At 67.0% G+C, this 115,053-nt stretch carries 101 protein-coding genes (1 of these 101 only partly in view); 59 read left to right on the top strand and 42 right to left on the bottom strand.

The features are described 5' to 3' along the window. Positions 1-2,341: VCBS domain-containing protein (locus OLX02_RS01995; protein ID WP_264419765.1), on the top strand; the 2,341-nt coding region annotated here is incomplete at its 5' end. 163 nt (positions 2,342-2,504) lie between these two features. On the opposite strand, the gene OLX02_RS02000 is transcribed toward OLX02_RS01995, so the two are convergent. Further along, positions 2,505-3,701 (bottom strand): MFS transporter, encoded by a 1,197-nt coding sequence (locus OLX02_RS02000; protein WP_264419767.1) that lies wholly within the window; start codon positions 3,699-3,701, stop codon positions 2,505-2,507. 106 nt (positions 3,702-3,807) lie between these two features. Between OLX02_RS02000 and OLX02_RS02005 the strand changes: the two genes are divergently transcribed. Both OLX02_RS02005 and OLX02_RS02010 read left to right on the top strand, forming a co-directional pair. Next, positions 3,808-4,134, top strand: coding sequence for a TraR/DksA family transcriptional regulator (locus tag OLX02_RS02005; protein ID WP_264419769.1), 327 nt, complete (start codon positions 3,808-3,810; stop codon positions 4,132-4,134). 33 nt (positions 4,135-4,167) lie between these two features. After that, positions 4,168-4,860 carry a VIT family protein gene (locus tag OLX02_RS02010; RefSeq protein WP_264419770.1) on the top strand — a complete coding sequence of 231 codons (693 nt, stop codon included), beginning with the start codon at positions 4,168-4,170 and terminating at the stop codon, positions 4,858-4,860. Between the two features lie 13 nt (positions 4,861-4,873). On the opposite strand, the gene OLX02_RS02015 is transcribed toward OLX02_RS02010, so the two are convergent. From OLX02_RS02015 to OLX02_RS02035, 5 genes are all read right to left on the bottom strand, one after another. Next, complete coding sequence (locus OLX02_RS02015) at positions 4,874-7,423, bottom strand: cation-translocating P-type ATPase (RefSeq protein ID WP_264419772.1); 2,550 nt, start codon at positions 7,421-7,423, stop codon at positions 4,874-4,876. Positions 7,424-7,504: 81 nt separating this feature from the next. Next, entirely contained in the window at positions 7,505-8,371 is an 867-nt protein-coding gene (locus tag OLX02_RS02020; RefSeq protein WP_264419774.1) for a helix-turn-helix domain-containing protein, read from the bottom strand. A gap of 25 nt (positions 8,372-8,396) precedes the next feature. Then, positions 8,397-9,626, bottom strand: coding sequence for a cytochrome P450 (locus tag OLX02_RS02025; protein WP_264419776.1), 1,230 nt, complete (start codon positions 9,624-9,626; stop codon positions 8,397-8,399). After that, the gene (locus tag OLX02_RS02030) at positions 9,626-11,851 is read right to left on the bottom strand and encodes a TonB-dependent receptor (protein WP_264419778.1); all 2,226 of its coding nucleotides are present in this window, start codon (positions 11,849-11,851) and stop codon (positions 9,626-9,628) included. The genes OLX02_RS02025 and OLX02_RS02030 overlap by 1 nt, the downstream gene beginning before the upstream one ends. 147 nt (positions 11,852-11,998) lie before the next feature. Further along, positions 11,999-12,718, bottom strand: a complete 720-nt coding sequence (locus OLX02_RS02035; RefSeq protein WP_264419780.1) for a DUF2569 domain-containing protein — start codon at positions 12,716-12,718, stop codon at positions 11,999-12,001. 527 nt (positions 12,719-13,245) lie between these two features. On the opposite strand from OLX02_RS02035, the gene OLX02_RS02040 reads away from it, so the two are divergent. From OLX02_RS02040 to OLX02_RS02135, 20 genes are all read left to right on the top strand, one after another. Then, positions 13,246-13,443, top strand: coding sequence for a Flp family type IVb pilin (locus tag OLX02_RS02040; RefSeq protein WP_264419782.1), 198 nt, complete (start codon positions 13,246-13,248; stop codon positions 13,441-13,443). 72 nt (positions 13,444-13,515) lie between these two features. Further along, the gene (cpaB, locus tag OLX02_RS02045; protein ID WP_264419784.1) at positions 13,516-14,406 is read left to right on the top strand and encodes a Flp pilus assembly protein CpaB; all 891 of its coding nucleotides are present in this window, start codon (positions 13,516-13,518) and stop codon (positions 14,404-14,406) included. Beyond that, positions 14,396-15,967 (top strand): type II and III secretion system protein family protein, encoded by a 1,572-nt coding sequence (locus OLX02_RS02050; protein WP_264419786.1) that lies wholly within the window; start codon positions 14,396-14,398, stop codon positions 15,965-15,967. The genes cpaB and OLX02_RS02050 overlap by 11 nt, the downstream gene beginning before the upstream one ends. After that, entirely contained in the window at positions 15,957-16,280 is a 324-nt protein-coding gene (locus OLX02_RS02055) for a hypothetical protein (RefSeq protein WP_264419787.1), read from the top strand. The genes OLX02_RS02050 and OLX02_RS02055 overlap by 11 nt, the downstream gene beginning before the upstream one ends. Before the next feature lie 13 nt (positions 16,281-16,293). After that, on the top strand, positions 16,294-17,907 hold the full coding sequence (locus tag OLX02_RS02060; RefSeq protein WP_264419789.1) for a pilus assembly protein TadG-related protein: 1,614 nt from the start codon (positions 16,294-16,296) through the stop codon (positions 17,905-17,907). Further along, the gene (locus OLX02_RS02065) at positions 17,904-18,434 is read left to right on the top strand and encodes a TadE/TadG family type IV pilus assembly protein (protein WP_264419790.1); all 531 of its coding nucleotides are present in this window, start codon (positions 17,904-17,906) and stop codon (positions 18,432-18,434) included. The genes OLX02_RS02060 and OLX02_RS02065 overlap by 4 nt, the downstream gene beginning before the upstream one ends. After that, a complete protein-coding gene (locus OLX02_RS02070) occupies positions 18,431-19,066 on the top strand; it encodes a TadE family protein (protein ID WP_264419792.1) in 636 nt (211 codons plus the stop codon). Before OLX02_RS02065 ends, OLX02_RS02070 begins: the two co-directional genes overlap by 4 nt. A gap of 24 nt (positions 19,067-19,090) precedes the next feature. Beyond that, positions 19,091-20,290, top strand: a complete 1,200-nt coding sequence (locus OLX02_RS02075) for an AAA family ATPase (protein ID WP_264419794.1) — start codon at positions 19,091-19,093, stop codon at positions 20,288-20,290. Continuing rightward, positions 20,290-21,711: a CpaF family protein gene (locus OLX02_RS02080; RefSeq protein WP_264419796.1), complete on the top strand. Its 1,422-nt coding sequence runs from the start codon at positions 20,290-20,292 to the stop codon at positions 21,709-21,711. Before OLX02_RS02075 ends, OLX02_RS02080 begins: the two co-directional genes overlap by 1 nt. Then, positions 21,708-22,694 (top strand): type II secretion system F family protein, encoded by a 987-nt coding sequence (locus OLX02_RS02085; protein WP_264419797.1) that lies wholly within the window; start codon positions 21,708-21,710, stop codon positions 22,692-22,694. Before OLX02_RS02080 ends, OLX02_RS02085 begins: the two co-directional genes overlap by 4 nt. A 4-nt stretch (positions 22,695-22,698) precedes the next feature. Continuing rightward, positions 22,699-23,652, top strand: coding sequence for a type II secretion system F family protein (locus tag OLX02_RS02090; protein ID WP_264419798.1), 954 nt, complete (start codon positions 22,699-22,701; stop codon positions 23,650-23,652). Positions 23,653-23,654: 2 nt separating this feature from the next. Continuing rightward, a complete protein-coding gene (locus tag OLX02_RS02095; RefSeq protein ID WP_264419800.1) occupies positions 23,655-24,290 on the top strand; it encodes a tetratricopeptide repeat protein in 636 nt (211 codons plus the stop codon). 5 nt (positions 24,291-24,295) lie between these two features. After that, entirely contained in the window at positions 24,296-24,769 is a 474-nt protein-coding gene (locus OLX02_RS02100; protein ID WP_264419801.1) for a prepilin peptidase, read from the top strand. Between the two features lie 273 nt (positions 24,770-25,042). Further along, positions 25,043-25,582, top strand: a complete 540-nt coding sequence (locus OLX02_RS02105) for a response regulator transcription factor (protein ID WP_264419803.1) — start codon at positions 25,043-25,045, stop codon at positions 25,580-25,582. A 136-nt stretch (positions 25,583-25,718) separates the two neighbouring features. Then, positions 25,719-26,459 (top strand): hypothetical protein, encoded by a 741-nt coding sequence (locus tag OLX02_RS02110; RefSeq protein ID WP_264419804.1) that lies wholly within the window; start codon positions 25,719-25,721, stop codon positions 26,457-26,459. 260 nt (positions 26,460-26,719) lie between these two features. Beyond that, positions 26,720-28,669, top strand: coding sequence for a substrate-binding domain-containing protein (locus OLX02_RS02115; RefSeq protein WP_264419806.1), 1,950 nt, complete (start codon positions 26,720-26,722; stop codon positions 28,667-28,669). 204 nt (positions 28,670-28,873) lie between these two features. Then, entirely contained in the window at positions 28,874-30,073 is a 1,200-nt protein-coding gene (locus OLX02_RS02120; RefSeq protein ID WP_264419809.1) for an acyl-CoA dehydrogenase family protein, read from the top strand. 37 nt (positions 30,074-30,110) lie between these two features. Continuing rightward, a complete protein-coding gene (locus OLX02_RS02125; protein WP_264419811.1) occupies positions 30,111-31,241 on the top strand; it encodes an acyl-CoA dehydrogenase family protein in 1,131 nt (376 codons plus the stop codon). 89 nt (positions 31,242-31,330) lie between these two features. Continuing rightward, a complete protein-coding gene (locus OLX02_RS02130) occupies positions 31,331-33,274 on the top strand; it encodes an alkyl/aryl-sulfatase (RefSeq protein WP_264419813.1) in 1,944 nt (647 codons plus the stop codon). A 10-nt stretch (positions 33,275-33,284) separates the two neighbouring features. Beyond that, positions 33,285-34,538 (top strand): acetyl-CoA C-acetyltransferase, encoded by a 1,254-nt coding sequence (locus tag OLX02_RS02135; protein ID WP_264419815.1) that lies wholly within the window; start codon positions 33,285-33,287, stop codon positions 34,536-34,538. Between the two features lie 11 nt (positions 34,539-34,549). On the opposite strand, the gene OLX02_RS02140 is transcribed toward OLX02_RS02135, so the two are convergent. From OLX02_RS02140 to folE, 3 genes are read right to left on the bottom strand one after another with little or no spacing between them, the layout of a single operon-like run. Further along, positions 34,550-35,002: a DUF3429 domain-containing protein gene (locus OLX02_RS02140; RefSeq protein ID WP_264419816.1), complete on the bottom strand. Its 453-nt coding sequence runs from the start codon at positions 35,000-35,002 to the stop codon at positions 34,550-34,552. Next, entirely contained in the window at positions 34,999-35,976 is a 978-nt protein-coding gene (locus OLX02_RS02145) for an NAD(P)/FAD-dependent oxidoreductase (RefSeq protein WP_264419818.1), read from the bottom strand. The genes OLX02_RS02140 and OLX02_RS02145 overlap by 4 nt, the downstream gene beginning before the upstream one ends. Positions 35,977-35,990: 14 nt before the next feature. Further along, positions 35,991-36,668, bottom strand: a complete 678-nt coding sequence (folE, locus tag OLX02_RS02150) for a GTP cyclohydrolase I FolE (protein WP_413630033.1) — start codon at positions 36,666-36,668, stop codon at positions 35,991-35,993. A 111-nt stretch (positions 36,669-36,779) separates the two neighbouring features. On the opposite strand from folE, the gene OLX02_RS02155 reads away from it, so the two are divergent. Continuing rightward, complete coding sequence (locus OLX02_RS02155) at positions 36,780-37,367, top strand: PAS domain-containing protein (protein WP_264419821.1); 588 nt, start codon at positions 36,780-36,782, stop codon at positions 37,365-37,367. Between the two features lie 64 nt (positions 37,368-37,431). After that, the gene (locus tag OLX02_RS02160) at positions 37,432-37,707 is read left to right on the top strand and encodes a hypothetical protein (RefSeq protein ID WP_264419823.1); all 276 of its coding nucleotides are present in this window, start codon (positions 37,432-37,434) and stop codon (positions 37,705-37,707) included. Between the two features lie 27 nt (positions 37,708-37,734). On the opposite strand, the gene OLX02_RS02165 is transcribed toward OLX02_RS02160, so the two are convergent. Continuing rightward, the gene (locus OLX02_RS02165; RefSeq protein WP_264419824.1) at positions 37,735-39,612 is read right to left on the bottom strand and encodes an AMP-binding protein; all 1,878 of its coding nucleotides are present in this window, start codon (positions 39,610-39,612) and stop codon (positions 37,735-37,737) included. A gap of 165 nt (positions 39,613-39,777) precedes the next feature. On the opposite strand from OLX02_RS02165, the gene OLX02_RS02170 reads away from it, so the two are divergent. The 4 genes from OLX02_RS02170 to OLX02_RS02185 all read left to right on the top strand — a co-directional run bounded on the left by OLX02_RS02170 (position 39,778) and on the right by OLX02_RS02185 (position 44,660). Beyond that, positions 39,778-40,521, top strand: a complete 744-nt coding sequence (locus OLX02_RS02170; RefSeq protein WP_264419825.1) for an enoyl-CoA hydratase/isomerase family protein — start codon at positions 39,778-39,780, stop codon at positions 40,519-40,521. Between the two features lie 13 nt (positions 40,522-40,534). After that, positions 40,535-41,740, top strand: a complete 1,206-nt coding sequence (locus OLX02_RS02175) for an acyl-CoA dehydrogenase family protein (protein WP_264419827.1) — start codon at positions 40,535-40,537, stop codon at positions 41,738-41,740. 14 nt (positions 41,741-41,754) lie between these two features. After that, positions 41,755-42,852, top strand: coding sequence for an acyl-CoA dehydrogenase family protein (locus tag OLX02_RS02180; protein WP_264419829.1), 1,098 nt, complete (start codon positions 41,755-41,757; stop codon positions 42,850-42,852). 170 nt (positions 42,853-43,022) lie between these two features. Then, the gene (locus OLX02_RS02185) at positions 43,023-44,660 is read left to right on the top strand and encodes a GMC family oxidoreductase (RefSeq protein WP_413630052.1); all 1,638 of its coding nucleotides are present in this window, start codon (positions 43,023-43,025) and stop codon (positions 44,658-44,660) included. Between the two features lie 39 nt (positions 44,661-44,699). Here OLX02_RS02185 and OLX02_RS02190 read toward each other — a convergent pair whose 3' ends face one another. From OLX02_RS02190 to OLX02_RS02200, 3 genes are read right to left on the bottom strand one after another with little or no spacing between them, the layout of a single operon-like run. Further along, positions 44,700-46,217 carry a DHA2 family efflux MFS transporter permease subunit gene (locus OLX02_RS02190; protein ID WP_264419833.1) on the bottom strand — a complete coding sequence of 506 codons (1,518 nt, stop codon included), beginning with the start codon at positions 46,215-46,217 and terminating at the stop codon, positions 44,700-44,702. Position 46,218: 1 nt separating this feature from the next. Next, positions 46,219-47,388, bottom strand: coding sequence for an HlyD family efflux transporter periplasmic adaptor subunit (locus tag OLX02_RS02195; protein ID WP_264419835.1), 1,170 nt, complete (start codon positions 47,386-47,388; stop codon positions 46,219-46,221). Between the two features lie 20 nt (positions 47,389-47,408). Further along, on the bottom strand, positions 47,409-48,833 hold the full coding sequence (locus OLX02_RS02200; RefSeq protein WP_264419836.1) for an efflux transporter outer membrane subunit: 1,425 nt from the start codon (positions 48,831-48,833) through the stop codon (positions 47,409-47,411). Positions 48,834-48,984: 151 nt separating this feature from the next. Here OLX02_RS02200 and OLX02_RS02205 point away from each other — a divergent pair, with 151 nt between their 5' ends. Further along, positions 48,985-49,551, top strand: coding sequence for a TetR/AcrR family transcriptional regulator (locus OLX02_RS02205; protein ID WP_264419838.1), 567 nt, complete (start codon positions 48,985-48,987; stop codon positions 49,549-49,551). Positions 49,552-49,555: 4 nt separating this feature from the next. Here the strand turns inward: OLX02_RS02205 and OLX02_RS02210 are convergent, their stop codons facing one another. The 8 genes from OLX02_RS02210 to OLX02_RS02245 all read right to left on the bottom strand — a co-directional run bounded on the left by OLX02_RS02210 (position 49,556) and on the right by OLX02_RS02245 (position 62,376). Next, positions 49,556-51,610 (bottom strand): MGH1-like glycoside hydrolase domain-containing protein, encoded by a 2,055-nt coding sequence (locus OLX02_RS02210; RefSeq protein WP_264419839.1) that lies wholly within the window; start codon positions 51,608-51,610, stop codon positions 49,556-49,558. A 134-nt stretch (positions 51,611-51,744) separates the two neighbouring features. Further along, the gene (locus OLX02_RS02215; RefSeq protein ID WP_264419841.1) at positions 51,745-54,537 is read right to left on the bottom strand and encodes a TonB-dependent receptor; all 2,793 of its coding nucleotides are present in this window, start codon (positions 54,535-54,537) and stop codon (positions 51,745-51,747) included. Between the two features lie 198 nt (positions 54,538-54,735). Continuing rightward, positions 54,736-56,157 carry a glycoside hydrolase family 43 protein gene (locus OLX02_RS02220; RefSeq protein WP_264419843.1) on the bottom strand — a complete coding sequence of 474 codons (1,422 nt, stop codon included), beginning with the start codon at positions 56,155-56,157 and terminating at the stop codon, positions 54,736-54,738. A gap of 90 nt (positions 56,158-56,247) precedes the next feature. Continuing rightward, entirely contained in the window at positions 56,248-57,279 is a 1,032-nt protein-coding gene (locus OLX02_RS02225) for an arabinan endo-1,5-alpha-L-arabinosidase (protein ID WP_413630035.1), read from the bottom strand. Then, complete coding sequence (locus tag OLX02_RS02230; protein WP_264419845.1) at positions 57,276-58,841, bottom strand: alpha-N-arabinofuranosidase; 1,566 nt, start codon at positions 58,839-58,841, stop codon at positions 57,276-57,278. Before OLX02_RS02230 ends, OLX02_RS02225 begins: the two co-directional genes overlap by 4 nt. 24 nt (positions 58,842-58,865) lie before the next feature. Continuing rightward, positions 58,866-59,792, bottom strand: coding sequence for a Gfo/Idh/MocA family protein (locus OLX02_RS02235; protein WP_264419847.1), 927 nt, complete (start codon positions 59,790-59,792; stop codon positions 58,866-58,868). 5 nt (positions 59,793-59,797) lie between these two features. After that, entirely contained in the window at positions 59,798-60,790 is a 993-nt protein-coding gene (araD1, locus tag OLX02_RS02240; RefSeq protein WP_264419849.1) for an AraD1 family protein, read from the bottom strand. Positions 60,791-60,849: 59 nt separating this feature from the next. Then, entirely contained in the window at positions 60,850-62,376 is a 1,527-nt protein-coding gene (locus OLX02_RS02245) for an aldehyde dehydrogenase (NADP(+)) (RefSeq protein WP_264419851.1), read from the bottom strand. 225 nt (positions 62,377-62,601) lie between these two features. Between OLX02_RS02245 and OLX02_RS02250 the strand changes: the two genes are divergently transcribed. Then, positions 62,602-63,297 (top strand): FadR/GntR family transcriptional regulator, encoded by a 696-nt coding sequence (locus OLX02_RS02250; protein ID WP_413630053.1) that lies wholly within the window; start codon positions 62,602-62,604, stop codon positions 63,295-63,297. Positions 63,298-63,387: 90 nt separating this feature from the next. On the opposite strand, the gene OLX02_RS02255 is transcribed toward OLX02_RS02250, so the two are convergent. Beyond that, complete coding sequence (locus OLX02_RS02255) at positions 63,388-64,677, bottom strand: sugar MFS transporter (RefSeq protein WP_264419853.1); 1,290 nt, start codon at positions 64,675-64,677, stop codon at positions 63,388-63,390. A gap of 164 nt (positions 64,678-64,841) precedes the next feature. On the opposite strand from OLX02_RS02255, the gene OLX02_RS02260 reads away from it, so the two are divergent. From OLX02_RS02260 to OLX02_RS02280, 5 genes are all read left to right on the top strand, one after another. Further along, the gene (locus OLX02_RS02260) at positions 64,842-66,017 is read left to right on the top strand and encodes an aldose epimerase family protein (protein ID WP_264419855.1); all 1,176 of its coding nucleotides are present in this window, start codon (positions 64,842-64,844) and stop codon (positions 66,015-66,017) included. A 12-nt stretch (positions 66,018-66,029) separates the two neighbouring features. Continuing rightward, complete coding sequence (locus OLX02_RS02265; protein WP_264419857.1) at positions 66,030-67,826, top strand: IlvD/Edd family dehydratase; 1,797 nt, start codon at positions 66,030-66,032, stop codon at positions 67,824-67,826. A 19-nt stretch (positions 67,827-67,845) separates the two neighbouring features. Then, positions 67,846-68,712: an SMP-30/gluconolactonase/LRE family protein gene (locus OLX02_RS02270; protein ID WP_264419859.1), complete on the top strand. Its 867-nt coding sequence runs from the start codon at positions 67,846-67,848 to the stop codon at positions 68,710-68,712. Between the two features lie 119 nt (positions 68,713-68,831). Next, positions 68,832-69,743, top strand: a complete 912-nt coding sequence (locus tag OLX02_RS02275) for a DMT family transporter (RefSeq protein WP_264419861.1) — start codon at positions 68,832-68,834, stop codon at positions 69,741-69,743. A gap of 103 nt (positions 69,744-69,846) precedes the next feature. After that, complete coding sequence (locus tag OLX02_RS02280) at positions 69,847-70,314, top strand: DUF3237 domain-containing protein (RefSeq protein WP_264419863.1); 468 nt, start codon at positions 69,847-69,849, stop codon at positions 70,312-70,314. Positions 70,315-70,361: 47 nt separating this feature from the next. Here OLX02_RS02280 and OLX02_RS02285 read toward each other — a convergent pair whose 3' ends face one another. After that, positions 70,362-70,997, bottom strand: a complete 636-nt coding sequence (locus tag OLX02_RS02285; protein WP_264419865.1) for a glutathione S-transferase family protein — start codon at positions 70,995-70,997, stop codon at positions 70,362-70,364. 37 nt (positions 70,998-71,034) lie between these two features. Continuing rightward, positions 71,035-71,802 carry an SDR family NAD(P)-dependent oxidoreductase gene (locus OLX02_RS02290; protein WP_264419867.1) on the bottom strand — a complete coding sequence of 256 codons (768 nt, stop codon included), beginning with the start codon at positions 71,800-71,802 and terminating at the stop codon, positions 71,035-71,037. Positions 71,803-71,937: 135 nt separating this feature from the next. On the opposite strand from OLX02_RS02290, the gene OLX02_RS02295 reads away from it, so the two are divergent. The 3 genes from OLX02_RS02295 to OLX02_RS02305 are packed head-to-tail and all read left to right on the top strand — an operon-like array spanning position 71,938 to position 74,379. Further along, entirely contained in the window at positions 71,938-72,732 is a 795-nt protein-coding gene (locus tag OLX02_RS02295) for an enoyl-CoA hydratase-related protein (protein WP_264419869.1), read from the top strand. Then, positions 72,729-73,520, top strand: a complete 792-nt coding sequence (locus tag OLX02_RS02300) for an enoyl-CoA hydratase/isomerase family protein (RefSeq protein ID WP_264419871.1) — start codon at positions 72,729-72,731, stop codon at positions 73,518-73,520. Before OLX02_RS02295 ends, OLX02_RS02300 begins: the two co-directional genes overlap by 4 nt. Position 73,521: 1 nt before the next feature. Then, positions 73,522-74,379, top strand: coding sequence for a VOC family protein (locus OLX02_RS02305; protein ID WP_264419873.1), 858 nt, complete (start codon positions 73,522-73,524; stop codon positions 74,377-74,379). Between the two features lie 28 nt (positions 74,380-74,407). Here OLX02_RS02305 and OLX02_RS02310 read toward each other — a convergent pair whose 3' ends face one another. Together OLX02_RS02310 and OLX02_RS02315 are read right to left on the bottom strand one after the other, a co-directional pair. After that, complete coding sequence (locus OLX02_RS02310) at positions 74,408-74,776, bottom strand: nuclear transport factor 2 family protein (RefSeq protein ID WP_264419875.1); 369 nt, start codon at positions 74,774-74,776, stop codon at positions 74,408-74,410. A 29-nt stretch (positions 74,777-74,805) separates the two neighbouring features. Continuing rightward, a complete protein-coding gene (locus tag OLX02_RS02315) occupies positions 74,806-75,171 on the bottom strand; it encodes a VOC family protein (RefSeq protein ID WP_264419877.1) in 366 nt (121 codons plus the stop codon). A 142-nt stretch (positions 75,172-75,313) separates the two neighbouring features. Here OLX02_RS02315 and OLX02_RS02320 point away from each other — a divergent pair, with 142 nt between their 5' ends. Together OLX02_RS02320 and OLX02_RS02325 are read left to right on the top strand one after the other, a co-directional pair. Next, positions 75,314-76,141, top strand: coding sequence for a phytanoyl-CoA dioxygenase family protein (locus OLX02_RS02320; protein WP_264419878.1), 828 nt, complete (start codon positions 75,314-75,316; stop codon positions 76,139-76,141). Continuing rightward, positions 76,138-76,950: a phytanoyl-CoA dioxygenase family protein gene (locus OLX02_RS02325; protein ID WP_264419879.1), complete on the top strand. Its 813-nt coding sequence runs from the start codon at positions 76,138-76,140 to the stop codon at positions 76,948-76,950. Before OLX02_RS02320 ends, OLX02_RS02325 begins: the two co-directional genes overlap by 4 nt. An 18-nt stretch (positions 76,951-76,968) precedes the next feature. Here OLX02_RS02325 and OLX02_RS02330 read toward each other — a convergent pair whose 3' ends face one another. The 4 genes from OLX02_RS02330 to rph are packed head-to-tail and all read right to left on the bottom strand — an operon-like array spanning position 76,969 to position 80,380. Then, positions 76,969-77,865 (bottom strand): tyrosine recombinase XerC, encoded by an 897-nt coding sequence (locus OLX02_RS02330; protein WP_264419880.1) that lies wholly within the window; start codon positions 77,863-77,865, stop codon positions 76,969-76,971. 8 nt (positions 77,866-77,873) lie between these two features. Further along, positions 77,874-79,028 (bottom strand): radical SAM family heme chaperone HemW, encoded by a 1,155-nt coding sequence (gene hemW, locus OLX02_RS02335; protein ID WP_264419882.1) that lies wholly within the window; start codon positions 79,026-79,028, stop codon positions 77,874-77,876. A gap of 9 nt (positions 79,029-79,037) precedes the next feature. Further along, positions 79,038-79,667 (bottom strand): RdgB/HAM1 family non-canonical purine NTP pyrophosphatase, encoded by a 630-nt coding sequence (gene rdgB / locus OLX02_RS02340; protein WP_264419884.1) that lies wholly within the window; start codon positions 79,665-79,667, stop codon positions 79,038-79,040. After that, positions 79,664-80,380 carry a ribonuclease PH gene (rph, locus tag OLX02_RS02345; RefSeq protein ID WP_264419886.1) on the bottom strand — a complete coding sequence of 239 codons (717 nt, stop codon included), beginning with the start codon at positions 80,378-80,380 and terminating at the stop codon, positions 79,664-79,666. The genes rdgB and rph overlap by 4 nt, the downstream gene beginning before the upstream one ends. Positions 80,381-80,463: 83 nt before the next feature. Here rph and hrcA point away from each other — a divergent pair, with 83 nt between their 5' ends. From hrcA to OLX02_RS02360, 3 genes are all read left to right on the top strand, one after another. Then, positions 80,464-81,528, top strand: a complete 1,065-nt coding sequence (gene hrcA, locus OLX02_RS02350) for a heat-inducible transcriptional repressor HrcA (protein WP_264419888.1) — start codon at positions 80,464-80,466, stop codon at positions 81,526-81,528. Further along, on the top strand, positions 81,525-82,097 hold the full coding sequence (locus OLX02_RS02355) for a nucleotide exchange factor GrpE (RefSeq protein WP_264419890.1): 573 nt from the start codon (positions 81,525-81,527) through the stop codon (positions 82,095-82,097). The genes hrcA and OLX02_RS02355 overlap by 4 nt, the downstream gene beginning before the upstream one ends. 95 nt (positions 82,098-82,192) lie before the next feature. After that, complete coding sequence (locus tag OLX02_RS02360; RefSeq protein ID WP_264419892.1) at positions 82,193-82,447, top strand: glycine zipper domain-containing protein; 255 nt, start codon at positions 82,193-82,195, stop codon at positions 82,445-82,447. On the opposite strand, the gene OLX02_RS02365 is transcribed toward OLX02_RS02360, so the two are convergent. The 3 genes from OLX02_RS02365 to OLX02_RS02375 are packed head-to-tail and all read right to left on the bottom strand — an operon-like array spanning position 82,448 to position 83,988. Continuing rightward, entirely contained in the window at positions 82,448-82,918 is a 471-nt protein-coding gene (locus OLX02_RS02365) for a hypothetical protein (protein ID WP_264419893.1), read from the bottom strand. Positions 82,919-82,942: 24 nt separating this feature from the next. Continuing rightward, on the bottom strand, positions 82,943-83,407 hold the full coding sequence (locus OLX02_RS02370; protein WP_264419895.1) for a vgr related protein: 465 nt from the start codon (positions 83,405-83,407) through the stop codon (positions 82,943-82,945). A 32-nt stretch (positions 83,408-83,439) separates the two neighbouring features. Then, a complete protein-coding gene (locus tag OLX02_RS02375) occupies positions 83,440-83,988 on the bottom strand; it encodes a copper chaperone PCu(A)C (RefSeq protein WP_264419897.1) in 549 nt (182 codons plus the stop codon). Between the two features lie 168 nt (positions 83,989-84,156). Between OLX02_RS02375 and dnaK the strand changes: the two genes are divergently transcribed. Further along, on the top strand, positions 84,157-86,067 hold the full coding sequence (gene dnaK / locus OLX02_RS02380) for a molecular chaperone DnaK (RefSeq protein ID WP_264419899.1): 1,911 nt from the start codon (positions 84,157-84,159) through the stop codon (positions 86,065-86,067). 84 nt (positions 86,068-86,151) lie between these two features. Further along, on the top strand, positions 86,152-87,285 hold the full coding sequence (gene dnaJ, locus OLX02_RS02385) for a molecular chaperone DnaJ (RefSeq protein ID WP_264419901.1): 1,134 nt from the start codon (positions 86,152-86,154) through the stop codon (positions 87,283-87,285). A gap of 3 nt (positions 87,286-87,288) precedes the next feature. Here dnaJ and OLX02_RS02390 read toward each other — a convergent pair whose 3' ends face one another. Then, a complete protein-coding gene (locus tag OLX02_RS02390; protein WP_264420313.1) occupies positions 87,289-89,616 on the bottom strand; it encodes a patatin-like protein in 2,328 nt (775 codons plus the stop codon). A gap of 114 nt (positions 89,617-89,730) precedes the next feature. Between OLX02_RS02390 and OLX02_RS02395 the strand changes: the two genes are divergently transcribed. The 6 genes from OLX02_RS02395 to OLX02_RS02420 all read left to right on the top strand — a co-directional run bounded on the left by OLX02_RS02395 (position 89,731) and on the right by OLX02_RS02420 (position 97,851). Next, positions 89,731-90,015, top strand: coding sequence for a hypothetical protein (locus tag OLX02_RS02395; protein WP_264419903.1), 285 nt, complete (start codon positions 89,731-89,733; stop codon positions 90,013-90,015). 184 nt (positions 90,016-90,199) lie between these two features. Next, on the top strand, positions 90,200-91,585 hold the full coding sequence (locus OLX02_RS02400) for a TIGR03013 family XrtA/PEP-CTERM system glycosyltransferase (RefSeq protein WP_264419905.1): 1,386 nt from the start codon (positions 90,200-90,202) through the stop codon (positions 91,583-91,585). Positions 91,586-91,596: 11 nt separating this feature from the next. After that, complete coding sequence (gene prsK / locus OLX02_RS02405; RefSeq protein WP_264419907.1) at positions 91,597-93,750, top strand: XrtA/PEP-CTERM system histidine kinase PrsK; 2,154 nt, start codon at positions 91,597-91,599, stop codon at positions 93,748-93,750. Next, a complete protein-coding gene (gene prsR / locus OLX02_RS02410; RefSeq protein ID WP_264419909.1) occupies positions 93,750-95,126 on the top strand; it encodes a PEP-CTERM-box response regulator transcription factor in 1,377 nt (458 codons plus the stop codon). The genes prsK and prsR overlap by 1 nt, the downstream gene beginning before the upstream one ends. Then, positions 95,092-96,705: a tetratricopeptide repeat protein gene (locus OLX02_RS02415; protein WP_264419911.1), complete on the top strand. Its 1,614-nt coding sequence runs from the start codon at positions 95,092-95,094 to the stop codon at positions 96,703-96,705. The genes prsR and OLX02_RS02415 overlap by 35 nt, the downstream gene beginning before the upstream one ends. A 78-nt stretch (positions 96,706-96,783) precedes the next feature. Beyond that, a complete protein-coding gene (locus tag OLX02_RS02420) occupies positions 96,784-97,851 on the top strand; it encodes a CaiB/BaiF CoA transferase family protein (protein WP_264419912.1) in 1,068 nt (355 codons plus the stop codon). Positions 97,852-97,911: 60 nt separating this feature from the next. Here the strand turns inward: OLX02_RS02420 and OLX02_RS02425 are convergent, their stop codons facing one another. Both OLX02_RS02425 and panB read right to left on the bottom strand, forming a co-directional pair. Continuing rightward, positions 97,912-98,979, bottom strand: coding sequence for a DUF475 domain-containing protein (locus OLX02_RS02425; RefSeq protein ID WP_264419914.1), 1,068 nt, complete (start codon positions 98,977-98,979; stop codon positions 97,912-97,914). Positions 98,980-99,073: 94 nt separating this feature from the next. Beyond that, positions 99,074-99,952 (bottom strand): 3-methyl-2-oxobutanoate hydroxymethyltransferase, encoded by an 879-nt coding sequence (panB, locus tag OLX02_RS02430; protein WP_264419916.1) that lies wholly within the window; start codon positions 99,950-99,952, stop codon positions 99,074-99,076. A gap of 200 nt (positions 99,953-100,152) precedes the next feature. Between panB and OLX02_RS02435 the strand changes: the two genes are divergently transcribed. Then, entirely contained in the window at positions 100,153-101,730 is a 1,578-nt protein-coding gene (locus OLX02_RS02435) for an amino acid permease (RefSeq protein ID WP_264419918.1), read from the top strand. Between the two features lie 63 nt (positions 101,731-101,793). On the opposite strand, the gene OLX02_RS02440 is transcribed toward OLX02_RS02435, so the two are convergent. Next, positions 101,794-102,276, bottom strand: a complete 483-nt coding sequence (locus OLX02_RS02440; RefSeq protein WP_264419919.1) for a pyridoxamine 5'-phosphate oxidase family protein — start codon at positions 102,274-102,276, stop codon at positions 101,794-101,796. A gap of 67 nt (positions 102,277-102,343) precedes the next feature. Continuing rightward, complete coding sequence (locus OLX02_RS02445; protein ID WP_264419921.1) at positions 102,344-103,237, bottom strand: alpha/beta fold hydrolase; 894 nt, start codon at positions 103,235-103,237, stop codon at positions 102,344-102,346. A gap of 139 nt (positions 103,238-103,376) precedes the next feature. On the opposite strand from OLX02_RS02445, the gene OLX02_RS02450 reads away from it, so the two are divergent. Further along, a complete protein-coding gene (locus OLX02_RS02450) occupies positions 103,377-104,624 on the top strand; it encodes a putative DNA modification/repair radical SAM protein (RefSeq protein WP_264419923.1) in 1,248 nt (415 codons plus the stop codon). Beyond that, positions 104,621-106,081 carry a UdgX family uracil-DNA binding protein gene (locus OLX02_RS02455; protein WP_264419925.1) on the top strand — a complete coding sequence of 487 codons (1,461 nt, stop codon included), beginning with the start codon at positions 104,621-104,623 and terminating at the stop codon, positions 106,079-106,081. Before OLX02_RS02450 ends, OLX02_RS02455 begins: the two co-directional genes overlap by 4 nt. A gap of 7 nt (positions 106,082-106,088) precedes the next feature. On the opposite strand, the gene OLX02_RS02460 is transcribed toward OLX02_RS02455, so the two are convergent. Further along, the gene (locus OLX02_RS02460; protein WP_264419927.1) at positions 106,089-108,785 is read right to left on the bottom strand and encodes a hypothetical protein; all 2,697 of its coding nucleotides are present in this window, start codon (positions 108,783-108,785) and stop codon (positions 106,089-106,091) included. A 71-nt stretch (positions 108,786-108,856) separates the two neighbouring features. Between OLX02_RS02460 and OLX02_RS02465 the strand changes: the two genes are divergently transcribed. From OLX02_RS02465 to OLX02_RS02480, 4 genes are all read left to right on the top strand, one after another. Beyond that, entirely contained in the window at positions 108,857-109,156 is a 300-nt protein-coding gene (locus OLX02_RS02465) for an Hpt domain-containing protein (RefSeq protein ID WP_264419929.1), read from the top strand. A 91-nt stretch (positions 109,157-109,247) separates the two neighbouring features. Beyond that, the gene (locus tag OLX02_RS02470) at positions 109,248-110,519 is read left to right on the top strand and encodes a hypothetical protein (RefSeq protein ID WP_264419931.1); all 1,272 of its coding nucleotides are present in this window, start codon (positions 109,248-109,250) and stop codon (positions 110,517-110,519) included. 9 nt (positions 110,520-110,528) lie between these two features. Continuing rightward, on the top strand, positions 110,529-111,491 hold the full coding sequence (locus OLX02_RS02475; protein WP_264419933.1) for a hypothetical protein: 963 nt from the start codon (positions 110,529-110,531) through the stop codon (positions 111,489-111,491). Beyond that, positions 111,488-112,852, top strand: coding sequence for a sensor histidine kinase (locus tag OLX02_RS02480; RefSeq protein ID WP_264419934.1), 1,365 nt, complete (start codon positions 111,488-111,490; stop codon positions 112,850-112,852). Before OLX02_RS02475 ends, OLX02_RS02480 begins: the two co-directional genes overlap by 4 nt. 20 nt (positions 112,853-112,872) lie before the next feature. On the opposite strand, the gene OLX02_RS02485 is transcribed toward OLX02_RS02480, so the two are convergent. The 3 genes in view from OLX02_RS02485 to gltX are tightly spaced (at most 41 nt apart) and all read right to left on the bottom strand, a layout consistent with a single transcriptional unit that may run on beyond the window. Then, positions 112,873-113,064: a hypothetical protein gene (locus OLX02_RS02485; RefSeq protein ID WP_264419936.1), complete on the bottom strand. Its 192-nt coding sequence runs from the start codon at positions 113,062-113,064 to the stop codon at positions 112,873-112,875. 38 nt (positions 113,065-113,102) lie between these two features. After that, positions 113,103-114,389: a citrate synthase gene (locus OLX02_RS02490; RefSeq protein WP_264419937.1), complete on the bottom strand. Its 1,287-nt coding sequence runs from the start codon at positions 114,387-114,389 to the stop codon at positions 113,103-113,105. A 41-nt stretch (positions 114,390-114,430) separates the two neighbouring features. Beyond that, positions 114,431-115,053: the 3' end of a glutamate--tRNA ligase gene (gene gltX, locus OLX02_RS02495; protein WP_264419938.1), read on the bottom strand. It continues 856 nt past the right edge of the window; the window shows 623 of its 1,479 coding nt (coding positions 857-1,479); its start codon lies beyond the right edge, outside the window; it ends in the stop codon at positions 114,431-114,433.

Here is a 115,053-nt window from a genome sequence, read left to right on the forward strand (position 1 = left end):
CGGCACCGACAGCCAGGCGCTCACTGAGACGAACAGCGCGCTGAGCACCGGCGGCAAGCTCGATGCGACGGACGTTGACAGCTCGGCCGCATTCGTCGTGCAGACCAACGTTGCCGGCGATCACGGCTACGGCAAGTTCTCGATCGCGGCGGACGGCACGTGGACCTACGCGGCGAGCAACGCGCACGACGAGTTCAAGGACGGCATCGACTACACCGACAGCCTGGTGGTGAAGACCGCCGACGGCACCGAGCACACGATCTCGGTGACGATCACGGGCACCAACGACGCGGCCGAAATCACCGGCACCGACAGCCAGGCGCTCACTGAGACGAACAGCGCGCTGAGCACCGGCGGCAAGCTCGATGCGACGGACGTTGACAGCTCGTCGGACTTCGTTGCGCAGACCGATGCGGCGGGCGACAAGGGCTACGGCAAGTTCTCGATCGCGGCGGACGGCACGTGGACTTACGCGGCGAACAGCCCGCACGACGAGTTCGTGGACGGCCAGAAGTACACCGACAGCCTGGTGGTGAAGACCGCTGACGGCACCGAGCACACGATCTCGGTGACGATCACGGGCACCAACGACGCGGCCGAAATCACCGGCACCGACAGCAAGGCGCTCACCGAGACGAACGCTGCGCTGAGCACCGGCGGCAAGCTCGATGCGACGGACGTTGACAGCTCGTCGGACTTCGTTGCGCAGACCGATGCGGCGGGCGACAAGGGCTACGGCAAGTTCTCGATCGCGACGGACGGCACATGGACCTACGCGGCGAACAACGCGCACGACGAGTTCAAGGACGGCGTCGACTACACCGACAGCCTGGTGGTGAAGACCGCCGACGGCACCGAGCACACGATCTCGGTGACGATCTCCGGCACCAACGATGCACCGACCGGTTCGGCGACCACCGTGCTGACCGCAGGCACCGAGGACACCGACTACACGGTGACCAAGGCGCAGCTGCTGGCCGGGTTCAGCGATGCCGAGGATGGCACGGCGCTTTCGGTGACCGGCTTCGGGGTGACCAATGCGACGTTCACGGCGAACGCCGATGGCTCCTACACGATCCATCCGAACGCCGACTTCAACGGCGATGTGGCGATCAGCTACAACGTGGCGGATAGCCTGAATGCCTCGACGGCGGGTTCGCTGACGCTGGCGATTGCTGCGGTCAACGATGCGCCGGTGATCGACAACAACGGCGGCGGCGCCACGGCGAATGTCAGCGTGGCCGAGAACAGCACGGCGGTGACCACGGTCCACGCGACGGACATCGACAGCCCCTCGATTGCCTATTCGATCGTGGGCGGCGCGGATCAGGGCAAGTTCACGATCAACGCGACGACCGGTGCGCTTGCCTTCGCTTCGGCACCGAATTTCGAGGTTCCGACCGATGTTGGCGGCAACAACATCTACGATGTGATCGTGCGTGCTTCGGACGGTTCGGCATCGGATGACCAGGCGATCGCAGTGACCGTGACCGATGTGGCGGAAGGGCTGGCCCCGACTGACATCGCATTCCATTTGGCTACTGGTGGCGCGTCAGTGGCGCAGCAGGGCAATCTTGGTGCAACCCAAGAAGTCGGCACATTTGCTGCGGTGGATCCGGACAGCCTGACCTGGAGCTACTCGCTTGGCGGTGCGGATGCATCGAAGTTCACGATCGATGCCAACGGACTGCTGAAGGTCGGCGCGACCACCATTTCCACGGGCGGCGGGGTGCAATCGTTCACGGTGGAGATCACGGCCACTGACGACCAATCGAACACCAAGACGGAAACGTACTACATCAATGTCGGCACCAATGGCGATAATGATGGCTCGGCGGCAAACAAGGTACTCGTCGCAGTCCATGCTGCATCCGACATCAGCTTTGGCCTGAACGGAAGCGACGTGATCGGCGGCGGCGACGGCGATGATGCACTTGCCGGTGGCGCCGCTGATGACAAGCTGAATGGCGGCCTCGGCAACGACGAACTGCTTGGCGGCGCAGGGAACGACCATTTCGTATTCACGTCGTTCGGTGCGGCCAATGCGGACAAGATCCTGGACTTCGACGCTTCCGAAACCAGCGCATCGCAGGATTGGCTCGATCTGAGCCATGCCACCTTCACCGCTCTGCCGGCGGGCACGTCGCTTGCTGCGGCGAACTTTGCGGCCAATGCTACCGGCACCGCGGTTGATGCCAATGACTACATCCTGTTCAATACGACCACCAATCAGCTCTACTACGATGCCGACGGCAACGGCGGCGGCGCCAAGCAGCTGATCGCCACGCTGACCGGCATGACGGGAACGCTGGACGCGAGCGACTTCCTGCTGATCGCCTGATCGGCTGGCTCAATTGAAGCAATGCATGGGGCTGGCGAGCAATCGCCGGCCCCTTTTTCGTGGTGTGATGCCGGGGACCTTGTAGCCTGGCGTTGCACGCGTCCTTCGACAGGGCGCTGATGATCGGGGCGGTACAATCAGGTTCTGGCCGCCACTGTAGCAGTCATGTCCGGCCTTTGACCGCCGCGCTCAAGATCAGGGTGAGCACGGCCAGCGCGCCGCCGGCGATGAAGGTGGCGGCCGGGCCGAGGTGGTCCCACAGCAGGCCGGCTGCGACGCTGGCGATCAGCATGGCGATGCCGGTGGCAAGGTTGAACAGGCCGAAAGCGGTGCCGCGCAGGCGCTCGGACGATTGGTCTGCCACCATCTTGGCGAGCAGGCCCTGCGTGAGCGCCATGTGCCCGCCCCACAGTGCGATGCCCGCGAAGATCGGCACGAGGCCGGAGCCGAAGGCCAGCAGCCCGTCGGCAAGGGCGAGGCAGACGAGACCCCATTGGAGCAGACGACGGGGCGGGATCCGGTCCGAGATGATCCCGGCGGGATAGGCGCCGAGCGAATAGACCGCGTTCATCGCCACCAGCACGAGCGGGGCCAATGCCAGCGGCAGTCCTCGGTCCGAGGCGCGCAGCACCAGGAACGCCTCGCTGAAACGGGCGAGTGTGAAGACCACGCCGATGCCCACGACCGGCCAGTATCCGCGTTCGAGATGGGCGATTTCTCGCCAGTGCAGCGGTGGGCGCGCGGCGTGTCCGGCGGGGCGGGGCGGTTCCTTCACCCAGACCAGCACGATCAGCGCGGAGAGGATCGCCGGGATCGCCGCGATCCGGAACACGGCGCGCATATCGTTGGACAGCAGCATCATCAGCCCGATGGCGATCAGCGGGCCGAGAAAGGCGCCGACCGTGTCCATCGCCTGTCGCAGGCCGAAAGCGCGGCCGCGGATGGCTGGCGGGGTGACGTCCGCCACGAGCGCATCGCGGGGGGCGCCGCGCAGGCCTTTGCCAATGCGGTCGGCGAAGCGGGCGCCCAGCACCACGCCCGCGCCGTTGGCCACTGCGAACAGCGGCTTGGTGATCGCGGCAAGGCCGTAGCCCAGCAGGATCAATGGTTTGCGCCGTCCGATCCGATCGGACACATAGCCGGAGAAGATCTTGGAAATGGCGGCGGTGGCTTCGGCGATGCCGTCGATCATCCCGACCATGGCAACGCTGGCGCCCAGCGTGGCGGTGAGGAACAGCGGCAGCAACGCGTGGATGATTTCGGACGAGAGGTCCATGAACAGGCTGACGAAGCCGAGCGCGATCACGGTCCGGGGGATGCCGGGGCGGAGGCTTTCCTGCGATAATTCGGCCTTGTTCATGCCCTGCCGCCTTCCGATGCCGCCCTGCGCGAAACAGTGGCCTGTTCAATGCCCCGTGCCATGGTAACGTCCGATAGGTACAGGGCACCACAAAAGGATTTCGTCGATGGTCGACATTGCAGCGGCAAAGGCTCGTCTTGAAGATCAGCTGGCGGAACTCACGGCGCGGCATGGCCGGATCGCCCGCGACCTGACCGAGCCGCTCGACGACGATTCGTCCGAGCGCGCGGTCGAGGTGGAGGACGACGATTCACTGGAGGCGCAGGCGGCGCTGGTCGGGCGCGAGATCGCGTCGGTCGCTCGTGCGATCGAGCGGATCGCGGAAGGCACTTATGGCGAATGCGTGCGCTGCGGGGACAGCATTGCGCCGGCTCGGCTGGAGGCACGTCCCGAAGCGGCGCTGTGCATCGCCTGCGCGCGGCAGGAACAGTGAGCACGGGCGGAGCTGAGCAGGGGGATTCATGACATGAGACCACACCGCGAAATGCATCTTGTGGAGCGCATCGGGTGGCTGCGTGCCGCTGTGCTGGGGGCCAATGACGGTATTGTTTCGACCGCGAGCCTGATCCTGGGCGTGGCCGCATCGGGCGCGGACCGCCCGGCGCTGTTGGTAGCCGGGGTGGCGGGGCTGGTGGCGGGCGCGATGTCGATGGCGGCGGGGGAATACGTCTCGGTCAGTTCGCAGGCCGACACCGAGCAGTCCGATCTGGCGCGTGAGCGCCAGGAACTGGCCAGTTCGCCCGAAGCAGAGCTGAAGGAGCTGACGGCGGTCTATGTGGCGCGCGGGGTTGATGCCGCGACGGCGAAGGGGGTGGCCGAGCAGATGACGGCGTTCGATGCCATCGGCACACACGCGCGCGACGAATTGCACATCACCGAGGTGACCACGGCGCGCCCCGTGGTGGCGGCGCTGACCTCTGCCGCGACGTTCACGGCAGGCGCGGCATTGCCGCTGGTGCTCGCCGCCGTGCTGCCGTTGCCCCTGATGGTGGCGGGCGAGGGGGCCGGCTCGATCCTGTTCCTTGCGCTGCTGGGCGCGGTGGGGGCCAAGGCTGGCGGGGCGAAGCCGCTGAAGCCTGTGGTGCGCGTGGTGTTCTGGGGCGCGCTGGCGATGGCGCTGACCGCCGGGATCGGCCGACTGGTGGGCACGAGCGTCTGACGCAGGCAGCCGCTCAGGCAGAGGTTTCCCTGGGGGCGAGCCGGGCGGCCACAGCCTTGGCCGCCTCGAACATCACCAGCAGGAGCAGCCCGGTACCGGTGGCCAGCGCGATCTGCGACCACGCCAGCGGCGCGAAGCCGAGCCAGCGCTGGACCGGGCCGATGCCCAGGATTGCCGCCGATCCCGCTGCGATGAACGCGACCACGTAACGGAACGTGGTGTTATGCCGCAGCACCGCATGGCTCAGGCGCGCGCTGAATGAGCGGTGCGCGAGGACCAGCGCCAGCACCGCGGCGACGAGCGCGAAGAACATCAGCGTGCGCAGCTCTGCCGGAGGCAGGCCCATCCGTTGGCCGCCGATGAGCAGTGCGGCAAGAACCAGCAGCGCCAGGCCGCCCTGCGCCACAGAACGCACCACCAGCGCGGCGCTGAACAGGCGTTCGTCCGGCGCGCGCGGGGGGCGCTGCATCAACTGGCGTTCCTCGCGCTCGGCCTCGAATACCAGCGCGCAGACCGGGTCGATGATCATTTCCAGCAGCGCGATCTGGATCGGGCCGAGCAGGATCGGCATTCCCAACAGCAGCGGCAGCACCGCCAGCCCCGCGATCGGCACGTGCACGCCGAAGATGAAGCCCATCGCCTTGCGGATATTGTCGTAGATGCGCCGGCCCAAGCGGATGGCGGAGACGATGGCGCCGAAATCGTCCTCGACCAGCACGATCGAGGCGGCCTCGCGCGCGACGTCGGTGCCGCGCTTGCCCATGGCGATGCCGATGTGCGCGGCCTTGAGCGCGGGCGCGTCGTTCACGCCGTCGCCGGTCATGGCCACCACTTCGCCCGCCGCCTTGAGCGCGTTGACGATGCGCAGCTTCTGTTCTGGCATGGTGCGCGCGCAGATCGACACGGTGCGCAGGCGTTCGGCGAGTTCCGTATCGCTCAACGTGGCGACCATCGCGCCGGTCAGCGTTTCGCCCTGCGCGATGCCGGCATCTGCTGCGATGGCCTGTGCCGTGGCGGCATAGTCGCCGGTGATCATCACCACGCGGATGCCGGCGGAGCGGCATTGCGCCACGGCTTCCTTCACGCCCGGGCGCAGGGGATCGAGCAGGCCGATCAGCCCGAGCAGGTCGAACTGGTGATCGCGGTGGTCGGTGACGGCGTTCGCGGGGCCGGTTTGGGCCGATGCCACGCCGAGCACGCGCATCCCGCGCGCAGCCATCGCGGTTGCTGCCGCTTCAAGACGGGCCTGCGCGGCGGGATCGAGCCGGCACAGGCGCGCCACCGCTTCCGGGGCGCCCTTGGCCGCGACCACCAGCGGCGCATCGGCATCGGCCGATTGCCAGATGTTCGACATGGCCAGAAGTTCCGGGCTGAGACCGCAGGTGTGGACCAGCGTCCAGTCGCGCGGGCGCTCCGTGGCGATCCCGTTCGCTGCTTCGTGGAAGGCCACTTCCATCGGATCGACCGGCACCGGGGCGCTGGCCAGCGCGCCATGCTGCAGCAAGGCGTGAAAGCGCGAGTCGGTCTGTCCGTCGGCTACGCTGGCGGTGGTGCCATCGGGCATCCACAGCTGGGCCGCGACCATGCGGTTCTGCGTCAGCGTGCCGGTCTTGTCTGAGCACAGAACGGTCGTGGCGCCCATCGTCTCGATCGCGGAGCCGCGCCGGGTGAGCACGCCCGCCTGTGCAATGCGCCAGGCGCCCATGGCGAGGAAGATCGTCAGCACGACCGGGAACTCTTCCGGCAGGAGCGACATGCCGATGGCGATGCCCGCCAGCAGCGCATCCAGCCAGCCGCCGCGGAGCAGGCCATAGAGCGCGAAGACGAGCACAGCGATGGCGATGCCGCCGACCGCGCAAATCCGCACGATCCGGCTGGTTTCGCGCTGGAGGCGGGGGGCCTCGGTGTCCATCGCGGCAAGAGAGCGGCCGATGGCGCCGATGCGGCTGCGTGGGCCGGTGGCCATCACGCGCGCGGTGCCGCTGCCGTGGGTGACGATGGCGCCGGCATAGACCTGCGGTTTGTCATCTCCGCCGGGTTCGGCACCGCCGGCATCGCCGGGTCCTGCCGGACGCTTGCGTACTGGCACGGATTCACCCGTCAGCAGCGATTCGTCGCTTTCCAGTTCGCGTGCTTCGATCAGCAGCGCGTCGGCGGCTATGCGGTCGCCCGGGTCGAGCAGCAGGATATCCCCTTCGACCACGTCGCGGCCGGGGATGCGCACGGTTTCCCCGTCGCGGATCACCAGCGCGCGCGGGGCGGAGAGATCGCGCAGCGAGTCGAGCACGTTCTCGGTGCGGGCTTCCTGCACGATGGTGACCGCGACCGAGAACCCGGCGAAAACGATCAGGATCAGCGCTTCGCTGGTTTCGCCCAGCAAAAGATAGGCGCCTCCCGCCACGAGCAGCATCGCCAGCATCGGTTCGCGCAGCACGTCGAGCGCGATGCGCCACGGCGGGCGCTTCTTCTGGCGAGGCAGTTCGTTCGGCCCGTCACGGGCAAGACGTTCGCGCACCTGCGTGGCGGAGAGGCCGGCCATTGCGTTGTCGGGCAGCGATGTCATGGCGGCACCCTATGCCGTAAACACGGTTCGGCACACGTTCTTTCGGCTCGCGCAAGATATGGGCTGCAAGGCGCCGATCCGTCAGCCGCTGCCGTTGCCCCGCCACATCGTGGGCGTGGTGCCGGTGAAGTTGCGGAAGGCCCGCGCGAAATGGCTCTGGCTGCCAAAGCCCATTGCCTCGGCGATCTGCGCCATGCTCAATTCGGTCGTTGCCAGCATTTCCTGCGCGCGCTCGATCCGGGCCTTCATCACGTATTGGTGCGGGGTGAGGCTGGTGGCACGCTTGAACACGCGGCAGAAGTGCGAGGGGGTGAGCCCGACCTGTGCGGCCATCGCCTCGATCGAATGTTCCTCTGCCGGTCGTTCCTGCACCGCATTCATCACGTGGTGGATGCGGTGCGCGGAAAACTCCGAGACGGGAAACGCGGTGTCATTGGCCGCGAACGGCCCCCGCAGCATATGGGCTTTCAGCGCATCGACCAGAGTGGCAACGTAGACCTTCCGTTCTGCCGTTTGCGGGGCATAGAGTTCGGCGAGTACCTGCCGGGTCAGGGCAACGCCCAGCGGATCGGAAAAGGCGAAGCGCATGGCGGCGAACTGGTCGCGCGCGGAGGAGCGCTCGAGATCGCGTGAGGCGATGGACAGGGTGACGACGTCAAGTTCGCCATCGACCAGCCAGCCGCTGGGTCGGCCCGCAGGCACGATCGTGGCGCAGCCGGGGATCGAGCTGGTCTCGCTCCAGCCATGGCTCAGCCGGGTCTTGACGCGCGGCTTGCCGGCGATGTGCACCACGAAGGTCGGATCGGGCAGCGCGGGCAGTTCGTAGGTGCCGACGAACTGCCGCCACCGCGACAGGCGCCACGACGCATCGCGGGCACCGATCTGCACGTCCGCCCTGCGACCCAGCGCATCGGCTATGATCTGCTCGTTGGTCCAGCTTTCCGCCATCCCGGATCCTCCCTGCTACCGGTCGTCACGCCGGATTCAGCACGACGTCGAGGTTCTTCAGCCCGTTGAGGAAATTCGAGCGGAACCGCCGCGACGGCGCGGTTACTTGGAAGGATGCGACGCGATCCGCCAGGATGTCAAACGCCACGCGCAGTTGCATTTCGGCCAGACGCGAGCCGACGCACACGTGCTGGCCGAAGCCGAAGCCAACGTGCGGGTTCTTCGCCCGCGCGATGTCGAAGCGGTCGGCGCCGTCGAACACCGTTTCGTCGCGGTTGCCCGAGGCATACCACAGCACGACCTTGTCGCCCTTGCGGATGGTCTTGCCGGCCAGCTCGGTGTCGGCGGTGGCGGTGCGGCGCATATGCAGGACGGGGCTGGCCCATCGGACCATTTCGGGGGCAGCGGTCTTGAGCAGGCCGCGGTCGGCGCGCAGGGCTTGCCACTGGTCCGGATTCTCGCTGAACGCCCGGACCGAGTGCGACAGCGAATTGCGTGTCGTCTCGTTGGCGCCGACGAGCACGAGGATCAGGTTGCCGAGGAAATCGCGGAACGGGACCGGCTCTCCGCCCAGTTCCATGTTGGCGAGCAGAGAGGCAATGTCGGATGTGGGGCTTTCCCGCCGCGCGGCAAAAAGCTCGGCGGCGAATGCGACGAATTCTTCCAGCGTCTGCGCCATTGCTTCCGGGCTCTGGCGGAAATCCGGATCGTCCTCGCCGACGAAGGCATTGGTCCAGTGATAGAGCCTCTGCCACATTTCCGGCGCGATACCGAGCAACTCGCACAGCGTGAGCAGCGGCAGCGGCGCGGACAGCAGCGGTACAAGATCGATCGCCTCGCCCAGCGGAATCGCGTCGATCAGCTTGAGCGCGCGCTCGCGGATACGGGCTTCGATGTCGCCCAGCCGCGCGGGCGAGACCGCAGGCATGACGTGCCTGCGGTACTGTGTGTGCGATGGCGGATCGCGCGAGATGAAGGCCATGCCGATCGCACCGTCGCCTGCGCCGATCACGCCCACTTCGTTCTCGTTGAAGATGCGGTGGCCGCCGTTCTCGTAGGCGGACGAGAACAGCCCCGGATTGCGCGAAACCTCGACGATCTCTGCGTGGCGGGTGAGGGCCCAGAAGCCGGTGCTGTCGGCCTCGGGGTTCCAGTGCACCGGATCTTCCCGGCGCAACGCGGCGAAGAGATCCCACGGAACCCCGGCCTCATAAAGGCCGGGATCCCGCAGGTCGGTGGAAAGATCGAGGCTCATCAGAAGTCTACCCGGACGGAGCCGCCGAACGTGCGCGGCAAGGCGGGCACCAGGAAGTTGTAGGGGAAGCCAGCGCCGCGCAGATCGAGGCCATAGACATAGGTCTTGCGGTCGAACAGATTGGTGACGAAGCCCTTGATCGTCACGCGCCCGGTCTTGAGCGCGGCAGTCAGGTTCACCTTGGCATAGCTGCCTTGCATCAGTTCGGAATTGACCTGCGGCGATCCCACCGCGTTCACCGTGTCGAACGGCGAGAAGTACTGCTTGCTGAAGAAAGACACGCTGGGCGAGATCGTCAGCTTGCCGATGGCGCCATCGTAGGGCGTCACGTCCGCCCCGGCCTGAAAGGTCCATTCGGGCGCGAAGGGCAGGGTGTTGCCGTCGAGTACGGTGCCCTGCAAGGTCAGCGTCTTGTAGCGCGCATGGAGATAGCCGGCCGAGGCGTTGAGGCTGAGCATCGGCGAGACGCGGGCGCTCGCCTCCAGTTCGCCGCCATAGACTTCGGACTTGGGTGCGTTGACCAGGAACGAGACCGGCCCGGCGCGCGTGTCCTGCACCTGCTGGTTCTTGTAATCGTAATAGAACAATGCGCCTGACAGCGTCAGAACGCCGCCGATCCGGCCCTTGGCGCCCAGTTCGTAGGCGTTGACCTTTTCGGGGTCGATATAGCTGATCCCGGCGGAGGAAGTGTAGCCGCCGCCGTTGAACGCGCCCGAACGGTAACCGCGGTTGTAGCTCGCATAAAGCAGCGCGCCGCCCGCTGTCTTGTAGCTGAGCGCCACGCGGCCGGTCAGCGCGTTGTTGCCGCCCTTCAGGGCGAAACGAGCGGAAGGATCATAGGCGCAGGTGCCGGGTACGCCGGCGCAGGGCACGGTGGTGGCCAGCGGCGTCATCGCATCGTCCACCCCGCCGAGGAACAGGTAGGCGTAGCCGTCCTTGTAGGTCGCGCGGTCCCACGTATAGCGCGCGCCAAGCGTCAGGGTCAGCGCATCGGCCAGTTTCACGTCACCCTGCGCGAACAGCGCGGTGGAGGAGCGGCGCTGGTTGTAGTGTTGGAAAAATCCGCCGTCGACGGAAGGCCCGAGCGCGCTGCCGATGTTGAAGCGATTGTCCGTGACCACGCGGTCCCAGCCATAGAACGCGCCGGCAACGAGCGTGAGCGCATCGCTGCTGTAGTTGAAGCGCGCTTCCTCGCTCAACTGGTCGTAGTCCGACTTCCAGCGGATCTGCAGGATATCGAGCGGGGCGCCGTCTGCGGCCTGGTCGAGATCCTGCTTGCCGCCATCGCGCGAGGTGATGGAGGTGAAGCTGAGGCTGTCGTTGATCTCGTAGGAGATGTTCGCCGAAAATCCCCAAGCGTCTGTATTGGCCCGACCGATGCGGTTTTCGTTCGTCTCGAAGAAGCCCAGCCCGGTGCGGAATGCGCCAAGTCCGTGAACGGCAGTGCCGGTGCCCCGGTCGCGCCCGCCATAGGCCTTTAGCTTGATGTCTAGCGGCCCGCCGGCCGGGCGGATGCGCAGCATGGCGCGGCCTTGCACGCTGTCCTGCGCATAGGGATCGCGCGCGCCGGGCGCTACATTGCGCATCTGGCCATCGCCGTTGACGAGGTTGCCCGCCACGCGCAGGCCCACCGCATCGTCCACCAGCGTGGTCTCCAGCGCGGCCTGTGCGGTGACCGTGTTGAACCGGCCATAGCCGACTTCGGCATAGCCCTCGGTGCCCGAAAGGTCGGGCGCGCGGGTGATGAAGTTGATCGCGCCGCCCGTGGTGTTGCGGCCGAACAGCGTGCCTTGCGGCCCGCGCAGCACTTCCACGCGGTCCAGATCGAACAGGCCCATGCCGTGCGCGGTGCGGTTGGCGAGGTAGACGTCGTCGAGATAGACGCCGACGGGGGATGCCTGGTTCGAGTTGTACTCGTTGGCGACCGAGATGCCGCGCAGACTGAAGTTCGGCTGGGTCGATCCGTAGGGGCTGCTGATCTGGAGGTTGGGCACCGCCGACTGGAGGTTGGCGGAATTGGTGATGCCCTTGGAGCCAAGGCTGTCGCCGCTGACCGCCGAGACCGCGAGCGGCACGTCGAGCAGCGACTGTTCGCGGCGCTGGGCGGTGACCACGATGACGCCGTCGTCGGCTGCCGCGGCATTGCTGCCGGCGCTTTGCGCGGCTGCGAGCGCGGGGACCATCGCGGTGCCGAGCAACAGGACGGTAGCGGCGAACTTGCGCATGATTGTCTCTCCCCACGATGTGGCCGATTTTGGAGCGGCCTTTTCTGGGGCGATCATAGCCATGCGGTGCGTGAAAGGCGTTTCACCCGATTGTGCGGAAATTTGCACAATCTTGCTGCGGGAAACGCCGCAGCATATGGTGCGGTGCTAGGCGAGGATCGTCTGCGATACCCTGATGCGGCGACGGCAGCGCAGGTTCACGGCGTCGGATATCAGCAGGTAGGGTAGCCAGATCGCCGCGCTGATCGCCACCTTGCGCACATTGGTGACCAGCATCGCCGTCATCGGTTCGACCAGCGGAGAGGGCAGGCCATGATGGCCGGCATAGAGTGCGATCAGGCCCTGCATGGCAACATCCAGCAGCCACGCGCCGACCAGCATCCGGGGAAACAGCGGCGCCTGGCGCAGCGCCGCGACGAAGCAAGCGGAATAGACGAAGCACATGGCCGCAGCATCGAACGTGAAGGCGTGGACCACGGCGTGCGCCCACGGTGGATTGGCGGGGGAAACCGCGGGCACGATCAGCAGGAACTCCAACGCACGGACAGGCACGTTGAGCAGGATGCCGGCAGCTAGTGAGGCCCATGCGAAGCCGGGCTTGTGGCTTTGGGCGAGCGCCAACTCGGCGTCCGATGCGCTGCGCCACGATCCGTAGCGCGCGAGACGCAGGGATGGTTGGCGATAGCGCCGAGGGTCGGCGAGCATTCGTCCGGCAAGGCGGTATCCTGCAACGGGCGCTGCGGCGAGCACGAGGAAGGGGAGTGTCATGCCCAGCGCCTGCATCAGTCCGGCCGGCGGGCTGGGCGCGGTGGCGGCCTTCAGCGCGGCGGCGACGACGACCAGCGCGATCCAGATCGTGATCGCCATGGTCTCATGGCGGGCTGGATGACCGGGACCGCGATGATGTGCCGAATCACTGCGGATCTGGCGAGCGTGACGATGGGGAGTTACCCGATATATCCAAAGTAGTAGCTCAGAATCCCGGGACTTCTTTGCCAGTATATCCATGGTCTGTGTGGGGATGGATTGGTTGCGTGACATTTTGCCTCGATACCGCGTCTCACTGTAGAAATGGTAAACGCCAAGGGCCTTCATGTGTTTGATTTCAGGACAGATATTAACCATTTTGAGGTATATTAGAAGACTAAATTACTGAAATTAAAGGTGAAGTCTGTAGACAATATTAACATTGACTCTTAAGCCCGGCGGTAACAGCAAGGGGGGGTCACGCATTGGGGAGTGCGGCATGGCAAACGGAACCGCGAAGCATTGCGGCCAGATGCACGTCTCAAACCTCATGGCGGCGGCAGGTGATCCGGAAATAGATGCCGGAGCCTAGTCATTGTTAGCGGCGCGATCCTCGTATTTGGGGCCGCCGGACAAGGGGATGATACATGACCAAGTTCTTCGCCAACTTCCTTCGTGACGAATCCGGCGCCTCGGCTGCTGAATACGTGATCCTGATTGCCGTTCTGGGCGGCGCTGTCGCCGGCGGCGCGCTGGCCTTCGGTGGCAGCCTCAAGGCGGCGATGACGACCAAGGGCGCCTACCTTACCACTTGTGCCAACTCGGCCGACGGCACCGCGTGCTGATCAGGCGTACATGAAGATGAAGCAGGTCGCGCCGGTGGTGCGACCTGCTCAATACTTGGGATTGGGGGTCCAGTGAACCGAAACGGCGCCATCGCGCTGGCCGTTGCCGCAGTCATCGGTCTTGTCGCGGTCTATCTGCTGAACGTGGTCCTTTCGGGACTGGAAAGCCGCAAGGACGCCGATGCGCGCAATGCGCGGCTAACGCGGATCGTGGTCGCCAGCAGGCCCATCGCTTTCGGTGCTCCCGTCAATGGAATTAACGCAGTGCTGGTGAAATGGCCGGCGCAGGCGGTGCCCGCAGGGGCCTTCACCAGCCTCGAGCAATTGGGCAAGGCGCGCGTCGCGCTCCAGTCCATCGTCCCGGGTGAGCCTCTGCTGGCCGCACGCCTTTCCGGAAGCGATGGCCGCGCCACGCTTTCGGTCAACCTGCCGCCGGAAAAACTGGCGGTTGCCATTCCGATCAACGACGTGACCGGGGTTGCCGGCTTCGTGCGGCCGGGCGACGTCGTCGACGTGCTGTTGACCCGCCAGATTCCCGGCGATGGCGCGGGTTCTAACGACAAGATGACCGACGTGGTGATGCAGGCCGTGCCGATCCTTGCCATCGACCAGGTGGCCGATCCCGGCAAGACCGATCCCACAGTGGCCCGCACCGCCACGCTCGAAGTCGATCAGTCGGGCGCGCAGAAACTCACGCTCGCGCGTGAACTCGGTTCGCTCAGCCTGGCGCTGCGCAATATCACGGCCCGTCCGGCGGCGATGGGCGGCACCGTGACCGCTCGCGATCTTTCGTCGTCCGCGCCGCGCATCGACCGGCCCGTCGCAGTTGCTGCGGCAGCTCCTGCTGCCGCGCCGCGTAAGGCACCGGCTGCGGTGCCGTTGCCGCCGCGTCCCAAGGGTCCGATGATGACCATCGTCCGCAAGGGCAAATCGACCGACTATGAGGTCTCTCATGCCTTCTGACGGCGCATTCAAGCCCACCATGCTCTCGTTCGTGGCCCCCGTGGCGCTGGCGCTGTGCTGCACATCTGCTGCTGTTCCGGCAGCCTTCGCCCAGCCGATCCCGCCGGCGTCGCGCCATGCCGGCACGCTGGTAATCCCGCTCAACAAGAGCCAGGTCGTCAGCACCGACCGAATGATCGCCAAGGCGATGGTCGGCAACGACGAGATCGCCGACGTGCTGCCGATCACCGAGCGCTCGATCTATGTTCTCGGCAAGAAGATGGGCACCACCAGCCTGACGCTTTACGACGTCAACGGCCGGGTGCTGTCGATCATGGACGTCGCGGTGGGGCCGGACGTGGAAGCGCTGGGCGAACAGCTCCGCGCGCTGGTTCCGGGCGAGAAGATCGAGGCGCAAGTCTCCAACGAATCCATCGTGCTGACCGGTACTGTCAATGATCCAGGGGCTGTCGACCGGGCGATGCAACTCGCCAGAGCCTTCGCCGGCGACAAGGTGGTCAACCTCGTCAGCGTGGGCGCCAGCCAGCAGGTCATGCTGGAAGTGCGCTTTGCCGAAGTGAGCCGCAATTCGGGCTTCGACGTGGGCGTCAGCGCCTTCGGCAACGGCAACACCTTCGGGTCGGTGGTGGGCAAGGGTGCGCAGCTTGTGCCCGGGCAGGACACCACCATCGAAACGCAGGCCGGTGGCACCACCATCCGGCAGACCGTGCCCGGCGCGCCGGTGCTCCAGATGAGCGCCATCACCAACAGCTTCGGCATCTTCCGCAACCGTTTCTACATCGGAAGCCTGACGCTCAACGCCACGCTGAACGCGCTGGAAACGAAGGGGATGGCCAAGACGCTGGCACAGCCGACGCTGTTGGCGCTTTCGGGCGAGCGTGCCTCGTTCCTCGCCGGCGGCGAGTTCCCGATCCCCGTGGTGCAGGGCGGCGGTGGGACCGGCGCATCGGGCACGCAGCCGATCACGGTGGAATTCAAGCCGTTCGGCGTGAGCCTGGGCTTCACCCCCACGGTGCTGGGCGACCGCACGATCAACCTGGTGGTCGAGCCCGAGGTGAGCGCGATCGATCCCACGGCCTCGTTCACGCTGGGCAACATCACTATTCCCGGCCTGCGGACCCGCCGCGCCAGCACCACGCTGGAACTGCGCGATGGCGAAAGCTTCGCCATCGCCGGGCTGCTGCAAAAGGACTTCAAGACCACGGTCAGCCAGGTGCCGCTGCTCGGCTCGGTACCGATCATCGGCAGCCTATTCCGCTCCAGCGGATTCCAGAAGGGCGAGACTGAACTTCTGATCGTGGTGACGCCGCATCTCGTGGCGCCGCTCACCGAGGCGCAGGTTCGGCTGCCCACCGATGCCGTGACCGATCCCACTGCGATCGAGACCATCCTGATGGGACGGTCGGGCCGGGCGAAGCCGCTGCTTCCGGTCAAACCCGGCGCCGGAAACGCAGCCGGCGATGCCGCAGCGGCGCAGGGCGCGCCCAAGGTCACCGGCGAAGCTTCGTCGGAACTGCCGCCGGTGGCGGATGGCAAGAAGGAGCCAGCCTATGCCTATTGAGCGGATTCGGGGCCGGGCGTGGGCCGGGGTGGTGCTGCTGGCGCTGCCGGTGATCGCAGGGTGCTCTACGCTGTCGCCGCCGGGATCGGCGAGCGATGCCGCAATGGGCGAGGCGATGCGCCAAACGATGGCGGCCCAGATCATCGATCCCGATCCGGTCTATGATTATGCCGATCCGGTGACGAGCGGCGCCCACGCGGCGGCGGCGGTGGAGCGCTACCGCAAGGACGCGGTGAAGAAGCCGGAACGTATCCGCACGTCGAACGCCGTTGGTGGCGGTGGCGGTGGCGGCGCAGGCAGTTCAGGAGGCTGACGGGCTCCATCCCATGAAGATCCGTGCGATCGGCAACCTCTGGCATGACTGTGCGGGCGCGATTGCACCATCTTACGTGCTGTCGTTGTTCGCGGTGGTGGCCATGGCGGGGGTGGGCTATGACTATGCGCAGCTCGCGGGGCTGGATACCGAATTGCAGAACGCAGCCGATCAGGCAGCGCTCGCGGCATCCACCCAGCTGACGGGGGCGGCTGGCTCGCGCGCCAATGCCCAGAGCGCGGCGAACACGTTGGTGGTCAACAACACGCTGCTGGCGGGGAACGCCGCCACCAGCCACAAGCTGTCGGTCGCCTCGCTCGCCTACTATGCTTCTCAGGCTGACGCCGAGAGCGGCGCGAACGCCACCGCGACCGACGCAACGGCGCGCTACGTCAGGGTCACGCTCTCGGCGCGTACCGCCAAATACACGCTGACCCCGATCGTCGGCTTGCTGTCTTCGGCCAGCATCACCGCGTCGGCCACGGCGGGGCTGGAATCGACGTTGTGCAAGGTTCCGCCGGTGCTGATCTGCAACCCCTCGGCCAATCCCGCCACGTTCGACATCGCGGCCAACGTCGGCCGGGGACTGCTGCTGACTCTGACCCCGGAAACGGCGACGGGCAACAGCGGCATGACCGCCGGGCAACTCGCGTTCCTCGACCCCGGCGTCACCCGCGTCACCAAGAAGAACCTGAAGGTGCAGCAGGAGTTCGCCAAGCTGATGGGCTATGATGCGCAGCCCAGTCGCTGCATTTCCATCAACCAGCCCTATACGCAGGACGGCAATACCCAGAACCTGGCCGCCGCGTTCAACACGCGCTTCGACATCTATGACAATCCCGATCCGATCAAATGCTACTCGGATGGGCTTTGCTCGCCATCGGACAATGCGCGCAAGGATCTGGTGCAAAAGCTGAAAGGCGGTGGCGCGGCCGCGCCGACCACCCTCAGCAAGAACGAGTGCGCGATGGGCACCGCCGGCTGGGTGCAGTCGGAAACGCCCTACAGGCCGACGGGGGCCACGCTCTACAAGGATGTGAAACCCAAGATCGCCTACCCCGATGCCATGGGATACCCTCGCGATCTGGTCCACGCCTATCCCGGTGCCGCCGGTCGCGGCCGGATCGGCAACGGCACGTGGGATATCGATGCCTACTGGAATACCAACTACGGCAAGGCCTACGCCAGCGATGTAAGCAGTGCCAAGAATCCGGCTTTGCCCACGCGCTACGAAGTCTATCGGTGGGAGCGGGCGAACGGTAAGATCGCGGCAGCGGGTCGGGTCTTCAACGGTTCGAAATCGGCCAAGTATGCCGATTATGCCGCGCCGATCTGCAAGCCCGGCATCACCCCGAGTGCAACCAGGCCCGACCGCCGCGTCCTTCCGGCCGCCGTGGTGGACTGCTCAACGGTCCCCGGCGGGGCGGGCAAGAAGCCGATCACGCCTTTGGCGTGGATGGACGTTTTCCTCGTCGAACCCACCGCCGACCGCAAGGACGCGGCCGGTGTAAACACCTACACCACCTCGGGCGAAGTCTATGTCGAGATCATCGGGCCCACCGTGCAGGGCGCGGGCGCTTCCGGTTCGCAGTTCACGCGGCGCGACAAGCCGTTCCTGATCAAATGAGCGTCCGGGCTATCCTTGCGGCGCTCTGGCGCGATCAGTCCGGCGCGGCGGCGGTCGAAACCATGTTGATCGCGCCGGTTGCGGTGATGGTCATGGCCCTGGCGATGGAAAGCGGGCACTTCCTCTATTCCGAACATCAGGTGCTGAAAGGCGTGCGCGATGCCGCGCGCTATGCCAGCCGGCTGCCGCTGGACACGTGGAATTGCACTGCCGCCACGGCCGAGGCGAACCTCTCCAGCGGCAATGCCCGGTGGCTCCCGATCGCGCGCGTCGCCGTCTATGGCAATGTCGCGGGCGGAACATCGCCAAGGCTGTGGACGTGGAGCGCCGCCGCCGCAGATGGTGAAGTGGTTATCCGCTACAGCTGCGTCGGCCAGACCACCGGGCTCTATTCCGCGCTCCGCTTCGCGCCGCGGATCGTGGTGATCGCCAAGCCCAACTACCCCAGCCTGTTCGGCACGCTGACGGGGTTCCGCTCGTCGCTCCGCCTGTTCGCGCAGCAGCAGGCAGTAGGGGTGGGGATATGAGCCGCTCGCCCGGCTTCTGGCGCGATACCGCCGCGGCATCGACGGTGGAATTCGTGATGGTCCTGCCGCTTTTCCTGCTGTTCGTGTTCGGCGCGATCGATGTGGGAGGTTTCGCCTGGCGGCTAAACACCGCTGAAAAGGCTACGCAAATGGGTGCGCGAATGGCGGTCGTGACCAACCCGGTCGCGCAGGGTCTGGTGACCGAGGAATACCTTGGCCGGAATGTGAACCCCGCCGATGCGAACTCGCCGGTGCTGGGACAGGGCGATGCCATTCCCGTGGCCGCGCTGGGCCTGATCCAATGCACGCAGGGTGCTACCTGCACCTGCAAGACCGGTCCCTGCGTCACCGATATGCAGGCAGACACCGCCGCGTTCCAGGCGATCTTTGCCCGGATGGCCAAGGTCGATCCGCAGATCACCGCGGGGCAGGTGACGGTCGAATATCGCGGTTCGGGGCTGGGCTTTGCCGGTGATCCCGACGGGATGGAAATCGCGCCGCTGGTGACGGTCAGGCTCGTCGGCGCACGCTACGCGCCGATCATGGGTGTGCTGTTCAATGGATCACTGAACCTGCCGGATTTCGCTTACTCGCTGACGATGGAAGACGGCGACGGAACCACGTCGAACTAAGGGGCTGCACGACGGAACACGATCATGGAATACTCTGAACCCCCCCACTCGCAAGACGACTTCTTCCCGTCGACCAGCCCGCCGGTCGGCGTGTTCATCAGTCCGCGCCAGGCCGGCGATCTGCAGGAACAGATCGATGCGGCCACGCGCGTGCTTTTGCTGGTCCGCGCGGTAGAGCCTGCTGAAGCGATCCCGTTCGACAAGCTGGGCGGGCTTTCGGTGGCGGTGCTCGAAGTCGATCCGGGAAGCCGCCGTTCGGTTGACCGTCTGGTGCAGCTGGTGCGCTCAAAGCCGGCATTCCCGGTTATCGCCGCAATTGCCACGCCCGAGATGTCGCTGGTGCGGACGTTGGTGCGCGAAGGCGTGGCCGACGTGATAGAGCTGCCGCTGGCGGTGCCCGAGCTGACGCAGGCTTGTCTCGATGCCATCGCGCGGCGAGCACAACCGGCCACCCGGGCCAAGTTGGCGCCGATGGTCGCGGTTGTCCGGTCGAGCGGGGGCAGCGGCGCCACGACCATCGCCACGCACTTGTCGGCCGAACTGGCCCGGATCGTTCCTTCGGGACGCAAGGTGATCCTCGGTGATCTCGATCTCCAGTTCGGTAGCGTCGGTGCCTATCTCGGCGCCGGCAACAGCGGTTCGCTGCCCGATCTGATCGCAGCCGAGGATCGCATCGACGAGGAATTGCTGCGCGCCCTCGCGATCGAGACGGCGGGCGGGTTGGCGGTGCTGTCCATTCCAGATGCGGTGCCTTCGTCGGATTCGATCCCGATGGACGGACTTCTGCGCGTGGTGGAGCGACTTCGCTCGATCTACGGCCTCGTCGTGCTCGATTTCCCGGCGAACTGGTCGAACTGGTCGGCCTCGGTGGCGTTTTCGGCCGATCTCGTCCTTCTTGTGACCGAACTGACATTGCCCAGCATCCGGCAGGCGCGGCGCTGCGTCGATCTGTTCGACGTGATCGGCATCGATCGCGCCAAGGTGGAAATCATCGTCAACAAGGCCGAAAAGAAGCTGTTCAAGCCGATCGAGGTTGGCGACGTGGCGCGCACGCTGGGGCGCAGCGTGATCGCCGCAGTGCCGCGCGATACGCAGGACCTTGCCCGCGCGCAGGACCAGGGGCTGCTGATCGGCGACATCGTCAAGCGGAGCGCCTTTGCCTCGGCCATCGCCGCGCTGGCGCAGGCAACTGCGCGCAGGCTGAATATCGAGGTCACCGCCTGATGTGGGATATTCGCAAATCGGGCGGCAAGGCGCGGCCGGTCAACCGGCCCGAGCGGCTGGCGCTTCCTCGGCAGTCGTTCGAGCCGATACCCCGGCCGGAGGGACAGGCGGATAGCGCTGCGCCGGACGTTGAAGTCAGCCCGGCAGTCCAGCTATTGGGCATCAAGGTTGAAATCCACCGCCTGCTGCTCGACCGGATGAACCTTGCGATCCTCGATCGCTACACGCGCGAGGAACTGACGCGTGAACTTTCGCCGGTGATCGAAGGCATCATTACCGAGAAGGCGATCGCGCTGAACCGGTTCGAGAAGGCGGACCTGATCGAGGACATCGTCGACGAACTGGTGGGACTGGGTCCGCTCGAACCGCTGCTCGAGGATGAGACGATCTCGGATATCCTCGTCAACGGCTTCGAGACGGTGTTCGTCGAACGACACGGTGTGCTGGAGCGGGTTTCGACCCGGTTCCAGGATGAAAAACACCTGCTGCGCATCATCCAGAAGATCGTCAGCGCGGTAGGACGGCGCGTGGACGAATCCTCACCCTTCGTCGATGCCCGGCTGGCCGACGGTTCGCGCGTCAACGCCATCGTGGCGCCGCTGGCCATCGATGGGTCGCTGCTGTCGATCCGCAAGTTTTCGCGCAAGCCGATCAGCATGGGCCGGATGATCGAGTTCGAAAGCCTGACGCCGTCCATGGCGACGGTGCTGGAAGCGGTGGTGCAGGGGCGGCTCAACATCATCATCTCGGGCGGCACCGGATCGGGCAAGACAACCATGCTCAATGCCTTGTCGACCTACATCAGCAGCCGCGAGCGCATCGTCACCATCGAGGATTCGGCCGAGCTTCAGCTTCAGCAGGACCACGTGGCCCGGCTGGAAACCCGTCCCGCGAACATCGAGGGGCGCGGCGAAGTGACCCAGCGCGATCTTGTTCGCAATGCGCTGCGAATGCGACCCGACCGGATTATCCTGGGCGAATGCCGTGCGGGCGAAGCCTTCGACATGCTGCAGGCGATGAACACCGGCCACGACGGGTCGATGACGACGGTCCACGCTAATACTCCGCGCGATGCGCTGTCGCGCATCGAGCAGATGGTCGGCATGGGCGGGGCGGACATGGCGCAGCGGACGATCCGGGCGCAGATCGTATCGGCGGTCAACGTGGTCATCCAGATCGGCCGCCTGCCTGATGGCCGGCGCAAGATCATGGCGATCTCGGAAGTGACCGGCATGGAAGGCGACGTGATCTCCATGCAGGAAATCTTCCGTTTCGTGCAGACCGGGCGGGACGAGAAGGGGCTGGCGATCGGGCATTTCGAGGCGACTGGCGTACGGCCGCGCTTTGCCACTGCTCTCGAAGCGCTCGGCATGTATCTCGACCCCGCGCTGTTCCGTCCCAATGTAGGAGGGGCCTGGTGACGGACCTGCTCCTGCGCATTGCCGCGCTGGCGGCGCTGTTCGCCAGTATCGTGCTGGTGATCCAACTGGGCCTCAACCGGGTGCTGACGCGCACTGAGGAGCGGCGCGCCATTGGCAAGCGGCTCGATCTGCTGCGGCAGGGCGAAACGGGGCAGCAGGCGACCTCGTTGCTGCGCGCGGATATGGTGGCGCCGGTCGAGGGCCATTCGCTCTATGCCCGGCTCTACGGCTTGGTGGCACGCGCGAAAGTGCCGATTGCCCCTCGGGTCGCGATCCAGGCGATGGTGGGAGCGACTGCCGCCATTGCGGTCCTGCTGCTCGTGCTTGCCAATGGCATGGGCAAGCCGATCACCGGAGGCGTGGTCCTGCTTTTGCTGACGTTCTCGGTTGCGCTGGGGCTGGGGCTACCGCTTTCGCTGCTCAGCCGCCGCGCACAGAAGCGGCGCAAGCAGATGGAGGAGCAGTTCCCCATCGCGATGGAGATTTTTACGCGGGCGCTGCGAGCAGGGCATCCGATCACGGCGGCGATGACGTTGCTCGTGACGGAGATGGAGAATCCGATCGCGGGCGAATTCGGGCTTGTCGCCGACGAAGTGGCTTATGGGGCCGATCTCGGCGAAGCGCTCGCGCGCCTGTCGCGGCGCTGGGACTTGCCCGATCTCAAGATGTTCTCGGTGTGCCTCGCGGTGCAGAGCGAAACCGGCGGCAACCTGGCCGAAATCCTGACCAATCTGACCGGTGTGATCCGCGACCGTGCCGCGCTCTATCTGAAGGTGAGGGCGCTCAGCTCGGAAGGGCGCATCAGCGCGCTGATCCTGTCGGTGCTTCCGGTGCTGACGTTCGTCGTCCTGTTCCTCATCAACCCCGGCTTCTATCTCGACGTCGCAGCCGATCCGATCTTCATCAACGGGTTCATCGCTTTCCTCGGTGTCTACACGGTCGGTGTGCTGTGGATCCGCCGCATGGTCGATCTGAAGGTGTGATCGCATGGCCTCTCCGACAATGATCTTCGTGCTACGCCTCTGCGTCCTCGCACTGGTTTTTGGCGCGATCGTATGGGGCACGTTTCGCCTGATGTCCTCAGCGCAGGAAACCGCCGCGGTGCGCCGGCAGGTGCGGTCGGTCGGCTCGTTCGACACGGGCCGCCGGGAGCGCGGCGCCAGCGAGGCATGGGGTCGCCTGGTCGCACTCGTCGAGCGCGGCGGCCTCAGCCTTGCAGACAGCAATCCGGATGCGCTGCGTGCCAAGATGATCGCCGCAGGGTTCGAATCACCGGATGCGCCGCGCTTCTACCTGCTCGCGCGGCTGCTGCTGGTGATTGTCCTGCCGGTGGCCTCGATCGGTGTGCTGCTCCTGTCCGGCATCGACGTCTCGGTGTTCAGGCTCTACATGACGGGGCTGCTGGCCGCTGCTGCTGCCCTGCTCGGCCCGACGTGGTATCTGCGCGTGCGCACGGCGAAGCGTTTCACGGCGATCACCAACGGCTTCCCCAACTGCCTCGACCTCATGCTCGTCTGCGTTGAGGCCGGCCTTGGCATGGACGCTGCGCTCGACCGGGTGGGGCGCGAAATGGCCGAGGCCGAGCCGCACGTTTCGCAGATGCTGGTCCGCACTACGCTGCATCTGCGCGCAGGCGCCAGCCGCGAGGAAGCGCTGCGCCGGATGGGCGACCTTGCCGGCGTGGACGAAGTCCGCGCGTTCTGCACGCTGCTGATCCAGTCAGACCGGCTGGGCACCAGTATCGCGGCCACGTTGCGCATCTTTGCCGCCGATATGCGTGAGCGGCGGCGTATGCGCGCCGAGGAAAAGGCTCACCGGCTACCGGTGCTGATATCGGTTCCGCTGATCGCCTGCATGCTGCCCACGATGCTGGGCGTATTGATGCTGCCTGCTGCCATTCGCGTCGTTCGCGACCTGCTGCCTGCCATGATGGGGAAGTGACAATGAAGAACGCTTCAAGATCGGTGAGCCTGGCCGTCGTCCTGGCCATCAGCCTTTCGGGCTGCGGCGTGGCGCGCAAGCTGGGGCTGGCCCCGCAACGCAAATCGGATGAGGCGGAAGTGGCGCAGGCGCCGCGTTCGCCGCTGACGGAAATTGGCCGGTCGCAGCTTGGGGAGGGCAATCCGGGGCTGGCACTGGCCACGTTCCGAAAGGCGCTGGAGGCAGGCGAGGAACGGGCGCCGGTGTTTAACGGACAGGGCGTGGCCTATGCCCGCATCGGCCGAGAAGACCTGGCGGCGATCTATTTCCGGCTGGCGATCGACGCCGATCCCGCCAACGAGCGCTATGCCGCGAACCTCGCATTGCTGCTGCGGAGCAGCGGTGTGCGACATCTGGCTGCGCTCGACGGCGCGGTGACGAGGACTGCCGCGGCAAAGGACGATCCGGCGGAGGCCGTCCTTGCCGCCGCCGCGAGCCCGGATGCCGCGGCGGGGCGCCTCGTCCGGCTCTCGCCCCGCGAGTTCGAGATCCGCACGGTGGGATCGGACGCGCCGGCCATCCGGGCCGGTGTGGGGACGCGGGCCGACGCGCGACAGGCCTTGCAGCACCGCCGCGCCGCCAGCATCGAGCGCAGGTGATCCAGGTGATCCAGCAGATCCCGCTCGCGGTCCTTGCCCTGCTGGGCGCGGTGGGGATGATCTTCGACGTGCGCTGGCGGAGGCTGCCGAACTGGCTCTCGCTGCTCACCATGGTGAGCGGCCTTGCGGTATGCGTCCTCACTGCCGCGCCGGACACCAACATGCTTTCGACCATCGCCAGTCATGTCGCTCATGGGCTGGTGGCGCTGGTGGCGGGCATGGTTCTCTTCCGTCTTGGCGCGGTCGGCGGCGGCGACGCCAAGTTCTATGCCGCGCTGGCCATGTGGCTACCGCTGTCGCGCGCGGCGTTGTTTCTGGGGGTCACGGCCGGGGCAGGGCTGGTCAGCCTTGCCCTGTGGTTCCTCGCGCGTCGCATCGCGGGCAGGCGGGTGGCCGGCCGGCACGGCGATGCGCAGGGCAAGTTCCCGTTCGGCGTGGCGATTGCGCTGGGCGCGCTGGGGGCTTTCGCCATCGGCTGACATCCCGCGCGGCCGAGGTTCGATCGTTGGATAGTGCCCGCGCCGTGCCTGATCGGCGACAAGTCAAAATCTCAATACGATATTGATTTTACGTGAAATCATTCAAATTCTTGAGTCTGGTCGCCGTCTTGAGCGGTGATCGGTCAGAGAAATATTTCGGCGCGTAAATATAGGTCATCAACTGGAAACAGAGGGTGCCTAACGACCGCGGCTTGTCGGCACCAAGTCCTGGACGGGTGTGGGCAGGGGGCGTGGGGGCGCAATCTTATCCTAATGGCACGCAAGCCGGTTGTTCTGTTGCTGGAATCCGATGTCACACGACGTCGGATGATGACCTACAACCTTGAGGTTGAGGTTTTCGAGGTGTTGGCCGCGGAGAGCGAGGACGATGTGGTCGCTCGCCTGACGCAGGACGAGATCGATCTCGCGCTGGTCAACTGGGAAGGGTTCGACAGCGGCATCCTTTCCATCTGCCAGCATTTCAAGGCCAGTGGCAAATACGTTCCGGTACTGGTGATCGCCGGGCCCGAAGGCGAGGAGGAGCGGCTTGCCGCATTCCGCGCAGGCGTGGACGACATCATGCCCAAGCCGTTCTCCGTACCGGAACTCTTGGCGCGGATCCGCGCCATCCTGCGCCGCACGTCACCGGATCTCGGCGGGCGGGTGATCCGTGTGTCCGGGCTGAACCTTGACGTGAACAATGGCCGTGTGTCGCGCGACGGCAAGGATATCCGGCTGAGCCAGACCGAGTTCCGCATCCTGCGCTTGGGCCGGCACCGTCGGTGCGGAAATCAACACCTCGAAGGGTGCTGAAGCTCTCGGCAAGTTCCTGCTCGCCGACGGTTCGGGCAAGGTTGCCGCCGCGATCAACTTCGCTGCGGACAAGGCTTCGGTCAGCGATACCAACGTTCTGCTCAACGGCAAGATCGGCTACATCGGTGCGGACTTCGTGAAGCCCTCGCCGAGCCAGACGCTGGCCGCCGCTGCTCTCGAGCAGGGTGCGACCAACGCCACCTCGAAGCCGCTGTTCGTGATGCCGACCGCGGTCAACGCCACCAACGCTTTCGGCACCAAGATCCTTCCGCCGGAAGCCGACAAGGGCGGCAAGTACGTCAAGGGCGGTCTCTTCAGCCGCTCGGTTCCGGCCGACTGGTACGAAGCGCTCTACTCGGGTGAATCGACCCTCGCCAACCCGGCGGTGGGCTACCCGATCACCGGCACGACCCAGTTCGTTTCGGGCACCTGCTTCGCCGATCCGGCGGTCCGCAACGCGCTGGTCACCTTCCTGACCACCACGCTCGGCAACACGAAGTTTGACGCCACTGGCGCCAAGATTTCGGCCGATATGTTCACCGGCGTGAAGACCGGCAAGCTGGGCCTGCGCGCGCAGATGGGCATTGCCCCGCTGCCGAAGGCCTGGAAGGTCGCAGTGACGGAATCGTTCCTGGTGCGCTCGAAGCAGAAGGACAGCGCGGGCAACCTGCTGGCCGACCGCAACCTGTACATCCAGAACGGCGTGCCGTCGAAGGTTCTGGCCAAGGCTCTGGGCAAGGCGCTTCCGGCGACCTTCGTCACTGCCGACCTGCCGACCACGGTGAACCTCTCGGTCACCCTCGCGGGCAAGACCAAGGCGTACACCAACGTCGAAGCCGGTCCGAACTCGGCTTGCACCATCGGCTCGGGTCTCTGATCCCAGCCTAGGTTGCTGAATTGGGCGGCCCCGGAGAAATCCGGGGCCGTCTTTTTTGTGCCCGCGCGGGAGATGCGCTGCGGTATGACTACGCAGATTGGTTGGTTTTAAACAATCGGACAAAAACTGTCACACACTGCGCATAGCCTTGTCATCGGACGTCATGTCTTCCCTTTCGCACAATGCACGGCACTCGATCGGCAGAAGCGAAGCGGTAACGGCATCTCATGGGGGTCATCCAATTCAGGAAGGATTGTTGAATGACTGATCGATACAAGGCCATTTTGCTTTCTGCCGTGGCCATTTCCGGCTTGGCGGGCGGAACGGCGCGCGCGCAGGTTACTTTTCCCGCTGCCGAACTGCATGCAATGGGCGCTTCCTCGGTCGCGGTGATCCTGCCGCGTGAACTGAACTGCGTCGGTCCCGATGGCGTGACCAAGCAGACGGGCAAGAATGACGGCAGCGTCTCGACCGTCTCCGAAGGCAAGTACACGGGCGTCGATGCGCCGTTCGATTGCGCGACCCGCTCGATCCAGAAGAACATCGGCGGCGTCTATGTCTCCACCGGTTCGGGCGCGGGCAAGACCGCATGGAAGAACATCAACGCTTCCGCGTTCTTCACCGGCGCCGCGGGCGCGGTATTTCCTTCGGCCTTCGGCTCGACGTGGAGCAACCCGCATTTCGTGATGTCGGATTCGCCGATCAGCGCGGCGGACATCAGCACGTTCAACTCGGCTGCCGTGGGCACCAAGAAGGCCGGCGCGGCGTTGCAGATCCCGCTTTATGTCCTGCCCGTGGCTGTCGCCTATAGCCCGATCTATGGTCGCAAGGTGGCCGAAAAGATCGATCTGTCGTTCAGCCTGACGCACCCGGTCGTGGTCGGCGGCGTGAAGGTGGGCGGCCTGCGCCTGTCGAAGCAGGTCTATTGCGGCATCTTCAACGGCTACATCACCAACTGGAACGACAACTGGATCAAGGCGCTGAACACGAAGACCGTGAACGGCGTGCAGGTCGCGGTGTCGCTGATGGACCGGAAGGACAGCACGACGCGCTGGAACACCGATGGCGTTCCGATCCGGCTGGTCGGCCGTCTCGACAAATCGGGCACGACGGACATCTTCACCCGCCATCTGGCCGCGTCCTGCAACGGCGGCATCATGGGGGCCGGCAAGGCCAACAACTATCTCAATGCCGCGGAGGCGCTGCCCTACAGCACTTCGTCGGGCATCGACCTGACCTCGTTCCGCGCGGATTCGCCCTACAAGCCGTCGGGTACCGGCTTTGCCGGGACGGCCAACCTGATCAGCGGCGCGGTGTTCAACGGCACCGCCATCGACACGTCGAAGGGCGCCGAAGTGGCGGGCAAGTTCCTGCTCGCCGATGGCTCGGGCAAAGTCGTGACAGCCATCAACCTTGCTGCCGACCGGCCTTCCGCGAACTCTGCCAATGTGCTGCTAAACGGTAAGGTCGGCTATGTCGGCGCGGACTTCGTCCGGCCGTCCGCTGGCCAGACCCTCCACGCCGCCGCGCTGGAGCAGGGCCTGACCAATTCCACCCCCAACCCCGTGTTCCGGATGCCGACGGCACTGAACGCGGTCAGTGCGTTCGGAACCAAGATCCTGCCGCCGGAATCCGATGCCGCGGGTCGTTACGTCAAGGGCGGCACCTTCAGCCGCTCCAATCCGCTCGATTGGTACCAGGCGCTCTATGCCGGTGAGGCCACGCTCGCCAATCCGGCGCAGGGCTATCCGATCACCGGGACCACGCAGTTTGTCTCGGCAACCTGCTTCACCAGTTCGGCCGTGCGCAATGCGCTTACGACGTTCCTGCACGCTTCGCTCGGCTGGACCCGCGCGGACTATGCCGGCGGCCAGGTTTCTGCCGGCATGTTCACCGGCACCACCGCCGCGAGCTTTGGCCTGAAAGCGCAGATGGGCGTCGCCCCGCTGCCTGCGGCCTGGCGGCTTGCCGCGCGCGAAACCTTCCTGACCCGCTCGTTGCAGAAGGCGGCGGACGGCACGCTGCTGCGTGATCGCAAGCTCTATATCCAGAACGGCCTGCCCACGGCCACCGGCCTGGCCAAGAACAAGTCCAACCTTGTCCTTGCCGCGTCCGACCTGCCCACGACGGCCACCTCGGTGGTGAGCGGCAGGACCGTCTACAATGAAGCTGGTCCCAACCCGAACTGCACTGCCGGCGCGGGTCTCTGATCTCTCGCCTTGCGGCGTGAATGGCGCGGCCCTGGAGCGATCCGGGGCCGCGTTCGTTTGCGGGGAAAGGTGGTTCGGGTTTCATTTTGCCACCTGTCCCCGGGTTGATTTCCTGCTAATCAGTCGGTCGATTAACACGGCGCGATGGTCGCTTGCCCGCTGAGTCGGCGGGAAGGGCACCGGGCGCACAACGGGAGAGGCACCTTGAATCTTGAATTCAGCCCCGAGGAAATCGCGTTCCGCGACGAAGTGCGTGCTTTCATCGCCGAAAGCTATCCCGCGCAGCTGCGCGGCAAGCAGGACGAGGGCGACGACCTGACCAAGGAGGACTTCCTCTCGTGGCACCGCGTGCTGGCCGCCAAGGGCTGGATCGCGCCGGCCTGGCCGGTGGAATACGGCGGCCCCGGCTGGACCGCGACGCAGCGCTACATCTGGTCGGAAGAAACCGCGCGTGCCGATTGCATCCGCATCATGCCCTTCGGCATCACCATGGTCGGCCCGGTGATCTACACGTTCGGCACGGCCGAGCAGAAGGCCCGCTTCCTGCCGCGCATCCTTTCGGGCGAAGACTGGTGGTGCCAGGGTTATTCGGAGCCGGGCGCAGGATCGGACCTTGCTTCGCTGCGCACCCGCGCGGTGCTGACCGATGACGGCCAGCACTATATCGTCAATGGCCAGAAGACCTGGACCACCATGGCGCAGCACGCCGACTGGGGCTTCTTCCTTGTCCGCACCAATCCGGACGCCAAGCAGCAGGAAGGCATCAGCTTCCTGCTGATCGACATGAAGACGCCCGGCATCACCGTGCGCCCGATCATCACGCTGGGCGGCGAGCACGAAGTCAACGAGGTGTTCCTCGAAGACGTGAAGGTGCCGGTCGAAAACCGCATCTACGAAGAAAACAAGGGCTGGACCTGCGCCAAGTTCCTGCTCGCCCACGAACGCGCCGGGATCGCGGGCGTGGCCGCGTCGAAGCGCGGGATCGAGCGCATCCGCGACATCGCCGGCACCGAGATGGACGGCGACAGGCCGCTGCTCGCCAACCCGTTCTATCGCCGCAAGGTGGCCGAGCTGGAAATGGATCTGACCGCGCTCGAATTCACCGAGCTGCGCACACTGGCCAACGAGGCGTCGGGCAAGGGCTCGGGTGCGGAAGCCAACGTGCTCAAGATCAAGGGGTCGGAAATCCAGCAGCGCATCACCGAATTGGCGCTGGAAGCGGCGGGCCACTACGGCGCGCCCTATTTCCGCGGCTTCGGCGAAGGCGACAACGAGCATCCGATCGGTCCCGACTGGGCCACGCGCACCGCGCCCAGCTATTTCAACATGCGCAAGACCACGATCTATGGCGGGTCCAACGAAGTGCAGCGCAACATCATCGCCAAGATGGTCCTCGGCCTCTGAGCTGAGCAACGAAGGCCGACGGAGAGGACAAGACACAATGGACCTGAGCTTTACCGAAACCCAGGATATGCTGCGCGATACGCTGGCGCGCTTTCTGGCGGATACCTACGACTTTGAAACCCGCAAGAAGATGCTCGAACGCCCCGAGGGCCGCGATCCCGGCATCTGGCGCGCGCTGGCGACCGAGCTTGGCATCCTGTCCGCGCCGTTCGCCGAGGAGCACGGCGGCATGGGCGGCGGCGCGATCGAGAACATGATCGTGATGGAGGAACTGGGCAAGGTCATCGCGATCGAGCCGTATCTCCAGACCGTGGTGATCGGCGGCAATGCGCTGAAGTATGCGGGCGGCACCCACGCGAGCGCGCTGATTCCGGCGATCATCGGCGGCGAGGCGATTTTCGCTTTCGCTTATGCCGAGCCGAAGGGGCGCTACGATCTGGCCCGGATCGAAACCACCGCCAAGAAGGACGGTGCGGGCTATGTGCTGAACGGCCACAAGGCGGTGGTCTATGCCGCGCCCTGGGCAACGCACCTGCTGGTCACCGCGCGCACCGGCGGTTCGGGCAGCGATCGCGGGGGCGTGGAACTGTTCCTCGTCGATGCGAAAAGCGCCGGGATTACCCGACGTGACTATCCCACCGTGGACGGCTGTCAGGCGAGCGAAGTCTATTTCGAGAACGTCGCGCTGCCGGGCGATGCGCTGCTGCCGGGCGGTCTGGACCTGATCGAGCGGCTGGTGGATGACGCCACCATGGCGATCTGCGCCGAAGGGCAGGGTGCAGGCCGCAAGCTGCACGAACTGACGCTGGCCTACACCAAGGAGCGCAAGCAGTTCGGCCAGCCGATCGGCAAGTTCCAGGCGCTCCAGTTCCGTCTTGCCGACATGATGGTGGAAGCGGAGCAGATCCAGTCGATGACGCTGATGGGCACGCTCAAGCTGGATACCCCGGCGAACGAGCGCAAGGCCGCGGTCAGCCTCGCCAAGGCCAAGGTGGCCAAGTCGCTGCGTTTCATCGGCCAGAACGCGGTCCAGACGCACGGCGGCATCGGCATCACCATCGAACTCGCCGCAGGCCACTACTTCAAGCGCATGACGATGATCGAGAGCCAGTTCGGCCCGGCCGACCACCATCTCGAACGCTACGAGGCGCTGACGATGCCTGCATGATTGCAGAGATGCGGCGGGCAGGGGCGGCCAACGTCCCGCCCGCCGCGATTTACAGTCCGATGAGGACACGTTCCGGGAGGGGACGCACCATGATCCATCCGCGTTTTGCGCTGGCCGCCACCCTGTTGCTTGCCGTCGCCCCCATCTCTGTAGCCGCTGCTCCCGATCCGGACGCAGCCACGCCGGCCACGCGCGCGGCCAACGCCGCCGCGCTCGCCGATGCGCCGCTGGGCGACACGCGTGACGAGGCATTTGCGGCGCGGGGCTTTGTCGCGACGCGTAAGGATCCGCTGATCCGGGACGCGGATGGGGCCGTGGTCTGGAACCTCGACGCTTTCCGCTTCCTGGCGGGCAAGGCGCCCGATACCGTCAATCCCAGCTTGTGGCGCCATGCCGGTCTGCTTGCGCGGCATGGCCTGTTCAAGGTGACCGACCGGATCTGGCAGGTGCGCGGCTTTGACGTCTCGAACCTGACGTTCGTGCGCGGCGACAAGGGCTGGATCGTGATCGACACCGGCACCACCGTCGAAACCGCAAGGGCGGCGTGGGATCTCGTGATCGAGAGGCTGGGCAAGGCGCCCGTCACAGCGGTGATCTACACACACAGCCACGTCGATCACTTCGGCGGAACGGCGGCTTTCACCGCGGATCTCGCACCCGGTGCGCCGATCGTGGCGCCCAAGGGTTTCCGCGAGGCGGCCATCTCCGAGAATGTCATCGCGGGGCCGGCGATGGCCCGCCGCGCCAGCTACCAGTTCGGCATTCCGCTGGGCAAGGGACCGACCCAGTCGCTCGGCTCGGGCATTGGGGTGGGCACCCCGGTCGGCACGCAGACGCTGGTTCCCCCCACGCAGGAAGTAGATGCGACGGGAACGGTGCTGGTGCTCGACGGCGTGAAGATCCTGTTCCAGTTCACGCCGGGCACCGAGGCCCCGGCGGAAATGAACCTCGGCTTCCCCGACTGGAAAGTCGTCGACATGGCCGAGAACGCCAATGTCACGCAGCACAACATCCTTACCCCGCGCGGCGCCGTGATCCGCAATGCACGGGCCTGGGCGCAGGGGCTGACCGAGGCGATCGATGTTTTCGCGGGGTCCGATACGCAGATCACCAGCCACGGGTGGCCGCGCTTCGGCGCGGGGGAGATCACCGATTACCTTGGCAAGCACCGCGATGCCTACGCCTATCTGCACGACCAGACCGTGCGGTTGATGAACAAGGGGCTGACCGGGCCGGAGATCGCCGCGCGGCTCAAGCTGCCGCCCGCGCTCCAGAAGGAATGGTACGACCGGCCCTACTATGGTTCGCTCAGCTTCAATGCCCGCGCGGTCTATCAATACTACCTGGGCTGGTACGATGCGAACCCGGTCCACCTCGCGCCGCTTCCGCCGGAAGATGGGGGAAAGCGCTATGTCGAGGCGCTGGGCGGCGCGGCGCGGGTGCGCGCACTCGCGCAGGCGGCGTTCGACAAGGGCGACTATGCCTGGGCCGCCGAACTGCTCGACAAGGCGGTCTTCGCCGATCCGGCGGATCAGGAGGCCCGTGCGTTGCTGGCACGCTGCTATCGCCAGATGGCGTGGAGCAGCGAGAATGCGATCTGGCGCAATATGTATCTGACCGGTGCGCAGGAACTGGTCGGCGGGGTAAAACCGATCGAGGCTGCGGGACGCTCGACGCTTGCCGCCTCGCTGCCGCCGACCGACCTGTTCGACGTGCTGGCCACGCGGCTCGATCCGGAGAAGGTGGGCAGCGGCGCGGTGCGGCTGGGCTTCACATTCCCTGACCGCGCCGTATCCTACACGCTGGTCGTCGCCAACGGCGTGCTCACGCATCGCCCCGGTCTTGTCGGCACGCCCGATGCCAGGTTGACCGTGAAATATCCCGATCTCGCCGCCGCCCTGCTGCGCGGCCAGCCGCTGGCGGCCAAGGTCGCTGCGGGCGAGGCGAGCATCGCCGGCGATCCGGCGGCGTTCGGCCGGCTGACTGCTTGGCTCGACAAGCCCGAGCCGCTGTTTCCCATCGTCACCCCCTGAAGGACACGCCATGACGCAGGCCTACATCGTCGATGCGGTGCGCACCCCGCGCGGGATCGGCAAGCCGGGGAAGGGCGCGCTGGCCCACCTGCACCCGCAGGATCTGGGCGCCACGGTGCTGCGCGCGCTGCGCGATCGCAATGCACTCGATACCGGGCGCGTGGATGATATCGTGTGGTCGTGCAGCCAGCAGCGCGGCAAGCAGGGCGGCGACCTTGGGCGGCTCTCGGCGCTCTGGGCGGGCTATGATGTCCGCGCCAGCGGCGTCACGCTGGACCGGTTCTGCGGCGGCGGGATCACCTCGGTGGGCTTTGCGGCCGGGCAGATCATGGCCGGGTTCGAGGACGTGGTGATCGCCGGCGGTACCGAGATGATGAGCCACCACCAGGAGGCTGACGGCTGGGAGCGCGGAACACCCTTCGCGGAGCTTGGCCGCGCGCGCGGCAACTATGCGCTCTATGATGAACACCCGATCTCGGCCGTGGGCGTTGCCGCCGATGCCATCGCCGCGATGGAAGGCATTGCTCGCGCCGATCTGGAGGCGCTGGGCGTCGAAAGCCAGCGCCGCGCGAAAGTGGCCATCGACGAGGGCCGCTTCGCGCGCAGCCTTGTTCCCGTCCACAACCGCGATGGCACACTCGCGCTCGATCACGACGAATATCCCCGCCCGGAAACGACCGCCGAAACGCTCGCCGCGCTGAAGCCGGCGTTCGTGGCGATGGAGCAGGTGCCCGCCGCACCCGATGGCACCACGATGCGCCAGATGATCGAGCGCAAGTATCCCGATTTGCGCTGGGAGCCCGTGCACCACGTGGGCACCAGCTCGGGCGTGGTCGATGGCTCGGCGGCGCTGCTGCTGGCATCCGAACAGGCCTTGGCGGCGAACGGGTGGACGCCGCGCGCGCGGATCGTCACGTCGGTCAACGCGGGGGACTGCCCCACGCTGATCCTCAATGCGCCGGTGCCCGCAGCGCGCAAGGCGCTCGCGCGTGCCGGGCTGACCGTAGCCGACATCGACGTGTGGGAAATCAACGAGGCTTTTGCCGTGGTAACGGAAAAGGCGATCCGCGACCTCGGGATCGACCGCGCGAAGGTGAACATCAACGGCGGGGCGATCGCGCTGGGCCATCCCATCGGTGCGACCGGCTCGATCCTCATCGGCACCGCGCTTGATGAACTGGAGCGTTCGGGCGGCCGCTATGCGCTGGTCACGATGTGCGCGTTCGGCGGTATGGCCCCGGCGGTGATCATCGAACGGATCTAGCGTTTCGCAGGTCAGGCGAAGGCTAGCGCCAGCGTGAGAAGGCCCAATCCGGCTGACAGCGCGGCTCGAAGTGCGAGCCAATCCTTCGGCAAAGTGCTGTGCGGCGCCAGTCTGCGGTCGACCAGCGGGCTTGCCAGCAAGGTGAGGCCCAGCACCACCAGCGACGGACCCGGCCAGCGCCACCCCAGGCACCAGGGCAGCACGGCTGCGAAAGCGATCAGGCTCGGCGCGACGGCAACGGCATGGGCACGCCACGACGGCGTGCGCTGAGTCATGGCCTGCACCCACCAAAGTCCGCCGAGGAACGAGAGGATGAGCGCGGCGTAGAGGCACCCCGCCGCCAGCGCAGCCCAGCGCCACGAGGACCACGCGGCCACCAGGGCTGCCGCTTGCGGCGCCAGCCCGGCCATGCCGAGCCACAACGCGGGCCGGGGTAAGCGATGATGTCCCGGCATGGCCGTCATCGCGCGGCCGCTCCCACGCGGCTATCCGTGGAAAAAGCAGCGGCGGCGATCGCTCCGCCAAGCTGGTGTCCCGAAAGCCACGCCTGTTCAACGCGCGGTCCGCCGAGCCAGTCACCGCAAGCGCCAAGGCCGAGCTGCTCATTCCACAGGAAGCCCGTGCCGGCATCGCCTGAGCGGGCATAGCGCCAGCGATGCGCCACGCAGGACAGCGGCGGGGGCAGGGCGGTGCCCACCGCCTGCGCCAGCGCTTCCAGCAAAGCGGCGGCGACGGCATCGGCCGGGTTTTCCAGATGGGCGCGGCTCCATGCGGGCGAGGCATGAACGATCCACGCCTCCGGGCCTTGCCGACCTGGTTTGGCGGAATTGCGCGCCGCCCATGCAATTGGTCCCCGATCGCGCAGGATCGGGGGTCCCGCCAGCGGCTCGGGGAATGCGAACATTCCTGCCCAGCACGGTTCCGACGGGCAGCGTACCGCGGCGCGCGCCATGGCCAGGTCGCTCAGCCCCAGCAGCGACGCGGCCTGCTCCGCCGGCAGCGCAACCACAACATGGTCGAACGGGCCGGCGGTGCTTCCCTCAAGCAGCAGGTGCCACCCGTCCGCCTTTCGGGCCATGCCGCGCACGAACGCACCCTGCGCGATATCGAGTTGCTGCGCGAGATGGCGGGGCAGCGCATTCATGCCCGGCACGCCCACCCATGCGTCAGCCCCGGCCTCCGGCCAGCGCGCGACGATCCCGGCTCTGGACCAGTCTTCGACGTGCCGGGCGAACAGCGCATCGCGCGCGGTGAAATATTGTGCGCCGTGGTCGAACGAGGCCTCGCCGATCTCGGTGGACACACGGCGGGTGGAAAGGCGTCCGCCGGGGCCGCGTCCCTTGTCGAAAAGGCGGACGTGCGCTCCGGACGCGGACAAGGCCTCGGCGCAGGCGAGGCCGGCGATGCCGGCGCCGATGATGGCAATCTTGGGCGACATGTTTGTGATCCGGCTCAGGGCCGACCCATCAGGCTCAGGACCTCGCGCCGGGTGCGCGGATCGTCGAGAAACACGCCCAGCATCCGGCTCGTCACCATGTTGACCCCATGCGTGCGAACCCCGCGGCCGGTCATGCAGCCGTGCTGCGCCTCTATCACCACCGCAACGCCGCGCGGCTGAAGGTGCTCCTGGATGCACTGTGCGACTTGCGCGGTCAGGCGTTCCTGCACCTGCAAGCGGCTGGCGAAGCCGTGCAGCACGCGCGCCAGCTTGGAAATGCCGACCACGCGGTCTTTCGGCAGGTAGGCGATGGAGGCCGTGCCGGTGATCGGCGCCATGTGATGTTCGCAGTGCGACTGGAAGGGGATGTTCTTCAGCAGCACGACCTCGTCATAGCCGCCCACCTCGTCGAACGTGCGCGACAGGTGCAGCCCCGGATCGGTGGCATAACCCTCGCAATATTCCCGCCAGGCACGCGCGACGCGGGCCGGGGTGTCGATCAGTCCTTCGCGCGTGGGATCGTCGCCCGCCCATTCGATCAGCGTGCGGATTGCTGCGGCGACGTGATCCGGGACCGGCAGCTTGCCGTCCCCGCCATGCCCGTCAGCGCTATGCTCCCCGTCACCGCTATGCCCGTCGTCGCCATGTCCGTCGTCGTGGGCCGGGCACATATCTCGCACCATCAGGTTCATCGGTCGGTCTTTCGTTATGATCCATCGGCGATGGCAGGCGGCGCGGCGGGCGCAAAGCTGGACCAAAGGGAAGAGATTGGACTTCCGCTCCTGACTTGCTACGCACCGCGGATGCCCATTGCAGAAATGATCGAAGCAGGGTCGGTCGCCGCCGTCGTAAGCGACCCCCGGTTGCCGGACAATCCCATCATCGCGTGCAACGATGCGTTCGTGCGTCTCACCGGCTATGACCGGGACGAGATCATCGGCCGCAATTGCCGCTTCCTCCGGGGCGAAGGCACCGAACCGGAACTGATCGAACAGTTGCGCGACAGCATTCGCCGGCGCCAGCCGGTGATGGTCGAGATTCTCAATTACAAGAAGAACGGAACGCCGTTCCGCAACGCGGTCATGGTCGCGCCGATCTTCGACGCCGACGGCGAGGTCGAGTATTTCCTCGGCTCGCAGGTGGAGGTGGGCAGCCCCGATACGGCATCCGACACCCGGCGCGCCGCCGCTCTGGACCGGATCGCGGGGCTTACGAAACGCCAGCACGAAATCCTGCTGATGATGGCGGCGGGCAAGCTGAACAAGCAGATCGCTTGGGATCTTGGCCTCAGCGAACGCACCATCAAGATGCACCGCGCCGCAATGTTCAGGGCGCTGGGCGTCCACACCAGCGCCGACGCGATCCGCGTCGCGGTCGAGGCCGGGCTTTGACGGGCGACCGCTTCTGACGCGTTAGGGTTTCATCGCTGCTGCTCCGGAAAGGGAGCGCAAGGCGATGATTCTCCTCGTTATCGTGGCGGTGGGCTGGGTGCTTGCGACGGGCGCGGTCTATTGCACGCTGGTGCGCGGGCAGTGGCTGCTCAAGGCCGCGATGCTGGCGGTCAGCGGGGCGATAGGCGCCGCGGTGGCTCGCCTCGTGCTCTATGTCGGCTCCGATGGCACCGGCGGAAACTGCGCGCTGGCCCTGTGCATGGGAGCCATGGCGTTCACGTTTGCGGCGGAAGCGCAGCTGCTGGTCTGGGGCGTGCGCCGGTCGGATCAGAACGGATAACCGCCTGCGCCGACCGGCAGACCCTTGCTACCGGATGTCGATCACGCCCGGCGCGAGCGGTTCGGCATAGAGTTGCGCCGCCTGCTCCGCGCGGCGGGTGAGCGTGGCGCGCTGGTTGACGTAGCCCTTGTCGGTCAGCTCGCCGCCGTCGATCGAGGGCGGTTCGCGCAGCAGGATCAGCCGCCGCACGCGCCGCGAACTACCGCCCGCGCCCGCGTTGAACGCGGCGAGCTGTTCGCTGACGAGCGCGCCGAGCGTATCGAACGGGTCGGCACCGGGATGTTCCTGCCGCACGGCTTCAAGCGCCGCCGCAGAAGGCCAGGCCAGCACGCCGATATAGGGCTTGTCCTGCCCCGCGATCACGAGGTCCTGGATATAGGGCGCGCAGGCCGCGATCACGTCGGGGCGCAGCGTGCCCACCGATACCCAGGTGCCGCTGTCGAGCTTGAAATCCTCGGTAATGCGGCCGTCGAACACCAGGCCCTGCGCCGGGTCTTCGGGATCGATGAAGCGCGCGGCGTCGCCCAGGCGGTAATATCCTTCCTCGTCAAAGGCGTCGGCCGTGCGGACCGGATCGTTGTGGTAGCCGCTGGTCACGGTCGGCCCCTTCACGCGGACTTCCAGCTTGTCGCCCGAAGGGACGAGCTTCAGCGTGGTGCCCGGCAACGGCAGGCCGATCAGCCCGACTCGCTCGGTCGCCCAGTGCACCACCGTCACGCCCTGCGTTTCCGTCGCGCCGTACATCGTGGTCATCGGGATGCGGTGCCCGGTCTCGGCGATGGCGAGCGCCTGCATCCGCTCGTTCACGTCGCTCGACAGCGTGGCGCCGCCATAGCCCATGTAGATCAGGTTCTTGAAGAACGAGGCGCGCAGTCGCGGATCCTGCTCCATCGCTTCCGCCAGCATCGCGAAGGCGATCGGCGCGGAGCCGAACACCACCGGCGAGACTTCGTAGAGGTTCTTGATCGTCGTCTCGAACAGGCCCGGCAGGGGCTTGCCCTCGTCGAGATAGAGCGTGCCGCCGCCATGGAGGTTGCCGTTGAAGGCGATGTTGCCCGCCGAAATGTGGCTCCACGGCATCCATTCGAGCGACTGGGGCGGATCGCGTTCCACGCCGTCGTCCACGCGCAGCCCTTCGGAGGCAGCCACGACATGGACCATCATGCCGTGCGTCTGCGGCACGCACTTGGGCATCCCGGTCGATCCGGAAGTGAACAGGTATTTGCCGGTGCGGGTGTGGTCGATGCCATCGAGCGCCTGCGCTACCGCGTCGGTCGGCTCGGTTGCGGCAATCTCTGCGAAGGAAAGCGAACCTTCGCCGCCGTCCGCGGTGACGAACGTCACCTCGGGATTGATCGCGCGCAGCGTGGCGAAGGCGCGGGCGAAGGGCGCGGCGTCCTGCGCGAACACGATGCGCGGGCGCAGCGTCTGGAACGCGTGCTTCAGCTTGGCGTGGTCGGTGGAAATCAGGCTGTGCGCCGGGCTGATCGGCGCGATCGGGACGCCGGCGGTGTAGCAGCCCAGCATCAGCAATCCGTGCTCCACCGAGTTGGACGACAGTACCAACACGCAGTCTTCCGGGCCGAGGTGCTGATCGAGCAGCCACTGCGCGATCCCCTTGGCGGTGCGCGCAGCCTCGCCATAGGTGACGCCGCGCCACGCACCGTGGCCCGGCAGGCGCTGCATCAGGAACGGGCGCTCCGGATGCTCGGCCGCGTGTTCCGCGAACAGGTGGCCGACCGAGCGCGCCGGCGGCGCCAGCGGGTGGTTCGAGCGGACGAAGACGCAGCCATCCTCGCGCCTCTCGACGCTGACGTCGGGCCCCTTCTGCGGCAGCGGCTTGAACGGATAGCGGGTGATGTCCAGCGGGGCGGCGTGCTGGTGGTCGACAGGCGTTGCCGTCACAAATGCTCTCCTCGGTCGGTTCTGTTCTTGCGGGGAACCGTCTCTCACGTGGTCCCGCACCCGGCGTCGATTGTCAATTGATCGGTTAATGAAAATACCGCAAAGCTGGCACGAACGGTCGGACGCGGCGCTTTTCGCGGATCGCCCGAGCAATGGGAGGCGGCGATGCAGGATCTGGTGCACCGGGAGAATTTCGATGGCTGGACGGTGCTCAGCATCAATCGGCCGGACAAGCTCAACGCGCTGACGGTCGAGGTCTTCCGCGCGCTGCGTGCCCATGTCGAGGCGCTGCGCGATGACGACGCGGTGCGCTGCGTGGTCCTGCGCGGTGCGGGCAAATGTTTTTCCGCGGGGCATGACTTGGGCGACATCGCCACAGGGGAGGCGGTGCCTTCGCGGGGGTGGCACAGCGAGACGCTGCGCCTGCTCGAAAAGCTGCCCAAGCCGGTGATCGCGGCTGTCCACGGTCATTGCTACACCGGCGCGCTCGAAGTTGCGCTGGCCTGCGATTTCATCGTCGCGGCAGACAATGCGCGCTTTGGCGACACCCATGCCAAGTGGGCGCTCACGCCCATCTGGGGGATGAGCCAGCGCCTGCCGCGCCGGGTGGGCGTGGCGACGGCCAAGCGGCTGATGTTCACTGCCGACATGATCGACGCTGCCGAAGCGGTGCGGATCGGCCTTGCCGAATATGCCGTGCCGCTGGCTGATTTCGACGCCGAGATCGCCGCGCTGGCGCAGCGGATTGCGGCGCAGTCCGGCTTTTCGCACCGCGCGAACAAGCGCCTGCTCGATGCCACCGACGGTTCGCCGCTCGATGCCGGCCTGCAGTGGGAAGTCATGGAAAACGAAGGGCACGGACCCGACTTTGCCGAGCGCGTCGCCGCGTTCACCGGCAAGAAGGGCTGAGGAGCGGGCACGCATGAACATCGATTTCGGGCCGGAACTGGCCGCTTTCCGTGCGGAAGTGGCGGCATTTCTCGATACTGCGCCAACCCCGGCGATCCGCGAGGCCGGGCGCAAGACCACCAGTGTCTTCGCGCCGTTCGAGCAAGTGATGGCATGGCAGAAGATCCTCCACGCGCGTGGCTGGGCCGCGCCGGGCTGGCCGGCGGAGCACGGCGGCACCGGCTGGTCGGTGGAGCAGCGCTACGTCTTCGCCGAGGAATACTGGAAGCGCGACCTGCCGCCGCTGCTGCCCAATGGGCTGGGCATGGTCGGTCCGCTGCTGATGGAACTGGGATCGGACGAGCAGAAGGCGAAATACCTGCCGGGCATCCTGTCGGGCGACGATTACTGGACACAAGGTTATTCCGAACCCGGGGCCGGCTCGGACCTTGCGGGCCTCAGCTGTTCGGCAGTGGCGGACGGTGACGACTACGTCATCAACGGCAGCAAGATCTGGACGACCCTGGCGCACAAGGCCAACCGGATGTTCATGCTCGTGCGCACCAGCCGCGAGGGCAAGAAGCAGCAGGGCATCACCTTCCTGCTGCTCGACCGGGTGGATTACCCGGGCATGGAAATCCGCCCGATCATCGGGCTGGATGGCATTCCCGAACAGTGCGAGGTGTTCTTCACCAACGTGCGCGTGCCGCAATCGGGCCGCGTCGGGGCGGAGAATGACGGCTGGACCGTCGCCAAGGCGCTGCTCAAGCACGAGCGCGGCGGATCGGCGCAAAGCCCGGCGATGTATCGCAAGCTCGAACAGTTGCGCGCCGCTGCTGCCGCGACCCCGTCGCCCAACGGCGGCACCTTCGCCGATGATCCCGTGTTCCAGCGCGACCTGGGCGAGCTCGAGGCCGAAATCGCGTCCTACGCCGCGTTCGAGAAGATGGTCCTGACCGGCCATCCCATCGGCCGCGATCCGGCCATGCCATCGATGAACAAGGTGATGAGTTCCGAACTGGGCCAGCGCGTGTCGGTACTGATGACGCGGCTTGCCGGGATCAACGGGCTGCCGCTCCAGCTTTCCGCGCTCGAGGTCGGCAGCGGCTTCGATCCGCTGGGCACGGCGCACGATCTCGTCGCGATGCCCTATTACCTCAACTCGCGTGCCACCACGATCTACGCCGGGACCAACGAGGTCCAGCGCGATCTGATCGCCCGCACGCTGCCGGTCGGCTGAAGGAGGCCGGAACCATGGATTTCACCTTCACCCAGGAACAGACCATGCTGCGCGAGGCGCTGTCGCGCTTCCTTGGCCAGCACTACACGTTCGAGAAGCGCCGCCGGATCGTGGCCACGCCCGCGGGGCAATCGCCCGAGGTGTGGGGTCAACTGCGCGACATGGGCCTGCTTGCACTGCCGCTGCCGGAAAGCGCCGGCGGGCTGGGCGGTTCGATCGTCGATGTCGTCGCTGTCGCCGAACTGCTGGGCCAGCACCTCGTGGTGGAGCCGTGGCTCGCCTCGGCGGTGCTGTCGGCCGGCCTTCTCGCCAAGCGCGGCGAGACGCGGCTTCCGGCGCTGCTCGAAGGCGAGGCGACTGCCGCGTTCGCGTACGAGGAAGGATCGGGCACCGCCGATCTCGCGCAAGTGGCCATGCGCGCGGCGGCCACCGCGACCGGCCACGTCCTCAACGGCGAGAAGCACCTTGTGCTGGGAGCCGAGGCGGCCAGCGTTCTGCTGGTGACCGCGCGGCTGCCCGATGGCCGGCTCGGCCTGTTCCTGGTCGATCGGGACGCGCCCGGCCTCAGCCTGCGCTCCTACACGACGATCGACGGCCGGCGCGCCGCGCACTGCCGCTTCGAGGACGTGGCCGCAGGGCCTGACGCGCTGGTCGATGCCGACGCCGAAGCGGCCGTGGCGGGCGCGGTACGGGCAGCCACGCTGGCGCTCTGTGCCGAAGCCGTCGGCGCGATGGGGGCGCTGCTGGAAATCACCGCGAGCTATGCCGGCACGCGCAAGCAGTTCGGCGTGCCCATCGGCAGCTTCCAGGTCATCGCGCACCGTCTGGCCGACATGAAGCTGGCTTATGTGAAGGCGCGCTCTCTGCTGCTTTACACCGCTGCGCTGGCGGAAAACGATGCGGCCTCGCCGCGCGACGTTTCGCTGCTCAAGGCGCAGGTGGGCCGACTGGGGCGTGCACTGGGCGAAAGCGCGGTGCAGATCCATGGCGGCGTGGGCATGACAGACGAGCTTTCGGTCGGCCATTACCTGAAGCGCATACTGTTCGTGGACACGGTTTTCGGCCCCTCGGACTACCACCTGCAACGGGTTGGGGCGGCGCAGCCGGCGTGATGGCTGGCTGATTGTGCAGTATCGGCTGTCCGCTCCTGCACGCATTCTCTGCCGCAAATGGGAGAGAGCGGGGGTGATGGGCAGCGGCAGGCGGGGCGCAAGCGCGTGGTCGTTATGCTTGAGCATCCGGCCCTCTCTTCCCTGACCGGGAGGACAAGGACTTGAGCGAAATTCACGACGGCGCGGGAACGGCAGACTACATCATCGTGGGGGCTGGCTCGGCGGGCTGTGTTCTCGCCAACCGGCTGTCGGCCGATCCATCGGTGCGCGTCCTGCTGCTGGAGGCGGGCGGGCGCAACGACAGCGTGCTGGTGTCCATGCCCAAGGGGGTGGGCAAGCTGGTGACCAAGCCCGCGCACACCTGGTATTTCCCGGTGCAGCAGCCGCGCACCAGCAATGCGCCGGCCAGCGAAGTGTGGATTCGCGGAAAGGGTCTTGGCGGCTCGTCCGCGATCAACGGCATGATCTATGTCCGCGGCCAGCCGCAGGACTACGACGAGTGGGTGGAACGCGGCGCCACCGGCTGGGGCTGGTCGGACATGAAGCAGGCCTTCCGCGCGATCGAGGACCACGAACTGGGCGATGACGGCGTGCGCGGGGCGGGTGGCCCGGTCCATGTCGGCACCGGCACGTTCCGCTATCCGCTGGCCGAGAAGATGATCGAGGCCGGCGTCCAGATGGGGCTGGAGCGGCGCGAGGATCTCAACCGCGAGGACCAGGAAGGGATCGGTTACTACAACCACAACATCCACAAGGGCAAACGCGTCAGCGCGGCTGACGCCTTCCTCGCGCCCGCACGCAAAAGGCCCAACCTGACCGTGGTGACCGGGGCCGAGGTGGACAAGGTGCTGTTCGATGGCCGCCGGGTCACCGGCGTGTCGGCCAAGGTCGACGGTGTGCCCCGCACGTTCGCGTGCCGGGGCGAAGTGATCCTCTCGGGCGGGGCGATGATGTCACCCGCCATCCTTCAGCGTTCGGGCATTGGTGACGGCATTCGCCTCGCCGCGGCGGGCATCGCCGTCGTGAGCGAAAGCCCCGATGTCGGCCGCCGCCTGCGTGAACATCTCGGTTTTTCGATGCCGTATGTGCTGGTGGGCGACAAGGGCATCAACCACCGCTTTCACGGGCTGGGCCTCGTGCGCAGCGTTCTGGAATACTATCTGCTGCGCAAGGGCCCGATGGGCACCGGCCCGTTCGAGGTGGGCGCCTTCGTCAAGACCCGGCCCGAAATCGAGCGCCCGGACCTTCAACTCTACCTCTCCGGCTTCACCTTCGCGCGCGGTGACGACAATTTCCCCGTCCCGCTCGCCGATGTCGAGCGCACGCCGGGGATGACGATCTACGGCCAACTGCTGCGCCTCACCAGCGAGGGCGAAGTCCATGTGGCGAGCGCCGATCCGCAGGCGCCGATGCAGGTGACGCCGAACTGGCTTTCCACGCCCGAGGATTGCCAGTCGGCGGTAGACATGATCCGCACGATGCGCCGCTTCATGTCGATGCCCGCCATCGCGCCTTATTGCGGGCGAGAGATTCTTCCGGGGCCGGATGTGGAATCCGACGGCGAAATCCTCGACATGGTTCGCCGACTGTCGCTTTGCGGCATCCACGCGGTAGCCAGCTGCCGGATGGGGTCGGACGAACGCGCCGTGGTCGATCCGCGCACGCGGGTCCAGGGCGTGGACGGGCTGCGCGTGGTCGATTGCTCGATCATGCCCTCGCTTGTTTCGGGCAATACCAACGCGCCGGCAATGGCCACGGCGTGGCGCGCGGCGGACCTCATCATCGAGGACCGCAAGCGCCGCGCCTGACAGGCTCGGCGCGGCGGGGCAGGGCCTTGGGGCCGCGCGTCAGTGCGCGGCCGAAAGGTCCACCTTGCCGCGCGGTGCCGGGGCAAGCCACACCACCGCAGCCGCAACCACGAACACGCAGAAGCAGGCGAGGAAGATCGTGTTGGTGGCGATGGTCATCGCCTCCGTCTCCACCATCCGTTCGATCATGGCGCGCGCCTGCGGCAACGGCAGGCCCGAAGACATGACCGCGCCGGGGTGCAGTTCGCCCACCATTTCGGCGCGCACGGTCTTGCTTTCGTGTTCCCACATCGTGGTCGCCACCGATGTCGCCATGGCGCCTGCCAGTGTCCGCATGAAGTTCTGGATGCCCGCCGCCGATGCCGTCTGTTCCGGTCGCACCGCGCCGAGCGCCAGCGTGGTGGTGCCGATGAAGAAGAACGGCATCCCGAAGCCCTGCAGGAACTGGGGCAGGGCGATGGTGAAGAAGTCCATCTGCGTGGCCCAGCCGGTGCGCAACAGAGTCACCATGCCCAGCCACAGCACGCCGCCCGTGATCAGCAGGCGCACGTCGATGCGGCCTATCAGCGATGCCGCGATGGGAGACATGATCACGGCCATGATGCCGATGAACGCGGTGGCATAGCCTGCCCAGGTTGCGGTGTAGCCCAGGTTGGTTTGCAGAAAGAGCGGGATCAGCACCACTGAGGCGAAGAACGCCGCATAAGTCGTGCTTTGCGAGATCACCCCGACGGTGAAGCCGCGTGATTTGAACACCGACAGGTCGATGATCGGGTTGCGCTCGGTCAGCTCCCAGATGAGAAAGGCGATGAACCCGACCAGCGCGACGATGGCCAGCGCGATGATGAGATTGCTGGAGAACCAGTCCTCCTCGCGCCCCTTGTCGAGCATGATCTGCAGCGCACCGACCCAGACCACCAGCAGGCCCAGCCCGATGAAATCGACCGGCTTCTTCTCCACCGGCGTTTCATAGCGGCGCAGCAGCCGCGTGCCGAGCGTGGCGCAGATCGCCACCACCGGCAAGTTGATGAAGAAGATCCAGTTCCATGACCAGTTGTCGGAAATCGTGCCGCCGAAAATGGGGCCGGCGATGGGCGCGACAACGGTGGTCATGCTCCACAGGCCCAGCGCCATCGCCGCCTTTTCGGGCGGGAAGATGCGCAGCATCAGCGTCTGCGACATCGGCATGATCGGCGCGCCGCACAGGCCCTGGAAAACGCGGAACAGGATCAGCGCTTCAAGGCTGGAAGACACGCCGCACAGGAAAGAGAACAGGCCGAACCCGATGATCGAGGCAAGGAATACCCGAACGGCACCGAGCCGTGCCGCAAGCCAGCCCGAAAGCGGCACGCAGATCGCCTCCGCCACCGCATAGGAGGTGATGACCCAAGTCCCCTGCGACGGGGCCACCGCAAGGCTGCCGGAGATGTGAGGGACCGACACGTTGGCGATGGTGATGTCCAGCACCACCATGAAATTGGCGAAGGCGAGCGCAAACCCGCCCAGCGCAAGGCGGATTCCCTTCAGCGGCTGGTCGACAGCGTGAGCGGCGCTCACTTCACTTGTCCTTGGTGTCGATCGTCGCCGTCATAGACAGCCCGACGCGCAAGGGATGGCGGGCCAGGTCGGCGGGATCGAGCGCGATGCGCACCGGCAGGCGCTGCACCACCTTGATCCAGTTGCCCGTCGCGTTCTGCGCCGGGATGACCGCCATCGACGATCCGGTGCCGCCCGAGAAGCCTATGACGCGGCCCTTGTAGACCACGTCTTCGCCATAGAGGTCGGAGACGAGTTCCACGCTCTGGCCGGGCCGCACCTTGCGCAGCTGGCTTTCCTTGTAATTGGCATCGACATAGGCCTGCGCGACGGGAACGATCGTCATCAGCGTGGCTCCGGTGGCCACGCGCTGGCCCACTTGCACAGTGCGCTGCGTGACCACGCCATCGACCGGCGCGCGAACAGTGGTGCGCTCCAGATCGAGGCGGGCGCGGTCGAGCTTCGCCTTGGCCGCGAGGACTTCGGGATTGGTTTCAGCGGAGGCGCCCTCGATCATCACCGCATTCGCGGCTTCCTGACCTTGCGCCGAACCGCGCGCGGCACGGGCCTGTGCCAGCCCGGCGCGGGCTGCGGCGAGCGCACCCTGCGCGGAGGCAAAGGCATTGCGGGCGGTCGAGAGTTCCTCTCCCGAAACCGCGCCGTCGCTGGCGAGCGCCTGCCGGCGCGAAAGGTCGATGCGCGCGCGTTCGAGATCGGCCGAAGCCATCGCCATCTGTGCGGTCATCCGGGCAATATCGGCATCGCGTTCGCCCACCTGCGATGCGAGTGAGGTGCCGGTAGCAAAGGTCTGGCGCACGCGGCGCAGCGCCTGTGCGTATTCGGCCTCTGCTTGCGCCAGGGCAAGGCGCGCGTCGCTCTGGTCCAGTTCGACGAGCACGTCGCCCTTGCGCACCAGCTGCGTATCGACGACGGGCACCCGGCTGACCGCTCCCGACGTCAGCGGAGTGACTTGCGCGGCTTCGGCCGCGACATAGGCATTGTCGGTCTCGACGTAGCGGCCGCCGGTCGCCCAGCGGTATCCGCCGGCAACCAGGGCGACGGCCAGCACGACGCCGCCGAAGATGAGGAACGCGCGCTTCCGGTTGCTGCGGCCGGTGCGCAGGTCTGCGTCCTCGGCAGCGGTGAGCGGGGTCGCGGTTTCGCGGGAGAAGGGCGTATCGATGTCGGCCATGGGAATATCCTCGGACGGGCTCAGGCGGGCTGGAATCCGCCGCCGAGGGCGCGGATCAGTTCGACGTTGACGGAAAGGGCGCGGGCCTGGAGGCCGGCGAGCAGGCGGCGGCTGGCGAGCAGCGCATCTTCGGCGGACAGCACCGCGAGGTAAGGCGAAAGCCCGCCTTCATAGCGGCGCCGAGCGACGCCATAAGCCTCTTCGGACGCTGCCACCGCTTCGCGCGCGGCGGCGAGTTGCTGCGTGACCGACCGCTGCGAGGCGGCGGCATCGGCAGCTTCGCGCACCGCGCGCACGAGTGTGGCGTCATACTGGGCCACGGCCTCGTCATAGTCTGCGCGCGCCTGGCGGTAGTTGCCGGAAAGCCGCCCGCCCTCGAAGATCGGCAGGCTGATCGCGGCGCCGGCCTGCCCGATGTCGGACCCGCTGGCGGTAAGATTGCCGATCCCCAGCGACTGCACGCCGACGAAGGCGAGCAGGTTGACGTTGGGATAGAAGGCTGCGCGGGCCACGTCGATCCGTGCGCCCGCGGCTTCTGCGCGGGCGCGGGCGGCGGCGATGTCCGCCCGGCGGCCGACGAGATCGAGCGAAAGCCGTGAGGGCAGCGCGGCCGGAGGGACAAGGCTGGTGGGCGGCGTGATCGTCGCGCCCCGGTCCGGGCCTGCGCCCAGCAGCGCGGCCAGCGCATTGCGCGTCAGGGTGATGGCCTCGTCTGCCGCTGCCAGATCGGCGCGGGCGACGGGGACAGCGGCTTCCGCCTGTCGTTGTTCGGCCTTGGTATCAAGGCCATTGGCCACGCGGCGGCGCACCAGCGCAGCGGTTTCCTCGCGCAGCTTGAGCGCGGAAACGCGCACCTCGCGTTCGGCGGTGTAGCGGCCCAGATCGGCATAAGTCGCGGCAACCGAGGTCGCGAGCGCGAGCCTTGCGGCGCGCGCCTCGATCGCGGCGGCGGTGCGTTCGGCGGTGGCGGCGCGCAGCGCGGCGCGGTTGCGGCCGAAGAAGTCGATCTCGTACGACAGGTCAAGGCTGGCGCGGCCGGTGTCGTTCCAGCCGTGGGGTACGAACAGCGCCGGAATGCCGTTGTTGTAGCTCTGTTTCGATTCCGCCGCCTGCCCAGAAGCGGACAGCGACGGCAACAGCGCGGCGCCGGCGGACTTCGCATAGCCTTCTGCCCGGCGCGCGCGCGCTTCGGCGGCGGCGAGCGTGGGAGAGCCGGCAATCGCTTCCTCGACCAGTGCAGTCAGCTGGGCGTCGCCATAATCGCGCCACCAGGTATCGGCCGGGAAGGCCGCGTCCGCATCGCCGGCGAGCGAGGTTGCGGCGACGCTGTCCGCGCTGCGCAGTTGCGGCCGGGCGCCAAGGTCCGGCACCGCGGCGCAGCCAGAGAGCAGGGCAGGAAGAATCCAGAGCAAGCCGGAGCGCTTGCCGGGTCGAAGACGATTCATGCGGTAGAATTCCGATGACTGTACGGTTCGGTCACTAGCTGTGGAAATGACGGCTTGATCGAAACGAGTCAAGCGCTATCTGTACGGAATGGTCACTAACTGCAGGCTCGGACGCGCGACCCCGGACGAACGCCGGGAACATATCCTCGATGTGGCGGCGGAAGCCTTCGCCAGCGATGGTTATGGCGCCACGTCGATGTCCGGCATCGCCGCGCGGCTGGGCGGGTCCAAGGCCACGCTCTACAAGTATTTTCCGTCCAAGGAGCAGCTCTTCGGGGAAGTGCTGACGCGCAAGTGCGACGTCGTGCTGGGCCCGCTGCGCGAGATCACCTGCCGGGCGGAAGACCTCGAAACGCTGCTGCGCGATTTCGGCACGGGTTTTCTTGTCGCGCTGCTGGAGCCCGATGCGCTCGATGTCCACCGCATGATCCACGGCGACGGCGCGCGCTTTCCCGAAGCGGCGCGGATGTTCTTCAGCGAGGGGCCGGAGGGGGTCTACTCCGAACTCTCCCGCGTGTTCGAGACATTCAGCGCGCGCGGGGCGATTGTCTGTCCGGAGCCGCGCCTCGCCGCCGAACAGTTCATCGGCATGATCCGGGCCGACCTGCATATGCGCGTCACGCTGGGCATCCTGCCCGCGCCGGACCCGGCCGAAGTGCAGCGGCAGGTTGCCCACGCCGCGCGCATCTTCGTGCAGGGCCTGGCACCGCGCCCCTAGGGCGTCACCGCGCGAACAGCTTGAATTCGACCAGGCGCACCGCGCGTCCCGGCGCGAGGTCCATGGCCACGCGCACCTTGCTGGCGCGCACCGCGGGCCAGTGCGCTTCGGTCACGCCATTGGCGAGCGGGGCGCCCAGCGCGGCGGGCAAGGTGCGCCATGCATCGCCCTGCCACGCTTCGATCCGGTAGCCGCGCGGCACGGCAAAGCGGCGCCCGTCCGCGAAGAAGGCGAGTTCGGCCCGGCCCAGATCGACCTCGCGCCCGAAATCGATCGCATACCACTGGGGCACGGGGCCGGGCGCAGAGGTCCAGCCGTTGGGCAATTCGGGAAAGAACCACACGCGCCCGTCGATGGCATCGTGCACCGCTTCGGGATCGGCATTGCTCGAAGCCTCGCCCCTGGGGAACGCGCCCCGCACAAGCTGGACGGACAGGTCGATGGGGCGCTGGATGACGGGGAGCGGCGCGCGGGCGAGGGGGATCGTCACCCGGCCCAGATCGGCACGTCGCGCCACTTCGCGTCCGTCGATCTCGACAGAAAGTCCCGCGCCGCGCCGGTAATGCAGCCCGTCCGCGTCCCACGTCACCCCCACGCGGTGCCCGTGATAGGGCACATCCTGCACCCGGAACCACGCCAGCGCCTGCGGATCGCCCTGGGGCGGAAGCAGCGGATTGACCTCCAGCACATCGTCCGCACGCGGGCGGATGCCGACAAGGCCCCCCAGCACCAGATCGACGAAGCCCGAGTGGAAATAGTGGTGGCTGCGCGTCAGGCCGACGATCGGCTTGCCGGTTTCCGGATGATAATCCTCCTCCAGATCGAGCCGGCCGTCGCCCTGCCGGTGGAGCGCCGCATATTGGCGCAGCAGCCGCAGGTAGTCGCTGCGGGTGATCGGGCCGGTCGCGCCATGGTGGTCGAGCAGGTTGGCCATGGCGATCAGCACCTGCGTCGTCTGGTAGGGCCAGACCGGGCCGTTCCACTGGCATTCGGGTGCATCGCCCAGATAGCGATATTGCTTGAGGTAATACTCGTATCCGGCCTCCACCGTGCGCATTCCGGCCTTGCCCCCCAGCATCGCCGGATCGAGCAGGTGCGCCCACGCGGCGGCAAAGCGCGCATCTTCGGGAACGAGATCGAACATCCACGGCACGTATCCGACAAGCTCGCGCGCGCGGATCGGCTGCCAGTACCGGACGTGCTCGTTTTCCGCCTGATGGCGATCCGTGAAATGGCCGAGTGCAGGGTTCCACAGGTCGGCCAGCACGCGCCCCCTCAGCGCTTCCGCGCGTGCGGCATATTCGGCGGCACTCGCCTCGTCCCCCGCCAGCGCCGCGATGCGCGACAGCGCGCGGGCATTGGCGAACATGTAGCTGTTGATCGAGGGGCGGAACGCATCGCCGCCGCGAAAACCGTCCCTGCCGCCCGACGCATCGATCGAGGAAACGGTATATTCGGTCGCATCGAGCAGAGGCTCGACAAAATAGAGCCCCTTGGAGAAGTCGAACTTCTCGTCCCACAGGCGGTAGATGTGGCGCATCACCGGCAGGTGGCGGACCACGGCGTCGCGGTCGCCGTCGACGAGGTAACGGCCCCACACCGCGTCGGCCATGTAGTCGGTGAAGTGCCGGTCGTTGCCGCCGGCATACATGAAGCTGATGTAATCGTCGGCGAAGCGCCGGTCGTTCAGCCAGCGCCCTTCGCCGACGTGGAAGCCGGTCGCATCGTTGAGGCTGGCATAAGGTTCGCGCTGCCAGCCCACGTCATCGAGGAATTCGGTGGAGATGAAGCCTTCGGCGCCCAGATCGCGCTGGTGCGCGCGGAACAGCTGCCAGCGATAGTAATAGACCGCGTCGATCCGGGGATCGGCGGATTCGAAGAAGGGAATGCGCCCTTCGTACCACGGCGCGTCGTTGCCGAAGCGGTCCTGCGCGATGCGATGGGTGTCGAGGCCAGCGGCCGGTCGGGGCGCGGCCAGGGCAGGGGGCGCCAGACAGAGAAGGGCCGCAAGCGACTTGCCAGCGATGGACCTTGCGATCCGGATGCCTGCGCGTCTCATGCGGCCCTTCCTTCCGGAAACCTGTAGCGGTCGCTCCTCCCGCGCAGAGGGGAGAGGGTGTCGCGAAGGAAGCGACCGCCGGCGGCCGGAAGCGGGCGCACGCAGGGGGCGCGCCGCTCGGCCGGTGTGTTCGATCAGTTGAACTTGAACCGCACCCCCAGCGCGAACGTGCGCGCCAGCAACGTGGTGCCCAGATTGAACTGGTCGGCATTGCCGACGCTGTCGAAGTGGTAATAGTTCTGCTGCGTCGACTTGGTGAGGTTCACCGCGTCGAAGGTCACGCCCACGTTGTCGGTGACGTTCCAGGTGAGCTGGAGGTCGAGGCTCTTTTCAGGACGATACCACACGCCGATCGGGTTGGCGAAAAGCCGCGCCTCGTTGTTGTGCAGGAATTCCTTGCGCCAGATGTACGAAAGGCGCGCGTTGAACGGTCCCTTGTCGTAGGCGAGCGTGGCATTGTACGAAAGCTTGGACACGCCGAAGAACTGCGACGACGATTGGCCGACGATGTTGCCCGCCGAGTCCGATTCCGGGATGTTCTGCTTGGAATCCAGGATCGTGACGCTGCCGGTGAAGCCCAGTCCGTCGAGCGGTCCCGGCAGGTAATGCGGGAAATAGGTCATGCCGATTTCCACGCCCTTCAGCACGCCGTTCGATGCGTTCACCGGGCGGGTGATGGCGAAGTAGTTCGTCGCGCCGGCAGTGATGCCGTTGTTCGGAATGTATTCGCGCACGGTCAGCGGCACCACCAGACCTTCGATTTCGCGGCGGAAGCCCGTCACGTAGATCGCGCTGTCGCGGTCGAAATACCATTCGAGCGCAAGGTCGAAGTTCTTGGAGTGGGTCGGCTTCAGATTGGCCGTGCCCGCGCTGCCAGAACCGTAACCCACGTTGGTGAGGTCGCCGGTCAGGTTGTAGTTCGGGTTGATGTCGCCGAAGTTCGGGCGGCGCAGCGTTTCGCCATAGTTGAAGCGCAGGCGCAGCTTGTCGGTCAGCTCATAGCGCAGCGTGAAGCTGGGCAGGAAGCGCGACGATCCGTTCGAGCTGGCGGTCTGCGCGCCGCCGTTGAGGCGATCGTAGAAGCGGCTGTCCGTATCGACGTTGACGTGGCGCACGCCGGCTTCCAGCTTGAGCGGGCGGCCGAGCAGCGAAACTTCGGCGTCGGCCATGATATAGGCGGACATCGTCGTCTCGGTGATGTCGAACACGCGGTCGAGCGACAGCTGGTCCGAGGTCTTCAGGCCATAGTAGCCGCGCACGGTGTCGGCGTTGTCGTTGATCCAGTAACCGTTGGCGAGCACCCAGCTTGTCGGCACATCGGCGCGTCCGTCGAAGAAGCCGCTGTTGGTGAACAGCGCTTCGGACGGCAGCGTGGCAAGGCTGCGGCCAAGGCCGTTGGCGCTCTGCGTGCGGGTAAAGGTCGCGGCGGTGCGGCGATCGACGCGCAGGCCGGCCTTGATCTGGCGGATGAAGCCATCGTCCCAGGTGTAGTAGCCGTCGAGCGTGCCGGTGATGGCGTCGCCGGTGGCCTTGTCGGCATTGTCGTAGAACTGCGCGACGTTCCAGACCGAGGGATCGGCCAGCTTGCTGTCGTCATCGAAGTGGAACGAGGGAATGCCGCCGCCGGCATTGAAGTCGGTGACGATCTGGCCAGCCACGCGGTCGGTGCGCATCGCCTTGAACGTCGTCTGGTTGGTGCTCTTCTGGTAGGCAACGTCGGCGATGATCTTGCCGCGCGAGCCCAGGTCCCACTTGCCGTTCAGCGCATAGACGTAGCTGTCGGTGCGGCTGGTGCCGAAGTCGCCGCTGTTGAAGCCATAGACGTTGTCCACGGTGCGCGACTTGATGATGTTGGTGCCGTCATAGAGCGTGACCGGGCCGGGGTTGCCCCACCAGTCGACGAAGCTGAACTGAAGCGAGTTGAACGTCTGGCCGCGGAAGCCGGCATAGAACACTTCCGCGGTATAGACCGAGCTGCTGTTGGGTGCCCACTGCAAGGCGACGTTGACCGAGGGACGCTCGCGCTTGCCATAGAGGTCCGAGCTGAACACCGCGTCGCGGCCGAGGTAGTAGGGCGTGTCGACGCCGTTGATGTTCAGCGTCGAGCCGGCAGCGGTGGGCAGACCATAGTTGAGGCCCGGCTGCCAGTTCACGTTGTCCGGACCGGGGAAGATGCGCTCCAGCTTCGACAGGCCCGATCCCGTCGGCGGGGTCTCGGTGGCGAAGGGCACGAAAGCGCCTGCCGTGGTGCTCATGTTGCGGTACTTGGTGCGGCTGTAGCTGGCGTTCACCAGCAGGCCCACGTCGCCGATGCCGGTTTCCCAGCGGTCGCTGACCAGCAGCGCCACGTTGGGGTTATAGCTGTCCGCCTGCTCGTTGTAGATGCCGCGCGCCAGGCCAGAGATGGTGAAGCCGTCGAAGTCGAACGGGCGGCGGGTCTCGACGTTGATCTGGCCGGCAAGGCCGGTTTCGATCTGGTCGGCCGAGCGGGTCTTGTAGACGTCGACGCTCTTGACGAGGTTGGCGGACACGTCCTGCAGCGCGAACGACTGGCCCGCGGCGGTGAAGATGTTGCGGCCGTTGAGCGTGGTCAGCGGATCGGACAGGCCGCGGATGGTGACCTGCCCGGCCTCGCCGCCGGCGCGATCGGTGATCTGGATGCCGGTCACGCGCTGGAGCGCTTCGACCACGTTGTTGTCGGGCAGCTTGCCCACGTCCTCGGCGACGATCGAATCGACGATCTGCGTGGACGACTTGCGGACGTTCAGCGCGCCGACGATGGAGGCGCGCACGCCGCTGACGACGATCTCCTCGCCCGCGTTGTCGGCCGGCGGGGTCGCATCGGCGGCGGCCTGCGCGTGGGCCGTCGTGGCCAGCGACAGCGCGAGAATCGATGCGGAACTGAATGCGAATGGCTTGAGTGCCATGGATCTACCCTCCCTGAAAACAGGGGCTGGCCGGTTACCATGCCCCAGATTTGTCGGACTAATTATTTGTCGGACTTATCCGTGGCAAGAGGAAATTTTATCGCCGCCATCACGTGATTTCTGACAGCGATGTCAAGCAAGGTTTGCCGCGCGCTGCGCCAGCATCGCGCCTGCATACCTACGCAAATGTCAGAGTAATTAGGTCGTCCGCCACCGCGTGGCAGCGTTTGTCGGCGCGAGAATCGGCACCGCTCCGGCCGTCAGCGCGCGGCCCGGCACGGCGACCGAGTCGAAGCGGACCGTGCCGTCCGGCAGCGTGCGGCGCAGGAAGCGCTGCGCGGGTGCAGCCGCATCGGCAGGCGCCAGCGAAACGGCGCCATCCGCGCTCGCGGCAATCCGGTGGGCGGGCATCATGATCGGTGCCAGCGCCACCTCGTCGGTGTGCGCGCTGCCCTCCAGAATGCGGAATTGCGTGGCCGGAAGCGGGGCGGAGCCGACCAGCAGCCGCGTGCCTTCACGCGCGAGGAACCCCCCGCCACCCACCGGCGCAAGCCGTTCGGGCAGCACGCCGTTGCCCACCGGCACACCGAAGTCCGGCGATCCGTCGGCGTTGTAGTAAAGCCGCTGTACGCGCGTGTGGCGGTTCGGATCGAACAGCGGATCGCCCTCGATCTTCTCGTAGTCCCGTCCGTGATAGACCAGCACGTCGCGGCCCTGTTCGTCCACGGTGAAGCTGTTGTGCCCCGGCCCGTAGACGCCCGTCTCGCGGCAGGTGGTGAACACCGGCGTGGGCGATTTGGTCCATGCGCGCGCGTCCATGATGTCCGCATCGTCGGGCACGGTCAGCAGGCCCAGGCAATAGCGGGCGTCGGTCGCCGCCGCCGAATAGCTCATGAACAGGCGCCCGTTGCGGGCCAGCACCGCCGGCGCTTCGTTCACCTTGAAGCCCGGGATCTCCCAGTCGAGCGTCGGGATGCTCAGCCGCGTTGCCTTGGCCGCCAGCGTCAGCGGGCTGGCCAGCGGCGCGATGTAGAGATTGGAGTTGGTCTCGATCCCCGGCTCGCGCTGGGCCCAGGCGAAATAGCGGGTGCCGCGATGGACGAAGCTGGTGGAATCGAGGCAGAAGCTGTCCCACGGCGCCTGAAACTGGCCCAGCACCGACCAGTTGCCGGTCATCGGGTCTGCGCCGTCGCAGACCACGGCATACGTGCGGATGCGGAACACGTCCTCGCCGCCGCCGCTGGGGCCGGCGGCGAAATACATGATCCAGCGCCCATCGATCAGGTGCAACTCCGGCGCCCAGAGAAAGCCCGACATCGGCCCGCTTGCCTGATGGCGCCACAGCACGCGTTCCTCGGCGGTGGAAAGGCCGGCCAGCGTCTTCGCGCGGCGCAGCACCAGCCGGTCGTATTCCGGGACCGAGCCGGTCAAGTAGTAGAAGCCGTCCTCGTGCCGGAACACCTGCGCATCGGCGCGCTGGCGCACCAGAGGGTTGACCGGGCCAGGCTGACCGGCGGGATGGGCTGGCACTGCGGGCAGGCTGCCACCCATGCGGGTGCAGGCCATCGGCAGCAGCGCGGTGCCCGCCACGAAGGCGCGGCGCGAGAGCGAAAAGGTCATGGGCATCCTCTCCTTATGGTCCTTCGGTGCCGTGCGCGGCACCGGGAAATAGGGCGTCCCCGTCATGCAACCGGGACGCCAGCGGGTGGATCAGGTTTCGGGAACCGGCCAGCCGTCCGCGCCCCAGCGGATCGGTGCGATGCGCAGCACGGGCGCGCCGTTCGCCTGCCGGTCATAGGCGTGATAGACAACGTAAGTTGTGCCGTCCCTGTCGGTGAACGCGCCGGCGTGGCCGGGTCCGCGATAGCGCTGCTGTTCCTGAAGGTCGGCGCGCAGGAAAATGGTGCCGCCGCCCCGCATCATCTCGCTGCCGTCCTTGCCGCGATACGGCCCGGTGATCGCCTTCGCGCGCGCCACCACCGTGTAATAGGTGCTGTTCACGCCCTTGCAGCAATAGTCGTAGGAGGCGAGCAGGTAATACCAGCCGCCGTGCGGGATGATGAACGGCGCCTCGATCGGCGCGGGGCCGCCGGCCGGGGCAGGGCGGCGCGCAATGGAAAGGGGCTTGGCGCCCGGCATGGGCTTGCCTGTCTTCGGATCGAGCGCGAACAGCTTGATCCCGCTCCAGAAGCTGCCCAGCGCCAGCCACTGCCGACCTTGCGCGTCGGTCACGAAGTTCGGATCGATGGCGTTGAAATCGTCCTGCGGCGTGGACATCACCACCAGCCCGTGGTCGGTCCAGCGATAGCCCGGCGCCTTGGGGTCGAGTGTCGGGCTGGTGGCAAGGCCGATGGCCGAGCGGTTCGATCCGAAGGTCGAGACCGAGTAATACAGCCGGTATTCGCCGTTCACATGGGAGATGTCGGGCGCCCAGATACCCTCGGTGCCGGGCACTGCCTGCTTTGCCCACGCGGGGATTTCCGCGAACACCGATCCCGCGTCGGTCCAGCGCTTCAGGTCGCGCGACATCTTCACGCCGATGTAGCGGCCCACCGTGCTGAACACGTAATAGGTATCCCCCTCACGCGCGATCACCGGATCGTGCACGGCAAGATCGCCGCTGAGCTGCGCGTTGAGCGTGGACGCCTCGGTCGCGCCGGCCGGGACGGCAAGCGCGGCGATCGCCAGCGCTCCCGCCCGCAAGGCCTGCCGTGCCGAGGAAATCAGCGCCGCGCGGATCATTGCAGCGTCAGCACCGCGACCGACTTGGCCGGCAGTGTCACTGTCAGCGTATCCCCGCTCACCGTGGCACCGAAGAAGGGCACCGGCTTCACCACATCGGGCGCGTCGAATGTGTTGTGCGAATTGATCGCCGGGGCGGTCAGCACACGTCCGGAAACGCCGTTGGCAGCAAGCCCCGCCAGCTTCACGGTCACCGTGTTCGGCTGGTTCGGATCGAGGTTCGACAGCGCGACATGAACCTTGCCGTCCTTGGCCCGCACCGCAGATCCGCTTACCGCCGGCATGGTGAACTGGTCCTTGGCATACCACGGCGTGTCGAGCTCGATGGGCAGCACGGTTCCGTCCTGCCACGGCTTGTACATCTCGAAGACGTGATAGGTGGGGGTGAGGACCATCTTCTTGCCCTCGGTCAGGATCATCGCCTGAAGCACGTTCACCATCTGCGCGATCGCGCTCATCCGCACGCGGTCGGCGTGGCGCGCGAAGATGTCGAGGTGGATCGAGGCGATCAGCGCGTCGCGCAGGGTGTTCTGCTGGCGCAGGAAGCCCGGATGCGTGCCGGGGTCCTGCGCATACCACGCGCCCCATTCGTCGACCGCCAGGAAGACGCGCTTCTTCGGGTCATACTTGTCCATGATCGCGGTGTGCTTGGCGATCAGGTCTTCCATGTGCCGCGCGCCGGCCAGCGCATCGGCCCAGCCACGTTCGTCGAAATCGACGGCCGGCGCGCGGGGGGGCCAGCCGCCCGCGGGATGGACGTAGTAATGCAGAGAAACGCCGTCGAGCATATCGCCCGCCACGCGCATCATCGTGTCGGTCCACGCGTAGTCATCAACGTTCGCCCCGGCGGCGATCTTCATGATCCGCGTGCCCGCGGGTGCCTTCACGAACGTGGCATAGCGGCGCGTCACGTCGGCCGCATATTCGGGCCGCATATTACCGCCGCAGCCCCACAGTTCGTTGCCCACGCCGAAATAGGGCACCGCCCACGGCGCCTTGTGGCCGTTCCTGGCGCGCAGGTCGGCAAGGCTGCCGGCGGGCGCGGTCATGTATTCCACCCACTCCGCCATTTCCTGCGGCGTGCCGTTGCCCACGTTGCCTGCGATATAGGCTTCGGCGCCCACCTGCCGCAGAAGTTCGAAGAATTCGTGCGTGCCCACGGCGTTCGGCTCGGTCACGCCGCCCCAATGGGTGTTGACCTTGACCGGGCGCTGCGCCTTCGGCCCGATGCCCTCGCGCCAGTGGTATTCATCGGCAAAGCAGCCGCCGGGCCAGCGGATCACCGGCACCGACAGGTTCTTCAGCGCCGCGATCACATCGTTGCGAAAGCCGTTGGTCTGCGGGATCGACTTGTCGCCCGCCACCCACAGCCCGCCATAGATGCCGTTGCCCAGGTGTTCGGCGAACTGGGTGAAGATGCGCTTGTCATAGACCGGCCCCGGCGTATCGGCGTGGAGCGTGGCCGTGGTCGGCTTGCCGGCGGTATCCGCGTGGGTCGGGCCTGCGAGTGCGGTGGCGGCCAGCAGCAGCGCGGCGGCGGCGCGGCGAAGGGTCTTTGTCATCATGTCCTCTCCCCGAGGAAATTGTCAGTCCAGGAACGCGTCGACCGTCTGGCGCTTGCCGCGCAGGAAGGCGTCGGCGACGAGGCGCAGCGGGTCGATGTCGACATCGCTGCGGCCGCCGCGGATCAGCGTGGCGAAGCGGGCGTAAAGCCCCGGATATTCGTGGTCCTCGGCGTGCTCCGTGCCGCTGGGCAGCGAGAGCACCGCCCCGCCGTTCGACAGCTTGAGCGTGCCGGCGTCGGTTTCCACCACGATGTCCCAGCTTTGCGGGCCGGTCTGCCGCCAGTCGAGATCCATGTGGATCTGCGCGCCGCCGGTATCGCAGAAATGCAGGTCGGCGGCGATCGGTGCCGCGCGGTTGGCCGGGATTTCCAGCGTCGCGGTCTTGAGGAAGAACGGACGCGGCAGGATGTGGGTGACGATGGACAGCGCATTGATGCCCGGATCGAACACGCCCAGGCCGCCCGGCTCCCAGATCCACGCCTGCCCCGGATGCCAGACGCGCACGTCTTCGCGCCAGGTGATCTCGACGCTTTCGATCCTGCGTTCGGCCAGCCATGCGCGGGCCGGCGCAACACCGGCGGCGAAGCGCGAATGCCATGCCGCGAACAGCGAGGCGCCGACCTTGTCCGCGCGGGCCTGAAGCGCGGCGACTTCGGCCAGCGTCGCGCCCGGCGGCTTTTCGAGGAACACGTGGATGCCGCGCTTCAGCGCCATCGCCGCCAGGTCATAGCGGACCTGCGGCGGGGTGCAGAGCGCCACGGCATCGACCGCGGGGCCTTCTTCCAGAAGCTGGGCCAGGCTTTCGAGATGCGGCACGCCGGGCACGCCCGGATCGTGCGGGCTGACCGTGGCCGCCAGGCTGAAGGTCTGGTTGCCGGCGATGGCGGGCAGGTGCTGGTCGCGGGCGATCTTGCCCACGCCCACCACGGCGATGCGGACGGGATCCATCGCGATTACAACACCTTGACCGCGACCGGTGCCGGCGCAGCGCGCGTCAGCCGGTTGCGCAGCGGCAACGTGAAGGGCGCGGCCTCGATCTCGAACGTGTCGCCTTCCTGCGTGCGCACGCCGTCCGCGAATGAAAGCGTGGCGGTGCCGAAGAAGTGGACGTGCACGTCACCGGGACGACGGAACAGGTCGTACTTGAAGTGGTGGTGCTCCAGGTTGGCCAGGGAGTGGCTCATGTTGTCCTCGCCCGAGAGGAAAGGCTTTTCCCACAACACCTTGCCGTCGCGCACGATGCGGCTCGCGCCGCACACGTCGGCCGGGGTCTCGTCGATCAGCAGTTCGGGGCCGAGGGCTGCCTGACGCAGCTTGGAATGGGCCAGCCACAGGTAGTTGTGGCGCTCGGTCACGTGGTCGGAAAACTCGTTGGCGAGCGCGAAGCCCAGCCGGAACGGGGTGCCGTCGGGGCCGATCAGGTAGATCCCGGCCAGTTCCGGTTCCTCGCCGCCGTCCTGTGCGAAAGCGGGCATTTCCAGCGGATCGGCGGGGCCGACGAGCTGCGAGCCGTCGCCCTTGTAGAACCATTCGGGCTGCTGGCCGACTTCGCCCGCAGCCGGCTTGCCGTCCGCCAGACCTTCGAGGAACATCCGCATGGAATCGGTCTGGTGCTCGGATGCGGCCGCGTCGCGGTGCATCTTGTCGCGCCCTTCGGCCGAGCCGAGGTGGGTGAGGCCGGTGCCCGTCATCAGCAGGTGCGCCGGGTCTTCATGGTCGATCGGGGCGATGAAGTTGCCGGCGGCAAGTTCCTGTTCCAGATCGATTTCCGGACCCCTGGGGCAGGCCCGGGCAGCGGCGGCGAGGGTGATGCCGGCATCGATGGCACGCTGCGCGAGCGCGCGTACCTGAACGACACCTAGCAGCACATGGGCGGAACCTTGGTCGGCCAGAACGACCGAGCGCGCGCCATCGGGCGCACGATGCTGAAGCAGGCGAAGGGCCATCGTCAAACTCTCCCTGTCGCGGCGCGCTTGCGGTGCGCGCCGCGTAACTTGCAATGCGATCAGAGCGTCAGGACGCCATCGATCAGGCGGGGGGCGCCATCGCCGCGGGCGTCGTCGCGCAGCTCGGGCGGCAGCACATCGGCCGCGATGTTCTGGTAGCTGACCGGACGCAGGAACCGGTCGATGGCGAGGCTGCCGACCGAAGTGGTGCGCGGGTCGGACGTGGCGGGGAAGGGGCCGCCGTGGACCATTGCGTGGCACACTTCGACCCCGGTGGGCCAGCCATTCGCAAGGATGCGGCCGGCCTTCACTTCCAGCACCGGCAGCAGGCGCGCGGCGAGTGCTTCGTCGGCGGCGTCCATGTGCAGCGTGGCGGTGAGCTGGCCTTCGAGGCTGCGCAATACCCCGACAAGTTCAGCTTCGTCCTTGCACGCCACCACGACCGATGCGGCGCCGAACACTTCGTGGCCCAGTGCCTTGTCGGCGAGGAAAGCCGCCGCCGTGGTGCGGAACAGCGCCGCGCCGCCTTGCGTGCCTTCGCCCGGCTGGCCCTTCGCCAGCGTTTCGACGCCGGCACTGCCTTCCAGCGCAGCCACGCCGCTGGCGTAGGCGGCGGAAATGCCGGGGGTGAGCATGGTCTGCGCCGCGGCCTGGCCGACGGCAGCGGTGGCAGAGGCGATGAACGTGTCCAGACCTTCGCCCTCGATGGCGAGGACAAGGCCGGGGTTGGTGCAGAACTGGCCCGCACCCATGGTCAGCGAGCCGACGAACGCGGTGCCCAGCGCTTCGCCGCGCGCGGCCAGCGCCTCGGGCAGCAGCAGCACCGGATTGATGCTCGACATTTCGGCATAGACCGGGATCGGCACGTCGCGCGCCTGTGCCAGCTTGGCCAGTGCAAGGCCGCCCGCGCGCGAGCCGGTGAAGCCGACGGCGGCGATGCGCGGATCGGTGACGAGCGCCGCGCCCAGTTCGTTCGACGGGCCGACGAGGTGGCCGAACACGCCCTCGGGCAGGCCGCAGGCGGCGACGGCGCGCGCAATGGCGGCGGCGACGAGTTCGCCGGTCTGCGGGTGCGCCGGGTGGCCCTTGACCACGACCGGGCAGCCGGCGGCGAGCGCGGAAGCGGTGTCACCCCCGGCGGTGGAGAAGGCGAGCGGGAAGTTCGAGGCGCCGAACACCGCGACCGGGCCGAGCGAGATCATGCGCAGGCGCAGGTCGGGGCGGGGCAGGGGCTGGCGGTCGGGCAGGGCGGGGTCGATGCGCAGCTGCTGCCACGCCCCCTTGCGCACCACGTCGGCGAAAAGGCGCAACTGGCCCACGGTGCGGCCGCGTTCGCCTTCCAGACGGGCGCGGGGCAGGCCGGATTCGCGCATCGCCGCTTCGATCAGGTCGTCGCCGATGGCGAGGATCTCTTCGGCGATTCGTTCAAGGAACGCGGCGCGCGCCTCGCGGCTGGTGGCGCGGTAGGCATCGAACGCGGCAGCGGCGGCTGCGCAGGCCTGGGCCACGTCGGCGGGGCCGTGCACGGCAAAGGCGGGGCCGTGCGGCTGACCGGTCGCGGCGGCCACGGAGCGGAAGTCGGTCATCTGAATCTCCTGATTTACTCCGACATATTACGGCTTCCGGGGAAAGGCAACATCGCTTGCACTTAAACGTTTCACCTTGGCAGGCGCGCTGTTAAGCGTGGTTTGCAGGAGGACCGCGAACCCGTGACAGAAGCCTTACCCGAGACCGCATCGGCCAGCCCGGAAACCGTTCCGAGCAAGGCGCTGGAGAGCGCGTCGGGCGCTGTGCGCGGACCGGGGCGCAGGCTGCACGGCGCGCTGGCGCACAAGCTGGGGACCGCGATCTTGTCCGGCCAATACGCGCCGGGCGATGTGCTGCCGGGCGAAGTGGCCTTTGCCGAGGAACTGAAGGTTTCGCGCAGCGCCTACCGCGAGGCGATCCAGGTGCTGACCGCCAAGGGCCTTGTCGCCAGCCGCCCCAAGGCGGGCACGCGGGTGCTGCCGCGCGAGCGTTGGAACCTGCTCGATCCTGAAGTGCTGGCCTGGGCCTTTGCCGGCGAACCCGATGTCGCTTTCGTGCGGGACCTGTTCGAGCTGCGCTCCATCATCGAGCCGGCGGCGGCGCGGCTGGCGGCGCAGCGGCGGACGAAGGACGATATCCGCATCATGCGCGACGCGCTGGCCGCGATGCGCCGCAACACGCTGACCACCGAGGCGGGCCGCGCGGCGGACCGCGATTTCCACGACGCGATCCTGCGGGCCACCGGCAACCAGGCGATGGTGGTGCTGAGCGCCAGCATCGGCGCGGCGGTCCACTGGACCACCCAGTTCAAGCAGCGTTCGCGCGAGCTGCCGCGCAACCCGATCCCCGATCACGCACGCGTGTTCGATGCGATTTCCGCCGGCGATGCCGATGCTGCGGCCGAGGCGATGGGCGTGCTGGTGGATCTGGCGCTGGAAGATACGCGCAGCTCGATGGGGCAAGGCGCCGACGCAGCCTGAAGGGATCTGTTCGCGCCGCGGCGCGAATCCGGAACATGAAAAAAGGGGCGGAAGGTGGATGCCTTCCGCCCCTTTTTTGCGAACCTTCGTTCAGCCTTCGGCTTGCGCGTCCGGCAGGGCGTGGGTGGGGCGCGATCCCCACAGGGCGTAGAACAGCACGTAAAGTTCGCAGGCTGCGGTCAGCAGGAACGAGGTCTGGAGGCCGTAGCTGTCCGCGAGATAGCCCTGCACCACCACCAGCGCGCCGCCCGCGATCGCCATGATCAGCAGGCCCGAGCCTTCCTCGGTCAGCGGGCCGAGGCCGCGGATGCCGAGCGTGAAGATCGTGGGGAACATGATCGAGTGGAACAGGCCCACGAGGATCAGCGACCACATCGCCACCGGACCGGTGGTGAACACCGTGACCATCATCACCACGAAGGCGCCGACCGAGAACGCCGCGAGCACGGTTTCCGCGCGCACGCGCTGCATGATCGCCGATCCGGCGAAGCGGCCCACCATCATGCCGCCCCACAGGAACGAGAGGTAGCGGCCCGCCTGCTCGTGCGTGAGATTGGCGATCTCGGGCTGGCTGACGAAGTTGACGAAGAGGTTGGCCACGCCGATTTCGGCGATCAGGTAGATGAAGATCGCGGGCACGCCGAACACCAGGTTGCGGTGCTGCCACAGCGACAGGTGCTTGCGTTCTTCCTTGGCAAGCCGCTGGGTGGCCGACCCCATCGCCGGCAGCGGGAAGCGCGCGATGACGATGGCCAGGACGACGAGCACTGCGGCGACGAGGCCGTAGGGCAGGATCACCGACTGCGCATCGGCGATGCGCTCGGCCTGCGTCAGCACGGTGCCGGCGGCGGCGGTGCCGCTCTTCGACCGGCCGAGAATGAGATAGGCGCCGAACATCGGCGCGAGCATGGTGCCCGCCGAATTGAGCGCCTGCACCAGGTTGAGCCGCGACGAGGCCGTCTCCGGCTTGCCCACCACCGCGACATAGGGATTGGCTGCCACCTGCAGCAGCGTGATGCCGCTGGCGATGATGAACAGCATGGTGAGCGTGACGCCGTAGGATGGGATCGACGCCGCGACCATCATGCCCAGCGCGCCCGCCGCCATGATGAGCAGGCCGACGACCAGTGACTTCTGGTAGCCGATGCGCTCGATCAGCTTGGCCGCCGGGATCGAGGCCACGAAATAGGCGATGAACCAGACGGATTCGATCAGAGTTGTCTGGGTATAGTTCAGGTCGAACACGGCGCGCAGATGCGGCAGCAGCGTGTTGTTGATGACCGTGATGAAGCCCCACATGAAGAACAGGCTGGCCAGCAGCGTCAGCGCGGGGCCGTAGCGGACGCCCGCCTGCGGCGCGCTCGCGGCGCTGCCTGTCATTGAAGATACCACTGGCGGCATGAATGCGTCCTCTCGATCCCTGAGCCGGCAACGCTCGTTGGCATACCGGCTTGCGCTCTTTCCATTTGTCGGACTATATGTGCGCCGAGGCCGCGTCAATGGGCGGCAATAATCGAAGCCAGCATATCCGAAAGGCTGTGGGAATGAGGAATTCGGGCAAGACCCTGTTCGCATCGCGGTTGGCGCTTTCCGCCACCGCCGCCGTGATCGTCTCCGCATCGGCGCTGCTGCCGCTTGCCGCGCATGCTGCCGAGGCGACCCAGGCACCGGCCGGCAAGCTGGCCGACGGCACCGAAGTTTCCGCGATCACGTTGAAGGCGGCGAACGGCGTCTCGGCGCGAATCCTCGCCTATGGGGCCACCCTCCAGTCGCTCTGCGCGCCGGGCCGTGACGGCAAGGCGGCCGATGTCGTGCTCGGCTATGACGATCTCGCTTCCTACGTCGATCACCCCAACTATTTCGGCGTGACCGTGGGCCGCTATGCCAACCGCATTGCCGGCGGCACCTTCGCGCTCGACGGCAAGACGTTCCAGCTTCCGCTCAACGACAAGACCAACAGCCTGCACGGCGGCGGCAAGGGCTTCGACAAGGTGGTGTGGAAGGTGGTCTCGGTGAAGTCCGGACCGGTTGCCAGCGTCGTGCTGTCGCATGTCAGCCCCGATGGCGATTCGGGCTATCCGGGGAAGCTGGCCACCACGGTGACCTATTCGCTCGACGAAGCGGGCAACCTGACCATCGCGTTCGAGGCGAAGTCCGACAAGCCCACCGTGGTCAACATGACCAACCATGCGATCTTCGACATGGCGGGCGAGGGATCGCCCGCAGGCGCGATGGGGCAGATGCTGACCATTCCCGCCGCCGCCTATACCCCGGTGGACGACAAGCTGATCCCCACCGGCGAGCTGCGCAAGGTGGAAGGCAGCGTGTTCGATTTCCGCCAGCCCCGCCGCGTGGCGGACGGGCTGCGTGACGGGCGCGATCAGCAGATCGTGTTCGGCCGCGGCTATGACCACAACTTCGCGCTCGACAAGGGGGTGACCACCAATCCCCAGCTCGCCGCGCGGCTCGAGGATCCCGCTTCGGGTCGCACCCTCGAGGTTCTCAGCACCGAGCCGGGGGTGCAGTTCTACTCCGGCAATTTCCTCGACGGGACGCTCATCGGCAAGGGGGGGCGCCTCTACCGCATGGGCGATGGCATCGCGCTGGAGCCGCAGAAGTTCCCCGATGCGCCGAACCACCCGTCGTTCGTCTCTGCCCGCGTCGATCCCGGCAAGCCGTACCGGCACGTCATGATCTACCGCCTCACCACTTCGCGCTGATTGAAAGCTGCAATGACCGACAAGCCCACTCCCAAGCTGCGCTCGCGCGCATGGTTCGACAATCCCGGCAACATCGACATGACCTCGCTCTACCTCGAGCGCTATCTCAACTTCGGGATCAGCCTTGAGGAACTGCGTTCGGGCAAGCCGATCATCGGCATTGCCCAGACCGGCAGCGACCTTTCGCCGTGCAACCGCCACCACATCGTGCTGGCCGAGCGCATCCGCGAAGGCATCCGCGAGGCTGGCGGCATCGCGCTGGAGTTCCCGGTCCATCCGATCCAGGAAACCGGCAAGCGGCCGACCGCGGGTCTGGACCGCAACCTGGCCTATCTCGGGCTGGTCGAGGCGCTCTATGGCTATCCCATCGACGGCGTGGTGCTGACCACCGGCTGCGACAAGACCACGCCCGCGCTGCTGATGGCGGCCGCGACGGTGAACATCCCGTCGATCGCGCTGTCGGTCGGCCCGATGCTCAACGGCTGGCACAAGGGCGAGCGCACCGGATCGGGCACCATCGTGTGGAAGGGCCGCGAGTTGATGGCCAAGGGCGAGCTGGACGAGGAGGGCTTCATCAAGCTCGTCGCCAGCTCCGCGCCGTCCACCGGTTACTGCAACACGATGGGCACGGCCACGACGATGAACAGCCTGGCCGAAGCGCTGGGCATGATGCTGCCCGGTTCGGCCGCGATCCCGGCGCCCTACCGCGACCGGCAGGAATGCGCCTATTACACCGGCAAGCGCATCGTCGACATGGTGCGCGAGGACCTGAAGCCGTCGGACATCCTGACGCTGGATGCGTTCCACAACGCCATCGTGGTGAACTCGGCCATCGGCGGATCGACCAACGCACCGATCCACCTGGCCGCCATCGCGCGCCACATCGGTGTGGAACTGCCGCTGGAGGACTGGCAGCGACTGGGCCACAAGGTGCCGCTGCTGGTGAACCTGCAACCGGCAGGCGAATACCTGGGTGAGGATTACTACCGCGCGGGCGGCGTGCCGGCGGTGGTGGCGCAGCTGATCGGGCAGGGGCTGATCCATGAAGGAGCGATGACCGTCAACGGGCGCACCATGGGCGACAATTGCCGCGACGCGACGATCGAGGACGAGCGCGTGATCCGCCCGTTCGCGCAGCCGCTGCGCGAGGATGCGGGCTTCCTGGTGCTGTCGGGCAACCTGTTCGATGCCGCGATCATGAAGACCAGCGTCATCAGCGCCGATTTCCGCGCGCGCTATCTGTCCAACCCCGATGATCCCGAGGCGTTCGAAGGGACGGCCGTGGTGTTCGACGGACCGGAGGACTACCACCACCGCATCGACGATCCGGCGCTGGGCATCACGCCCGAAACGCTGCTGTTCATGCGCGGGACCGGCCCCATCGGCTATCCCGGCGCGGCGGAAGTGGTGAACATGCGCCCGCCCGCCTACCTCATCACCGAAGGCGTCAGCGCGCTGCCGTGCATCGGCGACGGGCGCCAGTCGGGCACATCGGGCAGTCCTTCGATTCTCAACGCCAGCCCGGAAGCGGCGGCGATGGGCGGGCTGGCCCTGCTGGAGACGGGCGACCGGGTGCGGATGGACTTGCGCAAGGGCCGCGTCGACGTGCTGATTTCGGACGCGGAACTGGCGCAGCGCCGCGCCGCGCTGGAAGCGGCGGGCGGCTATGCCTATCCCGCTTCGCAGACGCCGTGGCAGGAACTCCAGCGTGCGGTGGTGGGCCAGCTTTCCACCGGCGCGATCCTGGAAGGGGCGGAGAAGTACCAGCGCATAGCGCAGACCGCGGGCCTGCCGCGCGACAACCACTGACGGGCGAGCGGAGGCGACGATGACCGCGTGGCGGAAGATCGAGCGCGACGTGCGCGATACGCTTGGCGAAGGCGCGATGTGGTGCGCACGCGATGGCGCGTTCTATTGGACCGACATCCTGGCCCCCGCGCTCAACCGGATGACGCTGGCGAGCGGCGCGATCGAGCGCTGGGCCATGCCCGAGCCGCTGGGCTGGGTGGTGAGCCATGCGGAAGGCGGCCTTGTCGGCGGCTTTCGGTCCGGCATCGCGAAAATCGGGCTGGACCCGATCGAGGTCGGCCCGCGCAAGGCGGTCGAGGCGCACCTGCCGGGCAATCGCATGAACGACGGCAAGACCGACGCCACGGGGGCGATCTGGTGCGGCACGATGGACATGGGCGAATCGCAGGCCAGCGGCTCGCTCTACCGGATCAGCCCGCAAGGCGAGCTGAGCATGGTCGATATCGGCTATCTGGTGCCCAATGGCCCCGCGTTCTCGCCCTGCGGTCGCTGGCTCTATCACACCGACAGCGGCCGGCGGACGATCTACCGCTTCGCGCTGGATGATGGGCACATCCGCAAGGACGGCGTGTTCACCGTGTTCGGCGAGGACGATGGCTATCCCGACGGCATGACCACCGACGCCGAGGGATTCCTGTGGGTGGCGCATTGGGATGGCGGGCGCATCAGCCGCTTCGACCCCGAAGGCCGGCGCGAACGCTCGATCGCACTGCCGGCAAAGCGCGTGACCAACATCGCGTTTGCCGGCGAGGCGCACGACCGGATGTTCGTGACCTCGGCTGCCACCGGGTTGCCGCCGTCCGAGTTTGACGGCGCGCTGTTCGAGGTCGACTGCGGCGGAATCACCGGCAATCCCACGGTGCCGTTTCCCGGCATCGTCGGCTGACGACACGGGCATCGTCGGCTGACGACACGGGCATCGTCGGCTGACGGCATGGGCATCGTCGGCTGACGACACGGGCATCACCGGCTGACGACACGGGCATCGTCCGCTAGGGCGATGCGATGACATGGCTTCCCGCGGCCCTGCTGGCCGGGCTTTTCCAGGCCTGGCGCACGGCCATCCAGCAACAGTTGCGATCCCTGCTCAGCGTCAGCGGCGCAGGGTTCGTTCGCTATGCCTGGGGTCTGCCTTTCGCGTTGGTGCTGGCCGGAGGCTGGCTCTGGGCGTGGCGCCTGCCGGTTCCGGCGATGTCGGCGGGTTATCTGGCCTTCGCTGCGGGCGCCGGCATCTGCCAGATCCTGGGCACGGTGCTGCTCATCATGGGCTTCGGCCATCGCGGATTTGTGGTGGGCACGGCCTTTGCCAAGACCGAGGCTTTGCAGGCCGCGCTGGTGGCGGCGGTGGTGCTGGGCGAACGGCTGCCGGGGCTGGCGTGGGCCGGGATCGGCTGCGGCGTGGCGGGGGTGCTGGCGCTGATGGGGCAGGGGCTTGGTCCGCGCGATGCCGGCCGCGCGCTGGTGCAGCCGGCGGCGCTGTGCGGGCTGGGCGCGGGCGCGCTGTTCGCGATGACCGGCGTGCTGGTGAAGCTGGCGACCGCGCGGCTGGCCGGCGTCGATGCCGTGACAGCCGCTTTGGTGACGCTGGTGGTGGTGCTGGCGATACAGGCGCTGCTCCACGGCGGGTGGATCGCGGCGAAGGAGCCGCAGACGCTGCGCAAGGTCTGGCAATCGTGGCGCACGTCGGCGCGGGTGGGCCTGCTTTCCGCACTGGGATCGGCGTGCTGGTTCACCGGCTTCGCATTGGCCCCGGTCGCGCTGGTGCGGATCGTGGGGCAGGTGGAAGTGATCTTCACCGTCCTGTTCGCGCGCCGCCTGCTGGGCGAGCGCGCCCGCGTGCATGAAGTGGCCGGGCTGATGCTGGTGGCGCTGGGCGTGATCCTGGCGCTCTTGCCCGCGCTGGGGCGGGCCGCGTGAGCGGCGTCGCATCCCGCCTTTGACTTATTCAATCGATCAATTAAGTCATGCCTGTCCGGCGACCGCGCGCCCATGATGCGCGGCTGCCAGCAGGGAGAGCATGATGGGTATCGAGACCGAACTTCTGTTTGAAATGCAGCTGGATATTCCGCCGGCCTATCAGGTGGGACCGGCACCGACCGGCGCGCGGATTATTGCGCCCATCGTCGGCGGCACGGTCAAGGGGCCGAAGATCAGCGGCAAGGTGCTGAACAGTGGCGGCGACTGGATGGTCGTGGGCGCAGACGGCACCATGATCATCGACGTGCGCTGCGCGATCGAGGCCGAGGACGGCACCGTGATCTACGTGACCTATGGCGGCCGTATCGCCATTCCGGCGGAGGCCGCGCCCGAAGTGTTCAACCCCGAGACGGTCGATGCGGTCGATCCGTCGCGCTATTACTTCCGCAGCACGCCGCTGTTCGAGGTGGGCCTCGGCACCCCGCACGCATGGCTCAACAGCGTGGTTGCAGTGGGCACGGGCAAGTTCATCAAGGGCGGCGTGAAATACACCGTCTATGCGGTGAAGTAAGGGCAGGGCGGACCGGGGAAACACCTTCCCCGGTCCGCGGCTCTTGCTCAATCGACCGGGATCGTCAGCCCCGGATCGGCCTTGGCCAGCGCGCGCTGGCACGCCGGGCGATCCATCACCCGCCGCACATAGGCGCGGATATTGGGGAAATCGGTGAAGTCACGCGGCACGAACAGGCGCCCCGTGGTCAGCGTGAACAGGTTCATGATATCCGCCGCGGTGAACTCCTCGCCCGCGAGGTAGGGCACCTGGCCCAGCCGTTCCTCCAGCATCCGGAAGCCGTTTTCGCTCCGCGCCTTGAGCGCGCTGGCCGCGCCGTCGGTAGCGCCGACGATGGAGAGCACGATCTCTACCAGCATCGCCGCCTGCATCGTGCCGGGGGCGAAGTGGAACCAGTAGAGATAATCCGCGAAGTTCGGCGCGTCGGGTGCTGCCACCAGCCGGCCCTTGCCGTATTTCGCGAGGATATATTCAATCACCGCGCCGCTCTCTGCGAGCGTGACGTCGCCGTCCTGGATCACGGGGGCCGTGCCGGCGGGATGGAGCGCCTTGTATTCCGCAGGGGCGAGCCGCGTCACGGGATCGCGGTCATAGAGGCGCAGTTCGTAGTCGAGGCCCAGTTCCTCGCACAGCCAGACGACCTTGTCGGACTGGCTGAGGCCCAGGTGGTGCACGATCAGCATGGTAGTTCCTTTCGGGGGGGAATGGGGGGAAGGGCGGTCAGTGCATCCCGCCATCGCAGCGCACGATCGCGCCGGTGACGAAGCTGGAGGCATCGCTGGCAAGCCACAGCGCGGTGCCGACGATTTCCTCGGGCCGACCGGGACGGTGCAGCGCATTGTCCGCGGATTCGCGCATTTCTTCGGGCCATGCCTTGGAAATGTCGGTGAGGAAGGGGCCGGCGCTGATCGCGTTGACGCGCACCTTGGGGCCATAGCCGTGGGCGAGCGAGACGGTCATCGCGTTGAGCGCCGCCTTGGCCCCGCCGTAGGGAATGGTGAAAGGCGCGGGCACAAGTGCGCCGCTGGAAGATGTGGCGATGATCACGCCGCCGCCGGCCTGATACATGCGGTGCGCCACTTCCGAGCAGAGCCGGAACGGACCCTTGAAATTGAGGCTCATCACGCTGTCGAACAGTTGCTCGGTCACTTCGTGCGCGGGCACGGCGGGCGACATCCCGGCATTGGCGACGAGGATGTCGATCCGCCCGAACGCGGCATAGGCTTCCTCGATCAGCCGCTCGACTTCCTCCCAGCGTCCGGCATGGACCGCGATGGCGGCGGCGCGGCGGCCCTTGGCGCGCACTTCGTCGGCCACGGCCTCGCACGCGTCGATCTTGCGGCTGGCGACGATCACGTCGGCACCGGCATCGGCGAAAGCCAGCGCCATCTGGCGGCCCAGCCCGCGCGACCCGCCGGTGATGAGCGCCACTTTGCCGGAAAGGTCGAACAGGCCGGGATGGCTGAGCGGCGCGCGAAGGTCTGTCATCTCGATTCTCTCCCCCGATGCGGCGGCGATGGGCCGTCCGCATTCATTACTTGTTTGAACAAGTAGCTTCTGCCTAGATGCGCATCAAGCCGCCCGGATGAGGCGGAGGGTGAGGATGCTGCCGAGGAGGCCGCGATGGCCAGTGTGCTTTACGAACCGCAAGGGCCGCTGGCGGTCATCCGGCTCAATCGACCCGATGTGCTCAACGCCATCGACAACACCATGATCGCCGCGATCGAGGAGGGCTGCGCCCGTGCGGTGGCCGATCCGGACATCTTCGCCATCGGCATCACCGGAACCGGGCGCGGCTTCTGCGCCGGCCTGGATATGACGTTGCTGGCCGCCTACGCCGATGCGGGACGCCTCCACGGACCGGAAGGTCCGCCGCCGCCGTTGTTCGGCTTCCTGCGCAGCGTGCCCAAGCCGGTGATCGCGCTGGTCAATGGCCCTGCGGCGGGCGGGGGCTTCATCCTGGCGATGATGGCGGACCTGCGCTTTGCCTCCACCGATGCGGTGTTCACCACCAGCTTCACGCGGCGCGGGCTGGTGGCGGAACATCAGGCGAGCTGGCTGCTGCCGCGCATCGTCGGGCTGGGCCGCGCGACCGACCTGATGCTGTCGGGCCGCAAGATGGACGCGGAGGAAGCCTACCGCATCGGCTTTGCCGACCGACTCATCGATCCCGAAGTGCTGGTGGAACACGGGCGCAACTATGCCGAAGACCTCGCGCTCCACGCCGCGCCGCGCGCCATGGCCATCGTCAAGGCGCAGATCGGGCGCGACCTGTCGTTGGCGGAGGACGCGGCCTGGGCCTTGTCCGCCGAGCAGATCAGCGCTTCGCTCGGTCATCCCGATGCCACGGAAGGCGCGCTGTCCTTCGTCGAGCGCCGCAAGCCGCGCTTCACCCCGTTTACCGGAGACCTTGCATGACCGCTGCTTCCGACGACGTCCTGTGCGAAATCGACGGCACCGTCGCGCGCGTCACCATCAACCGCCCCGCCAACCGCAACAGCGTGCTGCCGGCCACCTGCGTGCGCGTCTACGAGGCACTCCGCACGGTCGAGGCGAACCGCGACGTGCGCGTGCTCGTGCTGCGGGGGGCGGGCAAGGATTTCTGCTGCGGCGCCGACATCCGCGAAACCGACGGTTCCGCCAGCCACGATCCGGTCGACCCGCGCGACAACCACAAGCTCTACGACGTTACCGTGCTGCTGCACGAAATGCGCGCGGTGACGGTGGCGGCGGTGCGCGGCGGCTGCGCCGGGGCGGGCTTCGGCTGGGCGGCGGCCTGCGATTTCCGGGTGGCGGCGACGGACGTGCGTTTCAACACCGCCTTCCTCGACGTGGGCGTGGCCGGCGACATGGCGCTGCCGTGGTCGCTGCCCCGACTGCTCGGCGCGGGCAAGGCGCGCGACCTGGCGTTTTTCCCGCGCAAGATCGAAGGGCGCGAGGCGCTGGAGATCGGGCTGGTCGAGCGCCTTTTCGACGCGGAAACCTTCGAGGCCGAACTGGAGGCCTTCGTTGCGCGGCTGGCGGGTTCCGCGCCGCTGGCGATGGCGGCGCTGAAATCGCACTTCGTCGAAGGCGAGCGCATGGGCCTTGCCTCCTACGTCACGCTGGAGGCGCAGCGCCACGGCGCGCTGTTCGCCACCGAGGACCGGGCCGAGGCCTTCCGCGCCTATATCGAAAAGCGCCCCGCGCAGTTCAGGGGGCGCTGAGATGCACCGGGCAACGGACTACCGCCTGCGGCAGGTCGCCGCCGTGGTCAGCGATCTCGAAGCCTCGCTCGCGCAAGTGCAGGCGGTGCTGGGACTGACCGTGGGACACCGCGATCCGGGCGTGGCGAAGTACGGCCTCGTCAATGCGGTCCTGCCCATCGGCGCGCAGTTCCTTGAACTGGTCGCCCCGACCCGGCCGGGCACGCCGGCGGGCCGCTATCACGAGCGGCGCGGGGGCGATGCCGGCTATATGCTGATTCTTCAGGCCGGCAGCGCCGAGGAACATCGCAGGCGGCTGGCCGGTCTGGGCGTGTTCGGCATCGAATATTGCGGCGGCGAGGCGCACGGATCGCGCACTGCGCCCTCGATCGACGGCGTGCAGGATGCCGGACTGTCCGCCTTCGCGCAGGTTCACCACATGACCCATTTCCACCCGCGGGATTTCACCGGCATTCTCGCCTCGATCGATTCCGCGCCCACCGCGGCGGATTGGCGCGCGCCCACGTCGGACTGGTATCCGGCCGGCACCGAATGGCGCGGCGCGCTGACCGATTTCTGCACGGGCATCCGCGCGGTGGACATCCAGTCCGCCGATCCCGCCGCCGCCGCCGCGCAATGGGGCCGGATGCTGGATCTGCCCGTGGAAGCGGAAGGCGTGCCCACTGTCCGCCTCGGCGATGCGCGGCTGCGCTTCGTGGCGGCTCAGGATGCGGACGGCACCGGCTTCGTGCGGCTGGAAGTGGGCGTGCGCTCGGCCCAGCAAGCCCGCGCGGCGGCGCAGGCCTGCGCCGCGCTCGATGCGGCGGGCCGGGTGCGGCTGTGCGGCATGGAAGTGGAACTGGTGGAAGACCCCGCCTGAAAGGGCGGGGCCTCCAGCGCAGGCAGGCTCAACCGGCGGCGACGGCCGGCGGGAATTTGTGCGTATAGACCTCGTTGAAGACGATCAGGTCGTCCTTCAGCTTGCAGTGGTCGAACCCGCGCATCCGGATCGCTTCGGCGCCGGTGCCCATGTCCATGTACCAGCGGCCGATGAAACCGCCGTCGATCGTCTGCAGCCATTCGGGCGCATAGGACCATTCCGGCACCTGCGCGAACAGCGCCGTGAGGTAGGCGCCCAGCGCCGCCTTGCCGGTCAGGCCGGCCGGCACGCCTTCGTCGTAATATTCGATGTCGTCATGATAGAACGACAGCACGCCGTCGACCGACTTGGCGGTCCACTGTTCCAGCCAGCGCCGGTTGAAATCTTCGATATCCATGGATATTCCCTTTGATGGAACGCCGCCGCTCAATGGCGCTGGATGCCTTCCACGATGTGGCCTTCGTTGTCGGTGAACATGGCGAAGCTGATACCCATCTGGTCCAGCCGGGTGATCGGCGTGGTGGTCTTGCCGCCGTTGGCCTCGATCCGGGCGGCCATGCCTGCCAGGTCGTCGGTGTCGAAAACGAGGATGCATTCACCCGGCGCGGGCGAGGTATCGTCGGTGAGGATCACGAGGCCCGCGCCCTTGCCATCGGCCGAGGCCATGATCGCCTCCGTCATCGGGCCTGCCGAGAATCGCCCCGTCTCCTTGAAGCCGCAGACAGCCGCGTAGAACGCCACCGAGCGTTCCAGATCGGCCACCACCAGCTTGGTCATTGTCAATCGCGTCAAGCTACCTCTCCCTGAATTGGTCGTTTTTGACCATTATTTTATGGTGGGGGCCATTATGCACGTTGACAAGAAGTTTCGCCCGGGAGACGTTTTGCGCAACAGTCCGGCCCGCCAGAGGCACGGCAATGGAGAGGAATGGTTGATGGCGACCCTTGCCCGGGTGGACGCGCCTCTGCGCGATCTTTCCGCAGAAAAGCAGCAACTTGCCGAGCAGGGCTTCTGCGTAGTGCCCGGTGTGATCGATGCGGCCCGCACCGCTGAAGTTCTGGAGCGGCTTCACCGCGCCGCGCAGGCCAGCGAGCGCATGGGGGTGTCCACCTTCATGCCCATCCTCGATCCCAACGCCAGTAACGTGCGCGTGTTCTACCTGCTCGAACACGATGCGGTGTTCCGCGAACTGATCGGCCATCCGCTCGCAGTCGATCTGGTGCAGTCGCTGCTGGGCGAGGAGTTCCTGATCTCGAACTTCACCGCCAACATCGCACGACCCGGGGCCGGGTCGATGTTTCTCCATTCCGACCAGTCGCTCGTGGTGCCCGAACCCTGGCTGGAACCCTGGGCGATCAACATCATCTGGTGCCTGTCCGACGTGCGTTTCGAAAATGGCGGCACGCTGCACATCAAGGGCAGCCATCGCTGGACCAAGCGGAGCGAGATTCCGGCCAACGCGGCGGAGATGCTCGAATCCTTCGTCGCCCCGGCGGGCTCGATTGTCGCGATGGACGGGCGGATGTGGCACACTTCGGGTGCGAACATCACCAAGGACGAGGAGCGTCCGCTGCTGTTCGGCTACTACACCAAGCCGTTCCTGCGCCCGCAAGTGAACTGGAATGCCGCGCTCAGCCCCGAAACGCAGAACGCGCTCAGCGAACAGATGCAGATCTGGCTGGGGCTGGGCGTGACCGCGAACACCGGCATTGCCGAGACCCACGTCAACCGTCTGGCCGCCCCGCAGGAGGACAAGGCATGAGCAGCGCCGCCACCATCGAACGCCCCGTCCTGCCCGAGCCCACGCGCGACCTTGAACAGGGCCTGCGCAACATCGCCGAACACGGGCTGACCATCGTGCCGGACGTCCTAACCGGCGATACGCTGAAGGCCACGCGCGACGCGCTCTATCGCGCTGCCGCCTCGGACCGCGCGCGCGGCCGAGAGCAGACTTTCTCGCTCGATTACGGGCACGACACCTCCAACCAGCGCGTGTGGAACGTGCTCAGCCGGGATCCGCTGTTCGAGGATCTGGCCTTCCACCCCATCGCGGTGTCCTACGTGCGCGCCGTGCTCGGCTGGCCCGCGTTGCTGGGCAACCTTTCCGCCAACATCACCGGCCCCGGCGGGGGCGAGATGATCCTGCACGCCGACCAGATCTTCGTGCCGGAACCGTGGTCCGTCGATCCGCAGGGCATCAACGTGGCGTGGTGCCTCGACGACTTTACCGAGGAGAACGGAGGCACCCGCTTCGCGCCGGGCAGCCACAAGCTGAACCGCGCGCCGCTGCCCGAAGAGGCGGAAGTCGCCACGCAGGCGATCGTCGCGCCCGCCGGTTCGATCGCGATCTTCGAAAGCCGTGTATGGCACAAGACCGGTCACAATCGCACCGCCGACCAGACGCGCGGCGGCGTGTTTGCATGGTATACCAAGCCGATCTACCGCCAGCAGGAAAACTGGTTCCTCTCGCTGCGGCCGGAAATCCGCCAGTTCGCCAGCGACGAAGCGCTGACCCTGCTGGGGTACAAGAGCGAAGGGCTGGGGCTGATCAACGGCAAGTCGCCCGCCTGAACGGGGCCTTATGGCGCACTACTCCGCGCGGGGGTGCGCGCTGCGATAGACGTCGAGCAGGGTCGCGGCATCGACCTTGGTGTAGATCTGCGTGGAAGACAGGCTCGCGTGGCCCAGCAGTTCCTGCAAGGATCGCAGGTCCGCGCCCGCGCCGAGCAGGTGCGTGGCGAACGAATGGCGCAGCGCATGGGGCGTCGCGCTGGGCGGCAGGCCCAGTGAAACCCGCGCCCGCGCTACCGCCCGCTGGATCATGCCCTGCGCCAGCGGCCCGCCCTTTGCTCCCCGGAACAGCGGCTCGTCGCGCTTGAGCAGCCAGGGCACTTTCTCGGCATAGTCCGCCACCGCCGCGCGCACGATCGGCAGGATCGGCACCACGCGCTGGCGCTGCCCCTTGCCGGTCACCACCAGCGTTTCGCCCAGCGGCAGCACGGAGGCGGGCAGGGCCAGTGCCTCGGCGATGCGCAGGCCCGCGCCGTAAAGCAGCAGCAGCACCGCGCGGTCGCGCGCCGCTATCCATTCCTCGGCGGCGTCCTCGGCCACCGTCACCGCCAGGTTCACCGCTTCGTCAGGTGTGACCGGGCGCGGCAGGCCCTTCTTGATGCGCGGCCCCTTCAGGCGAAGTGGCTGCGCCTCGTCAACGCCGGCCTGCGCACGCGCGAAAGCGAGGAAGGCCTTGAGCGCGGACAACTCGCGTGCCGCCGAAACATTGCCGATGCCCTCGGCCCGCCGCGCGGCGAGCTGTGCGCGCAGGGCCGGGCCGTCGATTCGGGCGAGGCTGGCCCAATCCTGTCCGGGGGGCAGCGTTTCGAGCAGCCGCTGTGCGGCGGCGGCATAACCGCGGACGGTATGCGGCGAGCGGCGACGTGCGTGGACAAGGTGATCGTGCCAGGCGGCGAGGAGATCGTGGATCGTCACGCGGGCGGTCAGGACACGACGAGATCTGCGGGCACAAGCTCCGCGAGCAGCCCGTCGAGTACCGCCATGCCGGGTTCGGTGACGTTCAGGTGCGTCTCGGTGTCGTTCAGGTAGCCCATTTCGCGATAGAATCGCCGCTTGGCCGGCACGATCAGCTCGGCTTCGGCCAGCCCGAACCGCGCCGCCAGCGCTGCCGGCGCGATCCCCTCGGCCAGCCGCAGCCCCATCATCACCGCTTCGGACGCCTGCTCGCGCATTTCGAGAGGGCGCTGTTCCGACAGGCCATGTCCTTGTTCCGAAACCGCTTTCAGGAAGTTCTCGGGCTTGCGGTGGCGCACCGTCGCCATGTTGCCGCGCCGCCCGTGCGCGCCGGGGCCGATGCCCACGTAATCGAGATAACGCCAATAGGTCAGGTTGTGGCGGCTTTCCTCGCCGGGGCGGGCATGGTTGCTGATCTCGTAGGCGGGAAGTCCGGCGGCGGTTGTAATTTCCCGCGTGATTGCAAAGAGTTCTGCCGCGTTGTCATCATCGAGTGGCAGGAACTTGCCCTCGCGCACCAGCGTCGCGAACCGCGTGCCTGGCTCGATCGTCAGCTGGTAGAGCGACAAGTGCCCTGTGCCCAGCGCAAGCGCTTGTTCCAGTTCTCTTTTCCAGAGATCGGGGGTGTGGTCGGGGCGGGCATAGATCAGGTCGAAGCTGACTCGCCGGAAGTGCCGCTGCGCCACCTCCAATGCCGCCAGTCCCTCGGCCGCATCGTGCAGCCGGCCCAGAAAACGGAGCGAGGCATCGTCCAGCGCTTGCAGGCCCAGCGACACGCGGTTGATCCCGGCCGATGCCAGCGCGGCGAAGTTGGCCGCTTCCACCGACGATGGATTGGCTTCGAGTGTAATCTCGATATCGGGAGAGAAGGTCCAGAATTCGCCCGCTTTTTCGATCAAGGCTGCAACCAGCGCGGGCGGCATGAGCGAGGGCGTGCCGCCACCGAAGAAGATCGAGGTCAGCGTGCGCGGGCCAGTCTGCGCGGCCTCGTGCGCGAGGTCTGCGAACAGCGCGTCCTTCCATGCGGCCACGTCCGTCCGTTCACGGACATGGCTGTTGAAGTCGCAATAGGGACATTTCGCGAGGCAGAACGGCCAGTGAATGTAGAGGGCAAGCGGTTGCATCGCCTGCTCTTACCCCGCGAACTGCTCCGCGACCAGCTTGGCGAAGGCATCGGCGCGGTGGCTGATCGCGTGCTTTTCCGCCGGGTCGAGTTCGGCGAAGGTCCGTGTATCGCCGACGGGCACGAACACCGGGTCGTAGCCGAAGCCCATCTTGCCGCGCGGCGGCCAAGTCAGCGTGCCCGGCGCGCGTCCTTCGTAGACGGCACTCGTGCCGTCCGGCCAGGCGATGGCAAGGGTGCAGGAAAACCAGCAATCACGAGGGGTTGCTGGGCCTTTCTCAGCCAGTTTCCCTTCGACCTTGCCCATCGCCATGAACCAGTCGCGGCCCGGTCCGCCTTCGTAGGGCGCCGCTTCCGCCCAGTCAGCCGTATAGACGCCGGGCGCGCCGCCCAGCGCGGTCACGCAGAGGCCGGAATCGTCGGCCAACGCGGGCAATTGCGCGGCCTCGGCCGCGGCGTGCGCCTTGATCAGCGCGTTTTCGGCGAAGGTCGTGCCGGTTTCCTCCGGCTCGGGCAGCCCCAGATCCCCGGCAGCAAGGCATTCCATGCCGTAAGGGGCAAGCAAGGCCTGGATTTCCTTGAGCTTGCCCTTGTTGTGCGTGGCGATGACCAGCTTGCCGGGGGTGAGGCGGTGCGTCACCGGCTGACGGCCTGTTCCTGCGCGGCAAAGATTTCCGCGCAGCCCATGCGGGCCAGGCGGAGCAGGCGCAGCAGGCCTTCCTCGTCGTAGGTCGCGCCTTCGGCGGTGGCCTGCACTTCGGCGATGTGGCCGCCTTCGATCAGCACGAAGTTGGCGTCGGCATCGGCCGAGGAATCCTCGATATAATCAAGGTCCAGCACCGGCGTGCCATTGTGGATGCCGCAGGAGATCGCGGCAACCTTGCGGGTCAGCGGGTCTTCCTTGATCGCGCCTTCGGCCATGAGCTTCTGCACGGCGAGGCGCAGCGCGATCCACGCGCCCGAGATCGAGGCGGTGCGGGTGCCGCCGTCGGCCTGAATGACGTCGCAATCGAGCGTGATCTGGCGTTCGCCAAGCTTCTTCATGTCGGTGACGGCGCGCAAGGAGCGGCCAATAAGGCGCTGAATTTCCTGGGTTCGTCCGGACTGTTTGCCCTTCGCGGCCTCGCGGCTGCCGCGGGTATGCGTGGCGCGCGGCAACATCGAGTATTCGGCGGTGACCCAGCCTTCACCCTTGCCGCGCAGGAACGGCGGTACGCGCTCCTCGACCGAGGCGGTGACGAGCACCTTGGTATCGCCGAAACCGATCAGCACGGACCCTTCGGCGTGCTTGGTGAAGTTGGTCTCGATGGTGATAGCGCGCATCTCATCGGCGGCGCGGCCGGAAGGTCGCATGGGATTTCCTCAAGAAGTTTGGCCCGTGCCTCTGGCGCATTGCCCTTGAGCCTGCAAGGGCTGGGCTTAAATTGGCAGGTACGATGACGGGTCCGACGCTCTCCGAATTGTCCAACCGCGCGCGGGATATCTTCCGGCTGGTGGTAGAGGGCTACATTGCCAGCGGGCATCCCGTCGGTTCGAAGACGCTTGCCGGCGCGGGCGGGGTCAATCTGTCGCCGGCGTCCATCCGCTCTGTCTTGCAGGAATTGCAGGACGCGGGCCTGCTCGCCGCGCCGCATATCAGCGCGGGGCGGCTGCCGACCGAGATCGGCCTGCGGCTGTTCGTTGACGGGATCATGCAGGTGGCCGAGCCTTCGGCCGCCGAGCGTGCGCAGATCGAGCGGGGCCTGGCCACCGGCGGCACGATCGAGGCAGCGCTGGCGGCGGCCAGTTCGGCCTTGTCGGAACTGTCGTCCGGGGCGGGCGTGATCATGGTCCCCCGGCGCGAATCGCGGCTGGTCCAGCTTTCCTTCGTGCCGATTGGCCCCGGCCGCGCGCTGGCGGTGCTGGTGGGCGAGGACGGCAGCATCGAGAACCGGGTGCTCGACCTGCCGGGGCAGACGCTGCCGTCGACGCTGGAGCAGGCTTCCAACTATCTCACCCGCCGGCTTGCCGGACGCACGCTGGCGGAGGCGGTTGCCGAGATCCGCAGCGAGATCGAAGGTGGTCGCTCCGCGCTTGATAGCGCGAGCGCCCAGCTGGTGCAGCGGGGCCTTGCCATCTGGTCTGTCGATGCGGCCCAGCGCCCGGTTCTGGTGGTGCGCGGGCAGGCCAACCTGCTCGACGAAGCGGCGCTGGGCGACATCGAGCGCGTGCGCCAGCTGCTCGACGAGCTGGAAAGCGCGGAGTCCATCGCGGGCGTGCTCGACGCCGCGCGCGAGGCGGAAAGCGCACGCATCTTCATTGGCAGCGAGAACCGCCTGTTCTCGCTTTCCGGCTCTTCGGTCATCGCTTCGCCGTGGCGCGATGCGGACGGCCGGGTGGTCGGTGTGGTGGGGGTAATCGGCCCGACTCGGTTGAATTATGCGCGGGTCGTCCCCATGGTGGACTTTACCGCTCAATCCTTGAGCAAACTCATCGGACAGGACGGATTTTCCAGAAAATGACGGACAACGACACGCGCCCGCAGGATCCAGAAGCTAAGGCGGAACTCGAAGGCGTGCCCGAGGAACTGGTGCTGGGTCAAAATGACGAGGCCGCTTCGGCGGGCGAGCTGGAAGCTCTGCGGGCCGAAGTGGAAACGGCCAAGCAGGACGTCCTCTATGCCAAGGCGGAGACGCAGAACGTGCGCCGCCGCATGGAAAAGGACGTGGCCGATGCGCGCGCTTATGCCGCGACCGGCTTCGCTCGCGACATCCTCTCGGTGGCCGACAACCTCTCGCGTGCGCTGGAATCAATCCCCGGCGACCTGCGCGAGGACGACAAGTTCAAGAACCTGATCGCCGGACTTGAGGCGACCGGGCGCGAGATCGACAAGGTCTTTGCGGGGCACGGCATCAGCCGCATCGCGGCCAAGGGGCTGCCGCTCGACCCGCACCAGCATCAGGCCATGCTCGAAATCCCCTCGAACGATGTCGAGCCGGGCACGGTGATCCAGGAACTTCAGGCCGGCTACATGATCAAGGACCGGCTGCTGCGCCCCGCGATGGTGGCCGTGGCGAAGAAGCCCGACTGACCGGCTTTCCCGGCGCCAGGCTCAAGGTCGGCGCCGGGAACCCCGAAGGGCGTTGCCTCGTAGTACCCGCAAGCGGGGGCGCGAGGAGAACTGCCATGACTTCCAGATTTATGCTTCCCGTGCTCGGCGCATCGCTCGCGCTGGCGGGCTGCGCGAGCAACTATGCTGGCGAAGGCGCGCTTGCGGGCGCGGCCGGCGGTGCGCTGATCGGCGCGGCTACGGATGGCAACGTCGGACGCGGCGCGGCCATCGGCGCGGCGGCAGGCGGTGCGGTGGGCGCTGTCATCAAGAAGAACGGTCGTTGCTATCAGCGCGACAGCAACGGGTATGAATACCGCGTGCGCTGCTGATCAGGCGTTTTCGGTGGCCTCGGTCGGCAGCTCGGCCTTGATGGCGATAGCCTTGTCGAGTTCCTTTGCCAGATGGCTGGCCTTGCACGCCAGAGCCTGCAGGCGCGGGGCCTCGAATTCGCGCGTCACCGTTGAAAAATCACAAAGCGCGTTCGGGTTGGAAAACACAGCGACGGATTTGCCTGCGTCCTTTCGGACCAACATGGGCGAATGGACGAGATCGTTTCGGAGCGGCAAAAGCTTCGAAATCTGTTCAAGCACCTTGTCCACAGCCGCCTTTCTGGCCGCCGAGTAGGGGCCTTGAGGCGAGGTTTTCCGCAACGCTTCTATTTTCGCGCCCAGCCGATCGCACTTGCCCGACCTGTCGATTTTGCTCAGCAAGCCTTCAATGCGAATTTCGATCGACGCAAAGGCATCGATCGTCCGGCTCCGCCAAATGTGCAGATTTGTTTCTGATGGTGTCGCCGTCATTCGGCAAGGTTAAGAAATCAAATCTCAAGTATTCGTAAACGGCAGTAACCGTTGCAAAATTTCCACCGGCGGCGTGCCTGGTGCCGGAAGGCCGCGCTCGGCCAGAAATACGTGGCGCACGATTTCGGCCTGCTGTTCGATGCCATAGGCTTCGAAGGGCTTGTCCGGCACGTATGTGTAGCCGTAGCGGCAGAAGGGGTGGCGCATCAGGGGCAGCCACCAGCGGCCGCGTTGCTGGGTCTGCCACACGTGGACCATCTCGTGCACGAACAGTGCTTGCAACGGCAACGACGCCTGCGCGAAATCCTCGCGCCAGTGCGGGCCTTGCGGGTGGAAATGGAGATGGCCCATTGGCGCCATCACCGTGCCTTTCGGCTGCAAGGGAAAGAACTTGCGCCGTTTCACCCGCACGGGATCGAGCGCGATGGCGGCGCCGAACACCTCCTGCACCAGCATGCGTTCGCCGGCTGTGAGGGGGCGTTCGGTCATCCGCCAGTCCTGTCGCTACGTCCTGCCCGCCGTCACATCTTCATGTCGTGGTCCGCGCCGTCCATGTTGTGCATATCCCCGCCGATCGACTGGACCTTGGCCGAAACGCTGGCCTTGTCACCATTGTCGAGCGTGATGGTCAGTTCGGTCGTGCTGCCGGCCTTGAGGCTGTCGCTCACGCCGAACAGCATGACATGATAGCCGCCGGGGGCGAACTGCACCGCCTTGCCCGGTGCGAGCGCGACTTCGGTGACGGGCGCCATCGTGGCGACGCCGTTGTGCATGGCGCTGCGGTGCATTTCCGCGCGCTCGGCTCCGTCGACATGGACCGCGGCCAGCTTGCGCGGCGCGCCGTTGCCCTGCGCCAGAGTGAAATAGGCGACGCCCGGGCGGCCTGGCACGGCGGGCAACTGGACCACCGCGTCCGACAAGGTGATACCCGGGGCTGCCTCCGGCGCCGCTTCGGCGGGAGCGCTGGCGCTCGCGCTGGGGCTGTCGGTCGGCTTTTCGCCGCAACCGGCGAGCGCGAGCGACAGTCCGGCTGCCGCGATGAGGGCCGGGGCGAAAGCGTTGGCGCGCATGGTTGTTCACTCCTTCTGCAAATCCGCGCTGGAGGTAGGCGGGCGGAGGTCTTGTGCCAAGTCAAACCGCACCTATATCGCCCCCGTCAGAGCCGCAAAACGGCGCCTGCCCGGCAGGGGGACGCCAGACCACCAGCGGTGTCTATCTTGGAAGGAAATGGGGAAACCATGGCTAAAGTGATCGGTATCGACCTCGGCACGACCAACAGCTGCGTTGCAGTGATGGACGGGGGCACGCCCAAGGTCATCGAAAATTCGGAAGGCGCGCGCACGACGCCTTCGATCGTCGCCTTCACCAAGGACGGCGAACGCCTGATCGGCCAGCCGGCGAAGCGCCAGGCCGTGACCAATCCGGACAACACCATCTTCGCGGTCAAGCGTTTGATCGGCCGTCGGTTCGACGATCCGCTGACCCAGAAGGACACGCAGCTGGTTCCCTATTCGATCACGAAGGGGAAGAACGGCGACGCGTGGGTCAAGGCCGGCGGACAGGATTACAGCCCGTCGCAGATTTCGGCGTTCACGCTGCAGAAGATGAAGGAAACCGCCGAGGCCTATCTCGGCGAGACCGTCACGCAGGCCGTGATCACCGTGCCCGCCTACTTCAACGACGCGCAGCGCCAGGCGACCAAGGACGCCGGCCAGATCGCGGGCCTTGAAGTTCTGCGCATCATCAACGAGCCGACCGCGGCGGCGCTGGCCTATGGCCTCGACAAGCAGGACGGCAAGACCATCGCGGTCTATGACCTTGGCGGCGGCACGTTCGACATCTCGGTTCTCGAGATCGGCGACGGCGTGTTCGAGGTGAAGTCCACCAACGGCGACACCTTCCTCGGCGGCGAGGACTTCGACACGGTCGTGGTCGAATACCTGGCCGACAAGTTCAAGGCCAAGGAGAACATGGACCTGCGCGGCGACAAGCTCGCCCTGCAGCGCCTGAAGGAAGCCGCGGAAAAGGCCAAGATCGAGCTGTCGTCTGCCCAGACGACCGAGATCAACCTGCCGTTCATCACCGCGCGCATGGAAGGCGGCAGCACCACCCCGCTGCACCTCGTCGAGACGATCACCCGCGCCGACCTTGAAAAGCTGGTCGCGGGCCTGATCCAGCGCACGCTGGATCCCTGCAAGAAGGCGCTGGCCGATGCGGGCCTGACCGCGAAGGACATCGACGAAGTCGTGCTCGTGGGCGGCATGACCCGCATGCCCAAGGTCCGCGAAATCGTGAAGGACTTCTTCGGCAAGGATCCGCACACCGGCGTGAACCCGGACGAAGTCGTCGCCATGGGCGCGGCGATCCAGGCCGGCGTGCTCCAGGGCGACGTCAAGGACGTGCTGCTGCTCGACGTGACCCCGCTTTCGCTGGGCATCGAGACGCTGGGCGGCATCATGACCAAGATGATCGACCGCAACACCACGATCCCGACCAAGAAGAGCCAGGTCTATTCGACTGCCGAAGACAACCAGCAGGCGGTGACGATCCGGGTCTTCCAGGGCGAGCGCGAAATGGCGCAGGACAACAAGATGCTGGGGCAGTTCGACCTCGTCGGCATTCCGCCGGCGCGTCGCGGCGTTCCGCAGATCGAAGTGACCTTCGACATCGACGCCAACGGCATCGTGAACGTGTCGGCCAAGGACAAGGGCACCGGCAAGGAGCAGCAGATCCGCATCCAGGCGTCGGGCGGCCTTTCGGACGCCGACATCGACCAGATGGTCCGCGATGCGGAGAAGTTTGCCGACGACGACAAGAAGCGGCGTGAAATGGCCGAGGCGAAGAACAACGCCGACAGCCTTGTCCACGCTACGGAGCGCCAGCTCGAAGAGAACGGCGACAAGATCGACGCCGCGCTCAAGGGCGAGATCGAGGCCGCCATCGCCGAGGCGAAGGCCGCTATCGAAAGCGGCGACGTCGAGGCGATGAATGCCAAGACCCAGGCGCTGACCGACAAGGCGATGAAGATGGGCCAGGCCATCTACGAGAAGGAGCAGGCTTCTGCTGCTTCTCCGGGTGGTGAAGCTCCCAAGGCCGACGACGACGTGGTCGACGCCGAGTTCTCGGAAGTCGACGACAACAAGGCCTGATCGGCCATGAAACCATGCCGCCGCCCGCGTTTTCATGCGTGGGCGGCGGTTTGTTTCTCACGGGTACTGGTCCAGGGGTAACAGATGTCGGCCGAGATCGACTTTTACGAACTGCTCGAAGTCGAGCGGACCGCGGACGACAAGACGATCAAGTCGTCGTTTCGCAAGCTCGCGATGAAGTATCATCCGGACAAGAATCCGGGGTGCGACGAATCCGAGGCCAAGTTCAAGCAGATCAACGAAGCCTATGGCTGCCTGTCCGATCCGCAGAAGCGGGCGGCCTATGACCGTTATGGCCACGCCGCGTTCCAGCAGGGCGGTGCCGGCGGGCAGGGCGGTTTCGGTGGCGGCGGCTCCGATTTCGGCGATCTGGGCGACATCTTCGAGACTATCTTCGGCGGTGGCTTCAGCGGCGGGCGCCAGCAGGCGCGCCGCGGCGCGGACCTGCGCTATGATATGGAGATCAGCCTCGAGGACGCATATCACGGCAAGCAGGCCGAGATCGCGGTCGAGATTTCGCAGAAGTGCGATCCCTGCGAAGGTTCAGGCGCGCAGCCGGGGACTTCGGCACGGCGCTGCAACCTGTGCGGCGGGCACGGCAAGGTGCGCGCGCAGCAGGGCTTCTTCATGGTCGAGCGGCCGTGCCCGAACTGCCACGGCCGGGGCGAGGTGATCGAGAAGCCTTGCAAGCATTGTCGCGGCGAAGGCCGGGTCGATGCCGAGCAGAAGCTGGAAGTGACCATTCCGCCGGGCGTCGACAATGGCACGCGCATTCGCCTTGCCGGCAAGGGCGAGGCGGGGCCGTTCGGCGCGCCCGCAGGCGATCTCTATATCTTCCTCCACATCGCGCGGCACCATGTGTTCGAGCGCGACGGCACGACGCTGCTGACCCGGGCACCGATCAGCATCACGACGGCGGCGCTGGGCGGATCGATCGAGATTCCGGGCCTTGATGGCACGCGCAACGAGATCGAGATTCCCGCCGGCATCCAGTCGGGCAAGCAGCTGCGCAAGCGCGGCGCGGGTATGCCGGTGCTTCAGGGGCGTGGATCGGGCGATCTGGTGGTTGAAATCCAGGTCGAGACGCCGACCAAGCTTTCTGCGCGCCAGAAGGAACTGCTGCGCGAATTCCAGGCCAGCGAGACCGGCGAGGAATGCCCGCAGTCGAAGGGCTTCTTCGAGCGGATCAAGGCCGCGTGGAGCGATCTTACGGAGTAGCCGTCAGCCCGCTGCAAAGGCGGTGCGGACTTCGTTCTCGATGCTTTCGACAAGGCCCGGCTCGGCAACGAGCCGGGCCTTTTCCTCGTTCAGGACGGCCAGGAACGCATCGCGCTTGAACCGGCGCACCACGCCCGGATCGAGCGCGGGCCGCGCGGTCGAGGCGATCAGGTCTACGGTCCGCTCCGCGCCGTGGAGCCTGCCCCACAGGTAATCGTTCTCGCGGTAGGCGCGGCTGAAAAAGGCGCCGAAGTTGAAGAACTCCACGCCGCGCAGGCAATCGTAGGTGCCGCCGGGCCGGATCGAGGTGGCATCGTCGGGCGAGATCCGGTCCACCTTGACCGCGTCGAATTCGCCCATGCCTTCGCCCTGGAGCAGGGGCAGGGTGGCGACATCGTAAAAAGGGAAGCCGAGGTAGGCGTAGAGGACCCGCCGCCGCAGCGGCTTGTCCATCCGTTCCAGCGCGGCGACCAGCATCGCATCGACTTGCAGGTCGATGCCCATCAGGTCGCGCCGCGCCGCGATGGCAGCCAGCACCGCGCCGGGATCGGTAATGGCGACGGCAGCGGTCGCGGCGAAGCCGGGGCCGAGCCCGGCGACGGTCTCGCGCCCCTGGTAGAGCGCCTGCGCACGGTAGACGATGTCGCGCGCGGCCTCGCGGTCGTCGGGTGCGATGCCCTCGGTTTCGTCCCAGTCGTGCGTCAGGCGCCGGGCGAGCAGCTTCAGGCGGCGGATGCGGAAGGCGAGGTCGTGGTTGCGGAAGAACGCGATGGCATCGGGCCGCGCTCCGCCGCGCAGATCGGCCAGCTTGTCCATCCCTTGCGCTGAAAGGTGCTCCCACAGCGCGGTTTCCACCGCCCCATGCGGGGCGGCCTCGGGCGCAGCCTCGCACACCAGTTCGGCAATGTCGGCGACGATGCCGGCGAGCTTGACCTGGGCATAGCCGTGGAACGCGAAGCCGGCCTGTTCGGCGGCGGCCTGCTGGGCCTTGGTCCGCCAGCCCGTCAGGCGTTTCAGCGTGGGCCGGTCGAAGAACAGCGTGTAGCCGAACAGCTTTTCGACCGTTTCCTCGATTTCCGGACGCAGCGCATCGACGATGGCGCGCATCCGCGCACGCTCACGCGATTGCTGTTCCAGCGATTCCAGGTTGTCGCGGATGGGCTGTTCGCGCGGGATCGACGACAGCGAGCCGAAGATCGCGGAGAAGAAGCCCACCGTCGCGCCGCCTTTGGGCGCGATGCGCATATGGTCGGGGCTGGGGTCGATATAGACGAAGCGGCGGTCGACCTCGCGCTGCGCGGGGCGGTCGCGCAGCACGCCCATGGCCTGCGCGAAGGGGCGGTTGACCAGCACCGCGCCATCGACCAGCGCGGCGCCCTCGATGTGATCGCGCTTCCATCGGCTGGGCATGATCCGCTTGAGGAAGGTATCGCGTCCCGGCCAGGCGATGCCGCGCTCGGCCACCAGCCGATCGATCTCGGCTACGGTCAGCGGGGGGAAGGCGCCCGGAAAGCTCGCCGTGGCACGCGCGGCGAAAACGAGCTCGGCGGGCGCGGCAAGATCTCGGTCCTCGTCGCTGCCGGTTGCGCGGCGGAAGGCGATGGCGAGCCGGTGCTCGCTTTCCTCGACCAAGGGCGGGCTGTTGAGCCGCAGTTCCTCGGGGTGGCCGTTGAAATCGGTGGCGGTGACCAGCAGGTCGAGCGGGTGGCCGGTCGGCAGCAGGGCCTCGCGGTCCGCGCCTTCCACGCGGGATGTCTCCGCCATGGCCTCGAGCGCCTCGGCGATCAGGCGCGAGAAGCCGATGCCGCTGAACGGCGGGGCGAACCAGCGTGCGCGGATCAGGCGGGAGACCTTGCGGCGCACTTCGGCGCGGGTGCCCTTGGCCACAGTGCGCGACACGACGTTGCCCGGCCATTTGAGCACGAACCACACGATCGGCTGCGCCCAGAACTTGGCGAAGCGGCCCCAGGGCTTGGCATCGGGATCGAGCAGAATGTCGATGTCCGCGCGTTCCAGCCAGAGTGTGGTGAGCGGCTCCAGGCTTTGCCCGGTGGCGAGCGCCTGGCCCAGGAACACACCGTTGATCCCGCCCGCGCTCGCGCCAGAGATGATGTCGGGCAGGAGCCGCAGCTTGAGCGCGCGCGTATCGAGCAGGGCGGCGAACAGGTCGCGATAGATCGCTTCCACCCCGGATGACGGCGCATCGCCCCGATGGAAGGCGCGGCTGGCGCGCGTGGCGTGCCAGATCTCCTTGGTCACGCCGTGCATGTACACCGCAAGGCTGATGCCGCCGTAGCAGACCAGGGCGATGCGCAGTTCCTTCTGCCGCATGAGAGGCAGCATGGCACCGCCGCGCCCATCCCGCCAGAGGCATCTGCGCGGAACAAGCAGGGCAGGCGCGCATTTCCTCGGCAAGCAAGCAATTTCCCGAAAAGGATGCAGGACATGGTCGAGGAACGTATCGTCGAAGTGGAGCGTCCCAATGGCGCCACTCATACCCACACCACCGTCTATGACGATGGCGCGCGCGGCAGCAGCGGGGCCGGCTGGGTGATCGCGATCGTCGTGGTGATCGCGCTGGTGGCTGCGGTCTACTTCTTTTCCAATATGTCGAACAGCAGCTCGGCCAAGGACAACGCCATCGCCGGCGCGGCCCGCGACGTGGGATCGGCGGCGCAGCAGGTGGGTGACGCGGCCCAGAATGCGGCCGACAAGGTCTCCGACAAGTAAGCGACAGGCTGTAAACTCAGCCGACAAAAAGCGCGCGCGGTTCGCTCCGCGCGCGCTTTTTACGTGATTTAATGCCCTTGCGCCTTTGGCCGGGCCTGTCAGATTTACCGACGCTTTACCCCTGAGGGCTAGGACGGGGCAAGCGGTGGCCCGTGATGGCCCGCAAGCAGGGTGATCGCGTCTGATGTTCCGGCTGTTCAAGCACTACATACCCAACGCGGTCCTGCTGCTGGGCCTGCTCGATTTCATCCTGCTGGTGGTGGCCGGCGAACTCGGCTGGCTGCTGCGCGCCCGCCAGATCGCCATGGACCCCGGCGTGATGTCCGGGCGATGGGTGCAGTTGCTCAGCTTTGCTGTGCTGGTCCAGCTGGCGATGATCTCGGTCGGCGTCTATGGCTCGGAAGCGCTGCGTTCCATGCGCTATGCCACCGCGCGCCTGATCGTGGCGACGAGCCTGGGCATCATCGCGCTGTCGGTGGTCTATTTCCTGCTGCCGGGGCGCACGCTGTGGCGTTCCAACCTGTTCTACGCGATGGGCATCGCGCTGGTGCTGCTGTTCTTCGTGCGCGCCGTGCTGGGCGGTGTGCTCGGCACTGCGCCGTTCCGCCGCCGCGTGCTGGTGCTCGGCGCGGGCGCCCGCGCGGAGCGGTTGCGCAAGCTGGCCGAGCGGCCCGAGGCTGGCTTCGTCATCGTCGGCTTCGTGGCCATGAGCGACCAGAAACCGGTGATCGAGGAAGCGATCAGCCGCACTGCGATCCACAACCTGACCCGCCATGTCGAAAACCTGAGCGTGGGCGAAGTGGTGCTCGCGCTGGAGGAACGCCGCAATGCGCTGCCCTTGCAGGATCTGCTGCGGATCAAGACCACGGGCGTCCACGTCAACGAGTTTTCCTCGTTTCTCGAACGCGAGACCGGGCGGATCGACCTCGATACGGTCAATCCCAGCTGGCTGATCTTTTCCGACGGGTTTTCGTCCGGGCGGATGGTGTCGAGCGTGATGAAGCGCCTGTTCGACGTGGCTGCGAGCGTGCTGCTGCTGCTGGCGACCGCGCCGGTCGTTGTGCTGTTCGCGGTGCTGGTGAAGCTCGATAGCAAGGGGCCGGCGTTCTTCCGCCAGACCCGCGTGGGGCTGTACGGCGAGCCGTTCCACCTCATCAAGCTGCGTTCCATGCGGGTCGATGCCGAAGCGGCCGGGGCGCAGTGGGCTGCCGCCAACGATCCGCGCGTGACGCGCATCGGCCGCTTCATCCGCAAGGTCCGTATCGACGAACTGCCACAGGCCTGGACGGTGCTGAAAGGCCAGATGAGCTTTGTCGGCCCGCGCCCGGAACGCCCCGAGTTCGTCTCCAGCCTTGAGGACGAGCTGCCCTATTACGCAGAGCGGCACATGGTGAAGCCTGGCATCACAGGCTGGGCGCAGATCAACTATCCCTACGGGGCCTCGATCGAGGATTCGCGCAACAAGCTCGAATACGATCTCTATTACGCCAAGAACTATTCTCCCTTCCTCGACCTGATCATCCTGCTGCAGACGCTGCGCGTGGTGATCTGGCACGAGGGGGCGCGCTGAGGAGCGGGGCGATGCTCAATCCGCTTGGCTGGGCCGGCTTCGGTCAATGGACCTTTCTCCTCGCCGCATTCGGGGCGATGCTGCTGGCCGTCTGGCTGAGCGACCGGCGCCGGCGCGGCAAGCACGGCAGCCGGGCCGAAATCGCCGCGCTGGTGCTGACGGCGCTGTGGTCGCTGCTGGCGGCGGGCGTGGGGCAACTGTTCCTCGTCACCCAGATCGGCGAGGTCATGCGCAACCTGGGCTGGCTGCTCGTCGTCTACGCGCTGTTCGCGCGCGACGGGCGCCATGAGAGCGTCGGTCCTGTGCGGCCGGTGCTGGTCGTGCTGGCGCTGCTCGAACTGTTCCAGCCCGTGCTGCTGGTGCTCAACGTGCGCTTTACCGGCGTGGCATCGGCGCAGACGTTGATTTTCCAGATGTCGGTGATGTTCCGGCTGTTGCTCGTCACCGGCGCGCTGGTGCTGGTTCACAATCTCTATGCCGGGGCGATGAGCGCGCAGCGCGGCGCGGTGCGCTGGATCTGCGCGGCGCTGGCGCTCGTCTGGGGCTACGATCTCAATTATTATACCATCGCCTACCTGGGCAGTCAGGTGCCGGCGGAAATGGCGGCCCTGCGCGGGCTGGCCGATCTGCTGGCGGTGATGCTGCTGACGGTGGGCGCGCTGCGCGGCCAGTCGAGCTTGCGCTTCTCGCCTTCGCGCACGGTGGCGTTCCAGTCGCTGTCGCTGCTGGTGATCGGCGGCTACATGATCGTGATGGTCGCGGCGGCGCAGTCGCTGGCGTGGCTGGGCGGCAATGTCAGCCAGCTGGCGCAGATGGGCTTCGCCTTTGCTACCACGATCGTGATCATCGCGCTGGTCCCCTCGCGCCGGCTGCGCGGCTATCTGAATGTCATGCTGGCCAAGCATTTCTTCCAGCACCGCTACGACTACCGCGCCGAATGGCTGCGCTTCACCCGCACGGTCGGGCGCGGCGGCGCCGGTGCGACGCCGCTCCACGACCGCGTGGTGCAGGCCGTGGCAGACATCACCGACAGCGCGCGCGGGCTGCTGCTGGTCCCGGGCGAGCAAGGGGAACTGGTGCTGGCCGCCCGCTGGCAGTGGCCGACGCTGGAAGTTCCGGCAGAGGCGATGGCCGCGCGTAGCGCCGCCTTCTTCGAGCGGCGCGGCTTCATCGTCGATCTGGACGAGATCCGCGCCGGCATAGACCATGAAGGCGAATCCGCGCTGATGCCCGGCTGGATGATCGGCGAGGACGGCATCTGGGCGCTCGTGCCTTTGCTCCATTTCGACCGGCTGGTGGGGCTGGTCGTGCTGGGCCACCCGCCGCTGGCGCGAAAGCTGGACTGGGAGGATTTCGACCTGCTGCGCGTGGTGGGGCAGCAGCTGGCGAGCTATCTGGCCGAGCACAACGGCCAGGTCGCGCTGCTGGAAGCGAGCCGCTTCGACGAGTTCAACCGCCGCATCGCCTTCGTGATGCACGATATCAAGAACCTCGCCAGCCAGCTCGCGCTGCTTTCGCGCAATGCCGAGCGCCATGCCGACAATCCCGAGTTCCGCAAGGATATGCTGGTGACGCTGCGCAATGCGGCGGACAAGCTCAACGCGCTGCTGGCACGCCTCTCGCGCTATGGTGCCGGCAATACCGAGCAACTGGAGGAAGTGGATGGGGCTCACGTCGTCCGCGCCATCGCCGCGCGCTATGAGCCGGCGATGAAGGACGGCCCGGTCGACGGTCCGCGGGTCTATGTGACCGATGCGCAGCCGTGCAAGGTGCTGGCCAACCGCGAGACGCTGGAGCAGGTGCTGCTCCACCTCGTTCAGAACGCCATCGACGCCAGCCCGCCGGGCATGGCGGTGTTCCTCCAGACGCGCAGCGAAGGCCTGTCAGGCTATGTCGAGGTGATCGACACCGGTTCCGGCATGAGCGCCGATTTCGTGCGCAACCGCCTGTTCAAGCCCTTCGTCTCGACCAAGGCGGGCGGCTTCGGCATCGGCGCGTTCGAGGCGCGCGAACTGGTGACCGCGATGCGCGGACGGCTCGACGTGGAAAGCCGCGAAGGGCTGGGCAGCCGCTTCACCGTGCGCCTGCCGCTGGCGGCGACCGCGAACCTCATTGAAACCCTGAGCGGGCCGGATGGCCCGGATGACAAGAAGAAGGTGGCCTGATGTCGGATGAGCGCCCCAAGGTGCTGCCAAAGCTGCTGATCGTCGAGGACGATCCCGGCCTGCAGGCTCAGTTGAAGTGGGCTTACGAGGATTTCGAAGTGTTCATCGCCGGGGATCGCTCGAGCGCGCTCGCGCTGCTGCGATCGGAGGAGCCGGCGGTCGTGACGCTCGACCTTGGCCTGCCGCCCGATCCCGATGGCACCAGCGAGGGCTTTGCCGTGCTGGACGAGATCATGGCGCTCAAGCCCGATACCAAGGTGGTCGTCGCTTCCGGCCATGGTGCGCGGGAAAGCGCGCTGCGGGCGATCGGGCAGGGGGCCTACGACTTCTATCAGAAGCCCATCGACATCGACGCGCTGGGCCTGATCGTGCGGCGCGCGCTGCACCTGCACCGCATCGAGGCGGAGAACCGCCAGCTGGCCGAACGCGCGCCGGCGGACAACCGCGTGCTGGGCCGGCTCGTCACCGCCGCGCCGGAAATGGTCAAGGTGGCGCGCACCATCGAGCGTGTCGCCAATACCAACGTCTCGGTCATGCTGTTGGGCGCGAGCGGCACCGGCAAGGAACTGCTGGCGCGCGGCGTGCACGAATCCTCGCAGCGTGCGAAGGGCGCCTTCGTGGCGATCAACTGCGCCGCGATCCCCGAGAACCTGCTGGAAAGCGAGCTGTTCGGGCATGAGAAGGGCGCCTTCACCGGCGCGGTCAAGACCACCGAGGGCAAGATCGAACAGGCCAGCGGCGGGACGCTGTTCCTCGACGAAGTGGGCGACATTCCGCTGCAGTTGCAGGTGAAGCTGCTGCGGTTCCTGCAAGAGCGCACCATCGAGCGCATCGGCGGCCGCCGCTCGATCGAAGTCGATACGCGCATCGTCTGCGCGACGCACCAGAACCTCGACGCCATGATTGCCGATGGCCGCTTCCGCGAGGATCTCTACTATCGTCTCGCCGAGATCGTGGTGAAGATCCCGAGCCTTGCCGAACGTCCGGGTGATGCCACGCTGCTGGCCAAGGCATTCCTGTCGCGCTTCGCGGCGGAGATGAACCCGCAGGTCAAGGGCTTCGCGCCCGATGCGTTGGCTGCCATCGACGGCTGGGCCTGGCCCGGCAACGTGCGCGAGCTTGAAAACCGGGTGAAGCGCGCGGTGATCATGGCCGATGCGAAGCTGGTGTCCGCTGCCGATCTCGATCTGGGCGACACCGGGGGCGAGGCGGAGAACCCGCTGAACCTCAAGTCCGCGCGCGAGGCGGCCGACCGCAAGGTCATCCGGCACGCACTGGCCCGCAGCGAGGGCAACATTTCCGGCACCGCGCGCCTGCTCGGGATCAGCCGGCCGACACTTTATGACCTGCTCAAGCAATACGACCTGCAAAGTTAGGACCGGCTTTGTCCTTGCCGGGCTGACGCTGGCGGCGCTGTTCGCGTTGCCGGCCAGCGGCGGGGACACGCGCCTTGACGGCGCGCGGGCGGCGGCGCGCGCGGCGCTGGAGCGGCGCGATCCGATCGCGGCTGAAGTGGTGCTGCGCAAGGCTGTCGATGGCGGCCTGCCGCTGGATGCGGTGCGCGCGCAGCTGGGCGAGGCGCTGCTTCGGCAGGGCGAACGCGCAGAGGCGCGGCGCGTGCTGGGCGGGGGCGCCTTCACGCCGGACAGCGCCGGGCTGGGCTGGCGCGTGCGCGGGCAGCTTGAACTGGCCGAAGGCAACCTTGGCGGTGCGGCGCAGGCCTTCGACCGCGCGCTGGAAGTGATCCCCGGCGATGCCGACCTCTGGACCGAGATCGCCTCGCTGCGGTTTTCGGGCGGGGAACAGGCGCAGGCGGTGGCGGCGGCGGCGCACGCGGTGGAACTCGATCCGGCGAACCCGCGCGCGCTGGCGCTGCGCGGGATGCTGATCCGCGAACAGTTCGGGCTGGTCGCCTCCCTGCCATGGTTCGAGGCCGCGCTGCATATCCGTCCGGATGATCCGGGGCTGCTCGCCGAATACGCCGCCACGCTGGGCGATATGGGCGAATACCGCGCAATGCTGATCGTCTGCCGCAAGATCGCGCAGGTCGATCCGAAGAATCCCCGGCCGTTCTTCCTCCAGGCGGTGCTGGCTGCGCGCGCGGGCAAGACCGATCTGGCCCGGGCCATCCTGCTCAAGACCGGCACCGCGCTGCGCGATGTGCCGGCCGCGATCCTGCTCAACGGCGTGCTCGAATATCGCTCGGGCAACGTCAATCTGGCGGTGGAGCATTTCGACCGGCTGGTCCGGCTCCAGCCCGAGAACATGCAGGGGCGCGCCTTGCTGGCCCGGGCGCTGGAGCGGATGGGCGATGTTCGCCAGGTGGCGCGTCGCTTCGACGCCGATGCGCACGCGCCTTATGCCAGCCCCTATCTGCTGGCGACGGTGGGGCAGGCGTGGATACGGCTTGGCGACCGGTCACGGGGGGCGGTGTTGCTCGATCGGGCGCGCCTTTCCGGACAACGGCCGCCGCTGGCGCTGCGCCCGGACCAGCCGCTCGGCGCGCTCGCGCTGCGCTATGCCGAGGCGCCGCAACGCGCGGCCGTGGCGGTGCCCTATATCCGGGGTCTGCTCGCCGCCGGTCAGCGCGACGCGGCGCAGGACGTGGCCGACCGGCTGCGCGACGCCAATGCCGGCGCGGCCGAGGCGCACCTGCTGGCGGGCGACGTCCGCATCGTGCGGGGGGATGTCGCGGGTGCCCTTGCCGATTACGAGGACGGCGCAGCGATCCGCTTCAACGAGCCGGTCCTGCGGCGGATGGACGCGGCATTGCGTGCGCTTGGCCGCCATGACGAGGCTGATGGCATGACTTCGCGCTATCTCGCGCAGAACCCGTCGAGCATTGCCGCGATGAAGTTGCTCGCTGCCGCCTGGAGCGATCCGGAGCGACAGGATGCCCGCGCAAGACTGGCCGATGCGCTCGCCGCGCGGGGGCAGGTCGCCTACGCCCGCTGATCGTTTTCGGCTCGACAGCGCCGCCCCGGCGCGGCTAAGTCCTTTTCAATCGATCAATTAAAAATGGGGGATGCCGCCATGGCGGGCGCACTCGAAGGCCTTACTGTTCTGGAATTCGCGGGCATCGGACCCGGCCCGTTCACCTGCATGATGCTGGCCGACCACGGCGCCAAGGTGATTCGCATCGAACGTCCGGGCAGCCCCGGCCGCCACGGCGATGCCGGGCAGCGCGACATCCTCAACCGCAACCGCGTCCGCGTGGAACTGGACCTCAAGGATCCGGCGGCCATCGCGCGCATCCGGGAACTGGTGAAGGACGCCGATGCGATCGTCGAAGGCTATCGCCCCGGCGTGATGGAGCGGCTGGGGCTTGGCCCCGAAGTGCTGCTCGCCGACAATCCGAAGCTCGTCTACGGCCGCATGACCGGCTGGGGCCAGGAAGGCCCGATGGCGCCGCTCGCCGGGCATGACATCAACTACATCGCGCTGTCGGGCGCGCTCCACACGTATGGCCAGGCCGGCGGCAAGCCGCAGTTCCCGGTCAATGCCGTGGGCGATTTCGGCGGCGGTGGGATGCTGCTGGCGTTCGGCGTGATGGCGGCGGTGTTCTCGGCCCAGCGCACCGGCAAGGGCCAGGTGATCGACGCGGCGATGGTCGATGGCGCAGCGATCCTGTCGGGCATGACCTGGACGTTCTATGGCAACGGCACGTGGAAGGATGAACGCGGCACCAACCTGCTCGACGGCGGTGCGCACTTCTACGACACCTACGAGACGTCCGACGGCAAGTGGATCTCGCTCGGTTCGATCGAGCCGCAGTTCTACGCGCTGCTCATGGAAAAGACCGGGCTGAAGGACGATGCGCAGTTCCAGCGCCAGATGGACGCCTCCCAGTGGCCGGAGCTGAAGGACCGCATCGCCGCGCTGATCAAGACCAAGACGCGCGACGAATGGTGCGCGATCATGGACGGGACCGACATCTGCTTTGCGCCGGTGCTCAGCCTCGCCGAAGCGCCGTCGCACCCGCACAACACCGCGCGCGGCACTTTCACCACGGTGGACGGCATGGTCCAGCCGCGGCCCGCACCGCGCTTCCTTGGCACGCCCGCGCCCGAGCCGAAGCTGGCCAGCACGCCGCTCGACTGAACCGCCGCACGAACGCTCGAATGAAAAGGGCCGGGAAGCAATTCCCGGCCCTTTTTCCGTTCAGTCGGCGCGAACCGCAGCCTCGATTTCGCCATCGGGAAATTTGCGCTTGTGCCGCACCGACCACCACAGCGAGGCCGCGATCAGCAGCGCGCCGATCAGGCCGGTCACGGTCTCGGGAACCTCGTAGCGGGCAGAGGCCAGCATGATCCCGCCCAGCGCGATGATCGCCCAGAACGCGCCATGTTCAAGATAGCGGTATTCCGAAAGCGTACCGCGCTGCACCAGCAGGATGGTCATCGATCGGACGAACATCGCACCGATCGACAGGCCCAGTGCGATCACGATCATGTTGTTCGACAGGGCGAACGCGCCGATCACGCCGTCGAAGCTGAACGAGGCGTCGAGCACGTTGAGGTAGAGGAACCCGCCGAGGCCGGAGCGCACCACCGCGCCGGCGGCCTTCTGCGCCTCGTCGCGCATCTCCAGCACCGTGCCGATGGCTTCCACCGCGATGAACGCGACGATGCCCAGCGCGCCCGAAACCATGAAGGTCAGCGCTTCATACTCCGGCAGCAGCAGCGAAACGCCGTAGAGCGCCAGCAGCAGCAGCGCGATTTCAGCGGCCTTCACGTTCGAGACGAGCGACAGCTTTTCCTCGATCCAGTCGATCCAGTGGATGTCCTTCTCGTCGTCGAAGAAGAACGACAGGCCCACCATCGCCAGGAACGCGCCGCCGAAGCCGGCGATGCCGATATGTGCGCCGCTCACGATTTCCTCGTAGCGGGCCGGATCGCGCAGCGAGAGTTGCAGTGCTTCGACGGGGCCGATGCCCGCCGCGATTGCCACGATCGCCAGCGGAAACACGATACGCATCCCGAACACGGCGATTACCATGCCCCAGGTAAGGAAACGCTTCTGCCAGACCTCGTCCATCTCTTCGAGCACCGAGGCGTTGACCACCGCGTTGTCGAACGAGAGCGAGATTTCCAGCACCGACAGCACCAGCACGATCCACACCAGCGACAGCGTCGCCGCGGCAGAATGCGTCTGCCACCAGCCATAGGCCACCGCCAGCACAAGGCAGGCGAAGGTGAAGAGGAGAGATCCCTTGAAGTTCTGCAGCAACGCGCGTGTCCTGAAATGACGGTCCGCGCCGGCCCTTAGCCGTCGCCGCCCGGCAGCGCAAAGCCGCAAACCGGCAAAGGTTCCGTGTGCCGGCCTATTTCGGGCTGCGGGGCTGGTAGGTCTGCTCGATCCCCGGGAAGGTTCGCGCGCGCACTTCTTCGGCATATTGGGCTGCGGCGCCCGAAATGACCCCGGCGATATTCTCGTAGATCTTCACGAAGCGCGGCACGCGCTCGAACATCCCCAGCATGTCCTCCGTGACCAGCACCTGCCCGTCGCACTGGGCCGAAGCGCCGATGCCGATGGTGGGGCAGGCAACGGCCCTGGTGATCTCGATCGCGATGGGTTCGACCACGCCTTCGATCACGATGGCGAAGGCGCCGGCATCGGCCAGTGCACGGGCATCGCCCACGATCTTGGCGGCCTCGGCCTCGCTGCGCCCGCGTGCATTGTAGCCACCCAGCACGTTGACCGCCTGCGGGGTGAGGCCGATGTGGCCCATGACCGGGATCCCGCGCTGCGACAGAAACGTCACGGTCTGGGCCATGGCCTCGCCGCCTTCCAGCTTCACGGCCGCGCAGCCGGTGTCCTTGAGCAGGCGGCTGGCGTTGGTGAACGCCTGTTCGGGCGAGGCTTCGTAGCTGCCGAACGGCATGTCGACCACCACGGCCGCGTGATACGATCCGCGCACGACCGCCGCGCCGTGGGCGGCCATCATGTCGAGCGTGACGGGGACGCTGGAGGGCAGGCCGTAGATCACCTGGCCCAGCGAGTCTCCCACCAGCAGCAGGTCGCAATGCGCGTCGAGAAGCTGGGCCTGCCGTGCGGTGTAGGCGGTCAGCATGACCACCGGTTCCTCGGTCACGCCGTCCTTCTTGCGCTGTCGGATCGCGGGGATCGTCAGGCGCTTCATCGGCGCGGGCGTGGGGTTGGCGCGGCTGGTGGCGGTGTCGAGCTGGAACGTCGTGGACATCGGGCCTCTCTCCTCGGGCCGCAAGCTTCTAACCCATCGGCGGAAACCCGCAAGCGGCGCGGTGATATGGCGCAAGGCTGGGGAAAAAGCGCTTTGCGGCAGGGTGGCTTGTCGCTAGCTTCCCCGGTCATAACCTGGTTACCGGTGCAACGACCGCAAGGGGGCGGGCTGTTGCGCCGCCCCGCGTTCGGGAGAAATGCATGTTCGGTCGCGTCAAACCACTCGACGCCATACTTGCCACAGCCGAGAAGAAATCGCTGCACCGCTCGCTCGGGCCTGTGCAGCTGACGCTTCTTGGCGTTGGCGCCATCATCGGCACGGGTATCTTCGTGCTGACCGCCGCCGCCGCGCAAAAGGCCGGCCCCGGCATGATGTGGAGCTTCATGATCGCCGGCTTTGTCTGCGCGGTCGCGGCGCTTTGTTACTCGGAACTGGCCTCGATGGTGCCGGTTTCGGGGTCTGCCTACACCTATACGTACGCCGTTGTCGGCGAATTGCTGGCCTGGATGGTCGGCTGGGCCCTCATCCTTGAATATGCCGTCGCAGCTTCCGCCGTTTCGGTGGGGTGGTCGGGCTATTTCATGGGCCTGCTCAAAAGCCTGACAGGCTTTGAGCTGCCAGCCATGCTGAAATCCGGGCCGACCTGGAGCATGAACGGCATGCTCCCTCATGCCGATTTCAGCGCCGGACTGATCAACGTGCCGGCGATCTTCGTCGCGCTCGCCGTCACCGCGCTGCTGGTGCGCGGGACCAAGGAAAGCGCCACCTTCAACGCGGTGCTGGTCGCGATCAAGGTTGCGGCGCTGACCATGTTCATCTTCCTGACGCTGCCCGCGATGGACCGCGCCCACTTCGTGCCGTTCGCGCCCAATGGCTGGTTCGGCCCGGCCGGCACTTCCGGCATGGGCATCGTCGGCGCGGCATCGTCGATCTTCTTCGCCTATGTCGGCTTCGACGCAGTCTCGACTGCGGCGGAGGAAACCAAGAATCCGCAGCGCAATGTGCCGATTGGCCTGATCGGCAGCCTTGCGCTGTGCACCGTGTTCTACCTGCTGGTGGCTTCGGGCGCGATCGGTGCGATCGGCGCGCAGCCTACCGCGATCGGCGTGGCGCCCGGCTCGGCCGAGTTCACCCAGCAGTGCGCTGCGCTTGTCGCGCAGGGCAAGGAACCGCTGGTCTGCTCGAACGAAGCGCTCGCGCACGTCCTGCGCGCGATCAACTACTCGTGGGCGGGCGATCTGATCGGCCTTGCCGCCAACCTGGCGCTGCCCTCGGTGATCCTGATGATGATGTTCGGTCAGACCCGCATCTTCTTCGTCATGGCGCGCGACGGGCTTCTGCCGGAAAAGCTCGCCAGCGTTCATCCCAAGTGGAAGACGCCGCACATCGTCACGATGGTGACGGGCGTGTTCGTTGCCATCGCGGCGGCGCTGCTGCCGGTGGGCCAGCTGGCCGACATCTCGAACTCGGGCACGCTGTTCGCGTTTTTCATGGTCGCGCTGGCGGTGCTGATCCTGCGTGTGCGCGATCCGCATCGGGTCCGCCCGTTCCGCACGCCGCTCGTCTGGCTGATCGGCCCGATTGCTGCAGCGGGCTGCGTGTTCCTGTTCTTCAACCTGCCGTTTGAAGCGATGATCGTGCTGCCCGTGTGGGGCGCGATCGGGCTGGTGTTCTACTTCGCCTATGGCTTCCGCATGAGCCATGTCGGGCGCGGCCTGGTCGAAGTTCACGAAGAGGACAGCGACGCTCCGCCCCAGCCGGTGCCGCCGATCGCCTGATCCGGCATTCGGGCAAAAAAGGGGGCGCCTCCCGTGCGGGAGGCGCCCCCTTTTCGTTTCCGCTTAGAGCGTCGTCTGGGCGAAGCCGCCCTTGATCGTGTCGGTCACGTCCATGCCCAGCGCCATCTTCACGGTGTTGAGCGCGCCCACTTCGCCCGCCCAGATCGAGGCCTTGCCCAGATCCATGCGCATGAGCAGCAGGTCCGGATCGTCCTTGCCGCCCGGAAACCACGCCTCGACGAAGTTGTTCCATTCCTTGTCGAGCCGTTCGCGACTGGTTTCCTCCACCAGCGTGCCGGTAAAGCGCGCGAAAAGATCGTGCCCCTTGCTGGCGAAGGTCGCCGTGGCGGGACCCATCGCAGCGAAATGGTTGTTGCGGCTGGTGAAGAACCAGATCGCGTGCGCGGCGTCCTTGTCGAGCTGCGCGGTCATCGGCGCGGCCGATTCCGCATCCTTGTCGAGTTGCAGCATCACATAGGGCGACGCATCGAGCGCCTTCCAGAACTTGTCCTTCAGTTCCTGCGGATCGCCTTGGTCATATTTCATCGTTCAAGTCCTGTTGAGAGGAGGGATGTCTGCCGAACGGCTGCGCGGCGGCACTGGTTCCGCCGCATCACACCGGCGGTGTGACCAGCGCGCTTGCCGTCATCGCGTCGAGCACGTCCTGCCGGTCCTCGGGCGCGCGGCCCGACAGGAAATCGAGCAGGTCGGTCTTGAGCCGTTCGGTATGCGTGGCAAACAACCCGTGCGGCGCGCCGTCGTATTCCAGCAGCGTGGCATGGGGCACCGCGCGCACCACGGCGCGGGCGGTCGCCTCGATCGGCACGGTCTTGTCCGCCGTGCCATGGATCACCAGCGTGGGCAGGCGGAACGCGGCAAGATCGGGGCGGAAATCCGTGCTGGCAAACGCCCTGGCGGCCAGCAGCGTGGGACGCAGGCCGGCCATCATCGCGGTTGCCCACGAAAGTTGGAGCATTTCGTCGCTGACCGGGTGGCTCAGCAGGCCCACGCCGAAGAAGTCCTTGAAGAAGCCGGTCATGAACTTCGCCCGATCCTGCACCATCCCCTCGGTCATTGCGTCAAACGTCTCCTGGGGGACGCCCTCGGGGTTGTCGTCGGTTCGGGCCATCAATGGCACCACCGACGATACCAGGACCGCGCGCGACACGCCCTGGCCACCGTGGCGGGAGAGATAGCGCGCGACTTCGCCGCCACCCATCGAGAAACCCACCAGCGCGGCATCCTGCGTTGCGCCCAAGGCCTGCATCACGTCGGCCAGATCGTCTGCAAACGTGTCATAGTCGTATCCGCCCGAAGGCTGGTCCGACCGGCCAAAGCCGCGCCTGTCATAGGCGATCGCTCGAAAGCCCGCCTCGGCGAGCGCATGGCTGACCGGATCCCATGAATCGCCCGACAGGGGCCAGCCGTGAATGAGGATGACCGGCGGCCCTTCGCCCCACGATTTTACAGAGAGCCTCGTCCCGTCGCGGGTCTCGATCATCGGCATGGCATCAATTCTCCACAGTCCCTCCCGCATCATGGCAACCGGTGCCGCCAACGCCGGTTCCGCCGGTTTCTGCCCCCTTGCGTCTTGTCCGGCAGAAAGAGGGCTGGCCCGATGCAGTATTGGAACATATAAAGAACGAATGACGCAGAAAACCGTGATGGAGCGACTCGAGATCCTGGCCGATGCGGCGAAATACGACGCATCCTGCGCCTCGTCGGGCACGGCCAAGCGCAACAGCAAGGGTGGCAAGGGTATCGGTTCGACCGAGGGGATGGGGATCTGCCACGCCTATGCGCCGGACGGGCGCTGCATTTCGCTGCTGAAGATCCTGCTGACCAACCACTGCGTGTTCGACTGCCACTATTGCATCAACCGCAAGAGCTCGAACACGCGGCGCGCCCGCTTCACCCCGCAGGAGGTGGTGGACCTCACGCTGGCCTTCTACCGCCGCAACTACATCGAAGGGCTGTTTCTGTCCTCGGGCATCGTCAAGAACGCCAGCCACACGATGGAGCAGCTGATCGAGGTGGCCCGCATTCTGCGCGAGGAGCACGATTTTCGCGGCTACATCCATCTCAAGACCATCCCCGAAGCGGACCCTGAACTGGTGGCGCGCGCCGGGCTTTGGGCTGATCGCGTCTCGATCAATGTCGAGCTTCCCACGGTCGCCGGGCTGACCCGGCTCGCGCCGGACAAGTCGGCCACCCAGATCGAAGGCGCCATGGGCACGCTGAAATCCGCCATTGTCGAGGCGAAGGACGCGCGGAGGCGGTTCCGGTCCGCGCCAAAGTTCGCGCCCGGCGGGCAATCGACGCAGATGATCGTCGGCGCGGACGCCGCCAGCGATGCCGACATCGTCGGGCGCGCCAGCGCGCTCTACGGCCGTTTCGGCCTGCGGCGGGTCTATTATTCCGCGTTCAGCCCCATTCCCGATGCCAGTGCGGTCCTGCCGCTCCAGCGCCCGCCGCTGATCCGCGAGCATCGGCTCTACCAGTCCGACTGGCTGATGCGCTTCTATGGATATGCCCCGCAGGAGGTGCAGCAGGCGGCGGACGACAAGGGAATGCTGCCGCTCAACATGGATCCCAAGCTCGCCTGGGCGCTGAAGTTCCGCGATGTGTTCCCGGTCGATCTCAACCGCGCCGCGCGCGAGCAACTGCTGCGCGTGCCGGGGCTGGGGGTGCGGGCGGTGAACGCGATCCTTGGCGCGCGCCGGCTGCGGCGGCTGCGGCTGGAAGACGTCGCCCGGTTGACCGTCTCGCTGGCGAAGGTCCGGCCCTTCATCGTCACCGCCGACTGGCGACCGACGCTGCTGACCGATCGCAGCGACCTGCAGGCGCTGGTCGCGCCGAAGCGGGCGGAGCAACTGGAACTGTTCTCGGCATGATCCCGGCGCGCGATCACGGGTCCGGTTCCGCGCCCGGTTCCGGGTGGGTGGTTTCGCTGGCCGCGCCCGACGATTTCGACGGCTGGCGCGAAGTCGCGCGGCAGCTGCTCCGGGCGGCGATTCCGCCGGAGCAGGTGCGGTGGGAAGCACCCGGCGGGGAGGGGGCGGACCTGTTCGCGGCTGCCGCGCGCCCCTTGCCCGTCCCGCCGGCCGATGCGCCGCAGCCGCGTGTCTCGCGGGCGTTCGTGCAGATGGCGCAAAGCGCGATCCTTCATGGCGATAGCGCCCGCTTCGCCTTGCTCTATCGCCTGCTGTGGCGACTGCAATCGTGCCCCCGGCTGATGGAGGACGCCGCCGATCCGGACGTGCGGCACATCGATCGGCTTGCGCGGACGGTGCGGCGCGACATTCACAAGATGCGCGCGTTCCTGCGGTTCCGCGTGGTCGAGGAGGCCGACGGGCAGGAGCGCTACGTTGCCTGGTTCGAGCCGGAGCATCACATCCTGCGGGCCAATGCCGGGGTCTTCGTGCGCCGCTTCACGCAAATGCGCTGGTCCATCCTGACGCCGCAGGGGGCACTGCACTGGGACGGGGAGATCCTGCGCGAAGGTCCACCGGCCCAGCGCAGCGATGCCCCGTCGGGCGATCCCACCGAGGACCTGTGGCGAAAATACTATGCATCGACTTTCAATCCCGCGCGTTTGAAAGTCGGGGCAATGCTCAAGGAAATGCCCCGGAAATACTGGAAGAACATGCCCGAGGCGGCGCTCATCCCCGAGCTGGTCGCCGGGGCTCAGGCGCGCGAGGCGAGGATGGTGGAAGCGGGATCGCAAGCATTCGGGGAACGCCCGGCGAGCCTGGCGGAGGTCGCAAGCGCCATCGCGGCCTGCCGCCGCTGCGCGATTGGCTGCAACGGCACGAGCGCCGTGCCGGGCGAGGGGCCGCGCAAGGCGCGGCTGATGATCGTGGGGGAACAGCCGGGGGACATGGAGGAGCAGGCCGGGCGGCCGTTCATCGGCCCGGCGGGGCAGTTGCTCAGGGCGCACCTGAACGACACCGGGCTGGACGTGAACGCGGCCTACGTCACCAACGCCGTCAAGCATTTCAAGTTCGCGATGACCGGCAAGCGCCGACTGCACCAGTCACCCACCGCGGGGGAAATCGACACCTGCCGCTGGTGGGTGGAAAGCGAGCGCGCGCTTGTGCAGCCACGCCTGATCCTTGCACTCGGCGCCAGCGCGGCACGCGCCATGCTGGGCCGGACGGTGAGCGTCCAGAAGGAGCGCGGCCGGCCCCACCGCCTTGAAGACGGCACGGAACTGTGGATCACCACGCATCCCAGCTACCTGTTGCGCCTGAAAGACGACGGCCGGCAGGAAGGGGGGCGGCAGATCGAGGAAGCGCGCTTCCGGGACGATCTGCGCGCCGTTGCCGCGCGCCTGCGTGAACTGGCCTGACGGGCCGTCAGGTGCGCAGGCGTTCGATCCCCTGCGCCAGCGCGACGTAGAGCTTGCCCATGTCCGACGACAGCAGCGTCACGCCCAGCGCGTTGCCGTCGCGCGTGGACAGCAGCTGGCGCAGCATCGATTCGAAATCATGGATGAACCGGTTGACGTGCTCGCGGAACTCGGTGTCGCTTTCGTAAAGCTGCTGGACCGCCTTCGCCTCGTTGTTTTCGAGCAGTGAGACCGCGCGGCGGGTGAAGATGCCCCGGTCGCCGCGCAGGTAGGAGGCCCAGGCGGTTTCCGAAACGTCGGCCGACAGCACCTTGGCGATGTCGATGGCGGTCGAATTGAGCGATTCGGTGATGAGTGCGGTGCGGCGGGCGAAGTCGTTGTCGACCTGCTCCTCGGCCCGCTCGCGCGCGCGGCTGACGCGGTTTTCGAGATTGCCGGCCAGTTCGTCCACCTTGGCCAGCTGATCGCGCATCTGGAGTGCGGTTTCGCGGGCAGAGGACGCCGCCGTGTCGATGGCTTCCTCCAGCCGCGCCACCAGTTCCGCCCCGCGCCCCTGCAGCACGCGCATGATCGCGGCGTTGCTTTCCTCGCCGAAGCGCTCGGCCAGTGCCTCGATCTCGCCTGCGGTGCCGTCCTTGAGCGCGCTGCCCGCGCTGGCGGCGGCTTCGGTCAGCTGGGTGATGGCGCCGGAAAGGCGGCCGTCGATGTCCTGTGACAGCGCATCGCTGTCACGCCGGGCAGCGGCAAGCACGTCACGCAGTGCACCAAGGCGGGCTTCCTGCTCGGCCGCGCGGGTGGAGAACGCTTCCTGCAATTGCGTCAGATCCTCCGCGATCCCGCCCACGTCGCCGCGTGCCGCGCTCATCCGTTCGGACAGCGTGCGCCCGGTGTCGCCCGCTTCGCGCAGCGTGTCGCGCAGGGCGAAGACGCGGTCCTCGATCTTGTGCAGGCCCGCCTCGGTGCTGCGCAGCGCCTCGGGGATCTGGGTGCGCGTATGGTCGCCGCCGGCGCGGATCAGTTCGAGCAGGCGGACGGCCGATTCGGTGAGTTCGCCGATCTGGAGGTCGGTGCCGGACAGCGCCTCGCGCATTTCCGCAAGCCGGCCGTTGAGCGTGCCCATCGCGCGTTCCACCGTGCCGGCGGTCTCGGCGCCCTGCTCGCCCGATGCGCGCAGCGTGGCGGAGAAGGCGGCAACGCGGTCGGCAATGGCATCGCAGTGGTTGCCAAGCAGGCGAGCGTCCTCAAGCTGGCGCTCGCGCTGGGCTTCCACCGCATGGTCGAGCTGCGCGAGCTTGCTGGCGAGCGCGTCGGCGGCTTCGGCACCGGCGGCGGCAATGGCGGCGCGGCGCTCGCCAATGGCCTTGTCCAGTTCTGCAAGGCGGCGCTGCAGCGCGTCGCGCTGGTCGGCAAAGCTGCTTTCCAGGCTGGCGCGGCGGCTGGAGAGATCGGCGTCGACGCGGCCGGCCTCTTCGCCAAGCCGGCGGGCGAGCGCGCCCGCGCCGTCCTCGAACGCGGCAAGCCGCTGGCGCGCGGCGGCGAGCAGCCCATCGTGGTCGCGCCCGATTTCCTCGATTGCCTGTCGCAGCGACTGGACCTGCGCGGCGGTGCGCTCGGACCATGCTTTCAGCGCGGCCTCTTCCTGGCTGTCGACCGTGCGCGCGAATTCTTCGCTTTCCTCGCGCAGGGCAAGGAAGCGGGCGTTGAGCGCGGCCAAGGCGGAGTCCTCGGCCTCACCGATGGCGGTGCGCTGGTCGGCCAGTTCCCGGGCCAGCGCGTCCGCGCGGCCGCGGATCGCGGCCAGCGCGGCGATTTCCTCGTGGTCGAGCCGTTCGCGGTGGCTGGCGACCTGCTGCTCCAGCGCATCGAACCGGTCCTTGGCGACCTGCCCGATCTGGCCCGAGGCCTCGCCGAAGCGGGCCAGCGCGGCATCGACGCGGTCGCGGATCTGGCCGACCTGCCGCTCGCTGGCGAGGCCGAATTCATTGAGCCGCTGGAACCCGGTGACGAGATCCTCGATCTGGACGTGCGCGGACCGGCCGGCGTTGGCGATGTTGTTGGTCACGTCCTTCGCCGCATTGGCGATCACCGGCAGCTGGCCGCGCAGCTTTTCCATGTTCTCGAGCGCGTGGCTGGCGACTTCGCCGATGCGGTCGATCTGCGCCCCATTGCCCGCGATCAAGTCCTGCAACCGGCCGGCAGAGCCGGACAGGCGGTCCACCGCGACGCGGCCGAGGGATTCGAGGTCGCGGCTCTGCGCGGCGATGAAGTCGCGCGCCAGCGACAGTTCGGTGTTGACCGAGACAAGGCGGGTTTCCAGCCGCTCGGATTCGAGCGCGAGCAGGCGCGCCGCATCGTTGAAGCGGGCCGTCTCGCGCCGGCTGCCGCGCATCACCAGCAGCAGCAGCACGCAGGCCAGCAGCACGGGCATCGTCCAGGTGGCGGCCAGCTGCGCGCCGTCGGCCGGCGTGATTCCTGCCGAAAACCGGCCCAGATTGGCCCACACGAAGAAGCCGCTCCACGCCGCGACGGCGAGCGCGCAGACCCATGGGGCGAGCGGCTGGCGCGCGGCCGGCAGGTCTTCGTCCGGTTGCGGATCGGCATCGACCGGCGCGAACGCGATTTCCTCCAGTTCGAGCACGGTTTCGGCAGCACTGCTTTCGCTTTGCCCGCCGTCTATCGGAATGATCCGCGATCCCCCATTCATTCCATCACCTTATCACGCTTCGGGGGCATCCATAAACCCCGCCTTAACCCGGATGCCGCCACGTTCATCGCATGGCCTATATCGGAGAGCAGATAGACGCGAACCTTTCCGCTGCGGCGGGGGATGACCCGGAACTGTTCCGGGCGCTGGGCCTGGCTTTTGCCGAAAGCGCGCGGCGCCAGCTCGACCTGCTCGAAAGATCCCGCTGTGATGGCAACTGGCACGTCGCCGCGTTGCGGCTGAAAAGCATTGCAGCCACGTTCCATGCGCCCGATCTGCTCGCATTGGCCGACGAAGCCGCCGATGGCGCGCCCGGTGATCCGGCGGTGCTGCGGCGCATCGCGCGCGTGCTGGCGGACTATCCGGTCTGAAGCCCATCATCGCCAGCCTGCCCCTTTCCGCGGCACGGCTTGGCAGCGACCGCCCCGCGCCCTACGATAAGCGGACAGGAGGCCGGTCCCTTTGCGTGTCGCACTACTTTCATCGCTCGAAGGCGCGGCCGGCGAGCCGCAGGCTCTGCGCGGCGGGTTGCTGGTGGGGGGACGATCCGTCCTGCGGCACCAGTTGGCGCTGGCGCTGGCCTTTGGCTGCCAGCGGATCGTCACCCTCGCCGAAACGCTGACCGGCGAACTCGTCGCCCTCCAGCAGATTGCCGAGGAACGCGGCGCGCGGTTTCATGTCGTGGCCAGCACGCGCGCGATCGTGCCGCTGGTTGCGCCAGAGGATGAATTGCTGGTGCTGTCCGACGGGCTGCTGGCGATGCCCGCTGATGCGCTGCGCCTGCTCGAGGAAGGACCGGCGATCCTGACCCTGCCGGTCGAGACCGGACTGGCCGCCGGGTTCGAGCGGATCGACATCAACCACGCCGCCGCCGGCGCGATGCGCCTGCCTGGCCGGATCGTGGCCGGGCTGGGCGAGCTTCCCTCCGAGTGGAATCCGGTCTCCGCGCTGCTGCGGCTGGCGGTGCAGGCGCGCGTCACCATGCGCGCCGTGCCGGGTGCGCTGCTGGACGAAGGCCGCTGGCGACTGCTGCGCAACGAGGCGGAAGCGCAGACGGCCGAGCCGGCATGGCTGCGGCTGCATATCGCATCGGACGACGACGGCGCGCCTTCGGGCTGGCTGGCGACGATTGCGGTGCGGTTGACCGGTTCCGCCATTCTTCACGCCGGTACGCGGCCGTGGGTGCTGATGCTGGCGGCGCTCGTCGCCGTGCTGCTGGGCCTGGGCGCGGGCTGGTTTGGCTGGATCGGGCTGGGCCTGCTGCTGGCCGGGGTGGCCACGGTAGCCGCGCGGGTCAGTGCGTTGCTGGCGCGGATCGAGCGCAATGCGCTGTTGGCGCGGGCAGGGCGCTTTGCGCTGGATGGCGCGTTTGGCTGGATTCAGGACGCCGCCATCGTCACGCTGTGCGCGTGGCGCAGCGACATTCCCAAGGCACCGGGCATTCCCTGGGGGCTGGCATGGTTTGCGCCGCTGGTGCTGATGCTGGGGCTTCGGCTGCTGGGGTGGGTGGTACCGCCGGGACGCGTCGCGGCCTGGCTGGGCGACAGGCTGGCGGTCGGTGCGGCGCTGGCGTTCCTGAGCGCAACGGTGTCGTTCGATCTGGGCGTGCGCGTCGTGGTGGTCATGCTGATGGCGGCGGGGCTGGCGGCGGCGCGAAAGGCCCGGATCGGACATAGCCTTGATGGACCGCAAGATGGACAGGGTCCTAACCACGCATTAACCAGCAGGGCATAAGAGCATGGTATGGCACAACCCGCACCTTCCGGCAGCGCGCAGAGCGCAATCGAGGCCCTGCTGAAGGAAGACCTCGCCGCCGCCGACGCGGTGATGGCCAACAATGGGCCGATTCTGCGCCATCTCCTGCGCAGCGACGACAATTCGATCTTCAGCGACGAGATCATCGCGCGGGTGCGCGGGATGTTCCAGGACATCGCCCGCCAGCTCATCATTGCGCTGGCAGAAGCCGCCGGGCACTCCGATCCCCAGGGCTGGGCGCACAATGCGGCCGATGAACTGGCCGATCTTCTGGCCGAGCAGCCCGCGTTTCTTGCGCACCTCCACACGCTTTCGCTGGAATGGCAGCTGACCGAGCGTTTGCAGGGCCGCCTTACGCTCGATCCGGTGCTGCCGCCGCTGCTCCAGGCGCGGATCGCCGCGGCCGAGCCGGACGTTGCCGCCACCGCGATGAACCTGCTCGCCGCGCAGGCCCGTTTCGGGCAGGCGCAGCGGCGGATGCAACTGCCGCTGGTCGAGCTGCCGGCGATGCTGTTCCACGATGCGCTGATGACGATGCGCGGTTTCGTGGGCGAGGATGCCGGGGCCGATGGTTATGCGCTCGTGGCCGAACGGACGCTGCGGGCACGCTTCGACGAGGAGCGCGGACGGCTGGGCCTGCTTCGCCGCGTGCTGGGCGCAATGGGCGGCGATGCGGCGCAGGCGCTGGCCATCGAAAACGGAGGTGCCGCGCTGTTCCTGTCCGCGCTGGCCATGGGCTCGGGTCAGCCGCGCGAGGCGGCGATCATGGCGACGACCGAGACGCAGTTCGCCCGGCTTGTCCTGTCGCTCAGCGCCTGCGGGCTGAAGACCGAAGCCATCGCCGCGCAGTTCATGGCGCTCCATCCCGACATCACCCTGCCCGAAGGGCTGGCCGCGCTCCGACCCGATATTGCCGCTGCGATCCTGTCCGATCCGGGCGCCGGGGGATGAGCGGCGCGGCGCCGATCCGGGCGCGCTGTGACGCGGCAAACCGGCTGGTGCAGGCGGACGAACCGCTCGCCGGCCTGCAAGTGCGCTGCGGTGGCCAGATTCCTGGCCCGATCGCGATTCCGGCATTGCTGGCGCTGGTGCGCAAGGCGCGCCGGGCGCGCCTGCCGCTGTCGCGCACGATCGTCGCGGTGGACGATGGGCAGGCGATCTCGGCATGGACCTCCGTCTATCCGGGCGACGAGACGACTTTCCTCGAACTCAGCCAGTGGCGACACACCGGCGCGCCGATGCTCGTGGGCGACGTGCAGCCGTCCGAGGATCTTCTGCGCCAGCTTGCCGAGGGCCATCTGCTGCTCGACGCGGCGCAGCGCGTCCTGGCGGCGAACTTGCGCGCGCCCGATCTGCGCGCCCTGGGCAATGCGCTGGGGCAGGGGCTGGGACGGCCCTGGACCGATTTCATCCGGCTCGACCGGGCGGGCGAGAAGCAGCCGCTGCACTGGCGCCTGCTCGATGACGCGACGTTCAGCGTGTCCGGCTCGGCCCGGCGCTGGCGTGCGCGCTTCCTGCCGCAGGCGTCGGGCGGGTTCGATTTGCTGGTCATCCCCGAAAGCATCGAGCGCCTGCCGCATGAGCCGGCGGACCTTGTTGCCGCACCCCCGGCGCTCAACAGCGTGCTTGGGCGCGATCTGGCGCCCGCGCTGCGCCAGCCGATCGCCCGGATCATCGCCAATGCCGAGACGATCCGCACCCGGCTGGCTGGCCCGCTGGCCGACGAATACGCCAACTATGCCAGCGACATCGCCGAGGCCGGACGTCACCTGATGGGCCTGGTCGAGGATCTCGCCGACCTCGAAGCGGTCGAGGCGACCGATTTCAGCCCGGCGCCCGATCATATCGACCTGGCCGACTGCGCGCGGCGGGCTGCCGGTATCCTCTCCGTCCGTGCGCAGGAGCGCGGCATCGTCATCGCGGTGCCGGGCCCGGAGGACAGCGCGCCTGCGATCGGCGAGTTCCGCCGGGTGCTGCAAGTGCTGCTCAACCTGTTGACCAATGCGCTGCGCTACACGCCCAGCCATTCGGAAGTGCAGGTGACGGTGGGCATCGAAGGCAGGATTGCGTGGATTTCGGTCGCCGATGAAGGCGAAGGCCTGACCGATGAACAGGCCGTGCGGGTGTTCGACAAGTTCGAGCGGCTGGGGCGCACCGGCGATGGCGGCAGCGGCCTCGGCCTCTATATCTCGCGCCGGCTGGCGCGCGCGATGGGCGGGGATCTGCAAGTGGCGGCGACGCCGGGCCACGGTGCCTGCTTCGTGCTGAGCCTGCCAGCGGACAAGGCAGATGCGGTCAGCCTGAGCGGCTGAGCGCCGGATAACGCAAAAGCTTACCTGCGGCGTTTTCCGCGCAGGACGAGGACGAGCCCCAGCCCGACCAGCAAAATTCCCCAGATCGCCCATTGGCGCTGCGCCAGCATGAAGCTCGACGCCGGCCACATCACCAGTCCGGTGCCCTGGCCGATCCACAGCAGCCCCATAAGAATGGCGGCAATGCCGATGATCCTGAGTGCCATCGTCATTGCCGCCTCCTTTGTGTTCAGCTTTGTGCCGGGTGCGATCAGCGCTGGCTGATCGGAACGTAGTCGCGCTCGGTCGGGCCAGTGTAGAGCTGGCGCGGACGGCCGATCTTCTGGCCGGGATCGCTGATCATTTCGTTCCACTGTGCAACCCAGCCCACGGTGCGGGCCAGCGCGAAGAGCACGGTGAACATCGTGGTCGGGAAGCCGATCGCGGAAAGAATGATGCCCGAGTAGAAGTCAACGTTCGGGAACAGCTTCTTCTCGATGAAGTAGGGATCGCTCAGCGCGATCTCTTCAAGACGCAGCGCGGTCTCGAACAGCGGATCAGTGACCTTCAGCGCGTCGAACACTTCACGCACGGTCTTCTGCATCACGGTCGCGCGCGGGTCGTAGTTCTTGTAGACGCGGTGACCGAAGCCCATCAGGCGGAACGGATCGTTCTTGTCCTTGGCGCGCTCGATGTAGTGCGGGATCTTGTCCGGCGTGCCGATTTCCTTGAGCATGTTGAGCGCGGCTTCGTTCGCGCCGCCATGCGCGGGGCCCCACAGACAGGCGATGCCCGCCGCGATGCACGCGAAGGGGTTCGCGCCCGACGAACCGGCAAGACGCACGGTCGAGGTCGAGGCGTTCTGCTCGTGGTCGGCGTGGAGGATGAAGATGCGGTCCATCGCCTTTTCGACGGCCGGGATCACCTCGTATTCTTCCGCCGGCACGCCAAAGGTCATGCGCAGGAAGTTGCCGGTGTAGGACAGCTTGTTGTCCGGGTAGAGGAACGGCTGGCCGACCGAATACTTGTAGGCCATCGCCGCGATCGTCGGCATCTTGGCGATCAGGCGGTGCGAGCTGATCGTGCGGTGCACCGGATCGGCGATGTCGGTCGAATCGTGGTAGAACGCCGAAAGCGCGCCGACCACGCCGCACATCACGGCCATCGGGTGGGCGTCACGGCGGAAGCCGCCGTAGAAGCTCGAAAGCTGTTCGTGCACCATGGTGTGGCGCGTGATCGTGCGCGAGAAGTCTGCCAGTTCCTGCTCGTTCGGCAGTTCGCCGTTGAGCATCAGGTAACTGACTTCCATGAACGAGGAATGCTCGGCCAGCTGGCCGATCGGATAACCGCGGTGCAACAGCACGCCCTCGTCACCGTCGATGTAGGTCAGCGCGGAATCGCAGCTGGCGGTCGAGGTGAAGCCGGGATCGTACGTGAACATCCCGGTCTGGCCATAGAGCTTGCGGATGTCGATCACGTCCGGGCCGATGGTGCCGCTCTGGACCGGCAGCTCGATGGTCTTGCCGTCGGCGGTCAAAGAAGCCTGGTTGTCGCTCACGCTAAGCCCTCCTTATATGAAGTATGCAGTTCCGGATGTGATCACGCAGCGTGGTCGCGGATACGAGCCAGCGACTCGTCCTTGCCCAGCAGCGTCAGTACGTCGAAAATTCCCGGCGAGGTAGTCGTCCCGGTCAGGCTTGCGCGCAAGGGTTGCGCCAGCTTGCCCAGGCCGAGACCCAGCTCCTCTGCCATGGCCTTGAGGCTGGCCTCAAGGCTCTCGTTTGTCCAGTCGCCAACGGCGTCGATGCGACCTGCGATTTTTGCCAGCAGCGCGCGGGCGTCATCGGTCAGCAGCGCTTCGGCCTTGGCGTCCACCGGCAGCGGCCGCTGCGTGAACAGGAAGGTGGCACCGCGTGCCAACTCGTTCAGGTCGGCGGCGCGCACTTTCAGCACCGGCATCGCGCGTTCGAGCAGCGCCATCCCGGCGGCGGCATCGAAAGTGGGCGTGATCTCGGCAAGGCGCGGGGCGACAAGCCCGGCAAGCCGTGCGTCGTCCGCCTCGCGGATATAGTGCCCGTTGAGATTGAGCAGCTTCTTGAGGTCGAAGCGCGAGGCGCCCTTGTTCACATCGGTGATGTCGAACCATTCGACCGCCTGTTCGCGGCTGATGATTTCCTCGTCGCCGTGGCCCCAGCCAAGGCGGAGGAGATAGTTGAACACCG

The organism is Novosphingobium sp. KCTC 2891 (genome assembly GCF_025938155.1).
In the GTDB taxonomy this organism is placed as follows: Bacteria; Pseudomonadota; Alphaproteobacteria; order Sphingomonadales; family Sphingomonadaceae; genus Novosphingobium.

Bases quoted from the DNA above. Each gene is read 5' to 3' on its own strand.
- OLX02_RS02105 (WP_264419803.1), top strand. From the start codon at position 25,043: ATGGCACGCAAGCCGGTTGTTCTGTTGCTGGAATCCGATGTCACACGA.
- OLX02_RS02060 (WP_264419789.1), top strand. From the start codon at position 16,294: ATGAAGATCCGTGCGATCGGCAACCTCTGGCATGACTGTGCGGGCGCG.
- OLX02_RS02200 (WP_264419836.1), bottom strand. From the start codon at position 48,833: ATGAATCGTCTTCGACCCGGCAAGCGCTCCGGCTTGCTCTGGATTCTT.
- OLX02_RS02415 (WP_264419911.1), top strand. From the start codon at position 95,092: ATGACCTGCTCAAGCAATACGACCTGCAAAGTTAGGACCGGCTTTGTC.
- OLX02_RS02480 (WP_264419934.1), top strand. From the start codon at position 111,488: ATGAGCGGCGCGGCGCCGATCCGGGCGCGCTGTGACGCGGCAAACCGG.
- OLX02_RS02235 (WP_264419847.1), bottom strand. From the start codon at position 59,792: ATGGATCCCGTCCGCATCGCCGTGGTGGGCGTGGGCAAGATCGCCCGC.
- OLX02_RS02070 (WP_264419792.1), top strand. From the start codon at position 18,431: ATGAGCCGCTCGCCCGGCTTCTGGCGCGATACCGCCGCGGCATCGACG.
- OLX02_RS02280 (WP_264419863.1), top strand. From the start codon at position 69,847: ATGGGTATCGAGACCGAACTTCTGTTTGAAATGCAGCTGGATATTCCG.
- OLX02_RS02095 (WP_264419800.1), top strand. From the start codon at position 23,655: ATGAAGAACGCTTCAAGATCGGTGAGCCTGGCCGTCGTCCTGGCCATC.
- OLX02_RS02025 (WP_264419776.1), bottom strand. From the start codon at position 9,626: ATGAGCCTCGATCTTTCCACCGACCTGCGGGATCCCGGCCTTTATGAG.
- OLX02_RS02370 (WP_264419895.1), bottom strand. From the start codon at position 83,407: ATGACCGAACGCCCCCTCACAGCCGGCGAACGCATGCTGGTGCAGGAG.
- OLX02_RS02395 (WP_264419903.1), top strand. From the start codon at position 89,731: ATGGTCGAGGAACGTATCGTCGAAGTGGAGCGTCCCAATGGCGCCACT.
- OLX02_RS02080 (WP_264419796.1), top strand. From the start codon at position 20,290: ATGTGGGATATTCGCAAATCGGGCGGCAAGGCGCGGCCGGTCAACCGG.
- prsK (WP_264419907.1), top strand. From the start codon at position 91,597: ATGCTCAATCCGCTTGGCTGGGCCGGCTTCGGTCAATGGACCTTTCTC.
- OLX02_RS02355 (WP_264419890.1), top strand. From the start codon at position 81,525: ATGACGGACAACGACACGCGCCCGCAGGATCCAGAAGCTAAGGCGGAA.
- OLX02_RS02030 (WP_264419778.1), bottom strand. From the start codon at position 11,851: ATGCGCAAGTTCGCCGCTACCGTCCTGTTGCTCGGCACCGCGATGGTC.
- OLX02_RS02040 (WP_264419782.1), top strand. From the start codon at position 13,246: ATGACCAAGTTCTTCGCCAACTTCCTTCGTGACGAATCCGGCGCCTCG.
- OLX02_RS02020 (WP_264419774.1), bottom strand. From the start codon at position 8,371: ATGGCGGAAAGCTGGACCAACGAGCAGATCATAGCCGATGCGCTGGGT.
- OLX02_RS02050 (WP_264419786.1), top strand. From the start codon at position 14,396: ATGCCTTCTGACGGCGCATTCAAGCCCACCATGCTCTCGTTCGTGGCC.
- OLX02_RS02035 (WP_264419780.1), bottom strand. From the start codon at position 12,718: ATGGCGATCACGATCTGGATCGCGCTGGTCGTCGTCGCCGCCGCGCTG.
- OLX02_RS02305 (WP_264419873.1), top strand. From the start codon at position 73,522: ATGCACCGGGCAACGGACTACCGCCTGCGGCAGGTCGCCGCCGTGGTC.
- OLX02_RS02460 (WP_264419927.1), bottom strand. From the start codon at position 108,785: ATGAATGGGGGATCGCGGATCATTCCGATAGACGGCGGGCAAAGCGAA.
- OLX02_RS02075 (WP_264419794.1), top strand. From the start codon at position 19,091: ATGGAATACTCTGAACCCCCCCACTCGCAAGACGACTTCTTCCCGTCG.
- OLX02_RS02065 (WP_264419790.1), top strand. From the start codon at position 17,904: ATGAGCGTCCGGGCTATCCTTGCGGCGCTCTGGCGCGATCAGTCCGGC.
- OLX02_RS02170 (WP_264419825.1), top strand. From the start codon at position 39,778: ATGCAGGATCTGGTGCACCGGGAGAATTTCGATGGCTGGACGGTGCTC.
- hemW (WP_264419882.1), bottom strand. From the start codon at position 79,028: ATGCAACCGCTTGCCCTCTACATTCACTGGCCGTTCTGCCTCGCGAAA.
- OLX02_RS02180 (WP_264419829.1), top strand. From the start codon at position 41,755: ATGGATTTCACCTTCACCCAGGAACAGACCATGCTGCGCGAGGCGCTG.
- OLX02_RS02265 (WP_264419857.1), top strand. From the start codon at position 66,030: ATGACCGACAAGCCCACTCCCAAGCTGCGCTCGCGCGCATGGTTCGAC.
- OLX02_RS02445 (WP_264419921.1), bottom strand. From the start codon at position 103,237: ATGCCGATGATCGAGACCCGCGACGGGACGAGGCTCTCTGTAAAATCG.
- OLX02_RS02010 (WP_264419770.1), top strand. From the start codon at position 4,168: ATGAGACCACACCGCGAAATGCATCTTGTGGAGCGCATCGGGTGGCTG.
- OLX02_RS02000 (WP_264419767.1), bottom strand. From the start codon at position 3,701: ATGAACAAGGCCGAATTATCGCAGGAAAGCCTCCGCCCCGGCATCCCC.
- OLX02_RS02285 (WP_264419865.1), bottom strand. From the start codon at position 70,997: ATGCTGATCGTGCACCACCTGGGCCTCAGCCAGTCCGACAAGGTCGTC.
- OLX02_RS02485 (WP_264419936.1), bottom strand. From the start codon at position 113,064: ATGACGATGGCACTCAGGATCATCGGCATTGCCGCCATTCTTATGGGG.
- OLX02_RS02375 (WP_264419897.1), bottom strand. From the start codon at position 83,988: ATGCGCGCCAACGCTTTCGCCCCGGCCCTCATCGCGGCAGCCGGACTG.
- OLX02_RS02195 (WP_264419835.1), bottom strand. From the start codon at position 47,388: ATGGCCGACATCGATACGCCCTTCTCCCGCGAAACCGCGACCCCGCTC.
- OLX02_RS02270 (WP_264419859.1), top strand. From the start codon at position 67,846: ATGACCGCGTGGCGGAAGATCGAGCGCGACGTGCGCGATACGCTTGGC.
- OLX02_RS02295 (WP_264419869.1), top strand. From the start codon at position 71,938: ATGGCCAGTGTGCTTTACGAACCGCAAGGGCCGCTGGCGGTCATCCGG.
- OLX02_RS02455 (WP_264419925.1), top strand. From the start codon at position 104,621: ATGATCCCGGCGCGCGATCACGGGTCCGGTTCCGCGCCCGGTTCCGGG.
- OLX02_RS02225 (WP_413630035.1), bottom strand. From the start codon at position 57,279: ATGATCCGCGCGGCGCTGATTTCCTCGGCACGGCAGGCCTTGCGGGCG.
- dnaK (WP_264419899.1), top strand. From the start codon at position 84,157: ATGGCTAAAGTGATCGGTATCGACCTCGGCACGACCAACAGCTGCGTT.
- OLX02_RS02135 (WP_264419815.1), top strand. From the start codon at position 33,285: ATGACGCAGGCCTACATCGTCGATGCGGTGCGCACCCCGCGCGGGATC.
- OLX02_RS02325 (WP_264419879.1), top strand. From the start codon at position 76,138: ATGAGCAGCGCCGCCACCATCGAACGCCCCGTCCTGCCCGAGCCCACG.
- panB (WP_264419916.1), bottom strand. From the start codon at position 99,952: ATGTCCACGACGTTCCAGCTCGACACCGCCACCAGCCGCGCCAACCCC.
- OLX02_RS02435 (WP_264419918.1), top strand. From the start codon at position 100,153: ATGTTCGGTCGCGTCAAACCACTCGACGCCATACTTGCCACAGCCGAG.
- OLX02_RS02245 (WP_264419851.1), bottom strand. From the start codon at position 62,376: ATGACCGACTTCCGCTCCGTGGCCGCCGCGACCGGTCAGCCGCACGGC.
- OLX02_RS02230 (WP_264419845.1), bottom strand. From the start codon at position 58,841: ATGACAAAGACCCTTCGCCGCGCCGCCGCCGCGCTGCTGCTGGCCGCC.
- OLX02_RS02115 (WP_264419806.1), top strand. From the start codon at position 26,720: ATGACTGATCGATACAAGGCCATTTTGCTTTCTGCCGTGGCCATTTCC.
- OLX02_RS02255 (WP_264419853.1), bottom strand. From the start codon at position 64,677: ATGACAGGCAGCGCCGCGAGCGCGCCGCAGGCGGGCGTCCGCTACGGC.
- OLX02_RS02475 (WP_264419933.1), top strand. From the start codon at position 110,529: ATGGCACAACCCGCACCTTCCGGCAGCGCGCAGAGCGCAATCGAGGCC.
- OLX02_RS02220 (WP_264419843.1), bottom strand. From the start codon at position 56,157: ATGACCTTTTCGCTCTCGCGCCGCGCCTTCGTGGCGGGCACCGCGCTG.
- OLX02_RS02390 (WP_264420313.1), bottom strand. From the start codon at position 89,616: ATGCGGCAGAAGGAACTGCGCATCGCCCTGGTCTGCTACGGCGGCATC.
- OLX02_RS02400 (WP_264419905.1), top strand. From the start codon at position 90,200: ATGTTCCGGCTGTTCAAGCACTACATACCCAACGCGGTCCTGCTGCTG.
- araD1 (WP_264419849.1), bottom strand. From the start codon at position 60,790: ATGGCCCTTCGCCTGCTTCAGCATCGTGCGCCCGATGGCGCGCGCTCG.
- OLX02_RS02055 (WP_264419787.1), top strand. From the start codon at position 15,957: ATGCCTATTGAGCGGATTCGGGGCCGGGCGTGGGCCGGGGTGGTGCTG.
- OLX02_RS02450 (WP_264419923.1), top strand. From the start codon at position 103,377: ATGACGCAGAAAACCGTGATGGAGCGACTCGAGATCCTGGCCGATGCG.
- OLX02_RS02005 (WP_264419769.1), top strand. From the start codon at position 3,808: ATGGTCGACATTGCAGCGGCAAAGGCTCGTCTTGAAGATCAGCTGGCG.
- OLX02_RS02260 (WP_264419855.1), top strand. From the start codon at position 64,842: ATGAGGAATTCGGGCAAGACCCTGTTCGCATCGCGGTTGGCGCTTTCC.
- rph (WP_264419886.1), bottom strand. From the start codon at position 80,380: ATGCGACCTTCCGGCCGCGCCGCCGATGAGATGCGCGCTATCACCATC.
- OLX02_RS02275 (WP_264419861.1), top strand. From the start codon at position 68,832: ATGACATGGCTTCCCGCGGCCCTGCTGGCCGGGCTTTTCCAGGCCTGG.
- OLX02_RS02360 (WP_264419892.1), top strand. From the start codon at position 82,193: ATGACTTCCAGATTTATGCTTCCCGTGCTCGGCGCATCGCTCGCGCTG.
- OLX02_RS02215 (WP_264419841.1), bottom strand. From the start codon at position 54,537: ATGGCACTCAAGCCATTCGCATTCAGTTCCGCATCGATTCTCGCGCTG.
- folE (WP_413630033.1), bottom strand. From the start codon at position 36,668: ATGAACCTGATGGTGCGAGATATGTGCCCGGCCCACGACGACGGACAT.
- OLX02_RS02300 (WP_264419871.1), top strand. From the start codon at position 72,729: ATGACCGCTGCTTCCGACGACGTCCTGTGCGAAATCGACGGCACCGTC.
- OLX02_RS02125 (WP_264419811.1), top strand. From the start codon at position 30,111: ATGGACCTGAGCTTTACCGAAACCCAGGATATGCTGCGCGATACGCTG.
- OLX02_RS02365 (WP_264419893.1), bottom strand. From the start codon at position 82,918: ATGACGGCGACACCATCAGAAACAAATCTGCACATTTGGCGGAGCCGG.
- OLX02_RS02130 (WP_264419813.1), top strand. From the start codon at position 31,331: ATGATCCATCCGCGTTTTGCGCTGGCCGCCACCCTGTTGCTTGCCGTC.
- OLX02_RS02145 (WP_264419818.1), bottom strand. From the start codon at position 35,976: ATGTCGCCCAAGATTGCCATCATCGGCGCCGGCATCGCCGGCCTCGCC.
- OLX02_RS02175 (WP_264419827.1), top strand. From the start codon at position 40,535: ATGAACATCGATTTCGGGCCGGAACTGGCCGCTTTCCGTGCGGAAGTG.
- OLX02_RS02420 (WP_264419912.1), top strand. From the start codon at position 96,784: ATGGCGGGCGCACTCGAAGGCCTTACTGTTCTGGAATTCGCGGGCATC.
- dnaJ (WP_264419901.1), top strand. From the start codon at position 86,152: ATGTCGGCCGAGATCGACTTTTACGAACTGCTCGAAGTCGAGCGGACC.
- OLX02_RS02140 (WP_264419816.1), bottom strand. From the start codon at position 35,002: ATGACGGCCATGCCGGGACATCATCGCTTACCCCGGCCCGCGTTGTGG.
- OLX02_RS02210 (WP_264419839.1), bottom strand. From the start codon at position 51,610: ATGAGACGCGCAGGCATCCGGATCGCAAGGTCCATCGCTGGCAAGTCG.
- OLX02_RS02290 (WP_264419867.1), bottom strand. From the start codon at position 71,802: ATGACAGACCTTCGCGCGCCGCTCAGCCATCCCGGCCTGTTCGACCTT.
- OLX02_RS02090 (WP_264419798.1), top strand. From the start codon at position 22,699: ATGGCCTCTCCGACAATGATCTTCGTGCTACGCCTCTGCGTCCTCGCA.
- OLX02_RS02310 (WP_264419875.1), bottom strand. From the start codon at position 74,776: ATGGATATCGAAGATTTCAACCGGCGCTGGCTGGAACAGTGGACCGCC.
- OLX02_RS02465 (WP_264419929.1), top strand. From the start codon at position 108,857: ATGGCCTATATCGGAGAGCAGATAGACGCGAACCTTTCCGCTGCGGCG.
- OLX02_RS02320 (WP_264419878.1), top strand. From the start codon at position 75,314: ATGGCGACCCTTGCCCGGGTGGACGCGCCTCTGCGCGATCTTTCCGCA.
- OLX02_RS02160 (WP_264419823.1), top strand. From the start codon at position 37,432: ATGATTCTCCTCGTTATCGTGGCGGTGGGCTGGGTGCTTGCGACGGGC.
- OLX02_RS02015 (WP_264419772.1), bottom strand. From the start codon at position 7,423: ATGACATCGCTGCCCGACAACGCAATGGCCGGCCTCTCCGCCACGCAG.
- OLX02_RS02440 (WP_264419919.1), bottom strand. From the start codon at position 102,276: ATGAAATATGACCAAGGCGATCCGCAGGAACTGAAGGACAAGTTCTGG.
- OLX02_RS02155 (WP_264419821.1), top strand. From the start codon at position 36,780: ATGCCCATTGCAGAAATGATCGAAGCAGGGTCGGTCGCCGCCGTCGTA.
- prsR (WP_264419909.1), top strand. From the start codon at position 93,750: ATGTCGGATGAGCGCCCCAAGGTGCTGCCAAAGCTGCTGATCGTCGAG.
- hrcA (WP_264419888.1), top strand. From the start codon at position 80,464: ATGACGGGTCCGACGCTCTCCGAATTGTCCAACCGCGCGCGGGATATC.